General features: G+C 42.2%; 108 protein-coding genes (1 of these 108 cut by a window edge). 48 read left to right on the forward strand and 60 right to left on the reverse strand.

Annotated features, from left to right (window positions below; all coding sequences use genetic code 11):
* The 4 genes from GDK41_RS10780 to fadI all read right to left on the reverse strand — a co-directional run.
* Positions 1 to 919 carry the 5' portion of an ATP-NAD kinase family protein gene (locus tag GDK41_RS10780; protein ID WP_152086415.1) on the reverse strand. 209 nt of this gene lie to the left of the window's left edge, so only the first 919 of its 1128 coding nucleotides appear in the window; the start codon lies at positions 917 to 919; its stop codon lies beyond the left edge, outside the window.
* On the reverse strand, positions 909 to 1463 hold the full coding sequence (locus tag GDK41_RS10785; RefSeq protein ID WP_152086416.1) for an elongation factor P hydroxylase: 555 nt from the start codon (positions 1461 to 1463) through the stop codon (positions 909 to 911). Before GDK41_RS10785 ends, GDK41_RS10780 begins: the two co-directional genes overlap by 11 nt.
* 112 nt (positions 1464 to 1575) lie before the next feature.
* Positions 1576 to 3744 carry a fatty acid oxidation complex subunit alpha FadJ gene (gene fadJ, locus GDK41_RS10790; RefSeq protein ID WP_152086417.1) on the reverse strand — a complete coding sequence of 723 codons (2169 nt, stop codon included), beginning with the start codon at positions 3742 to 3744 and terminating at the stop codon, positions 1576 to 1578.
* Entirely contained in the window at positions 3744 to 5054 is a 1311-nt protein-coding gene (gene fadI / locus GDK41_RS10795) for an acetyl-CoA C-acyltransferase FadI (protein WP_152086418.1), read from the reverse strand. The genes fadJ and fadI overlap by 1 nt, the downstream gene beginning before the upstream one ends.
* 281 nt (positions 5055 to 5335) lie before the next feature.
* Between fadI and GDK41_RS10800 the strand changes: the two genes are divergently transcribed.
* The 9 genes from GDK41_RS10800 (at position 5336) to GDK41_RS10840 (ending at position 14389) form a co-directional block, all read left to right on the forward strand.
* Positions 5336 to 6292, forward strand: a complete 957-nt coding sequence (locus tag GDK41_RS10800) for an AAA family ATPase (protein ID WP_152086419.1) — start codon at positions 5336 to 5338, stop codon at positions 6290 to 6292.
* 2 nt (positions 6293 to 6294) lie between these two features.
* A complete protein-coding gene (locus GDK41_RS10805; RefSeq protein WP_152087569.1) occupies positions 6295 to 7254 on the forward strand; it encodes a DUF58 domain-containing protein in 960 nt (319 codons plus the stop codon).
* Positions 7255 to 7265: 11 nt separating this feature from the next.
* A complete protein-coding gene (locus GDK41_RS10810) occupies positions 7266 to 7700 on the forward strand; it encodes a DUF4381 domain-containing protein (protein WP_152086420.1) in 435 nt (144 codons plus the stop codon).
* Positions 7693 to 8679: a vWA domain-containing protein gene (locus GDK41_RS10815; RefSeq protein WP_152086421.1), complete on the forward strand. Its 987-nt coding sequence runs from the start codon at positions 7693 to 7695 to the stop codon at positions 8677 to 8679. Before GDK41_RS10810 ends, GDK41_RS10815 begins: the two co-directional genes overlap by 8 nt.
* 1 nt (position 8680) lies before the next feature.
* Positions 8681 to 10459 carry a VWA domain-containing protein gene (locus tag GDK41_RS10820; protein WP_152086422.1) on the forward strand — a complete coding sequence of 593 codons (1779 nt, stop codon included), beginning with the start codon at positions 8681 to 8683 and terminating at the stop codon, positions 10457 to 10459.
* On the forward strand, positions 10453 to 12093 hold the full coding sequence (locus tag GDK41_RS10825; protein WP_152086423.1) for a BatD family protein: 1641 nt from the start codon (positions 10453 to 10455) through the stop codon (positions 12091 to 12093). The genes GDK41_RS10820 and GDK41_RS10825 overlap by 7 nt, the downstream gene beginning before the upstream one ends.
* Positions 12094 to 12155: 62 nt before the next feature.
* Entirely contained in the window at positions 12156 to 12671 is a 516-nt protein-coding gene (locus GDK41_RS10830) for a sigma-70 family RNA polymerase sigma factor (RefSeq protein WP_152086424.1), read from the forward strand.
* Positions 12671 to 13387, forward strand: coding sequence for a DUF3379 family protein (locus GDK41_RS10835; protein ID WP_152086425.1), 717 nt, complete (start codon positions 12671 to 12673; stop codon positions 13385 to 13387). The genes GDK41_RS10830 and GDK41_RS10835 overlap by 1 nt, the downstream gene beginning before the upstream one ends.
* A gap of 129 nt (positions 13388 to 13516) precedes the next feature.
* Entirely contained in the window at positions 13517 to 14389 is an 873-nt protein-coding gene (locus GDK41_RS10840; RefSeq protein WP_152086426.1) for a Tim44 domain-containing protein, read from the forward strand.
* Positions 14390 to 14452: 63 nt separating this feature from the next.
* Here GDK41_RS10840 and GDK41_RS10845 read toward each other — a convergent pair whose 3' ends face one another.
* Both GDK41_RS10845 and GDK41_RS10850 read right to left on the reverse strand, forming a co-directional pair.
* Positions 14453 to 15415, reverse strand: a complete 963-nt coding sequence (locus GDK41_RS10845; RefSeq protein WP_152086427.1) for a hypothetical protein — start codon at positions 15413 to 15415, stop codon at positions 14453 to 14455.
* 387 nt (positions 15416 to 15802) lie between these two features.
* A complete protein-coding gene (locus GDK41_RS10850; RefSeq protein ID WP_152086428.1) occupies positions 15803 to 16945 on the reverse strand; it encodes a LamG-like jellyroll fold domain-containing protein in 1143 nt (380 codons plus the stop codon).
* A gap of 225 nt (positions 16946 to 17170) precedes the next feature.
* Between GDK41_RS10850 and GDK41_RS10855 the strand changes: the two genes are divergently transcribed.
* The 6 genes from GDK41_RS10855 (at position 17171) to GDK41_RS10880 (ending at position 26403) form a co-directional block, all read left to right on the forward strand.
* Positions 17171 to 19279 carry a hypothetical protein gene (locus GDK41_RS10855; RefSeq protein WP_152086429.1) on the forward strand — a complete coding sequence of 703 codons (2109 nt, stop codon included), beginning with the start codon at positions 17171 to 17173 and terminating at the stop codon, positions 19277 to 19279.
* Positions 19280 to 19334: 55 nt separating this feature from the next.
* Entirely contained in the window at positions 19335 to 20453 is a 1119-nt protein-coding gene (locus GDK41_RS10860; protein ID WP_152086430.1) for a Fic family protein, read from the forward strand.
* Positions 20454 to 21057: 604 nt separating this feature from the next.
* A complete protein-coding gene (locus GDK41_RS10865; RefSeq protein ID WP_152086431.1) occupies positions 21058 to 21729 on the forward strand; it encodes a response regulator transcription factor in 672 nt (223 codons plus the stop codon).
* Between the two features lie 4 nt (positions 21730 to 21733).
* Positions 21734 to 23110: a sensor histidine kinase gene (locus GDK41_RS10870; protein WP_152086432.1), complete on the forward strand. Its 1377-nt coding sequence runs from the start codon at positions 21734 to 21736 to the stop codon at positions 23108 to 23110.
* 107 nt (positions 23111 to 23217) lie between these two features.
* Positions 23218 to 25035 carry a DUF1800 domain-containing protein gene (locus tag GDK41_RS10875; RefSeq protein ID WP_152086433.1) on the forward strand — a complete coding sequence of 606 codons (1818 nt, stop codon included), beginning with the start codon at positions 23218 to 23220 and terminating at the stop codon, positions 25033 to 25035.
* A gap of 9 nt (positions 25036 to 25044) precedes the next feature.
* On the forward strand, positions 25045 to 26403 hold the full coding sequence (locus GDK41_RS10880) for a DUF1501 domain-containing protein (RefSeq protein WP_152086434.1): 1359 nt from the start codon (positions 25045 to 25047) through the stop codon (positions 26401 to 26403).
* 135 nt (positions 26404 to 26538) lie between these two features.
* Here GDK41_RS10880 and GDK41_RS10885 read toward each other — a convergent pair whose 3' ends face one another.
* The 11 genes from GDK41_RS10885 to rpoE all read right to left on the reverse strand — a co-directional run bounded on the left by GDK41_RS10885 (position 26539) and on the right by rpoE (position 35849).
* Positions 26539 to 27381 carry a kinase gene (locus GDK41_RS10885; RefSeq protein WP_232056449.1) on the reverse strand — a complete coding sequence of 281 codons (843 nt, stop codon included), beginning with the start codon at positions 27379 to 27381 and terminating at the stop codon, positions 26539 to 26541.
* Positions 27382 to 27445: 64 nt separating this feature from the next.
* The gene (gene pdxJ / locus GDK41_RS10890) at positions 27446 to 28180 is read right to left on the reverse strand and encodes a pyridoxine 5'-phosphate synthase (protein WP_152086435.1); all 735 of its coding nucleotides are present in this window, start codon (positions 28178 to 28180) and stop codon (positions 27446 to 27448) included.
* Between the two features lie 4 nt (positions 28181 to 28184).
* The gene (recO, locus tag GDK41_RS10895) at positions 28185 to 28874 is read right to left on the reverse strand and encodes a DNA repair protein RecO (protein WP_152086436.1); all 690 of its coding nucleotides are present in this window, start codon (positions 28872 to 28874) and stop codon (positions 28185 to 28187) included.
* The gene (gene era / locus GDK41_RS10900; protein WP_152086437.1) at positions 28875 to 29774 is read right to left on the reverse strand and encodes a GTPase Era; all 900 of its coding nucleotides are present in this window, start codon (positions 29772 to 29774) and stop codon (positions 28875 to 28877) included.
* Entirely contained in the window at positions 29764 to 30441 is a 678-nt protein-coding gene (rnc, locus tag GDK41_RS10905) for a ribonuclease III (protein WP_152086438.1), read from the reverse strand. Before rnc ends, era begins: the two co-directional genes overlap by 11 nt.
* 2 nt (positions 30442 to 30443) lie before the next feature.
* Positions 30444 to 31382 (reverse strand): signal peptidase I, encoded by a 939-nt coding sequence (gene lepB, locus GDK41_RS10910; RefSeq protein WP_152086439.1) that lies wholly within the window; start codon positions 31380 to 31382, stop codon positions 30444 to 30446.
* 13 nt (positions 31383 to 31395) lie between these two features.
* Positions 31396 to 33183, reverse strand: coding sequence for a translation elongation factor 4 (gene lepA / locus GDK41_RS10915; protein ID WP_152086440.1), 1788 nt, complete (start codon positions 33181 to 33183; stop codon positions 31396 to 31398).
* 58 nt (positions 33184 to 33241) lie between these two features.
* The gene (locus GDK41_RS10920) at positions 33242 to 33700 is read right to left on the reverse strand and encodes a SoxR reducing system RseC family protein (RefSeq protein WP_152086441.1); all 459 of its coding nucleotides are present in this window, start codon (positions 33698 to 33700) and stop codon (positions 33242 to 33244) included.
* The gene (locus GDK41_RS10925) at positions 33697 to 34647 is read right to left on the reverse strand and encodes a MucB/RseB C-terminal domain-containing protein (RefSeq protein ID WP_152086442.1); all 951 of its coding nucleotides are present in this window, start codon (positions 34645 to 34647) and stop codon (positions 33697 to 33699) included. The genes GDK41_RS10920 and GDK41_RS10925 overlap by 4 nt, the downstream gene beginning before the upstream one ends.
* A 4-nt stretch (positions 34648 to 34651) precedes the next feature.
* Complete coding sequence (locus GDK41_RS10930) at positions 34652 to 35266, reverse strand: sigma-E factor negative regulatory protein (RefSeq protein WP_152086443.1); 615 nt, start codon at positions 35264 to 35266, stop codon at positions 34652 to 34654.
* A 1-nt stretch (position 35267) separates the two neighbouring features.
* The gene (gene rpoE, locus GDK41_RS10935) at positions 35268 to 35849 is read right to left on the reverse strand and encodes an RNA polymerase sigma factor RpoE (RefSeq protein WP_152086444.1); all 582 of its coding nucleotides are present in this window, start codon (positions 35847 to 35849) and stop codon (positions 35268 to 35270) included.
* A 265-nt stretch (positions 35850 to 36114) separates the two neighbouring features.
* Here rpoE and nadB point away from each other — a divergent pair, with 265 nt between their 5' ends.
* A complete protein-coding gene (gene nadB / locus GDK41_RS10940; RefSeq protein ID WP_152086445.1) occupies positions 36115 to 37710 on the forward strand; it encodes an L-aspartate oxidase in 1596 nt (531 codons plus the stop codon).
* On the opposite strand, the gene GDK41_RS10945 is transcribed toward nadB, so the two are convergent.
* Together GDK41_RS10945 and GDK41_RS10950 are read right to left on the reverse strand one after the other, a co-directional pair.
* Positions 37691 to 38062, reverse strand: coding sequence for a hypothetical protein (locus tag GDK41_RS10945; protein WP_152086446.1), 372 nt, complete (start codon positions 38060 to 38062; stop codon positions 37691 to 37693). The genes nadB and GDK41_RS10945 overlap by 20 nt on opposite strands.
* A 40-nt stretch (positions 38063 to 38102) precedes the next feature.
* Positions 38103 to 38354 (reverse strand): FAD assembly factor SdhE, encoded by a 252-nt coding sequence (locus GDK41_RS10950; RefSeq protein ID WP_152086447.1) that lies wholly within the window; start codon positions 38352 to 38354, stop codon positions 38103 to 38105.
* 194 nt (positions 38355 to 38548) lie between these two features.
* Here GDK41_RS10950 and ygfZ point away from each other — a divergent pair, with 194 nt between their 5' ends.
* The gene (gene ygfZ / locus GDK41_RS10955) at positions 38549 to 39463 is read left to right on the forward strand and encodes a CAF17-like 4Fe-4S cluster assembly/insertion protein YgfZ (protein ID WP_152086448.1); all 915 of its coding nucleotides are present in this window, start codon (positions 38549 to 38551) and stop codon (positions 39461 to 39463) included.
* Between the two features lie 13 nt (positions 39464 to 39476).
* Positions 39477 to 39962: an FKBP-type peptidyl-prolyl cis-trans isomerase gene (locus tag GDK41_RS10960; RefSeq protein WP_152086449.1), complete on the forward strand. Its 486-nt coding sequence runs from the start codon at positions 39477 to 39479 to the stop codon at positions 39960 to 39962.
* Positions 39963 to 39983: 21 nt separating this feature from the next.
* On the opposite strand, the gene GDK41_RS10965 is transcribed toward GDK41_RS10960, so the two are convergent.
* From GDK41_RS10965 to GDK41_RS10975, 3 genes are read right to left on the reverse strand one after another with little or no spacing between them, the layout of a single operon-like run.
* Positions 39984 to 40424: a hypothetical protein gene (locus GDK41_RS10965; protein ID WP_152086450.1), complete on the reverse strand. Its 441-nt coding sequence runs from the start codon at positions 40422 to 40424 to the stop codon at positions 39984 to 39986.
* 11 nt (positions 40425 to 40435) lie between these two features.
* Positions 40436 to 41251 carry a DUF481 domain-containing protein gene (locus tag GDK41_RS10970; protein ID WP_152087571.1) on the reverse strand — a complete coding sequence of 272 codons (816 nt, stop codon included), beginning with the start codon at positions 41249 to 41251 and terminating at the stop codon, positions 40436 to 40438.
* A 38-nt stretch (positions 41252 to 41289) separates the two neighbouring features.
* Positions 41290 to 41613, reverse strand: a complete 324-nt coding sequence (locus GDK41_RS10975) for a DUF440 family protein (protein WP_152086451.1) — start codon at positions 41611 to 41613, stop codon at positions 41290 to 41292.
* 164 nt (positions 41614 to 41777) lie between these two features.
* On the opposite strand from GDK41_RS10975, the gene GDK41_RS10980 reads away from it, so the two are divergent.
* From GDK41_RS10980 to GDK41_RS10995, 4 genes are read left to right on the forward strand one after another with little or no spacing between them, the layout of a single operon-like run.
* Positions 41778 to 42569 (forward strand): crotonase/enoyl-CoA hydratase family protein, encoded by a 792-nt coding sequence (locus tag GDK41_RS10980; protein WP_152086452.1) that lies wholly within the window; start codon positions 41778 to 41780, stop codon positions 42567 to 42569.
* A gap of 54 nt (positions 42570 to 42623) precedes the next feature.
* Positions 42624 to 43001 carry a CidA/LrgA family protein gene (locus GDK41_RS10985; RefSeq protein ID WP_152086453.1) on the forward strand — a complete coding sequence of 126 codons (378 nt, stop codon included), beginning with the start codon at positions 42624 to 42626 and terminating at the stop codon, positions 42999 to 43001.
* Positions 42994 to 43680: an LrgB family protein gene (locus GDK41_RS10990; RefSeq protein ID WP_152086454.1), complete on the forward strand. Its 687-nt coding sequence runs from the start codon at positions 42994 to 42996 to the stop codon at positions 43678 to 43680. The genes GDK41_RS10985 and GDK41_RS10990 overlap by 8 nt, the downstream gene beginning before the upstream one ends.
* A gap of 12 nt (positions 43681 to 43692) precedes the next feature.
* Positions 43693 to 44520, forward strand: coding sequence for a mechanosensitive ion channel family protein (locus GDK41_RS10995; protein ID WP_152086455.1), 828 nt, complete (start codon positions 43693 to 43695; stop codon positions 44518 to 44520).
* A gap of 50 nt (positions 44521 to 44570) precedes the next feature.
* On the opposite strand, the gene GDK41_RS11000 is transcribed toward GDK41_RS10995, so the two are convergent.
* The 3 genes from GDK41_RS11000 to cysS form a co-directional block, all read right to left on the reverse strand.
* Positions 44571 to 45026, reverse strand: coding sequence for a hypothetical protein (locus GDK41_RS11000; protein ID WP_152086456.1), 456 nt, complete (start codon positions 45024 to 45026; stop codon positions 44571 to 44573).
* A gap of 223 nt (positions 45027 to 45249) precedes the next feature.
* The gene (locus GDK41_RS11005; protein ID WP_152086457.1) at positions 45250 to 46116 is read right to left on the reverse strand and encodes a mechanosensitive ion channel family protein; all 867 of its coding nucleotides are present in this window, start codon (positions 46114 to 46116) and stop codon (positions 45250 to 45252) included.
* A 79-nt stretch (positions 46117 to 46195) separates the two neighbouring features.
* On the reverse strand, positions 46196 to 47575 hold the full coding sequence (gene cysS / locus GDK41_RS11010; RefSeq protein ID WP_152086458.1) for a cysteine--tRNA ligase: 1380 nt from the start codon (positions 47573 to 47575) through the stop codon (positions 46196 to 46198).
* Positions 47576 to 47775: 200 nt separating this feature from the next.
* On the opposite strand from cysS, the gene GDK41_RS11015 reads away from it, so the two are divergent.
* Together GDK41_RS11015 and lpxH are read left to right on the forward strand one after the other, a co-directional pair.
* Positions 47776 to 48270 carry a peptidylprolyl isomerase gene (locus tag GDK41_RS11015; protein WP_152086459.1) on the forward strand — a complete coding sequence of 165 codons (495 nt, stop codon included), beginning with the start codon at positions 47776 to 47778 and terminating at the stop codon, positions 48268 to 48270.
* Positions 48271 to 48319: 49 nt separating this feature from the next.
* Positions 48320 to 49066, forward strand: a complete 747-nt coding sequence (gene lpxH, locus GDK41_RS11020; protein ID WP_152086460.1) for a UDP-2,3-diacylglucosamine diphosphatase — start codon at positions 48320 to 48322, stop codon at positions 49064 to 49066.
* A 21-nt stretch (positions 49067 to 49087) separates the two neighbouring features.
* On the opposite strand, the gene miaE is transcribed toward lpxH, so the two are convergent.
* A complete protein-coding gene (miaE, locus tag GDK41_RS11025) occupies positions 49088 to 49843 on the reverse strand; it encodes a tRNA isopentenyl-2-thiomethyl-A-37 hydroxylase MiaE (RefSeq protein ID WP_152086461.1) in 756 nt (251 codons plus the stop codon).
* A gap of 279 nt (positions 49844 to 50122) precedes the next feature.
* On the opposite strand from miaE, the gene GDK41_RS11030 reads away from it, so the two are divergent.
* Together GDK41_RS11030 and GDK41_RS11035 are read left to right on the forward strand one after the other, a co-directional pair.
* The gene (locus tag GDK41_RS11030; RefSeq protein ID WP_152086462.1) at positions 50123 to 50917 is read left to right on the forward strand and encodes a PhzF family phenazine biosynthesis protein; all 795 of its coding nucleotides are present in this window, start codon (positions 50123 to 50125) and stop codon (positions 50915 to 50917) included.
* A 297-nt stretch (positions 50918 to 51214) separates the two neighbouring features.
* Positions 51215 to 51814 carry a Yip1 family protein gene (locus GDK41_RS11035; protein WP_152086463.1) on the forward strand — a complete coding sequence of 200 codons (600 nt, stop codon included), beginning with the start codon at positions 51215 to 51217 and terminating at the stop codon, positions 51812 to 51814.
* Between the two features lie 69 nt (positions 51815 to 51883).
* On the opposite strand, the gene purF is transcribed toward GDK41_RS11035, so the two are convergent.
* The 7 genes from purF to GDK41_RS11070 form a co-directional block, all read right to left on the reverse strand.
* A complete protein-coding gene (gene purF / locus GDK41_RS11040; protein ID WP_152086464.1) occupies positions 51884 to 53410 on the reverse strand; it encodes an amidophosphoribosyltransferase in 1527 nt (508 codons plus the stop codon).
* A gap of 17 nt (positions 53411 to 53427) precedes the next feature.
* Positions 53428 to 53922 (reverse strand): CvpA family protein, encoded by a 495-nt coding sequence (locus GDK41_RS11045; protein ID WP_152086465.1) that lies wholly within the window; start codon positions 53920 to 53922, stop codon positions 53428 to 53430.
* A 61-nt stretch (positions 53923 to 53983) separates the two neighbouring features.
* A complete protein-coding gene (locus tag GDK41_RS11050; protein WP_152086466.1) occupies positions 53984 to 54658 on the reverse strand; it encodes an SPOR domain-containing protein in 675 nt (224 codons plus the stop codon).
* 11 nt (positions 54659 to 54669) lie between these two features.
* Positions 54670 to 55932, reverse strand: a complete 1263-nt coding sequence (gene folC / locus GDK41_RS11055; RefSeq protein ID WP_152086467.1) for a bifunctional tetrahydrofolate synthase/dihydrofolate synthase — start codon at positions 55930 to 55932, stop codon at positions 54670 to 54672.
* Between the two features lie 25 nt (positions 55933 to 55957).
* Positions 55958 to 56833, reverse strand: a complete 876-nt coding sequence (gene accD, locus GDK41_RS11060; protein ID WP_152086468.1) for an acetyl-CoA carboxylase, carboxyltransferase subunit beta — start codon at positions 56831 to 56833, stop codon at positions 55958 to 55960.
* 153 nt (positions 56834 to 56986) lie between these two features.
* Positions 56987 to 57772: a tRNA pseudouridine(38-40) synthase TruA gene (truA, locus tag GDK41_RS11065; protein WP_152086469.1), complete on the reverse strand. Its 786-nt coding sequence runs from the start codon at positions 57770 to 57772 to the stop codon at positions 56987 to 56989.
* Positions 57773 to 57896: 124 nt separating this feature from the next.
* Positions 57897 to 60848: an EAL domain-containing protein gene (locus GDK41_RS11070; protein ID WP_442960210.1), complete on the reverse strand. Its 2952-nt coding sequence runs from the start codon at positions 60846 to 60848 to the stop codon at positions 57897 to 57899.
* A 375-nt stretch (positions 60849 to 61223) separates the two neighbouring features.
* Between GDK41_RS11070 and GDK41_RS11075 the strand changes: the two genes are divergently transcribed.
* On the forward strand, positions 61224 to 62378 hold the full coding sequence (locus tag GDK41_RS11075) for a chorismate mutase (RefSeq protein ID WP_152086471.1): 1155 nt from the start codon (positions 61224 to 61226) through the stop codon (positions 62376 to 62378).
* A 55-nt stretch (positions 62379 to 62433) separates the two neighbouring features.
* Here the strand turns inward: GDK41_RS11075 and tyrA are convergent, their stop codons facing one another.
* From tyrA to GDK41_RS11105, 6 genes are all read right to left on the reverse strand, one after another.
* Positions 62434 to 63567 (reverse strand): bifunctional chorismate mutase/prephenate dehydrogenase, encoded by a 1134-nt coding sequence (gene tyrA, locus GDK41_RS11080; protein ID WP_152086472.1) that lies wholly within the window; start codon positions 63565 to 63567, stop codon positions 62434 to 62436.
* A 173-nt stretch (positions 63568 to 63740) separates the two neighbouring features.
* Positions 63741 to 64100, reverse strand: a complete 360-nt coding sequence (rplS, locus tag GDK41_RS11085) for a 50S ribosomal protein L19 (protein ID WP_152086473.1) — start codon at positions 64098 to 64100, stop codon at positions 63741 to 63743.
* Positions 64101 to 64133: 33 nt separating this feature from the next.
* Entirely contained in the window at positions 64134 to 64901 is a 768-nt protein-coding gene (gene trmD / locus GDK41_RS11090) for a tRNA (guanosine(37)-N1)-methyltransferase TrmD (protein ID WP_152086474.1), read from the reverse strand.
* Positions 64901 to 65434 carry a ribosome maturation factor RimM gene (gene rimM, locus GDK41_RS11095; RefSeq protein ID WP_152086475.1) on the reverse strand — a complete coding sequence of 178 codons (534 nt, stop codon included), beginning with the start codon at positions 65432 to 65434 and terminating at the stop codon, positions 64901 to 64903. Before rimM ends, trmD begins: the two co-directional genes overlap by 1 nt.
* 17 nt (positions 65435 to 65451) lie before the next feature.
* On the reverse strand, positions 65452 to 65700 hold the full coding sequence (gene rpsP / locus GDK41_RS11100) for a 30S ribosomal protein S16 (protein ID WP_010382415.1): 249 nt from the start codon (positions 65698 to 65700) through the stop codon (positions 65452 to 65454).
* A 220-nt stretch (positions 65701 to 65920) separates the two neighbouring features.
* Positions 65921 to 68011 carry a TonB-dependent receptor domain-containing protein gene (locus GDK41_RS11105; protein WP_152086476.1) on the reverse strand — a complete coding sequence of 697 codons (2091 nt, stop codon included), beginning with the start codon at positions 68009 to 68011 and terminating at the stop codon, positions 65921 to 65923.
* A 216-nt stretch (positions 68012 to 68227) separates the two neighbouring features.
* On the opposite strand from GDK41_RS11105, the gene GDK41_RS11110 reads away from it, so the two are divergent.
* The 5 genes from GDK41_RS11110 to GDK41_RS11130 all read left to right on the forward strand — a co-directional run bounded on the left by GDK41_RS11110 (position 68228) and on the right by GDK41_RS11130 (position 72981).
* Positions 68228 to 69043 (forward strand): heme/hemin ABC transporter substrate-binding protein, encoded by an 816-nt coding sequence (locus GDK41_RS11110; RefSeq protein WP_152086477.1) that lies wholly within the window; start codon positions 68228 to 68230, stop codon positions 69041 to 69043.
* On the forward strand, positions 69040 to 70089 hold the full coding sequence (locus tag GDK41_RS11115) for a FecCD family ABC transporter permease (RefSeq protein WP_152086478.1): 1050 nt from the start codon (positions 69040 to 69042) through the stop codon (positions 70087 to 70089). The genes GDK41_RS11110 and GDK41_RS11115 overlap by 4 nt, the downstream gene beginning before the upstream one ends.
* A complete protein-coding gene (locus GDK41_RS11120) occupies positions 70082 to 70879 on the forward strand; it encodes a heme ABC transporter ATP-binding protein (RefSeq protein WP_152086479.1) in 798 nt (265 codons plus the stop codon). Before GDK41_RS11115 ends, GDK41_RS11120 begins: the two co-directional genes overlap by 8 nt.
* Positions 70872 to 71624, forward strand: a complete 753-nt coding sequence (locus GDK41_RS11125) for a HugZ family pyridoxamine 5'-phosphate oxidase (RefSeq protein WP_152086480.1) — start codon at positions 70872 to 70874, stop codon at positions 71622 to 71624. Before GDK41_RS11120 ends, GDK41_RS11125 begins: the two co-directional genes overlap by 8 nt.
* Positions 71625 to 71772: 148 nt before the next feature.
* On the forward strand, positions 71773 to 72981 hold the full coding sequence (locus GDK41_RS11130; protein WP_152086481.1) for an endonuclease/exonuclease/phosphatase family protein: 1209 nt from the start codon (positions 71773 to 71775) through the stop codon (positions 72979 to 72981).
* A 32-nt stretch (positions 72982 to 73013) separates the two neighbouring features.
* Here GDK41_RS11130 and GDK41_RS11135 read toward each other — a convergent pair whose 3' ends face one another.
* The gene (locus GDK41_RS11135) at positions 73014 to 73901 is read right to left on the reverse strand and encodes a LysR family transcriptional regulator (RefSeq protein ID WP_152086482.1); all 888 of its coding nucleotides are present in this window, start codon (positions 73899 to 73901) and stop codon (positions 73014 to 73016) included.
* A gap of 142 nt (positions 73902 to 74043) precedes the next feature.
* Between GDK41_RS11135 and GDK41_RS11140 the strand changes: the two genes are divergently transcribed.
* A complete protein-coding gene (locus GDK41_RS11140) occupies positions 74044 to 74688 on the forward strand; it encodes a class I SAM-dependent methyltransferase (RefSeq protein WP_152086483.1) in 645 nt (214 codons plus the stop codon).
* A 56-nt stretch (positions 74689 to 74744) separates the two neighbouring features.
* On the opposite strand, the gene GDK41_RS11145 is transcribed toward GDK41_RS11140, so the two are convergent.
* On the reverse strand, positions 74745 to 75965 hold the full coding sequence (locus tag GDK41_RS11145) for a hypothetical protein (protein ID WP_152086484.1): 1221 nt from the start codon (positions 75963 to 75965) through the stop codon (positions 74745 to 74747).
* 158 nt (positions 75966 to 76123) lie between these two features.
* Here GDK41_RS11145 and GDK41_RS11150 point away from each other — a divergent pair, with 158 nt between their 5' ends.
* Together GDK41_RS11150 and GDK41_RS11155 are read left to right on the forward strand one after the other, a co-directional pair.
* On the forward strand, positions 76124 to 77161 hold the full coding sequence (locus GDK41_RS11150; protein ID WP_172971599.1) for a sensor histidine kinase: 1038 nt from the start codon (positions 76124 to 76126) through the stop codon (positions 77159 to 77161).
* Entirely contained in the window at positions 77158 to 77898 is a 741-nt protein-coding gene (locus GDK41_RS11155; RefSeq protein ID WP_152086486.1) for a LytR/AlgR family response regulator transcription factor, read from the forward strand. The genes GDK41_RS11150 and GDK41_RS11155 overlap by 4 nt, the downstream gene beginning before the upstream one ends.
* Positions 77899 to 77998: 100 nt before the next feature.
* On the opposite strand, the gene GDK41_RS11160 is transcribed toward GDK41_RS11155, so the two are convergent.
* The gene (locus GDK41_RS11160) at positions 77999 to 78562 is read right to left on the reverse strand and encodes a GNAT family N-acetyltransferase (protein ID WP_152086487.1); all 564 of its coding nucleotides are present in this window, start codon (positions 78560 to 78562) and stop codon (positions 77999 to 78001) included.
* Between the two features lie 519 nt (positions 78563 to 79081).
* On the opposite strand from GDK41_RS11160, the gene GDK41_RS11165 reads away from it, so the two are divergent.
* Both GDK41_RS11165 and GDK41_RS11170 read left to right on the forward strand, forming a co-directional pair.
* Entirely contained in the window at positions 79082 to 80554 is a 1473-nt protein-coding gene (locus tag GDK41_RS11165) for a winged helix-turn-helix domain-containing protein (RefSeq protein WP_172971600.1), read from the forward strand.
* A 105-nt stretch (positions 80555 to 80659) separates the two neighbouring features.
* The gene (locus GDK41_RS11170; protein WP_152086489.1) at positions 80660 to 81781 is read left to right on the forward strand and encodes a DUF4405 domain-containing protein; all 1122 of its coding nucleotides are present in this window, start codon (positions 80660 to 80662) and stop codon (positions 81779 to 81781) included.
* Positions 81782 to 81820: 39 nt separating this feature from the next.
* On the opposite strand, the gene GDK41_RS11175 is transcribed toward GDK41_RS11170, so the two are convergent.
* The 3 genes from GDK41_RS11175 to GDK41_RS11185 all read right to left on the reverse strand — a co-directional run bounded on the left by GDK41_RS11175 (position 81821) and on the right by GDK41_RS11185 (position 83449).
* Positions 81821 to 82462 carry a hypothetical protein gene (locus GDK41_RS11175; RefSeq protein WP_152086490.1) on the reverse strand — a complete coding sequence of 214 codons (642 nt, stop codon included), beginning with the start codon at positions 82460 to 82462 and terminating at the stop codon, positions 81821 to 81823.
* The gene (locus GDK41_RS11180) at positions 82455 to 82955 is read right to left on the reverse strand and encodes an RNA polymerase sigma factor (protein WP_152086491.1); all 501 of its coding nucleotides are present in this window, start codon (positions 82953 to 82955) and stop codon (positions 82455 to 82457) included. Before GDK41_RS11180 ends, GDK41_RS11175 begins: the two co-directional genes overlap by 8 nt.
* A 317-nt stretch (positions 82956 to 83272) precedes the next feature.
* Positions 83273 to 83449, reverse strand: a complete 177-nt coding sequence (locus GDK41_RS11185) for a DUF6058 family natural product biosynthesis protein (RefSeq protein WP_197739483.1) — start codon at positions 83447 to 83449, stop codon at positions 83273 to 83275.
* Positions 83450 to 83510: 61 nt separating this feature from the next.
* Here GDK41_RS11185 and GDK41_RS11190 point away from each other — a divergent pair, with 61 nt between their 5' ends.
* Both GDK41_RS11190 and GDK41_RS11195 read left to right on the forward strand, forming a co-directional pair.
* A complete protein-coding gene (locus GDK41_RS11190) occupies positions 83511 to 83750 on the forward strand; it encodes a hypothetical protein (protein WP_152086492.1) in 240 nt (79 codons plus the stop codon).
* 273 nt (positions 83751 to 84023) lie between these two features.
* A complete protein-coding gene (locus GDK41_RS11195; RefSeq protein WP_152086493.1) occupies positions 84024 to 85013 on the forward strand; it encodes a hypothetical protein in 990 nt (329 codons plus the stop codon).
* Between the two features lie 153 nt (positions 85014 to 85166).
* Here GDK41_RS11195 and GDK41_RS11200 read toward each other — a convergent pair whose 3' ends face one another.
* The 4 genes from GDK41_RS11200 to ffh all read right to left on the reverse strand — a co-directional run bounded on the left by GDK41_RS11200 (position 85167) and on the right by ffh (position 89410).
* A complete protein-coding gene (locus GDK41_RS11200) occupies positions 85167 to 85913 on the reverse strand; it encodes a type 1 glutamine amidotransferase domain-containing protein (RefSeq protein ID WP_152086494.1) in 747 nt (248 codons plus the stop codon).
* Between the two features lie 425 nt (positions 85914 to 86338).
* Positions 86339 to 87145: an alpha/beta fold hydrolase gene (locus GDK41_RS11205; protein ID WP_152086495.1), complete on the reverse strand. Its 807-nt coding sequence runs from the start codon at positions 87143 to 87145 to the stop codon at positions 86339 to 86341.
* 286 nt (positions 87146 to 87431) lie between these two features.
* The gene (locus GDK41_RS11210) at positions 87432 to 87794 is read right to left on the reverse strand and encodes a hypothetical protein (protein ID WP_152086496.1); all 363 of its coding nucleotides are present in this window, start codon (positions 87792 to 87794) and stop codon (positions 87432 to 87434) included.
* A 236-nt stretch (positions 87795 to 88030) separates the two neighbouring features.
* A complete protein-coding gene (gene ffh / locus GDK41_RS11215) occupies positions 88031 to 89410 on the reverse strand; it encodes a signal recognition particle protein (protein ID WP_152086497.1) in 1380 nt (459 codons plus the stop codon).
* A 166-nt stretch (positions 89411 to 89576) separates the two neighbouring features.
* On the opposite strand from ffh, the gene GDK41_RS11220 reads away from it, so the two are divergent.
* The 3 genes from GDK41_RS11220 to GDK41_RS11230 all read left to right on the forward strand — a co-directional run bounded on the left by GDK41_RS11220 (position 89577) and on the right by GDK41_RS11230 (position 93780).
* Positions 89577 to 90383 (forward strand): cytochrome C assembly family protein, encoded by an 807-nt coding sequence (locus GDK41_RS11220; RefSeq protein ID WP_152086498.1) that lies wholly within the window; start codon positions 89577 to 89579, stop codon positions 90381 to 90383.
* A 61-nt stretch (positions 90384 to 90444) separates the two neighbouring features.
* On the forward strand, positions 90445 to 91701 hold the full coding sequence (locus GDK41_RS11225) for an HlyC/CorC family transporter (RefSeq protein WP_152086499.1): 1257 nt from the start codon (positions 90445 to 90447) through the stop codon (positions 91699 to 91701).
* 204 nt (positions 91702 to 91905) lie between these two features.
* Positions 91906 to 93780 (forward strand): choice-of-anchor I family protein, encoded by a 1875-nt coding sequence (locus GDK41_RS11230; RefSeq protein WP_152086500.1) that lies wholly within the window; start codon positions 91906 to 91908, stop codon positions 93778 to 93780.
* A 491-nt stretch (positions 93781 to 94271) separates the two neighbouring features.
* Here GDK41_RS11230 and GDK41_RS11235 read toward each other — a convergent pair whose 3' ends face one another.
* The 3 genes from GDK41_RS11235 to GDK41_RS11245 form a co-directional block, all read right to left on the reverse strand.
* The gene (locus GDK41_RS11235; RefSeq protein WP_152086501.1) at positions 94272 to 94829 is read right to left on the reverse strand and encodes a hypothetical protein; all 558 of its coding nucleotides are present in this window, start codon (positions 94827 to 94829) and stop codon (positions 94272 to 94274) included.
* A 260-nt stretch (positions 94830 to 95089) separates the two neighbouring features.
* Entirely contained in the window at positions 95090 to 95653 is a 564-nt protein-coding gene (locus tag GDK41_RS11240) for a hypothetical protein (protein WP_152086502.1), read from the reverse strand.
* Between the two features lie 266 nt (positions 95654 to 95919).
* Positions 95920 to 96486, reverse strand: a complete 567-nt coding sequence (locus GDK41_RS11245) for a hypothetical protein (RefSeq protein ID WP_152086503.1) — start codon at positions 96484 to 96486, stop codon at positions 95920 to 95922.
* 318 nt (positions 96487 to 96804) lie between these two features.
* Here GDK41_RS11245 and GDK41_RS11250 point away from each other — a divergent pair, with 318 nt between their 5' ends.
* Entirely contained in the window at positions 96805 to 97500 is a 696-nt protein-coding gene (locus tag GDK41_RS11250) for a VC0807 family protein (protein WP_152086504.1), read from the forward strand.
* A gap of 91 nt (positions 97501 to 97591) precedes the next feature.
* On the opposite strand, the gene GDK41_RS11255 is transcribed toward GDK41_RS11250, so the two are convergent.
* Complete coding sequence (locus tag GDK41_RS11255; RefSeq protein WP_152086505.1) at positions 97592 to 98479, reverse strand: LysR family transcriptional regulator; 888 nt, start codon at positions 98477 to 98479, stop codon at positions 97592 to 97594.
* 97 nt (positions 98480 to 98576) lie between these two features.
* Between GDK41_RS11255 and GDK41_RS11260 the strand changes: the two genes are divergently transcribed.
* From GDK41_RS11260 to GDK41_RS11270, 3 genes are read left to right on the forward strand one after another with little or no spacing between them, the layout of a single operon-like run.
* The gene (locus GDK41_RS11260; protein ID WP_172971601.1) at positions 98577 to 100109 is read left to right on the forward strand and encodes an NADH-quinone oxidoreductase subunit L; all 1533 of its coding nucleotides are present in this window, start codon (positions 98577 to 98579) and stop codon (positions 100107 to 100109) included.
* 16 nt (positions 100110 to 100125) lie between these two features.
* A complete protein-coding gene (locus GDK41_RS11265; RefSeq protein WP_172971602.1) occupies positions 100126 to 102531 on the forward strand; it encodes a DUF2309 domain-containing protein in 2406 nt (801 codons plus the stop codon).
* A gap of 60 nt (positions 102532 to 102591) precedes the next feature.
* Complete coding sequence (locus GDK41_RS11270) at positions 102592 to 103425, forward strand: DUF6671 family protein (protein ID WP_152086508.1); 834 nt, start codon at positions 102592 to 102594, stop codon at positions 103423 to 103425.
* A gap of 67 nt (positions 103426 to 103492) precedes the next feature.
* Here GDK41_RS11270 and GDK41_RS11275 read toward each other — a convergent pair whose 3' ends face one another.
* Positions 103493 to 103912, reverse strand: a complete 420-nt coding sequence (locus GDK41_RS11275; protein WP_152086509.1) for a helix-turn-helix domain-containing protein — start codon at positions 103910 to 103912, stop codon at positions 103493 to 103495.
* Positions 103913 to 104309: 397 nt separating this feature from the next.
* On the opposite strand from GDK41_RS11275, the gene GDK41_RS11280 reads away from it, so the two are divergent.
* Positions 104310 to 107255, forward strand: coding sequence for a TonB-dependent receptor domain-containing protein (locus GDK41_RS11280; RefSeq protein ID WP_152086510.1), 2946 nt, complete (start codon positions 104310 to 104312; stop codon positions 107253 to 107255).
* A gap of 49 nt (positions 107256 to 107304) precedes the next feature.
* Here the strand turns inward: GDK41_RS11280 and GDK41_RS11285 are convergent, their stop codons facing one another.
* The 6 genes from GDK41_RS11285 to GDK41_RS11310 all read right to left on the reverse strand — a co-directional run bounded on the left by GDK41_RS11285 (position 107305) and on the right by GDK41_RS11310 (position 113504).
* Entirely contained in the window at positions 107305 to 107631 is a 327-nt protein-coding gene (locus GDK41_RS11285; RefSeq protein WP_152086511.1) for a DUF2834 domain-containing protein, read from the reverse strand.
* A 22-nt stretch (positions 107632 to 107653) separates the two neighbouring features.
* The gene (locus tag GDK41_RS11290) at positions 107654 to 108487 is read right to left on the reverse strand and encodes a DUF6279 family lipoprotein (protein ID WP_152086512.1); all 834 of its coding nucleotides are present in this window, start codon (positions 108485 to 108487) and stop codon (positions 107654 to 107656) included.
* A gap of 117 nt (positions 108488 to 108604) precedes the next feature.
* Positions 108605 to 108997 carry an ACT domain-containing protein gene (locus GDK41_RS11295; RefSeq protein WP_152086513.1) on the reverse strand — a complete coding sequence of 131 codons (393 nt, stop codon included), beginning with the start codon at positions 108995 to 108997 and terminating at the stop codon, positions 108605 to 108607.
* Positions 108998 to 109413: 416 nt separating this feature from the next.
* A complete protein-coding gene (locus GDK41_RS11300) occupies positions 109414 to 110463 on the reverse strand; it encodes a lipocalin-like domain-containing protein (protein WP_152086514.1) in 1050 nt (349 codons plus the stop codon).
* A gap of 4 nt (positions 110464 to 110467) precedes the next feature.
* Positions 110468 to 112867: an FtsX-like permease family protein gene (locus tag GDK41_RS11305; protein WP_152087572.1), complete on the reverse strand. Its 2400-nt coding sequence runs from the start codon at positions 112865 to 112867 to the stop codon at positions 110468 to 110470.
* Positions 112851 to 113504: an ABC transporter ATP-binding protein gene (locus tag GDK41_RS11310; RefSeq protein WP_152086515.1), complete on the reverse strand. Its 654-nt coding sequence runs from the start codon at positions 113502 to 113504 to the stop codon at positions 112851 to 112853. The genes GDK41_RS11305 and GDK41_RS11310 overlap by 17 nt, the downstream gene beginning before the upstream one ends.
* 224 nt (positions 113505 to 113728) lie before the next feature.
* On the opposite strand from GDK41_RS11310, the gene GDK41_RS11315 reads away from it, so the two are divergent.
* Positions 113729 to 115096, forward strand: coding sequence for a winged helix-turn-helix domain-containing protein (locus tag GDK41_RS11315; protein ID WP_152086516.1), 1368 nt, complete (start codon positions 113729 to 113731; stop codon positions 115094 to 115096).
* Positions 115097 to 115343 lie beyond the last annotated feature (247 nt).

Below are 115343 nucleotides of genomic sequence, written 5' to 3' on the forward strand. Positions count from 1 at the left end.
GTTGATTGCCACGTCCAAAAATATGCCCTTGCCCACCAATAAGGGTGATTACCAACTTGGTTGGCGCATCATCAACTCGTTGTAGCAACTGGGCGGCCGTCATATCTTGCGATAATAATTCATGGTCTTGAATTAAATCTACACCTAACAAAGTATTGTCTAAACCCAACTCTTCCATAATCGCCGCTACCGTTGAGCCTGAGCCCATAATATATTGCGTGTCGGCGTCCATTTCGCTAATTACGTACGCGGCGATATCAGCAAGCACTAACTCATCGCTTTCTTTGCCGCCATTTTTAACACTTTGTACGTAGCGTAATTCCGAAGGAACTTGCATTTCGCCATAACGTCTAGCACGCACCGTCCCTTGACGAAATGCCTCTTCGTCAATATCCATCACATCCGCATCTGAGACAGTAACCAGCTCACCAGTAACCAACATTTCTACCACTCGACCGGCAGCTTTTGGAGTAATGGCATAGACACCTGAATGGATTTTACACCCTGCAGGCACGCCCAACACTGGAATACTGTCATCAACCGCGCTACAGATATTGCGAGCAGTGCCATCACCGCCTGCAAATAAAATCATATCTACGCCATGCTCTAACAGCGCTTTGGCGGCATTCTCGGTATCTTCGGGCACTGTTGGTATAGCACTTTGATAAACCACCTCGGTCTTAAAGCCGAGTTTAAGTGCGGTATTTTCTCCCATCTCACCATTGACCGTAAACACTTCAATTTGGTGTTGATAAGGTAATAACTGCTCTAAGGCTAACTGAGTTCTGGCATTAGACTTTGGTGTTGCACCCAATATCATAGCTTGCTGCGCAGTATCGGCGCCATCACTGCCCTTTAATGCCACACTGCCACCTAGGCCAGCTACGGGGTTAATAATTAAACCAAGCTTAAACTGCATCTAATAACTCCTGTGGACAATGCCAAGAAAATTGCGCTTTTGTGAGCGGCCAAGGGGTTTTATAAAATTCACTCAGTGCTTGCAGTAACCGAGCCGTTCGTTGGTTAAAACCGTGTTCAAGCAAGTCTAATACCTGCTTATGAACGCGCTTTTGAAAACTGAACCGACACGTTTGTTCCCCATTTAAATTATCAACCGATACATTAAATTCAAACCCGGCTGCTGCACTGAGAGCCCATTCAATGGCCTGTGGTTTTACTTCAACGTTTTCAAATTCGTGCTGCTTCGCTTTGTCACGACCATCAGGGCAATACCAATAGCCATAATCTTCTAATTCACGACGTTTGCTGCCTGCCACCAACCAATGCGCTATTTCATGAAGAGCACTGGCATAAAAACCATGGGCGAATACCACTTGATGGTAACTGCACTGAGTGCTAGCAGGAAGGTATATAGGCTCATCATCGCCTTTTATCAGTTGCGTGTTATACGCTTCAAAAAATTGTCGATTGAAAATATCAATTAGGTCGCAAACGTTGTGCATTAACTACTAACATGCCATGAGTTACTTAATGGCCGCAGATTGTACGTACTTTTCGCTTGGAAGTAAAAAACGCGCCAAATAGCGCGTTTTTTGTCTTGTTAAGAGCGCCCTATCAAGACGTTTGAACTTGCTCCGTATCGCTCTCTTGCTCGGTGACTACTTCACTTAACTCAACTTTACGTTCACCGTAAAAGGTTGCGCCTTTTTCAGCCATTGCCATTAGGCAAGGTGCTGGTGTAAACACTGGGTTATCTGATGCATAAGTAGATAACTCAGAACACACTTTGCTGGCACCCCGTTTATCCATATAGCTAAATGGACCGCCTAAGAATGGTGGGAAGCCAATACCAAATATGGCACCAATATCACCATCGCGTGGGCTTGCGATAATACCTTCATCTAAACAACGTGCTGCTTCGTTGAGCATTTGTGCCACACAACGGCTGGCAATTTCTTGCTTGTTTAAACGAGGGCTTGCGGTAATGCCCAGTAGCTCATATACCGACTCGTCGACCTTTTTACCCTTTTTCTCATAAGTGTAAAAACCGCGCCCTGTTTTACGGCCTAAACGTTTTGCATCAATCATACGATCAAACGCATTCGGCGCTTTAAAACGCTCACCTAACTCTTTTTCAAGAATTGGGGCTATTTTAGAGCCAATATCAATACCCACTTCATCAAGCAATGCAAGAGGACCAACAGGGAAGCCAAACTCAACCAAAGCTTGGTCGATTTTCTCGATTGGTTCGCCAGCGAGCAGTAAATTTGCCGCTTCGTTTACGTAAGGCGCTAAAATTCGGTTAACATAAAAACCCGCTTTGTCTTTAACAACAATGGGCGTTTTACCTTGTTTTCGTGCAAAGTTAACTGTGCGCGCTATGGTTTGCTCAGAAGTGCCTTCGTGCGGGATTATTTCCACCAACGGCATTTTCTCTACAGGTGAAAAATAATGCAGGCCTATCACATTTTCTGGACGTTTTGCTTGCTCTGCTATTTGAGCAATTGGTAGCGATGAGGTGTTACTTGCAAAGATGGTGTCGTCTTGGCAGTTTTGTTCAACGTCGGCCACCATGCTTTGTTTAAGCTTTAAGTCTTCAAATACCGCTTCAATCACCATATCCACATGCTTAAAGCCTGAATAATCAGTAGTGCCTGTGATACGGTTCATTGTTTGCTGTAGCTCAGCTTTGCTCATAATACGACGCTTTTGGCGCTTAGATAAAATCTTGTAGCTGTAGTTCATAGCGTTACTAACACCTTGGTGTGCTACATCTTTAATACGCACTAAAGCACCAGCTTTAACTGCACTTACGTGTGCGATACCAGCACCCATTAAACCACCACCGAGTACAGCAGTGCGCTCAACCGCTGCAACATCATCGTTTTTGTACTCTTTTTTCATTTCAGTGGTTGCAAAGAAAATACCACGTAATGATTTAGACACGTCGGTCATTACCAAGTCGGCAAACCCTTCAGCTTCTGTTTTGTATGCTTTAAGCTCATCCAGTTCAATCGACGCTCGCACTGCCTTAATAATGTTGAGCGGTGCTGGGTAATGCCCGCCCGTCTTTTTAAGTACGTTTTCTTCTGCTTTTTTAAAGATTATATTGCGACCAAATGGATTTGACTCTAACAGCTGGCTGATTCTATCAAGACGCGGTTTAGTCGCCTTTGGCTTGCCCTTAGTTGCCAATTCGCAAGCCACGCGCTCTAAAATGCTTAGCGGCACACAATCGTGTACCAAGCCCGTTTTTTTCGCTTGCTTAGCGCGCACTTGCTTACCTGTTAACATCCACTCTAATGCTTTTTGAATACCAACTAACTTAGGTAAGCGTTGTGTTCCCCCGCCGCCTGGCAATAAACCAAGCTGTACTTCAGGCAAGCCTAGCTTGGTGATATCACTATCAGTACAAACCCGATAATCACAGGCTAGGGCAAATTCTAAACCACCACCTAGGGCCGCACCATGAATAGCGGCAACCGTTGGGTAAGGCTGCTTTTTCAAAGTAAAAAATGCCTGATGACATAACTCAGATATCGCCAGCGCATCTTCGCGCGTTTTAGCACTATCAAGCATTTTAATATCTGCACCAGCAATAAAGTTATCGCTTTTACCGCTAATAAATACCATGCCAAAAATATTGTCATCACGGCCTTGCTTCAAAATAGCCGATAGATCATCCGCGAAACTATCACGCAGGGTATTCATCTTTTCGCCCGGTACATCAATGGTAACGATAGCAACGCGTTTTTCGTTTAACTTATAACTAAATACTGACATTATGCGCTCTCCAATACAAAGGCTGCACCTAAACCACCTGCCGCACAGGCAGTGGTTAATGCTAAGCCGCCGCCACGACGTTTCAATTCATGTAAGCTTTGCGTGATCAAACGCGCACCGGTTGCTGCAAATGGGTGACCGTAAGCTAATGAACCGCCGTTAACGTTAAATTTATCCATATCAATTTCGCCAATCGCTTTAGAGCGACCTAACTTTTCTTGCGCAAATTTATCTGAGCCAAACATCTTCATGTTTGCCAACGCTTGCGCTGCAAATGCCTCGTGCATTTCAATTAAATCGAGGTCTTGTAAACTAATACCCGCTCTATCGAGTGCAATAGGTGTTGAATGCGCTGGGCCCATTAGCATATCTTCATGCACACCAATTGCTGAAAACGCAAAACTACGTACATAGCCTAAAATATCGTAACCTAATGCTTTGGCTTTGCTTTCGCTCATCATCAATACAGCTGCAGCGCCATCAGTAAGTGGTGTGGCATTGGCCGCAGTCACAGAGCCATGCGCTCTGTCAAATACGGGTTTTAGCTTAGCGTAGCCCTCTAATGAAGAGTTAGTACGGATATTGTTGTCTTGTTCAATAAACGATTTATAAGGCGGAACGTGCGCAGCCATAACTTCTTCACTTAATAAGCCGTCTGCCCATGCTTTTGCAGCTAAGGTGTGTGAACGATGTGCCATTGCATCTTGATCAGCACGACTAATGCCATGTGTTTTGGCCATTTGCTCTGCTGTTTGACCCATAGAGAGTCCAGTAGAATACTCAGCAACCGCAGGGGGAACCGGCATTAAGTCCTTAAAACGTAACTTTGAGAAGATTTTTAAACGCTGTCCTAAAGTACGCGCCTTGGTTAAATCAACCAAACTACCTGCTAATTTTTTACTTACGCCAATGGGTAATACTGACGATGAGTCTGCGCCACCTGCAATACCGACGGTTGCTGAGCCTGCGATGATAGACTCTGCTACGTTCGCAATTGCTTGAAAGCTCGTTGCACACGCACGAGACACTGAATAAGCATCAACAGATACCGGCATGCCCGTACCTAATACAATTTCTCGGGCAATATTGGGGGCTTCTGGCATTTGCACTACTTGGCCAAAAACAAGTTGGTCGATTTCATTTTTGTCAAAGTTCAAACGCTCAAGCATTTCATTAACCACCAGCTTTCCTAAATCAAGTGCTGGTACATGGTGAAAAGCCGTCGCTTGCTTTGCGAAAGGGGTACGCAAGCCGCTTACAATCGCGATACGGTCGCCTTTTGTTGTTTTTAGAATGTTTTGCTCAGACATTAATATGCTCTCCCGCTGACAGGTCTGACCTGTTTAATTTTACCTGATTCTAAACAACCGATTCCACAATGCCAATAGTAAAATCAAAATTGGTTACTAAAGAAGCAAACCTTACTTACCCTAGCCGCTTTTTTATACAGTAGCAAAAGTTATTGAAAAAACTGGGGAACTATTCAAAAAACTAGGGTCTAATATGACGCTAAAATGTCAATCTAGACTTGAGATCAGACAACGAATCCATATAACTTAAAGCAAAAATTTGTCACAACAAGGACAAAGCAATGGCAGTAAACGAATTTTCACAATTAAAACGCTATCTAGATACTCAAATTATTGGTCAACCTGCTTTGACACAAGCTTTGCTTATCGCCATTTTGGCAGACGGACACCTCTTGGTAGAAGGTCCGCCAGGACTGGCAAAAACACGTGCAGTGAATGCGCTTGCAAAAGGTATTGAGGGGAGCTTTCAACGCGTTCAGTTTACCCCTGACTTATTACCCGCTGACGTAACGGGAACAGACATATACCGCCAACAAACCAGTGAGTTTGTGTTTGAAAAAGGCCCACTGTTTCATAATTTGATCTTGGCTGATGAAATAAACCGCGCACCGGCTAAAGTGCAATCAGCATTGCTCGAAGCCATGGCAGAGCGACAGATCACAGTCGGCAAAAACACCTATCCTTTATCTAGCCTGTTCATGGTAATGGCAACGCAAAACCCATTAGAGCAAGAAGGTACCTACCCGCTTCCAGAAGCGCAGCTAGACCGTTTTTTGTTACACTTAAACATTGACTACCCGCACGCCGAAAATGAGCTGGCAATTTTACGACTAACTCGCGGTGAAGCACTAGAGCAAGAATCGGTGAACTTTACTCCAATCAGTCAAGAAACATTATTTGCAGCGCGTAAGAGCGTGCTCTCACTACACCTTGCCGAGCCGCTTGAGCAATATTTAGTGCAGCTTATCATTGCCACTCGACAGGCAGCCAAGTTAGACCCTCAACTAGGTGCATGGATTGAGTTTGGTGCAAGTCCTCGTGCAACAATTGCACTAGATAAATGTGCCCGTGCGCACGCTTGGCTGCATGACCGCGACTTTGTAACGCCTGAGGATATTCAAGCTGTTATTCATAACGTACTGCGTCATCGCATTATTTTAAGCTACGAAGCACAAGCTGATGGCATCAGTAAAGATGAAGTAATTAGTCGTATTGTTGAATTAGTACCAGTACCATAATGATGCAACAAACTCAGTTATCAAGCCAAGCATGGTTAGAACAATGCCATAGCAATGGCGCACAGTTGGGCTTGAAAGAGTTACTTTATTACAAGCCCAAAGCCAACCTGTTATCGCTTAAACCCAAAGCGCGTATAAAAAGCGCACAAGCTGGCCAGTATCTCGCGCCGCACAAGGGACGAGGTATGGAGTTTGCAGAGGTGCGTCAATATCAATATGGTGATGACATACGCGCTATCGATTGGCGTGTAACAGCCCGTACCGGTGAGGCACATACCAAGCTCTATCAAGAAGAAAAAGAGAGACCAGTGTTTGTTTTCACCGATTTATCAAACAGTATGCTGTTTGGCAGCCAACTGCTCCTTAAATCTGTACAAGCAGCGCACTTGAGCGCATTAGTCGCTTGGTCTGCCTGTCAGCGCGGTGATAGATTGGGTGGTATTGTGTTTAATGAGCATGGCCATCATGAACTTAAGCCCATAGCAAGAGATAAAGGCGTATTAGCGCTTTGTCATCAACTCTGCGATATTCATCAGCAGGCGCTGCACAATCGAGAGCACATAACGCAGCAGCATGTGGCTCAAAGCCGCTTTGCAGATAATTTAAAGCGGTTAACCCATTTAGCCAAACCAGGCAGCTTAATTTATGTCATCTCTGATTTTACCAATTTAAATGACGCTAGTTTTAAGCAATTAGAGCGCCTTGCTCGACATTGTGAACTGATTGGCTGTCAGATCAGCGATCCGTTTGAGCACCAACTCCCAGCTTATCGCGAAGCAATTATGGTGGAGGCTGGCGACAATGCTTGGACCTTACCCTTGATGGACAAGCAATTTAGGGCAAAATTTGCTAAGCAGTCAGCCGAGGCATTTGCAAATCGTCTATCACGATTAAAACGTGCAGGTATGACAATGCAATCATTTAGTGCGGCTACGCCGCTTGAATCACAGCTTATGAGGTAATAGTAGTAGTTATGCAAGCTTCGCCATTAGATGCTTTACACGACGTTATGCCACCAAGCGAGGTTTCATGGTGGCCTTTTTCATACGCCATGTGGGCCGTTATTTTAATTACACTGTTTATTTTCATGGCAATAGCCATATGGCGCTATAAAGCATGGAAATATCAGCAAGCAAAACGAGTAGCAATTAAGCATATTGCTGAACATCAAAACGATGCACAGCAGTTGCATATTTTGCTCAAACGGTTAACCAAACATTATTATGGTACACGCGCTGTTGCGGGTTCCAATCAACTGTGGGCAACACGCTTAACTCAGCTATGCGGACAAACGTTTAATGCTCAAGAGCTCGATAGTTTGTATGGACCAGCGCCTAACGAACAACTTGCCGATAAGCTGTGCCAAGCGATAAGAAACTTTAAACTAAAAGAGGCCCTAGATGTTTGAATTTAGCTGGCCTTGGGCCTTTATTTTATTGCCACTGCCATGGCTTCTCGCCAAGATAAAGCCGGTACAACATGCCAGCTCAACGCGCTTACGTATGCCAAGTTTTGCACACCTTGCAGCACTTGCGCCAAAAACGGCCCAGCAAAGCCGTGGTGTTAATTGGCTTGAAGTGCTTATTTGGCTGTTACTGGTTATAGCAGCTGCCAACCCAAAGTGGCTAGATGACCCTGTTGCACTGCCCAACGAAGGTCGCGATATTATGTTAGCCGTAGACTTGTCGGGCTCAATGACAGAGCAGGACATGGAATATCAAGGCCGATATATAGACCGCCTTTCTGTGGTAAAAGCTGTACTGAGCGAATTTATAGAGCAGCGCCAAGGCGACAGGCTCGGGCTCATCTTATTCGGTGATACCGCCTTTTTACAAACTCCCCTGACGAGGGATTTAAACACTGTAAGCCAAATGCTCAGCGAAGCACAAATCGGCCTTGTTGGTCGCGCCACCGCGATCGGTGATGCATTAGGTTTATCGGTCAAACGCTTTAGTCAACGAGAGCAAAGTAACCGTATTCTTATTCTCTTAACTGATGGCCAAAATACTGCTGGCAACCTTGACCCAGAAGACGCCCTAATATTAGCCAAAGAAGAAGGCATAAAGGTTTATACCGTTGGTGTCGGCTCAGATGGCAGAGGTGGGTTTAGTTTGTTTGGTATGGGTGGTGCAGGTGGCAGCAACATTGATGAGACAACGCTCAAACACATAGCCAAAGAAACCGGTGGGCTGTACTTTAGAGCAAAAGATGTTGCAGGCCTGCAACAGATTTACCAAGAGCTCGATAAGCTCGAACCCGTGTCTGATGAAGCTCAAACCTTTAGGCCTCAGCTGGCACTGTTCTACTGGCCATTGTTGGCAGTTTTGGCGCTCATCGCGCTGACTATTTTACTTAAGGCCCTACGTGGCTTAAAGCAGGAGGCATAGCATGGAGTTTATGTTTATTCGCCCCGAGCTATTGTGGTTGTTAGTGCCGTGGTTAGTGATATCATCAATTCAGTTTATAAAGCGTGCCAAACACCAACATAGCGACCTTATTGCACCACATTTAGCAAACGTGATGCTTGTCGAATCTAAGCAACAACGCAAACAGCACAGCCCTCTGCTTATTAGTACGTTTTTGCTGCTTGCCATCATTAGTGCTGCAGGGCCTAGTTTTGAAAAGCAGCAGGTACATGTGTATCAAGCAAAACAAGCGCGAGTGTTGTTAATGGATATGTCGTACTCTATGTATTCTACCGACATAACGCCAAATCGCTTAACACAAGCACGCTTTAAAGCGCTCGATATGATTGACCTGTTCAAAGAAGGCGATACCGCTTTGGTTGCTTATGCGGGTGATGCGTTTGTGGTATCCCCTTTAACCAGTGATGCCACAACTTTAGCGAATTTAATCCCCAGTCTTAGCCCAGAGATCATGCCTAGTCGTGGCTCAAACGTGTTAGCTGGGATCACCGAATCTATCGCTTTACTCAAACAAGCCGGTTATGCAACTGGCGACATTATTTTGCTCACTGATGGGCTTGACCAAGCGGATGTTGACGACATAAATAGTGAGCTAAAAGGCCAAGCATACACCCTGAGTATTTACGGTATCGGTACTGAGCAAGGCGCACCTATTGCCCTGCCTGAAGGGGGCTTTTTGAAAGACAGATCTGGACAAATTGTGGTACCAAAAATTAACTTTGCACGTCTAAATGGTCTTGCTAAAAGACATCGCGGAGAGTTGGTACGCTATAGCCCCAGTGGTAACGATATAAAAGCCTTTAAACCCAAGTTACGTTCTGAAGATGAACTAAGCGAATCGCAGCAAAGCAAAACTTTGTGGCGTATTGATGCTGGCCAATATGGCTTGATCATTTTACTACCTTTAGCGTTATTACTTATGCGCCGCGCGGGGTTAACCTTAGTGGCATTATTATTTGTGATGCAGCCCACCGAGCAGGCAATGGCGGCAGATTGGCAAAGCTGGTTTAAAAATGCCGATCAAAATGCCCTCTCTGAATATCAAAACGAAAACTTTGCTCAGGCGACGTCCGCAAACAACAGTGCGCTCAAAGGTGCCGCGCTGTACAAACAGGGCAATTATGAACAAGCAGCCGAAGTACTTAAAAGCGCAGCGTCGTCAGTTGGTCAATACAATTATGGTAATGCCCTTGCCAAACAAGGGAAACTTGACGAAGCGATTAAGGCATATCAAAAAGCGTTAGAGCTTGACCCGGATATGAGCCAAGCCGCTGACAACAAAAAGCTGGTTGAGCAATTAAAACAACAGCAAGAGAATCAGCAGCAACAAGGCGACCAACAGCAACAAGGTGACCAGCAGCAACAAGGTGACCAGCAGCAACAAGGCGAGCAAGATAATCAACCAAACATGCAAAGTGAGCCAAGCGCGCAGCAAAATGAGTCAACATCAGCTGACGCGGGGCACAGTAAAGAAGAGCAAGATGAGCAAGCAGTAAAAGACGCCATGCGCCAAGCACAGCAACGCTCAGAGCAACAAGCCCAACAACAAGGTGATGAGCAAGCAGCGTCTGTAGCTGCACAACCGCTCACACCAGAAGAAAAAGAAAAAGCGCAGCAGCTTAATCAGCTACTTAGAAAAGTACCTGATAACCCTGCCATTTTACTACGCAATAAAATGCAGCTAAAAGCTCAGCAACGCGCTCAACAACGCCGCCCACAAGGAGTTGAAAAATCATGGTAATACGTTTGTTTGTTTATGTATTCCTATTACTACTAGTAAACCCAGTTATGGCCTTTGATAAACTAACGGCCAGTGTTGATAAAAACCCCGTATTAGTGGGCGAGTACTTTACTTTAACCATTGCAGCTGATGGTAAAGTATCCGGTGGGCAACCAGACACCAGTGCACTCACTGAGCAATTCGTTACGGGCCCTGTAAGCACCAGCTCTCGTACGAGCATAATCAATGGCAGCATGAGCAGCCAGACCACATGGCAAATGCAAGTACTGGCAAGAAAAGCGGGCACGTTTACCATTCCCGAATTTGAACTCGGTGGTAAACGCACTGCCCCCATCGAATTAAAAGTGATAGCGCGTAGTGATGATAGCCAAGAGCAAAAAGATATCTTTGTGAAAGCTCAGCTTGCCCCCAGCACACTATACGTACAACAGGCTGGGCTCTACACAGTAAAACTTTACTTAGGTAAAGACTTACTCGACGGACAACTTACTGCACCGGAAATTGATGATGCCCAAATAACTCAAATGGGTAAGCAAAAAGAGGACTATGAAGTAGTTGACGGTCGTCGCTATATGGTGATCACCCGCGAATATTTAGTACAACCTCAAAAAAGCGGTTCGTTTACCATTGCCCCTCCGGTGTTCAACGGTCAAGTACGCGAAAACTACCGCCGTATGGCAGTGTCTGCCATTGCCGATGAAATTAGCCTCGACGTAAAGCCAATTCCTAATGATTATCAGGGGACTTGGTTACCCAGCGAGTTAGTTAATTTAAGTGAAGAATGGCAACCCGCAGATGAACAAATCACCGTTGGCACGCCCATTACACGAACCATTACACTTACCGCTCTGGGTGTAACACAAGAGCAACTGCCAGATATCAAGCTTGATAAAATAACAGGCATTCGCAGCTACCCTGATGAAAGCGACAGAAATCAGCTTACTCGTGACGGGCGTGTTATTTCCCAGTTAGTGTCATCACATGCCTTGGTGCCACAAACCCCTGGCACCTATACCCTACCTGAGGTTAAAATTCCTTGGTTTAATACCGTCATCAACAAGGTAAACTATGCCACCTTGCCTGAGCGCACTATTACCGTTGTTGCAGATCCTAATCAGCCAATGGCTGTCGCACCAACACAACCACAGGTAGCGCAATCACAAAGCGCAGGTGAGCAGCCTCAAATACCAATGCAGCAGCCAATTAACAATGTCACACAACCAAAAGATTGGCTTGATTGGCTCATACTGATCTCGGGTTATGTACTTTGGTTGCTCACGGTCGTAATTTGGATAATACGCAAACCCAAAAAGCGCACCACCGAGGTATCAATAGCATCACCTGATCCTGTTAAAAGCCCTAACGCAGCGCTTAAAAAAGCGTTAAGTCAACAAGACGCAAATGGTTTTTACCAAGCGTTGCGTGAACTTGCGCAAGAGCAAGGTAAAGGCCTAGATGCTTGGATAACACAACTTAACCTACCGGAGCTTAGCGACGAAATTGCCAAACTACAGGCATCGCTCTATAGTGAAAGCAATCAATCTGCTGATTTATCTAAGATATATAAGCTCGTGAATAGTGCCCAAAAAAGCCAAAACACGGGTAGTGACAAGCACCTAGCTCAGCTTTACTGAGCTAGGTAAAATTATTTTATATCGTGGTGCAATAAAATTACCAACTATAAGGTCTTACTAGCATGACCACAAAACAAAAACGCTACGAAGCTTTGGTACAGGTCTATCATGGTGAGCTATATCGCTTTGCCTATTGGTTATGCCAAGACCCAACGGTCGCCGAAGATTTAGTTCAAGAAACTTTTTTACGGGCATGGCGCTCTCTTGATTCTTTACAAGATGAAAACGCTGCCAAGCCTTGGTTGTTAACTATTTTACGTCGTGAGAATGCACGTCGTTTTGAGAGAAAACAGTTTGATTATGCCGATGTCGAAAACGACACATTGATTGATAACAACACCGCGAGCTTAGACGACGCGATGGAGCAAACCGTTATTCAAAGGCAAATTAATAAACTCTCAGCTGAATACCGAGAGCCTCTGCTACTGCAAGTTGTTATGGGTTGCTCCGGAGAGGAAATTGCTGAAATTTTAGAACTGAACAAAAATACCGTGATGACGCGACTTTACAGGGCTCGTAACCAACTAAAAGACGCGTTAACTGAAGCCGAAGAACCATTAAAAGGGGCACAAAACTGATGAATGAACTTGAATTTCGTCGCCGCCTTTTTGCCGATCCTAACGATAAGGAAGTTGCGCAGGAGGCCGCAAACAATGCCGAGCAACAAGCCTTACTAAAAGAGATCCAAGCTTTTGACACGCAACTAAATAATGCGCTTGATGTAAAAGTGCCTGAAGGGTTAGCTGAGCGTATTCTAGCAAACCAAAAAGCCGATTATGCCCATAATGTGGTTATTAGAAAGAGCTGGTTTAAGCGCTATAAAACACCTTTTGCTACGGCAGCCAGTGCCACTTTTGCGCTTGGCTTATATTTTATGAGCGCAACACAAACACCGTTATTGGCAGGTGAACATGCCCTTGCTCATGTGCACCATGAACAAGCTGCATTTCAGAGCAATGCAACAATCGCCCTACAAGCGGTCAATGACAAGTTATCGTTGTTCGGTGCTAAGCTTGACTCTTTACCCGGTGAAGTAACCTATGCAACCTTTTGCAACTTTAAGGGCCAAAAGAGTTTACACTTAGTTTTTCAGTCTGAACATGGTCCTATGACAGTCTTTATCGTACCTCTGTCTGGCAAAAATAGTTTGGGTGGAGATGGTCAATTTAAGGATGAACGCTACAACGGGATCATTGAACAAGATCAACACGCTGCCACTGTACTTGTAGCTGATTTAGGTTCACCTGTAAAGCAATATCAAAAAAATGTCTCCAGCGCTCTACGTTGGCTTTAGAGTTGTAAAAAAAGCGGTACATTTATCATGTACCGCTTGTCGCTTTACCCACCCTATTGAACCGTTTTTTATTCCTCTTAAACACTGATTTATTTACAATTCACACAGTTTTAGTTTAATAGGATAGTTATGAAAAACTTTATTGTGTTCTTCTCATTGATCTCACTGTTATTTGTGAGCAGTTTTAACGTCGAAGCAAGAAAAAAGTTTGGCAGTAAATCTACTGGCAAAACTCACCAAACCAGTACCACGGCGCAAAAGCAACAAACCGACACCAAAGCAATTTCTCCAACTTCAACCGCTAAGCCTAAGTCTAGTAAGAAAGGCATTATGGCTGGTGTGCTTGGGGGCTTATTAGCAGGTGGTTTAATTGCAGCTATGCTTGGCGATGACTTTGAAGGTTTTCAGCTACTTGAGATGGTTTTACTCGCTCTAGCGGCATTTGTTATCTTCAAGCTTATCAAAGGGATGATGCAAAAACGCCAACAACCGCATATGGCGGGGGGTCCACAAATGGGAAGTCCAGCTATGGGCGCTCAACCACAATTTGAACAGCCACAACAATTCCAAACACAGTCAGTGACGACGGGCGGTTTTGGTCAACAAGACTCTGTGCCTTTTAATCTTCCAAAAGACTTTGACGTAAACGGCTTTTTGCAAGGTGCTCGTCAGCATTACCATACACTACAAAAAGCATGGAATAACAAAGACTTTGCAACCATGGCTGAGTACTTAAGCCCTGAATTGGTTGAAGAGTTTAAGCGTGAGCGTGAAAACCAAGGTGACGTCGCTACCGAAGTGATGTTTGTTGATGCCCAACTGGTGCGCGCTGATACTAAACCTGATGTATGGGAAGTGAGTATTTTATTTAAAGGTAAATACCGCGACCTTGGCGATAAGCAAGAGGAAGCAATCCACGAAATTTGGCACCTTGAGCGCCAAACGCAAGGCAATGCCCCGTGGCTCATTGTTGGTGTTGAAGACTTAATTGATAGCGAATAAACAACCAAAATAGATAACATTACAGCCGCTGATAAGTGCATCTGCGGCTTTAATGTTGTTGCGTTAATTTAAGTATTGATTCTTTTTTTTCAACAGGAAAAGCATTGTTGCTAGTGCATCCAAGTCCTCCTCGACACAGCGAATAAAAAAAGCTAATTGCTTCGCAACTTGTTCTGCACGCTCATCATCAGGAAACTTTGTAAACAGCTTCTCGTCAATATCGGTATTAAAAAGCGGTCTTGCTAAAATTGCTCTTATTTTATCTCTTAAAATACTTGCAGGCGGTGAATCAGCAACCATTTCGTTTAACTTTACCTTGGTAGACCAGATAGTCGATAGAAATTTATTAATATGCAGGGCCGACTCAGCTGAGGTTAAGGTTATCACATTCAATGAAAGCTGCCCCTTAACAGGTTTGAAATACGGATAATATATGAGTGCTTTTTCCAATGGAAAATCGTCAAAAAACGTATTGTCAATTTCACTAGGACTACCTAGATATACGAAGGCGGCTTCATGAATGATGCCTTGACATAATGACTGCAGCTCTCTTTTTAAATAGCTACTTTTACTTTCAAAGTTAACATAAATTTCGTGAGCTATAGCTTTGTTTTTACTTACTAAAACCTCAACATTATTGGCAATTTCATCGACAGTTCGCTGCACTTCAAATTTTTCATGTAATACATTTAATATTTGTTTTACCGTTTTATTAGTTTGTACGACTTCACTATTTATGTTGCTCGAAACAAGCATATTCTGTTGCAATATTTCCTGTAGCTTTTCAAGTTCCTTTGTATCGTGTAACAATAGCTGTCTCATTTGGTTTAACACATGCAATACATCTTTGTCGGTTTTACAGTGTTTAAATACATCTTGGTGTAATTTATCTAACCTCTTTTTTATATCACTTCCTTGCTGTAAAGAACTAAGAAGTTGCGCATCTAAGTCTTCGTTAGTCGTTCCACCTTCATTTTTTAATGCTAATATAGTTTGCACCAAAGTGAAAAATTCATAAATATCCATTAGTTATCCTTATTTTTTATATTTATCTATTTTATATATACTTTGTGTCTTTGCGATAATAAGTGGATATACTCAATCATTAAAGTAACAGAGGTCTTTCCAAACAGCTTAAGCACATCATTTTGATACTTTTTTATTATGTAATGTTGTGTAACATAGCTCGACTCGAAAGCAATATAACGCATAATCGTCATCTTTTTGGCTTTATGGCGAATAGTCAGTCCCCACAACAGAACAAAACAATGAAAAGCTGATCTCTAGAAGCCCTCGCAGGGTCTTTAAGCATTACGCTAAAAACATATGATATGTAAGAATCAATTTGCTTATTCTCGAAGCATCAAATATAAAACCAATTGGTAAATTCACCTACATTAGTCTTTATCAAATTTATCGTTCTGCCGTTCTTAACCCCCCTTTCGAGGCAATACTATAACAGTAACGCTGATTGCCACTTGCAAACTCTCTGGCGATATCACTAGAGCTAAGCACCCTGTGGTGCAATGCGACTTCACCAATAGCTCCTTGAAATAGACCCGTATGATAAGAGGAACGACTGCCAATACGAAGCGGCATATCATTCTCTAACGTACCACGATGAGCCCTTGGATCATGGCGACAGGTTTGTTCACCATCGATGAAAAAACTAATTCCATTGGGTTCATCACGATCTACTACTACCCCTACATGATGCCAAAGACCATCAGCTATATTTTTTTGAGCATAATATGTTGTACATGAAGCTCCAGGTTTCTCGCAATACCAACCACCATTGCCATCTGCAAGCTGAAAGCCTAGTCTTCCTTCATCAACAAACAATACGTAGCCCTGTACTGTATCTGAAAAATTTTCATAACGTTTATCAACTATCACACGCTGCCCTAAGGCTTCAGTTCGAATCCACGCTGTAAGCGAAAAATCACCTAATGCAATATCTAAAGCGTCATCATCTGCAATCTCAACGTAATCATCATAGCCGTCTAAGCAAAAAGCTAAGTCGTCTACATTTTTTGTTAAACGAATAACTTCCTGCTTATCCATGAAGACTTGTGCAGTAATATGTGTATTTTTATTATTTACTATAGAATAAACCGCAATACTAGACGCAGCCATAAGTACACAACTTGTTAACACTATCCACGTAAAGCGAGTTACACTTACCGCATTTGGCTTTTTGCTCCATTTTAGCGGTGTATTAATATAGTACCCCTTTCCTCTTTGTGTTGTGATGTAACAATTATTCTCATCCTGACCAAGCGCCAAGCGCAGCATAAAAACACGTTGTTTTACATTCTCCTCCCCCGTCACCGTATCTTTCCATACAAGCTCAAGTAATTGCTCGTTTTGCAAAGGCATTGGCGCGTGTTCAAGCAATACTGTAAGTAACCGAAAAGACAATTCTGGTAACTTAATGTCTACTCCAGATTTAAACACGGCACGTTTTTTAAAACAAACATACAGATCTTTAAATCTAACTCCTTGATATTCATCGATTGAAATTCTAATCGCATTCAGTTTTTTTTGCTGAAACACTTCCTTCACCTCCAGACGAACTTAAGCTGGGTAAAATAGATTTTTACTTATTATTTACCCATTCAAACAACAACATCAACAAGTTAATTTCATTTTTACCATTAATTTACTTAATTTAACTAGTCATATTGAATCACCTAGCAGCAAACTCTCCTCTGTACCGTTAAAGCGGTACACATTATGAGATTGATCTCTGTGTTAGTAGTCATTTAAGGAAACAACATTATGAATATGAAACAAGCTCGCCATGCCGCAGTTTTGGGTGCAGCGTTAAGTATAACAAGCGCACAAGTCGCCGCGTTTGAACAATTGGTAGAACAGCAACCAAGTAGTGTCATTGAGCAAGACGCTGATTACGAAAAAAATAAAAATTTAACTGGCTGGGGTTGGAACCAAAAACTCAATGCAAATACAAACAACTCAGATAGCAACATTGATAATACGCAGCAAAAAGATCTACCTAAAATAGAAAATATTGAACCTATAGAAAGATTCTTATTTGAACATGATACTGTTGCAGAGCTAGCACTCATACTCAATGTCAAAAAAAATGTTCCTAATCAGAAGTTTAATATACTAGTCAATCAAGATGGTAATGGCTGGCAACTTGCCAAAACTGTATATACAGGTGGCGAGGTTATACTTGAAGACGTGACAGTTTCGGACCAAGCAGAAGTCGCAGTGCAACCATGCTTAAATGATGATTCAGTTAACTGCAATGAGCTTTACAGTGCTGGTTTTACGCATAAAGTACCCTATGAGTCTGAGATGGGTTGGCCAGACCAAATAGAAGCACAAGTCCATACTTTCGCTGCTAACAGTCGCGTCACTGGGATCGATAAGCTGTTAGAAAAGGGCTATGACATGGTTCGCAATGGTATGAATATTAACGCCCACTGTTTTACTACCCCACCCGGTGAGCAGCATACCAGTTACAACAAATTCGAGACAGATCAATCTTTTGAGCTAATAACCGAGCGTGACAAAGCCATTAATATTCTTGATAAGGATAACACCATCAAAGGTAGCGCTTCATTATTGGGGTTAGAAACAAAAGATAATGTCTATAAGAACAAACTATACGAATATGCAATGCAAAAACGTGATAAGTCACTATTTATGGGCAAGTTTAGACATATAAGCAAAACCTTGGTATCACGCCCAAGTAATCAGTTACACTTGCAGCATAAATTCAACAGCATGTTGATAAATGGTGATAAATCAAGCTTTAGAAGCCTGTGTGGTGACCAATATATTGCTTCTGTCGATATTGGAAAAGAGATGTATTATTACATTCGCGTTTTGAACGAAGAAGGCTTTAACTATAAGAAAAAAGACCTTGAAACAAAATTTGCTGCCAAATTTAAAGAATTAGTGAGCTCAAACTTCGACAGTAACAAAAAAGAAACCTTCTTGAATGACTTTGCTAACTTTAATTTAGAGATAAAATCTGTTTCAGCAGGAGCTGAATTCGCAGGGTCAGTTGTCTCACATAACTCTCTTCCCTCGTTTATTGAAAGCTTGAAAAAGTTCTCTGATGTAAATACAAGCTTTGACAATTACACCGCGATTGGCTTTACGACTAACAACTATCCAATTCCGAATGAGTTAACAAATAAACCTCTAAACGAGATATTTATGGATTACTCACCCATTGTTGAAAAAATTGCGACATGGTCAAATTTTAACGCACAGGTAGAAGATCGTTGCGACATCTACGGTCCACACTCAGATGGTATTACACAAGCTGGAAGAAAAATCAGTCGTGATGTTGGCTTGATCCGCATAGATAGGTATAAACGACCACAATACGATATCTGTAATGCGGTTCGCAGCAAAATAATTAAAGAGTATGGCCAGTGTTTAGCGCAACGTACATGGTCATCATGTATAGATGGACCAAAAGTTTCGAGCTGTAAAATTGGTAATACTAACTGCCATGAATACGCAATGGAAATACACCGCTGGGAACCTGTGGAAAAAACTGCAACCTTAAATGTAAAAAAACCTGCTTGTGGAGCGGTGCAAGACTGTGAGGAAACATTTTGGGTAGAAACCTGCCTACACCCTGACTATGTCTTAGATTACCGTGTAAATTTTGGTTATAACCCTAGTGGTGCATATGATCGTGTCGCTGAAGGTGTCTCTGTTGCAGAACACTACACTAAAAACGTGGGTCGCGTAAAAACCGACCTATTCTCTCAAAATGGACAACAATGTGCACGCTTGAGTGCTGTACTCGTTACCCTCTCTTGGTGGAGGAATACCGCAGAGTATATTGGTGATGTGACCATGCATGGTTTTAACTTTATACCTCGCGTACCTTACCAGTAACCTAAATACATGGGGCAAATCATAAATATTTGCCCTTTTTTCAGAGAGTAATATTATGCCTTCTTATGAAAACTGCATTTGGCAAAAAAACAATCAACCCTATCAATGCTATGTGCCCGATTTTCTTAAACACAAAGTCACACCTGTATCACCAACCCTACAATCGATACAGAAACGACTAAATGTCTACTCAATTGCGCCAGTTCACGCTAAGTTTTTTAGCCGTTATTTAGCTGGGAGCGTGAGTTTGCGTGAAGGAAAGCAAGTTAGCCATAAACAACTATCCGTTTGCTCTCTTGGCGTTCAAACCACAAATCCAGTGACTCAGCAGCTGTGGAGTCAAATTTACAATTTTCAGCGAGGATGCTTGTTTGCTAAAGAGCAACTAGCTATTAAAAGCCCTTCAAGAAATGTACTCTTACAGAAGGTACATCAGATATTGGCCCCCGAAGTAGATAATCATGGTGAATATCGAACCTCTCCATGCTGGATTGGAGGTAAGAGCCCTGATACAGCGCGTTTTGTAGCTGCAGATGCCAATCGAATTCACAGCCTGATGCAAGATTGGTATAACGCATTGGACCAACAACCATCCACCTCTTTAGAGCACGCACTAAGTCTTTATGATCAGTTTTTAGTTGTCCACCCTTTTAACGATGGCAATGGTAGAGTAGCTAGAGCATTTCTAGATGGGGCACTATCCCATGTTCGAAACAACTATTGGCTACACCCACTTTTTTTTAGATTAGCCAACAGCTCAGTGCAATACAAGAACAAACACAATGCTTACCAAAGAGACAACATAGTTTCATGGCTCAACTATTGGGAAACCGCATTTAGGTGGCTCGAACAAAAACAAAGACAAATAGCACAAGCTTTGAGCGAGTGTGAACAACAATTTAGGCTTGCACTCGCATGCTGCATGAAACCAAAAGGGTGGGAGGAACTAGTCCAGCAACTGTACGATACCCCCATTATAAATATGCAAACAGCACATCATTACGTCGAAGCTGCCACCGTTATGCTGCAGACAGGATTGTTGGAAGTGAAAACGCTCAGTAATGCCAATAACACCAAGGTACTAGAATGTCCCTATATCTTTAAGCTTTGGCAATGTTGGGAGGATATTTTGTTGGCAAGTGAGGATATTATTGACAAAAGAGTTGCTAACTAACCGGATCTTTGCACAAAAAAACCTTTTAGATAAATCAATATTCACTAATAAAGTCTTGTAAAAAACTAAATTGAGCCGTCTTAGATATCCTAACTGATTAAAGCTAATTCTTAGCTTTAATCAGTGTATTAACTAACGCTTTTTGACGGAGCTATTAATCGTACGACAAATAACTAATTGCTTGCATAATTTTCTTTTGATTGGGCTAAAAAATTTCATTCCAAAGCTTTGGAAAGAGCCTAAGTTTTTTTATAACTCTGAACTGTATCTTTAATGACGCCATCAGGCTTTACAAAAAAGTCCTTTAATCAAACGTATTGTTACTATTCAATAACTAGTAAGGCAAATCGATATAAATAAGTATATCTGCAATGGCTAATCGCTGCTTATCAGCCCCGAAAAATCGTTGTAATAAGTACAACGCCAATGAGTTTATCGTAAAATGGGGTTGTTTGGGCGTTCAAGTCAAGTAGCTTGCTCTACTTTAAACCTATACTAGTTGCTAATCTGCGCTGCAAAGATCCATACAAAAATTTATATAAAATACCACACGTTTTTACGATAACATGAACGCTCTCAAACTCTCTAAAAATGAGGTTTTTCGGTGAATGTACTACTCGTAGAGGATGACTTTGATACAGCACAATTCATTAGCCAAGGTTTGGAACAACAGGGGAACTGTGTCACGCACTGCAGCGATGCAGAGCAAGGTATGCTAAAGGCCGCGACATGCCCGTTTGATGTGATTGTGTTTGATTGCTTATTACCCAAAATGAACGGTGTTGATGCTGTGCGCATTCTAAGGCAAAGCAATGTGCAAACCCCTATTATCATGCTCACTGCATTAGGAGAAACCGCCGATAGGGTATCTGGATTAAACGCCGGTGCTGATGACTATTTAGTAAAACCATTCTCATTTGCCGAATTAGAGGCCCGCCTGCACGCTTTGACACGTCGCCAACCACTTTTACACACCAAACTGCAATTAAAAGTTGCAGATCTTGTTGTATGTCGCACAACTCGAGAAGTTACCCGCGCAGGCCAAAAAATTGAGTTAATGCCAAAAGAATATCAAATACTTGAATACCTGATGCTCAATGCATCACAACTGATAACAAAAACAATGCTTCTAGAAAAAGTATGGGGCTTTAGCTTTGATCCCAAAACAAGCTTAGTGCAAACTCATGTTAGTCGACTTAGAAATAAAATAGATAAACCATTTGAGCAAGAGCTTATCCAAACAATTCGCGGCTGCGGCTACATCATCAGTGAATAAAGTTATGCATTGCAAACTCTCACTTATAAATACACGTTTGGTACTTAGCCAAACTGTGACCTTTTGGCTGACACTGTGCTTGTTGGCTTTTGCTATTATCAGCATAACTAAACAACAACTCATGGCAGCTCAAGTGATTGCCTTGAAGGAGTTTAAAGAAGAACTAATTGAAATCTATGCAGAAGAACACATTGATGGCCTGATGGCAGAGTTTGATGTGCAGCAAGGCCGTGTTTGGAGCAAATCGCTGAGCGACCTGCACCTAGAAGAAGAAAGTATATTGGTGTCACTCTTTTTGGACAACACATTAATTCACGGCAGCCAAATACTTACCATCAGTGATTCTTTACCAAATTGGCAGTATTACATCTTAGAGGACCAATCTAAAGTACGAGTATTACACACAAGCTTTGCGCTAGATAATAGATACCATGTCACGCTCTTACAACCCTTGCTTCATGAATACCAATTCGCTATTAGTTGGCTAAATCGTGCGTTTGGTTGGTTTGGTGCTATCAGTTTTATGGTTTTGCTAGTACTGTTTGCCATTATTCAGTGCCGTCGCGACCATTCTGTTAAATCCATCCAGAAGCTACTTACGTCGATTGCCAAAAAGCCTGACTCAACACGCGTCAAGCTAGACAAACCAGCAGCCGAGTTTGTGCCGCTGATCAGCTCAATAAATCAAATGCTAGATGACGTGACCACGGTGCACACCACCATAAAAACCATGTCAGAGGGGATAGCCCATGACTTAAAAACACCACTTACGCGTGTTGCTAATCGCCTACAGACGATGCGCCACTCAATCGACTCACCCGAGCTGTTACGCACTCATTTAGACCATGCAAGCACCGACCTTAACTCAACTATTACTACATTCAATAACCTAGTTCGACTAAGCGCCATTGAATCTGGCCAGCATAAAAAAGACTTTATTACACTTGATTTATCATCATTGACGCTAGACCTAGCACAGAGTTTTGAACCAGTATTTAGTGACTCAGGTAGAACCTTAGAGGTTTCAGTTATTGAAGGCGTGCAATGCCTTGGCAACGCAGACCTAATTAGTCAGTTAATATGCAACTTATTAGAGAATGCTCTGGAATATAGTAATGCAAATGCGAAGGTGTGGCTTAGGCTGCAAAGCCATACCACTGGTGCGCTATTACAAATTGGCGACAATGGGCCAGGTATCGCACCAGATGATCAAGCACGAATATTCGACAAATTTTTCCGTGCCGATAAAAGCCGCACTAAACCAGGAAATGGCCTTGGCCTAAGTATTGTAAAAGCTATCTGTACTATTCATCAGGCTAAAGTGTATTTGCTTAAAGACCAAAATGGTGCGGTATTCAATGTTGAGATCCCGCATATCTAGCGATTCAATCATACAAATTTGTATCATTTGCGATAGCAAATCGTAAACCATGGCGCGAAGCTTGCACTCTATACTAGAGATCTGTTTAACTCAATGTAGGTTGCCGTATGACGATAAAAATAAAGCTTGCCAAGGTACTCGCCTGTACTCTATTGATGACAGGTATAGGTTGTGGGGGCTCTGCAAGTTCTGAGCAAATGCCACCCACACTGCCCAGTAGCGAGTCTGATGGAGTGACTATTGTCGCCCCAATAGTTAGTGAAAATGCTCAGCAAGACCAAACTTTCGCAACGCATCAGCAAGTTGTACGTTTTTTGCAACAAGCCACGTTCGGTGCTAAAGCCAGTGAAATCACAGAGCTTGCTAACACCAGTGCTTCTGATTGGTTCAAGGCACAGTTGGCTAAAGAACCTAGTTTAATAATGCCAACGGTACTGAAAAACACTCCCAAAGACACAGAAGAAGAAGTTTTCAATCCCGTTTATTTAGAATCCAATAGTCTCGCGTTTTGGCAAAATGCAATTGCAGGTCCGGATCAACTCAGGCAGAGAATGGCCTTTGCTTTATCACAGATACTCGTTGTATCTAGTGAAGGTGGTGAAGAGCTAGCAGAACATCCAGAAGCCATTGCAAGCTTTCAAGACCTTTTGATCCGTAATGCCTTTGGCAACTACCGCGATATTTTGACTCACGTCACCTACTCATCTGCAATGGGGCACTACCTAACCTATGTAGGTAATAAAAAAGGCGATGAAGTCAAAGGTACTGCGCCAGATGAAAACTACGCAAGAGAGCTCTTGCAACTATTTACACTGGGCGTGGTTGCACTTAACCAAGATGGAACGGAAAAAGTAGATCAACAAGGCAATATTATAGAGCTGTATAGCAATCAAGATATTACTGGCTTAGCACGCGTATTTACTGGGCTTAACAATGATGAAGAAACAGCCGAGCGCTTGCAGATGATTGAATTTTCAGTTCCTATGGTAATTTTTGAAGAAGATCACTCAACAAAGCCTAAGTCATTTCTAGGCCTAACTATACCCGCCAATACCGATGCAAAAACGTCTATTGATATGGCGCTAACACACATTTTTGAACACCCTAATTTAGCACCTTTCATAACCAAGCAACTGATCCAACGCTTTGTTACATCAAACCCCAGTAGTGACTATGTGAAACGTGTTGCCGATGCCTTCAGCCTTGGTACATATACACTGCCCGATAACTCTACTGTCGGCAGCAACCAACGAGGTTGTCTCAGCGCAACAATGGCCGCGATATTATTTGACAAAGAAGCACGCAACCCTAAGGGCAAACACATAGGTAAAGTGCGAGAGCCAATACTCAGGTTTACCCACTGGGCGAGAGCATTTGAAGCCAAAAATATTACTCCTATGTATCAACTTGAATTGTGGGATACCAGTCGAGTTACGCACCTTGCACAACATCCTTATCGCTCACCCAGTGTATTCAACTTTTACCGTCCGGGTTACAAAGCGCCTGGCTCGATTTCTGGTGCTGCTAACTTAGTTGCGCCAGAACTTGCTATCACTAACGCAAGTTCAGTACCCGGCTACATCAATTTTATGACTCAATTTATCTCTGGCGAGCGTGAAGAAGAAACATTATTAGATATCAAAGACATGCTCAAACAGACACATATTAGCGTAAGTGATGAGGATTTTTGGCGCAGTTTTGCTGTTGATTACCGTCGTGAACTGGCAGTCGCAAATGACAGTGAGCGACTCATACAGTGGCTTAATTTATTACTCACGGCCAACCAGCTTTCTGAATCATCTGTAAAGTCGATTAAACAGATCATCGACACAATGGACTTCGATGAAGAGCAAGCAGATTCAGCTAAAGTGAAAATGGCAATATTACTAGTGATGACGAGCCCAGATTACTTGGTGCAAAGGTAGGAGAATAATATGAACAGACGAACTTTTCTAAAAGCCAGTGGCGCGTCAATTGCAGCATCTTCTTTTTTGAAACTAAGTGATGCGATTGCCAATACCTCGGTTGCATCAAATGAAGACTACAAAGCATTGGTTTGTGTGTTTCTCTATGGAGGTATGGACAACCATGATACGGTGATCCCTTTTGATGACAAAAGCTATGAACAATGGGCACGTATTCGCAGCTCAATGCTCGCAGGTTATAGCAATAAACGTACGCGTAACAACCTAATAGCCTTAAATACGCCAGCTCGCTTTGGTTTTAGAAAATTTGCCTTACCGCCTGAGCTAACCAACACAGCCCGTTTATATCAACAAGGTAAATTGGCCATTGTTGGTAATGTAGGCCCACTGATAGAGCCTACCAGCGCATTAGCAATCGAAGCAGAAACAGCAAAATTACCCAAACGCTTATTTTCACACAACGACCAACAATCAACTTGGGGGTCAGGAAAAGTCGAAGGTGCTCAGCTTGGTTGGGCTGGGCGACTTAACGATGCACTTATCGCACAAGGGGTAAAAGTACCTTCTACTTTTTCAGCTATCACGACGACTGGCTCTGAGCTGATGCTAACAGGAAACGAAACTACTCCATTTCATGTCAGCGATGGTCAAGGTGCAAAGATAGATATTTATGACGATTTAGATCAACCCGATCTATTAAAGCAGCATTTTAGCGCTTTAGGGCACAAAAGCGATAACTTGCTGAGCCAAGATATCGCTAAGTCTATGTCGAATTCATTTAACGCAAATCAAAAGTACAGTGACGCCATTGAGAATGGCTCATGGAACTTTGCACCATTTCCTGCAAGTGGCATTGCGCAACAACTACAAACTATCAGCAAAAGCATTGCAGTTCGCAGTCAACTGGGTGAGAAACGACAAGTATTCATGGTTGCATTGGGTGGATTCGATACGCATTCTGCGCAAGCAAAACTGCTTCCCAAATTACAATCTTCATTGGATGAGGCATTGGGTCACTTTGACAGCGCAATGCAGAGCTTAGGATTATCAAATAATGTCACCTTATTTACCGCATCTGACTTTGGCCGTACGTTAACGGTGAATGGCGATGGGACAGATCACGGCTGGGGTAGCCATCACTTTGTGATGGGCGGCGCGGTCAATGGCGGCACCATTTTTGGCGATTTACCAGAGCCAACATTTGGCCATCGTTTAGATGCAGGACAGGGTCGCCTTATTCCTACTCTATCTGTCGATCAATACGCTGCTGCGCTAGGCGCTTGGCTGGGTGTTGAACAAAGCGCGCTCAATACCATTTTTCCTAACTTGGCTAACTTTTCTGCGATGCCCAAGTTGTTTAAAAGCTAATCCAAACACCTTCTTAACAAAGCCCAGAAGTTCCCTGGGGTGGCGCATGATCTCATTAATTCCTTTAGAGTCATTTGCGTCGCCCTACTTTATCTCATGCTGAACAGATAAATCAGTTAAAGTGTACGAGCGTGACTATTTTTCTAATATAAATCGATGATCGGAAGCCACTTTGACATGTAAATCAGCACGATTTGGCAAAGACGCTAACCCATGCATGGTTAGGCGTTGAAAAAACTGTATGAATGTTTTCACTTGCTGGCCACTCATCCCTTGTCCGGTACGTGCTTTTAGTTGCTGTTCTTGCTGCAATCGCCAACGATACACGCGCTCAAAACTGCCAATATCCAAATAGATAAGGCCATCCAGTTGAGCGAATAGTGTTTGATATTGGTCTTTCAAAAATTGATTAACAAGCCCTCTAAATTGACCATCTTTATCTTGCAGCTGCTCAAATTCGTTAATGGGAGTAATTAATTGATCGGATAGCTGAGGAGCCAAGCCAACACACCACCCTTCAAATATCAGCACATTAAGAGGCTGACTGTGTTGATGCCAATTATGCTTAGCACTTGGCTCATCCAATCCTTTGTCAAACCTAGGGAGTGTGATTGGTAATTGCTTTTTAAAGTGCTCAATCACTTGTTTTGCATGAGCGACATTATGCGTGCCGGGCACGCCTCGCGTGACAAACAAAGCATGATATTGCTCAGCCAGTAAGCGACGTTCTTTTTGACTTAAATAAAAATCATCCAAAGAAACATGGTCAGCTTTATAGCCCTCATGACATAAAAAGCGTGTAATGTACCTTGCTAAGGTGGATTTGCCTGAGCCTTGTGCGCCATTGATAGCAAAGCAGTAAGGTGTATTTCTATTGGCCAGCTGCTTACGTAGCCAATATAAAATAGCTTCAGCATCGCTCAAATACGTATCAAATAGTTGATGCTTATCTAAAAAGTGACGTTGCCATTGTTGCATATATGACCTGCTCTAAACATAAAAAGGTCACTTACGTGACCTTTATTCAACTTTAAATATATGGCTATGCCTGTCTGGCTTCTAACATCAAACGTTTCATGTCACGCACTGCTTTTTCTAAGCCATCTATTGCTGCGCGAGCTATAATTGCGTGGCCTATGTTCAATTCATATATCTCAGGCATTTGAGCTATCGGTTTAACGTTGTGATAGTGTAAACCATGGCCTGCATTGACGATAATACCTAGACCATGCGCGTATTGAACGCCTTCGCGAATACGCTCTAGCTCTTGCGTTTGTGCTTTATCGTTTTGCGCATCAGCGTATGCACCAGTATGGATCTCAATATATGGCGCGCCTGTCGCTTTTGCGGCATCTATTTGCGCCTTATCCGCGTCAATAAATAAGCTTACCTTAATACCAGCCGCTTCAAGTTGCTTAACCGCTTCGGTGATTTTGGCTTGATTAGCGATTACGTCTAGACCACCTTCAGTAGTGAGTTCTTCACGCTTTTCAGGCACTAAACACACATATTCTGGCTTTACTTCTTGAGCAATGGCTAGCATTTCATCTGTTACAGCGATCTCTAGATTCATACGTGTTTGAATGGTTTTAGCCATTACATACACATCTGCGTCTTGAATATGACGACGGTCTTCGCGCAGGTGAATGGTGATCCCATCTGCACCAGCATGCTCCGCAACACTTGCTGCATGCGCAGGATCCGGGTATGTGGTACCGCGTGCCTGTCTGAGTGTTGCAATGTGATCTACGTTAACGCCCAATAAAATCTCTTTCATAGCCCTACCTTGATATAAATAATTCGCGGCTTTTTAACGCCTTGTTTCCTAAAAGGGGTTTCAATAAATATCGACTCAAGTGTTTCGCTGGAGTACGAACAGTTGTTTTGGCAAAATCATGCTCTGCCATTGCTAATAAAACTGCGCCCGAAAAACCGTATTGTGGTGTGTCTGTCGGTTCAAATCCTAGTTCGGGTATATACTGATAATGCAAATTTGCCGTTATTGGCTCACCATTGGCATCAATATCAAACTCAATGCCAAAACCTAACGCACTTAGCAACTGAAACTCATAACTACGCAAAATAGGTTCTACATCATTATTTTGCGCTAACGAGCGTAAATGAGTTTGATATAACTCGAAGATTTGCTCTAAAGGCTCATTACGAGGCACAATACGATAGGTCAGCTCATTCAAATAAAAACCACAATACAACTGCTTACCGTGTAATTCTAATGGATTCTGAGCCAGCTCAAAGGAGTTTAAATATTTTAGGTCGTAACGGCCAGCATAATGGGCCAAAATTGGAGCGAAAGGTCTGAGGTGAGCATTGTGTTTTAGCGCTTGCTTACCTTTAATGCGCGCTATCATTGTTACATGGCCAACACCCTCGACAAGCATATTAAGCATCAATTGAGAGTCGCTGTGCGCCCTGCGATGCAGCAAATATACTTGCCGAAAGTCACTTTGCAATTAGTCTTCTCCGTAGCCTAAACTGCGTAATGCACGTTCATCATCAGCCCAACCAGATTTAACTTTCACCCAAAGTTCTAAAAACACCTTGTTATCAAGCATATCTTCTAGGTCTTTGCGTGCTTCACGACCAATCACTTTAAGTTTTTCGCCTCTGTTACCGATAACCATGCGCTTTTGCGATTCACGTTCCACTAGGATCAGCGCATTAATTTGCCAAACCCCATTGTCTTGCCATTTAAACTGCTCGATCTCTACTGTCACAGAATAAGGCAGCTCGTCACCCATAAAACGCATCAGCTTTTCACGAACAATCTCGGCTGATAAAAAACGCATTGAACGGTCTGTTACATAATCCTCAGGAAAGTAAAATTCGCACTCAGGCAAACGCGCACGAACCTCTTTTTTTACAAGCTCTATGTTTTTATTTTGCTTCGCAGAGACGGGAATAATGCCTACAAAGTCACCTTGTTCAGAAAGCCATTGCATATGCTTGAGCACATCTTCTTGCACTTTCACTTGGTCTACTTTATTCATCACAACAAGTACAGGGCGACCACTTTGCATCACCTTGTTAAGCACCATTTCGTCATCACTGTTCCAAAGCGTGCCCTCTAGCACAAAAATGATCAGCTCAACGTCACCAATTGAACTAGACGCTGCACGATTCATTAAACGGTTGATGGCACGCTTCTCTTCTATGTGAAGTCCAGGTGTATCTACATAAACAGCTTGATAGTTGTCTTCTGTGTGAATACCCATGATGCGATGACGAGTAGTTTGTGGCTTACGCGAGGTGATACTCACCTTTTGCTCCACAATTTTATTTAATAACGTTGATTTACCCACATTTGGGCGACCAACGATGGCAACCATGCCACAGTGTGTGTTAGGCGTCATTTTTTAAAATCTTCAATGCTTTTTCGGCAGCTTTTTGCTCGGCTTTGCGACGAGAGCTACCTACTGAAATTATGCTCTCCATCCCTTCCACAATACATTCGACCGTGAACGTTTGGTTGTGTGCCTGACCTTTGGTATCAATCACCGTATAGCCAGGTAATGGTAGCTTTCTAGCCTGCAAATACTCTTGTAGCAATGTTTTTGGGTCTTTTTGATTATGCCCCGGAGAAATCGCGTCTAAACGAGAAGCATACCAAGTTAAAATCAACTCACTACAAGTATCAATATTTGAGTCTAAAAATACTGCGCCAATAATAGCCTCTACCGCATCTGCTAATGTAGATTCGCGTCGAAAACCACCGCTTTTCAGCTCACCAGGGCCAAGTCTTAAATAATCACCTAAGTTAAACTCTACGCCAAATTCAGCTAAAGTTTGCCCTCTAACTAAGGTTGAACGCATCCGGCTCAAGTCGCCTTCGCGTGCTTTGGGAAATTTATGATATAAGGCATTGGCAATAACAAAACTCAAAATCGAGTCGCCGAGAAACTCTAATCGCTCGTTGTGCTGACCTTTATGACTACGATGTGTCATGGCCTGCTCGAGCAATGCCTCGTTGCTAAAGTGATATCCTATCTTACTATATAATTCTGCTACGTTTTTTTTCATTGTTACTGAATATTACCTAGGCGTCCAAATCGAACACCAGTTGGAACCCAACCTGGAAGTAGGCTATCTGGGCCATTTTCAAAATCAAAGCTCATCCAAATAAATACCGCTTTACCAACCAAGTTTTCCTTAGGAACAAAGCCCCACATACGACTATCTTGGCTGTTATTACGATTATCACCCATTGCAAAATAACTATCTTCAGGTACAACCCACTCGTCTTTTCTCGTGCCAGGCTGTTGCGGACGGTAGCGCTCTACTGGTTCGATAGCTTGTGGGTTAATCAAAATATCATGTTGCACATTGGGCAAGCTTTCTGTTAATCGAACCAAGGGCATAGAACCTTGTTTGTATTCATCGTTGTTAACAATATCAAGCTTTATCTTATTATACTCACCACACACCAAATTGCCTTGCTGTTGCTCACCTTCAGCACAGTTAGGCTTAATGTATAACTGGCGATTGCGATAAACGATACGATCGCCAGGTAAGCCAATCACACGCTTGATAAAGTCGATACGTTCATCAAGTGGAAATTTAAACACCGCGACATCTCCGCGCTGCGGTTGACCAACTTCCACTAACTGAGAACGCCAAACGGGGTCCTTGATGCCGTACGCATATTTTTGAACCAAAATAAAATCACCATCTAACAAAGTTGGCATCATTGAGCCCGATGGTATTTGAAATGGTTCAAAGATGAACGAGCGAAAAATAGTGATCGCCGCAATCATCGGAAAAATAGATTTAGCACCTTCAATTATGGCAGGCTCGGGGGCTATTTGCGCAATGACCTCTTCATCAAGTGACTGCTCTGAAGCGCCTTGAGCCAAGGCGATGCGCTCTTTTCGCTTAGGAGCATAAACCAAATGGTCTAGTAGCCAAATTAAGCCTGAGCCAATGGTTAATACCACCAAAAATATAGAAAAATAGCCTGCCATTAATTAATTCCTGTTATTTACCCACTTTTAGAATGGCTAGAAACGCATCTTGAGGCACTTCAACGTTGCCTAACTGCTTCATGCGTTTTTTACCTTCTTTTTGTTTTTGTAGTAGTTTCTTCTTACGGCTTACGTCACCACCATAACATTTCGCAATTACGTTTTTACGTAACTGTTTTACGGTTGTACGTGCAATAACATGACCACCAATCGCAGCTTGAATTGCAATATCAAACATTTGACGCGGAATAAGCTCTTTCAATGCATCAGCCAATTGACGACCACGGCTTTGTGCTCCGTCTCTGTGCGCAATAATCGCAAGCGCATCAACTCTATCACCATTGATAAGAATATCTACACGCACCATATCCGATGTCTGGAAGTGCTTAAAGTTATAGTCAAGTGACGCAAAACCACGACTCGTTGACTTTAGTTTGTCAAAGAAGTCCATTACCACTTCCGCCATAGGCAGTTCGTAAGTGACAGCAACTTGCTTGCCGTGATAGGCCATTTTAGTCTGCATACCACGCTTTTCAACGCACAGTGTTATAACGTTTCCAAGATATTCTTGTGGCACAAGAATATTAGCTTCTACGATAGGCTCGCGGATCTCAAGAATATCGTTTACCGGCGGTAAGTCTGATGGGTTATCAATTTGGATTGTTCCATGCTTGGTTTCAATCTCATAAATAACCGTTGGCGCAGTCGTGATAAGATCCATGTCATATTCACGCTCTAATCGCTCTTGAATGATTTCCATGTGCAGCATGCCTAAGAAACCAACACGGAAACCAAAGCCTAAGGCAGTTGAGTTCTCAGGTTCAAAGAATAACGATGCATCATTTAGACTAAGCTTATTCAGCGCATCACGGAATGACTCATAGTCGTCTGACGAAATTGGGAACATACCCGCATATACTTGAGGCTTTATTTTTTGGAAACCAGGCAAGCGCTCAGGTGCTGCATTTTTTGTCTGAGTGATCGTATCGCCGACTGGCGCACCATGAATGTCTTTAATACCCGCGATCACATAGCCTACCTCACCCGTTTTTAAAACACCGGTGTTGGTTTGCTTAGGAGTGAAAATACCAACTTTGTCAGCGATATGTGTCTGATCTGTTGACATGATCTTAATTTTATCGCCTTGGCGCAGCTCACCATGTTTGATGCGAACCAAAGATACAACACCTTGGTACGAGTCAAACCAAGAGTCGATAATCAATGCTTGTAATGGCGCTTCAGGGTTACCCACTGGTGGGGGAACATCACGCACGATATTCTCAAGTACGTCTTCAATACCAATGCCCGTTTTTGCACTACATTGCACAGCATCAAGGGCATCGATACCAACAATGTCTTCAATTTCTTCAGCAACGCGCAGTGGATCAGCCTGAGGTAGGTCGATTTTGTTCAAAATTGGAATAACTTCCAAGTCCATTTCAATTGCGGTGTAACAGTTGGCAAGCGTTTGTGCTTCTACACCTTGACCTGCATCAACAACAAGTAACGCGCCCTCACAAGCCGCCAATGAACGAGAAACCTCATATGTGAAATCCACATGTCCCGGCGTGTCGATAAAGTTCAACATGTATGTTTCACCATCTTTAGCAGTGTAATTCAACGTTACACTTTGTGCTTTGATGGTAATACCGCGCTCACGCTCGATATCCATCGAATCCAGAACCTGCTGCTGCATTTCTCGGTCTGTAAGGCCACCGCATACTTGAATTAGGCGGTCAGAAAGTGTTGATTTGCCATGGTCAATGTGGGCGATGATAGAAAAGTTACGGATATGCTTCATATACTGGATTCTAAACTTCTATAAGTCACTAAATGGATTAAAGTGGCGATTTTACCTGTTATTTAGCGCAATCACCATCTATTTGCGTCACGCTCATGCTAATTGGATAAATTTTTACCACTTTTACCTCATGCTGCAGGCCTTGTACGCGCCATTTGGCTAGTAAAAAGCCTAAAAAACCGCCGATTGCAGCAGATAATATTTGTTTTGGTTCATTCCATTGCAGAGCTAGCGCACTAATAAAACAAAGCAAAAACGCACCAAATATGGGGAGCATATAGACATAAAAGGAATTACTCACAACTTTTGAATCATCAAGACTTAACTTAATTTTTTGCCCAACTTCGACTGGCTCAGTCAACTTGATAGAAAAAGTTTTTTTCTGCGTTGCGAATAACTTAGAAAATATTTGAGAGCCACATTTTCCATTACAGCCCTCACACGCTGCTTTTTGCTCAGCTCGTAAATGCGCAGTAGTGCCAGAAACTGACACTACGGTAAGCGTTTGTTCAATCATAGTGGTCGCTTAACTGATTCAGCGATACTCTTTGCTGTGACAGCGGGTATATTGCCTACAACTGATACATCAAACGCACCAGAATTATGAACATATACCGTGGTTGCTCCCGAAGAAAGCGCACCACTTGGACGCTGACCTGGAAGCGGGCGTTGCACAAACACCGACACGTCTACTAGGCCATCAGAAAACAAATAGTAATCCGCTAATTCATTATTTAAATCTAATTTGTGACGGTCTGATTTTAGCAGTTTGAAACCTTCAGGCAACCAGCCAATTTGCCAATTGCTTTGCGTTGTTTCGTTTTTATTCAGCTCAAGTGCAGGTAAAGGGGTAGGAAACTCGCGCTGTGTGAGCTCAAGCAACTGCTCAGCGGGCTCAGGGGTTACGCTTATATGTGTTAATTGCAGTTGTTCAAGCAATTCACCTTGTTGCGTAACGTAAGCAGCCTTGAGTAACAACGACGACTGCGTATCAATCCAAAGCCAGTAGTTATACTTTGAGTCGTCTTTAGCTTCAACTCGCACTAATTGAGCTGGACGTCCTGCGATGCGACCTTTACCCCCTAAGACAAAGTCGTAGTGCTCTAACAAAGCCTCTGCATCTTTAAATAGTATCTCCGGAATCGGCCCTGCTATTGAATCGGTTCTAACTGAATAAGGTGCAGATTGCGGTTCATAATAAGTGACTAAATCATCGACCCGCACTATTTCAAGGCCCGCGCCGTTTAGTAAGCTCAATAGTTCTAGTTCTTTTTCATTGTGTTTTGCATGAACCCATCGGTAAGGCTCCATGCCTTTACCCTTGAGAACAACAAACGAAGCGTCAAAATTTCTGTTGTGAACCGCCGTTGCCATATTATTCAATAGCTGTTTTGCGGAAACAACCTCGTTGGCATGCGCCAAGGTTGCCAAAAATAAACCTAAAATGCAGGCAAGTAATCTCATTTAACTACTTCTTTTCCTCTAATTGTTCACGTTCAGCTTTGCTTTTTTGCTGTAATGCGTAGGCCACGCGAGATTGGCGTTGATGCTCTAACACCAAGGCACCTATACGTTGCTGCTGTAAATCACGGATCCCCTGCTCTGCTTGTTGCAAAGCTGGCTGCTCTGATGAAAAACTCACTGGCGCAACACCACCAGCTAATGGACGAGATTGTAACACTGGCATTTCATCAATGGCAGGACTCGTTTGCTGTGGCATCGTGTTCACCCCAACCACCGCTACAAGTGCTACACTAGCAGCTATGGCAATCTGTGATAGAGGTCTGCGCCAAGCACTTAATTTAACTACCTTTGTATCATTTACATGCTCTTCATCTAAGCTATTGCCATCATCAGACAGGTTGTGACATGGCTCATTTTCCAAAGCACTCGCCACGCTTGCCGTGATATCAATATTAATACCACCTGTTTGCGTTTGACGCATCACATCACCAATTTGCGCATAGCGAGCAAACTTATCTTGATCTAATTGACTCAAAGAGGTTTGTTCTAGTTGCAAATCGCCATCAAGTAAACGCGATGCAGCTTCTTGCGGTGATGTAGTAAGGTTCTGTTTTGTCATTTTATGACTCACCTATTAGTGGGTTTAAATTATTATCTATTGCCTCTCGCGCTCGAAAGATACGAGAACGAACGGTACCAACTGGGCAATCCATTACTACCGCTATTTCGTCATAGCTCATACCTTCGATTTCTCGTAAGGTAATCGCTGTTTTCAAGTCATCAGGTAAGCTATCAATTGTTGAAAATATAACAGCCCTAACCTCATCACTTAGCAATAAATTCTCCGGAGATGCATTTGAGCGTAATTGCTCAGCGCCGTCATAAAACTCGGCTTCTTCTGCATCCACATCGTTGGCTGGGGGTTTTCTCCCTTGAGCCACCAAATAATTCTTTGAGCAGTTAACCGCAATACGATACAACCAAGTGTAAAACGCACTTTCTCCCCTAAAATTTGGAAGAGCGCGATACGCCTTGATGAATGCCTCTTGGGCTACATCTGCTACATCGCCGTGATTTGACACATAACGTGAAATCAATGCGGCAACCTTATTTTGATACTTGGCAACTAAAAGGTTGAAGGCGTTTTTATCTCCTTGCTGTACCCGCTTAACCAGTTCTAAATCCAAATCCTGCTCGCTCATTCGAGCCGGTACTCCTCTTTGTTATAGTTATAACTCAATGTTTCGTTGCCATTATTTACAGCTACTCAGACTGAGCAATAAATAAAAAGTTCTGTTTTTTTGATATTTTTTTTAAAATAATGACCAAAAGCACGTTTTGAACGTACATAACTGCACAGACATAGCTCGCACAAAGCACATATGGTTTACCTTAATTAGGTGTATAATAGCAAAAAATGCTGCAACTAGCTGTATGTAGCGCATAGAAAAATGAAGATCTAAATACATGAACTCAAATAAAAACCATCACACCGATGTTGTCGTTATCGGAAGTGGCGCCGCCGGTTTAAGCTTAGCGCTATCTTTAGCAAATCATTGCCATGTTACGGTGATAAGCAAAGGCGACTTAAAAGAAGGCTCTACCTTGTATGCACAAGGCGGCATTGCAGCCGTATTTGATAAAAAAAATGACAGTATTGAGTCTCATGTTGAAGATACATTAGCCGCAGGCGCAGGGCTTTGCGACCGTGAAGCCGTTCATTATACCGCCAGTAATGCAAAAAACTGTTTAAAATGGCTGATTGAACAAGGTGTACCATTTGATGTTGAATTTGACAGCAAAGGTAAAGAAAGATTTCACCTTACGCGTGAAGGTGGTCACAGTCATAGACGCATCTTGCATGCGGCTGATGCGACAGGCAAAGCAGTGCAAACAACACTCGTGAGCCAAGTACAAGCACACAGTCAAATTAAGGTGCTAGAGCAGCATAATGCCATTGATTTAATTTGTGATAAAAATAACGAGCAATCACGCGTCAATGGCGTGTATGTTTTTAATCGCCAAGAAGATTGTGTTGAGACCATTTCTGCAAAGTTTGTCGCTTTAGCTACAGGAGGAGCCAGTAAAGTCTACTTGTACACCTCAAACCCAGACGTATCAAGTGGCGATGGTATCGCAATGGCATGGCGTGCAGGCTGTAAAGTTGCCAACATGGAGTTTAATCAGTTCCACCCGACCAGCCTGTATCATCCTGAGCTACAAAATTTCTTGATCACAGAAGCAATGCGAGGAGAAGGCGCTCTGCTAAAACGCCCTGATGGCACTCGTTTTATGCCAGATTTTGACAAGCGAGAAGAGTTAGCGCCTCGTGATATTGTTGCCAGAGCGATTGACTACGAGATGAAACGCTTAGGTGCAAATTGTGTTTACCTTGATATCTCGCACAAAGACAAAGATTTTATTATTGAACACTTTCCGACTATTTATGCTAAGTGTTTGAGTGTTGGACTCGATATTACTAAAGAAGCCATTCCTGTAGTTCCGGCGGCGCACTATACTTGCGGTGGCGTCATCACTGACTTTAATGGGAAAACAGACATTGATAACCTATATGCTGTAGGGGAAGTCGCGTACACAGGACTGCATGGCGCAAACCGCATGGCCAGCAATTCACTACTAGAGTGTATCGTTTTTGCCCACGCTGCGGCCAAAGATATTTTGGCCAAGATAAAAACGAGCTCTGAGCCACCACAGCTCCCTGAATGGGACGAAAGCCGTGTTAGTGATTCAGATGAAGAAGTCGTTATCACCCACAATTGGCATGAACTGAGGCTATTTATGTGGGATTACGTTGGTATAGTACGCTCCACAAAACGCCTAGAACGAGCCTTGCGTCGTGTTGAGCTTTTACAACAAGAAATCCACGAATATTATGCTCATTTCAGAGTGTCAAATAATCTACTTGAGCTTAGAAACTTAGTTCAAGTAGCGGAGCTTATTATTCGCAGTGCCTTAGAGCGCAAAGAGAGCCGAGGTTTGCACTATACCATTGACTACCCAGAGCAAAGTGAATCACCCAAACCTACGATTTTAACTCCCTAGTATGGTGAGCAAAACAAACTCGGCACAAGCGCGACCAGTCTTGCGCCGAAAGGCTCCCTGGGGTGAGCAACACGCGATGATTATTACCCGAGTAATCTTTGACCTGTAAGCACAAGATTTCCATAAAAAGCTGCGCGGTGAGTACTTTTCCCACCAAAGTACGCACGCCATGAAACTCAATATAATTATCTGACTCGGTGATTAAAATTGTGCCATGAGATGGCGTATCTTTTTGACATTGCGCCAAGCAGACTCGATAGCCCACGTAGCCCAAAACAAAGGCCAGCAACGTTGTATACCACTGGGGAAATAACATCACACAAATAAAAGTGACGCTCGCAAATAAGGCCACAAAAGGTTTATGGCCTAAGAAATTGTTTTTAAATGTGAATTTATACGCGGACTCGATCAAGGATTAACTTTACCATTGCATTAAGCTCTGCATCAGGGCAAGTCTCATGACCCATAAACCAAGCGAACAGATCTGGGTCTTCCACAGCCAACAAGCGTTGGAAAACAAGTTTATCCGATTCACTCAATGCATCATAAGCTTCATCAACAAAGGGCCCCAACAATACGTCGAGCTCTAACATACCGCGCCGACATGCCCACTTTGTGCGAGACTTTGAATACAGCTCTGCCATTTCACTACCCTTATACGAAATTGTTTTATTTATTAACGTGCAAAATTATACCTTAGTTTAACTTGTCAGGCACCCGCCTTTGCCTGAAAAATACGCAGCCATGTAATCTAATTAGATTTCTTTTATTGTCAGCATTTATGCGCATGCTGATATGAGTTAACATTAACGCCATTCTCTATTTAAGGATTAGTTCTATGTCACTAGCACGTGCTGTTAATCTTCCATACAAAGTAACGACTGTTTCTGGAGCAGAGCAACTGAGTTATCTGCATGGCCAGCTAACTCAAGATATGAACCTTATTACTGAGCAAAACTTTTTATGGGGCGGGCATTGCAGTCCCAAAGGAAAATTATGGGGCGTATTTCGCATATTTAAACATCAACAGTGTTTCATGCTCCTAGGCTCTGACGCTGAAATTGACGCCTCAACCCGAGAATTAAAAAAATATGGTGTATTTGCCAAAGTAGATATTGAGCCTTTAAGTAATGCTAAGGTAGTTGGCATTCATAGCCCCAAATTGAACAATGTCTGTGATTTGCTAGGCTTAACCTTTACTGAACAGCAAACTGCATGTGATTTTGGCGATAATAAGGCGTTAAAACTGGATGACGAAAGGCTCATTTTAATTGTTAGTGATAGCTACGACTTTCCTGCTGAAATTGAGCTAAGTGATGATCCAAACACATTTATTGAAGCTGGAATTTTAGCCGGTGAGCCACAAATCAATGAACAAAATATTGAAGAATTCGTACCACAAATGATCAACCTACAAGCACTTAATGGTATCAGTTTTAAAAAAGGCTGTTACACAGGCCAAGAAACAGTAGCTCGAATGCGCTATCTTGGTAAAAACAAACGCGCAATGTATATAGTGCAAGGCGCGTCGACAACCCCGGTTGAAGAAAGCGACTTAGAGCTACAACTTGGTGATAATTGGCGTCGTGCGGGCAAGGTAGTTCATCAAGTTTTTAACTCAACAACAAATACCTACAGTGCCTTGGCGGTTCTACCCAATGACACTGAACAATCGGCACAGTTACGTGCAAAAAATTCACCCGAGGTAACACTCAATATATTACCTCTTCCCTATTCTTTAGATGACCAATAAAACGGGATATATTATGAAAATCGCGCCAAACAAAGTGGTAAGCATGCATTACTCTGTATTAGATAATGACAACAACACCATAGACAATTCTTTTGATGGTGAGCCACTGGTGTTTATCATAGGCACAGGCTATTTGATCCCAGGCCTTGAAGATGCGCTCATTGATAAACAAGCTGGTGACAAATTAAGTGTAACGGTAGAGCCTGAGCAAGGCTATGGTGAGCGCCATGACAACCTAATGCAAGCAGTCCCTAAGTCTATGTTCGATGGTATGGAAATCGAAGTCGGCATGCAGTTTAGAGCCACGACTGATGATGGTGACCAGATGGTGATGATCATTGATATTCAAGATGACGAAGTGATTGTCGATGGCAACCATCCGCTATCAGGTATCACGCTTAACTTTGATGTCGAAATCTTAGAAGTACGCGATGCAACCGAAGAAGAGCTTGCACATGGCCATGTACATGGCGAAGGTGGCTGTGGCCACGACCACTAAGCTAAGCTTATAAACAAGCGCCTATTCGGCGCTTGTTACTTTCTCATTTAATGCCTCTAATAGGCTCGCTTGGTCGTTAGTGCCCAAACGGTATTTCATACCATCTGGTAAGCAAATTTCAATCGCACTAAACCCTGACGCAGAATAGACCCAACCATCGTTGGTGATACGCATACCAACACCATGTCGGAATGAATTGGTAACACCTTTAATTTGCTCTATATCGTCAAAACTCAATACTTTTTTAGCGACACCTGGGCCAAACCACCAACTTAAAGTGCGCGCGTCTTTGTTCACTTCTATCGTTAGGCCATAAAAAAGACATGCCAGAGCCGCAACAATAATGGCGAACACAAGTACCATCACATTGTAACCAAGCAACCACGTTGCCAATATCAAAAAGCTTGCTATCCAAGCTAATATTGCCATTATTGCCCATGAAAATTGGGTATGACGGTACATAAATATCCTCTTTAAAAGCTATAAACCAAAGTTGCGCCAAGTTCTGTGTCAGCTTTTACCTTGTCAGTTTCTGGTTGAGAATTATAACGATAGGTATACGATATCTTCAACGATACACCCCCTAAAACCTGACTTACAATAGCGGTTTCGCTGATTAAGCGATCGTTCAACCCTGACAGTGACACCTCCATGCTAACATCATGATTGAAACGTGTGCGCTTAGAAATATTTCTTTCCCATTGTAAAGCAATACGCAGCAGTTGACCCTGCTTTAAACGAGCCTCTCCCTGTGCTAACTCAGTATCGCTATCAGTTTTGGATAAGTACAAGCCAGGTCCAATATCAAAGTCTATGGTATCTTTTCGACCCTCAAATAACCGGTTTCCGTATCCCAGTGCTACTGTTGCGGTATAGTCTTTACCACTGAATTTATCATTCAGATAATCTGCGTATAGAAAAAACGATTCATTGTCTTGGCCGACTTTATAGTTCCCTTGAGATGAAACAAAGTATCGAGATGCAGACACCTCGTTATGACCGGTATCATTGACATCATCTTCACGATATAAAGCATCTAGTTTGAACTGATTTCGCCATTGGGTAAAATCCTGATAAACATTACTTTTAAGTTTGAATGCGGTGCTTTTCTTGTTGCCATTATTTGCAATTAAACCAAACTCTACATCACCGTAAAGTATATCCCCTTCATGTAATTTATGAATTTCGTCATCTGACAACTCACCATACTTATAGAACGCTTTTAAGGGATCCGAAGCGTAGCCTTTTACGGCCAATATTAAGCAAAAAAGACATATTATTTTTTTTATATACTGCACAATATTACAACGACTATTTTAAGTTAAGGTCACTCAACCCCGTCTTGTTTCCATAAAATATGACAAAACGGTGCGTCTATATCTCTGCTAATCAAAATTTTAGCAAAAACCTCATCGCCATCTTCGTATTCAATACCAACCAATACTTGCACAAAGTGCTCAGGCTCAATTTCCAAAGCAACAAAATTTTGCCAACTGTCATCAGGCTCACTGTCTTCAATAAATCCAAACTCTTCATGATGCTGATTAAATTGCTCTATATCCTGTTCTGATAAATTCTCAGGTGCGAGTTGTTGAAAAATTTCATATGCTTGATGAGTTATTTCCTCAACGCTACAAAGACGGGCTGACATAGGTACGGCTCTCATAATTAATGCATTCGTTGCTATGATAACAAATTCATTAAATTAAAGACCATGATGTTTCGTTGAATGTGCAAATTTCTATGCTGAAGTTACAGCGCATAGAATATATACTCTAAATCAGCCGTTTATAATAACCATAACAGGATTTTTCTATGCTTGCTGTAGAGCACCACAACAATGTCGCTTGGGTTACGCTGAGCCGCCCAGAAAAACAAAATGCGCTCACATTTGACATGTTTATTGCCATTGATGAAACCATAAAGCAGCTCAAAAAAGACCGCCAGCTTAGAGCGGTTGTCATTCAAGGTGCCGGTGGCAACTTTTGTTCTGGACTCGACGTGAAGTCAATTATGAAACAACCCATGTCAGTGCTACGACTATTGTTTAAATGGCTACCTGGCAATGCCAATTTAGCTCAGCGAGTCTGTCTTGCTTGGCGAAGCTTACCTGTACCTGTCATTGCCTTGATCAGTGGGAATTGTTTTGGTGGAGGGTTGCATATCGCGCTTGGGGCAGACTACCGTATCGCAACACGCAACGCACAGCTAGCAATTATGGAATCTAAATGGGGGCTGTGTCCTGATATGGGTTCCGGTCCACTTCTACCAAGTATCAGTAACTATGATCAAGTGTTAAAACTAGCCAGCCTTGGGACCTGCATCACTGGTGAGCAAGCATTACAGATAGGGTTAATCTCTGAAGTAAGTGATGACCCACATTCCAGCTGCCTAGCCCTGTTAGAGGGGTTGCTTATTCGTTCACCCGATACGCTCGCAGCTATCAAACGCATTAACCAAACCGCTTACCGACAAAACCTAAGAGCAACTTTAGCCAAAGAGACATTTGCGCAAATAAAATTGCTGCTCAGTAAAAATACCAAAGTCGCTATGCATAATGCCACTCACAGTGAGCAAAAGCCTTACAGGCTAAGAAATAAATGGTAAGTTGGTCCAATAGCAATAAGTTGTTTAGATTAGTTATGATGGGCCCCTATGTAAATGGATAACTGGGTAACTTCGTTGCATCAACTCGTTAAGTTTATAATTGCCTTGGGCATTCTAATAATGTGTTTATACAGCGCTAAATTAATCACTTTATGGTGGCAAATTCCATTGCCATCCCCCCTTGTAGCGATGCTTATGTTGTTAACTCTACTGGCTAGTAACATTATAAAAGCAAGCTGGATAGCACCTGCCTGTGCACCAATTTTGAAGTACATGGCGCTGTTTTTTATCCCTGCAGGCGTTGGCATTGTACAATATACCTCGTTACTTGCGCTCTATTGGCCTCTCTTGGTATGCACGTTGATATTAGTGCCTGTTATCGGCTTAAGCATAGTGGGGTTAGTAGCAAAAAAAGGGCTTAAAAATGATTAGTTCAGCCTTAATTATTATCTCGGTTTGCGCCTTATTTTATATTTTTCGACAGCTGTATCGAGCCTATCCCGTTTCGCTGTTAAACCCGTTACTCATGTGTATTATTGCCATCAGCTCGGTACTGTTGATGTTCGATATACAATACCAAATCTTCTTTGTTGCCGCCCAGCCGATACACTTTTTTTTAGAGATTGCAGTTGTTGCTTTAGCCTACCCGCTTTACATGCAGTTTCATGACATTAAAAGATACTTCGTACAAATACTGCTCTGCAGCTTTGTGGGTATTAGTAGTGCAACACTCATAGCTTTTTCACTGTGCAAACTATTTATTGTCGATGCACAACTAAGTGCATCACTAGCCGCTTTATCTGTCACAACTCCTATCACAATTATAGTGAGCGAGCGCCTCGGTGGTGTAAGTGCGGTTGCTGCGATAATGGTTATATTAGTCGGGGTATTCGGTGGTGTATTTGGCTTATCATTACTTGAAAAAATGAACATAAAAACCCCTAAAGCGCAGGGGATAGCGCTCGGCGTATCGTGTCATGCAATCGGTACGGCAAGTGCCATAGAGCATCACCCAATAGCCGGTGCTTATGCATCAGCGGCCATGACCATCAGTGCTGTCACCACCGCTCTTTGGGTCCCCCTGTTTTACACTTGGCTAACCACGCTTTAAAAGGAAAACACTGTGATAGAGCAAGAAATTAAACAAGTTGAACATTACTTTAATCTAATAAGAGACTATTTAGTTACCTACAGCATGCAAGTGGTTGGTGCCATACTAATCCTCATTTTAGGTCTTTGGTTGTCTAATCGAATATCTAAAATGGTTGAAGCGCTTATGCAGCGCCATAACATTGATGTGACACTCACAAATTTTATTAGTAATGTCGTCAAAGTATTACTCATTATCATGTTTGTCATAATTGCTTTAGGTAAGGTAGGTATCAGTGTTACCCCGTTTGTTGCTGCAATTGGTGCGGCTTCACTGGGTGCAGGTCTAGCATTGCAAGGCATGTTATCAAACTACGGCTCTGGCCTTGCTATTATTGCAACTCGCCCTTTTATTGTTGGTGATACAATTCAGATCAAAGGTGTTAGCGGTCAAGTTAAACAAATCGAACTAGGACACACTGTTCTCATCAATGAAGAGAAAGTTGAGATAACGATTCCAAACAAACATATTGTTGGAGAAATTTTACACAACTCATTTGAGTACTCTCTTGTCAAAGGTGAAATTGGTATCGCATATCATAGTGACAGCGATGAGGCGATTAATGAGATAGTTAATGTAATTGTGGCTAACGAAAAAGTAGCACAAAGCCCACAACCTCAGGTGGGCATTGAACAGTTTGCCGATAGTGCGGTGATCATTAGTTATCGTTATTGGGTGCCAACCACTCAAATTATCGAAACTAAACTGGCAATTAACAAACAGGTATATCGCGCAATAAAAATGGCTAATATCGATATTCCATTCCCGCAACGTGTTGTCACACTAAAAAATGAACAATAAAGAAAAGGCACCTTTCGGTGCCTAATTGTTGGGAAATTGACCTAGATAATTCAATATACGCGAGTTTGTGCCAGAGCTCGCGCCGCACCATAATCTGACATCATACGGCTTAACAATTCCTGACATAATACCTTGTCTTGCTGCCACTCTTCGTCTTCCAAGAAAAACACCATTAATGGCCCACGTCTTATAACAATGTACATAAATAAAATACTATGGCCTTGGCCTTTCAAGGCATCGATGACTGAGCGCTCGTCACTTGTCAGCTTGCAATCAAAAGTAGCTCGAGAATCTAATAAATGCTCAGATATTTCTTTACAGACTAACACGGTATCTTTGTTACAAAACGGCGATTTACGACGACAATACAGCTGCATCTCAATACCGCTTTTAGCAACATGCCGAAGAGCAAACATTTTACTATCCAGGTGATTAAGCCCTTTATTCATAGCATCTATAAATGCTGCAGTGTGATCAAAGTCTAACTTTATTACACCCTCTGCCATAGGCTTATTCATCCAATTGAATTACACTAATTTAACTATAATGCTAATTTCATTTTATGCAAAATTAAATATTAACAGGCTGACAACTTATAACACAAAAGATTAAATAGAAAATTAGCATTTACTTAAAAATCAACATGTAATAAAAAAAGAGCAAACCAAAATTTGCTCTTTTTCCTTTAACACTCGACCAAAGTCTGAATTTAAAAAAATAATTGTGCAACTAATTAACACAATCACCTGTCGGTGCGGGTGTGCGAATATGAATATCGCGTTGCGGAAATGGGATCTCAATATCATATTTTCGCAGTGCATCATCTATCGCCCACAAATAGTCAGAAACCAGCGCTGTTGGCCGCTTTACTTGTTCTGGTTGCACCCAAACCCCAAGTGTAAAATTCAAACTACTGTCGCCAAAACCTGTCATCCACACTGTTGGCTCTCGTCCAAGGCTATTTAAGGTGTATGGCACATTATCAGCAGCTTCTAAAACGGCCTTTTTCACTAACGCTTTATCACTACCATACGCCACCGAAAAAGAAATTCTAAAGCGTCTTACTTTTTCAGCTAAAGTCCAATTTGTTACTAATCCAGACACCAGTTCAGCATTAGGAATAAGAATATCTACATTATCATTTGTGCGGATCAGGGTGGCGCGCATATAGATAGCAATTACCTCACCAACTACATCGTTAGACAATTCAACGAAATCCCCTACCTTAACGGTTTTCTCCAATAACAGAACGAGGCCTGATACAAAATTGTTTACCATCCCCTGCAGCCCCAGGCCAATACCGACCCCCAAAGCACTGGCAATAAGCGCAAGCTCTGTCATTTCCATCCCTAACGATGTCAATGCGATAATAAAGCCTATAAACAACACAATGTAATGAATAAAACGCCCTATAACGTAAGCCGACGTATGTGCAATCATGCCCTGACGTGTCGCTAATCGCCCAAATGCGGCTCGTAATACACGAGATATAATAAAGGTGACTAACAACACCATAAAAAATGAAAGTAGTTCGCCAACAAGCAAAGAAAAATCACCAACTTTAATCAGTTCTTTATCAAGCCAACTCATATCCATTTATTTTTCCTCAAAAAAAACGCCACACTCATTGAGTGTGGCGTTTACCATTAAAATTGGCAACTAATTTTGCAAACCGTTATGCTTTTCGCCATGTGGTTTTTCCTGCGCTATCTTCGAGCACAACGCCCATGGCATTGAGGGCATCTCGCGCCTCATCGGCAGCCGCCCAATCTTTGCTTGCGCGGGCTTCGTTGCGCTTAACAATAAGCGCCTCTATTTTTGCCACTTCATCGTTATCTTGCTCACCTTGTAAAAATCGCTCAGGCTCTTGCTGTGCAATGCCTAACACACCTGCAAGTTGTACTAAGATGTAAGCCAGTTCGCCCGCCGATTTAGCCTCTTTGTCTTTAAGTAAGTTCACTTCTTTCGCAAGCTCAAAAATCACAGGCAATGCTTCTGGGGTATTGAAGTCATCATTCATAGCCGTTTCAAAACGCTTAGCGTATTCGTTACCCTCAAGTGACACTTCAACTAACTCTACTCCGCGAAGCGCTGTATAAATGCGCTCTAACGATGAACGCGCTTGATCTAAGTTTTCTTGAGAGTAGTTTAATTGACTACGATAGTGACCATTGATCAAGAAGTAACGAACGGTTTCACGGTCGTATTGTTTTAATACTTCACGCACTGTAAAGAAGTTACCTAACGATTTAGACATTTTCTCTTTATTTACTTGCACCATACCTGTGTGGATCCAAGTATTTACATACTTGCCATTGTTGGCACAGCATGACTGCGCGATTTCATTTTCGTGATGAGGAAATTGCAAGTCAGAACCACCACCGTGAATATCAAAAAACTCACCTAAGTGTTTTGAGCTCATCGCACTACATTCAATATGCCAACCTGGGCGACCTTCACCCCATGGTGACTGCCAAGCAGGCTCACCTGCTTTGGCTTTTTTCCAAAGGACAAAATCTAATGGGTCGTCTTTATCGTGCGCTACTTCAACACGTGCGCCCGCTTGCAACATCTCTAAGTCTTGTTGTGACAGCTGGCCATATTGCTCAAAGGTTGAGACATCAAATAACACATCACCACTACCTGCAACATACGCATGGCCTTTAGCAATGAGCTTTTCAATCATCGCGATGATCTCATCCATGTGCCCCGTAACCGTAGGCTCAATATCAGCTGGTAAGATATTTAAGGCATCAAAATCTTCATGCATCGCTTTGGTCATACGCACCGTTAAGTCGTTAATTTCTTCTTTGTTCTCTGCCGCACGTTTAATTATTTTATCGTCAACATCGGTGATATTGCGTACATAAGTAACGTCATAACCTAAGTAACGTAGGTATCTGTTCATCACATCAAAAGATACATAGGTACGTGCGTGTCCCACATGGCAGAAATCATAAATGGTGATACCACACACATACATGTCGACTTTACCTTCGACTAATGGTTTAAACGGCGCTTTTTGGCGAGTTAGTGTGTTGTATATCTGCAACATGTAGTGTTATTCCTAAACAAAAAAGACATGAAGCGTAATCATAACACTTGCCCCGCCGCTGCTCTATACCCAATTTGATACTGCTGGCATAAATTAACTGTTTTTTATTATGTACGATTAATTCTCTTTGAAAATTGTCAGCCCCTACTCTTGTGCTATAGAATACCGCTTTTGTAAATTCATTAGATTAGGAAGCCGAAATGGTTGTTCTACACACAAACTATGGTCAGATCAGCGTTAACTTATTTGCTGAAGATGCCCCTAAAACGGTTGAAAACTTTTTAAACTACGCAAAATCTGGTTTTTACGATGGTACAATCTTCCACCGTGTTATCGATGGCTTTATGGTTCAAGGCGGTGGTTTTGCGCCGGGTATGGAGCAAAAATCTGTTCAAGCGCCAATTGAAAATGAAGCAAACAACGGTCTAAGCAACAAAGTTGGTACGCTAGCGATGGCGCGTACACCAGATCCTCACTCTGCAACTGCGCAGTTTTTCATCAACGTCAATGACAATGACTTCTTAAACTTTAGCAGTGAAACGTCACAAGGTTGGGGTTACTGTGTATTTGGTGAAGTCGTTGAAGGTATGGACGTAGTTAACAAGATCAAATCTGTTGCTACTGGTTCAGCTGGATTCCATCAAGACGTGCCTCTTGAAGATGTGGTCATCGAAAAAGTAACTGTCACAGAGTAATTAAAATATTTTAAGCGGGCTCTGCCCGCTTTATTCTAAAAGAAGAGCCATGAGAAAAACCTACTTCATCTCCGACCTACACTTAAGTGACGACCACCCGCAAATTACCCAAGCCTTCTTTGACTTTTTAGCTAAACACATGAATGCAGATGTGGATGCTTTGTACATTTTGGGCGACTTTTTTGAGGTGTGGATAGGTGATGATGAGCAAAGTCCACTTGCTATTTCAGTAGCAAATAAGCTCAAGGCTGTTTCACAAACTGGCATCAACATTTTCTTTGTTCATGGCAACCGAGACTTTTTGCTCTCTAAACGTTATGCCAAACAAGCAGGCTTCAAACTACTACCTGAGCAGCATATTGTCGATTTATACGGTACCCCGACGCTAGTATTACATGGCGACGAAATGTGTACTCAAGACATTGCCTATCAGAAGTTTCGTAAAAAAAGCCGTGGTTGGTGGTGGCCAAGATTAATTCTATCACTGCCTTTAAGTGTTCGCCGCAATATTGCTCGCAATGGTCGCGCAAAAAGCAAAGCCAACCAAATGGGTAAAGCCGCTGCAATTTTGGATGTTACATCCAGTGCCGTGATAGAAATGTTCGAGCGTTATAACGTGGAGCATATGATCCACGGCCATACCCACCGCCCAAATGTACATGCTTACGAGCACAACAATAAAAAACTAACCCGCACCGTATTAGGTGACTGGTATAGCCAAAGCTCTTACTTAGTGGTGAACGAGGCTGGTGAACACACTTTAATAAAAGACAAGACAGCGCAGTCTAGCGAATAAACCACGCCTAAGAAATATCACTCAGATATTCGGCACGCCACTGTGAAACTTAAAGTCTTCATCGGGTGTTGCAATCAGTTCAGCTTCAACGTTACCAAAAAAAGCAACGCGCTCCGTGATATCAAATTCACTGATCTCTTGCGCCAATGTTAAGTAGTCTTGATAATGACGCGCTTCAGAGCGCAGCAATGAGATATAAAAATCCCCAAGGCGTTTATCAACATGTGGGGCAAGCTTGGCAAAGCGCTCGCACGAACGAGCTTCAATGTAAGCCCCTACGATTAGCTTATCAACCAACGCGTCAGGCTCATAGGTTTTAACGTGTCTGAGCATACCTTTTGCGTAACGACATGGCGTGATACTTTGGTATTCAACTCCATATTCGTCCATGATCTCTAAAACTTGATAAAAGTGGTGCAACTCTTCTTTAATCAACATCACCATTTTATCAATCAACTCTTGCCCATAAGGCGTGTTTGATTTGGGGATCATCGATTTAGTTAGTTTGTTCTTATCCGCTAAGTCACGCCAGTTTCCTTCGCGTTTGTAAATCAGCGTTTCAAATGGCTTTAGCCACTCAAGCAACGCATCACCACTGTCTTTATCAACCGCATATTTACGTATTAAGAACATGGCTGACTGGGCTGCCTTCAATTCACAAATAAGATGATCAATTAAAACCACAGATAAATTTTGCGGCTTTATTGCTTCAGTTATCCAAGCATCTGGCGTTTCACACTGTAAAAAGTGCTTAATAGGTTTAAGTAATTCTTCCAACGTAACTTTCTCTATTTACGGATTTGCTAAGTACAAACTCTTTATCTTGATTGCGCGCATTGTAACACAACTGACTATTGACGGAATGAATCGAGATCATAGCTATTGAGAGATTCATATAAAAAATATATAACTGTTACTTAATGCCGCTCATTTAAGAGTTAAACTATTCACCAAGAAGTAAGAATAAAAAGCTCTGCTCTAACGCGCAAAAATATATCCTTCTGACAAAGGTCAGGATCTCTCGCATTAGTCCAGCTCATTCTGCAAGGAAACCTTATGAAGATAAAGATAGATATTATCGATGCCTTTACTGATACGCGCTTTAGCGGCAACTCCGCGGCCGTGGTTATCACAGATACTTGGCTAGCTGATGATTTAATGCAATCAATCGCCACTGAAAACAACCTGTCAGAAACTGCATTTTTGGTAAAACGCGATGAGCAATATCATATACGCTGGTTTTCTCCCCTGACTGAAATCGACTTTTGTGGGCATGCAACGTTGGCAGCATCATACGTGATTTTTTCACGTTTTCCCGAGCAAACGTCAATTGTGCTTTATGCACAAGCTGTGGGAACCATGGTGATAGAAAAGTCCTTCGATGGACGCATTAACATGGACTTTCCAAATCGTATGCCGCAAGAGATTGAAACAGCCCCTGAACAGCTATTTCTTGGGCTCTCAATAAAACCGGCAAAAGTTTTAAAAAACAAGCAGGCGTATTTTGCGATTTACGATAATGAACAAGATGTGTTGGCAGTCACTCAAGATAAAGAACAACTGATGCAATTAGGGCCGCTTGATGTGGTAGTCAGCGCTCTATCTAACGGAGAGTATGAATTTGTCTCTCGCTACTTTTGGCCAGCCAATGGCGGTGATGAAGACCCGGTAACGGGATCTATTCATACAGGCCTTGCCCCGTACTGGGCACAAAAACTAGGTAAAACAAACCTTGTCGCCTATCAGGCTTCCAAGCGCGGTGGCGTAGTATTCTGTGAGATAAAAAATGACCGAGTTGTGATCTCAGGGCATGCTGTACGCTACCTAAATGGCACAATAGACATACATTAATAAACGAGCCCTCTCAGTCTAAACCTCGGCCTGTATTATTTTAGCTAAAACCCAAACAGGCCTTTTTGTAATTAATGCCCCGTAACAGCTTAAAACATTCACATTTGTTTTTTATACGTAACCAGATTTAAAGTGCGCTAAGTGTTGGTATAAAAACAACTAAACCAAATATTCATTTTTTTCTGAACATTTCAATTAGACAAAAGTTTAACCTATTCTTGACAAAAATCGGACCGTCTCTCATAACTAAACAGACACAGTATAAAAATAACACAACAATATTATGAGGGGCAGGTTATGATTTTAAACCATTTATGGGGCTTATATGCTCATCCACTCGAAGAGTGGCAAACTATCGACAATCGTCACGAAAGCATGAGATACAGTCTTTCTCATATTGCCCTAATTGCGCTGATCCCAAGCATTATGGGCTACTATTCATCAGTACACTTAGGCTGGCGAATTGGTGCAGGAGATGCCGTCTACCTTACTCATGACAGTGCAATAATGATTGGCGCTGCTATGTACATAGCTCTTATCATTGGTATTTTTGCACTCTCTTACTTATCTCACTGGATGGCGGTCACATTTGGTGCAAAACCGACATTTACGCAAACATTAGAGTTATCAGCCTACACTGCTACCCCAATGTTTATGTCAGCATTTTCGGCTTTTTATCCTGAGCTGTGGTTTGTGGTAAGTGTGGGTTTAGTGGCGTTAGCCTATTCAGTGTATTTGCTGTATACAGGCGTGCCTATTTTGATGCACATTCCCGAAGAGCGTGGCTTTATCTACGCAAGCTCTGTGGTGACCTGCGGCCTAATACTGCTGGTAATTATTTTGGCCGCTACCGCTATCCTTTGGACTAACGGTATTATTAGCCCTACGTTTAGCTAGCATTGATACAATAAAGTAAACAAAAAGGAGCGTTAAACGCTCCTTTTTTATGTCTTCAATAACTAACGATTACTCGCCTTCACCGGTTTCTTGGTTATGCAGCTCTAGGCTCGACGACATCGCTTTTTCGCGAGTCGATTTTGCAGAGTCATTACGCAACGCATCAATACGGTTTAAATAATTTTGGTCAACATCACCAGTAATGTACTGGCCATCAAATACCGATGTTTCAAAACGTGTTATTTCAGGGTTTTCTTCTCTTACCGCAGCAATTAAGTCTGGTAAAGACTGATAAATAAGACCATCAGAGCCAATGCTTGCGTTGATATCTTCAACTTCTCGGCCATGGGCAATTAATTCCGCTGCTGATGGCATATCAATACCATAAACGTTAGGGAAGCGTACCTCAGGAGCTGCAGAGGCAAAGTAAACATTTTTTGCACCCGCTTCACGAGCCATTTCAACGATTTGAGCAGAAGTTGTACCACGAACGATTGAATCGTCAACAAGCAACACATTCTTACCTTTAAACTCGCTATCGATAGCATTTAGCTTACGACGTACCGACTTCTTACGCATTTCTTGCCCAGGCATAATGAACGTACGACCAATATAACGGTTTTTCACAAATCCTTGGCGATATGGTAAATCAAGCACTGATGCAATTTCTAACGCGATATCACATGAAGTTTCTGGAATAGGAATAACGACATCGATTTCTTTGTCAGACCAGTCTCTGGCTATTTTTTCGCCGAGCTTAGTCCCCATGTTTACGCGTGTTGCGTAAACAGACATTTTATCCATCACAGAATCAGGTCGAGCGAAGTACACAAACTCAAAAATACATGGCGCATGAGTCGTTTTATCAGCACAAGATTGCGAGTAAAACTCACCATCTTCTGTCACATAAATTGCTTCACCTGGCGCAACATCACGTACAAAATCATAGCCGTCAATTTTTAAGGCGACGCTTTCGGATGCAAACATATACTCCGTACCATGTTCTGTTTCACGCTTACCAAATACCAGCGGTCTGATACCACTTGGATCCCTAAACGCCAAAATACCATGGCCGATTATCATCGCTATACTCGCGTAGCCACCTGTTACTTGACTGTTAACTTCCGTAATAGCGGTAAACATATCTTGAGCATCTAGCTTCATTTTCTCTGGTTTGCCCAGCTCATGCGCTAAGATGTTAAGAAGTATTTCTGAGTCTGACGTTGTATTTACATGACGTCTCGCTGTTGTAAACAAACGCTCTTTTAAGGCTTCAGCATTGGTTAAATTGCCATTGTGGGCAAGCGCTATACCAAAAGGTGAGTTTACATAAAAAGGCTGAGCTTCAGCTGAGCTTGAAGAGCCTGCTGTTGGGTAACGCACATGGCCGATACCAATACTACCTTGTAGGCGCTTCATATGGCGGGTGTGAAATACATCTTTCACTAAGCCATTCGCTTTACGCAAGCTAAACGTATTGTTGTCAATGGTAATAATACCTGCCGCATCTTGACCACGGTGCTGCAAAACAGTTAAGCCATCATAAATCGCCTGATTAACAGGAGACTTTCCGACTATCCCAACGATACCACACATTAAATTTTCCTCGCCGATTAACGGTTTACTGAATTTAAAAAGCTGGAGTTATGCTCTAGATAGGAAAAAAACCATTCTATTACAAAGCCAAATTCAGGGATCAAAGTTGATGCTGGCCACCACTGCGTGCTTGGTGCATTGGTGAAAGCATCTAGAAAAAACAGTAAGGCGCTAACGACCAACACGCCCCTTAAAGCCCCAAACACCAGTCCAAAGACTCTGTCTGTGCCGGTTAAGCCTGTGCGATGCACAATCTCACCTAAAATATAGTTAACAAATCCGCCCAACAGTAGCGTCGCAAAAAATAATATGGCAATTGCGGCTGCATTTCTTAAAAGGGGTTCTGAAATGAAAGTTAGGAAGGTTGCTAGATACTGGTAAAACAAACTGGAGATGAAAAAGGCGCCAATCCAAACGGCTAATGACATCGCTTCTTTTACAAAGCCACGAATTAATCCAAATAAAGTCGATAATCCGACAATACCAAGAATGGTGTAATCAACCCAGATCATAAAAACCAATAAGTCGTTAATTTGGGGCGCATTCTATAAGAGCTGCTAGTTAATTACCAGATCATTTTGCAATTTCGAATTGTGTTAAACGGCCATTTAACTTAGTTAACTTCTTTAGTTCTGGTAACTTAGCTTCAAGTTTAGCCTTATTTAAATCAGGCCCTACAAATACTTTTGTTAAAGTACCATTGGGTGTTTTAACCGGTCTTGTAAATGCTTTGAAACCACTTTTGTTAAGTTTAGCTACCAAAGCGTCAACATTAGGTTTATGTGAAAAGCTACCCAGCTGAATAACATAAGCCATACTGGTTAAATTTGAGGTAGGTGTACGTTTAGGCACACTTTTTGGCTGTGCCTGTTGTGTTTCAAGGGCAGTTTCTTCAGGCTTTGATTTTGCTGGGGGGGCACTTGCTTGCACGCTGGGACTAGATTCACTTTCTCCAGGCGCTGTTTGAGGTGCTTCCCCAAGACCATCCTCGGTACTCGCAGCAACAAACTGGTGGTCATCTGGTTCGATATCTTCTACCGGCGCACCTTGCACCCTAGGTGCTTGCGACACCCGCTCATCGATAACAGCTTGCAAATCAACCGTAGCGAACTCAGGGCGTTCAGGGATAGCTTTGAACCCTTCTTTGTAATGTACTTTTTCACCATCAAGAATATTGGGGATAAAAATGATAGCTGCCACTACAACAATACAGGTGCCTACTAACCGATTTACAAATCCTGAGTCCACATTACTACTCTCTATTTTTGCCAATATTGAATGGCTTCAGCCACAGTAACAAAGGAGCCAAATATCACCAACACGGTATCATCCGACTGCTTAGCAAGTATTTCATCAAGCGCTATCCTAACGCTAGTATAACTAGCCGATGCAGCTTGTGTTTGCGTACTTAATATTGCCTGCAAATTACTCGCTTGCTCAGCTCTTGGACCTTGTAAAGAAGCACATGACCAAATATCAACCACATCAGACACTTCTTTGATTACACTCGCTTTATCTTTGTCTGCCAGCATAGCGATTAAAGCGTGAATTTTAAACCCCTGAGCGCGTAACTGAGCGATTTTTTGCTTTAAATAGCGTGCAGATTCAGGGTTATGTGCAACATCAGTATACACTTTTGGCGATACACTCAGTTGTTGAAAGCGCCCTTCAACTGTTAACTTTGACAAGCAGGTGCTAATCACATCCTGCTTAGGCAATAAACTGAGTTTAGCAAGCAGTGCAAGTGCCGTTGCGACATTTTGTACAGGGATCGCGGGGGCTGCAAAGTCGTAATCATAATCCAGATACTGCCATTTAAAGCCTGTATCGGTCACTGCATGCGTAAAGTCTTTATTAGCGAGCACTAAGTCCGCATCAATTTCTTTGCCGTAATCAGTTACAGTATGTGGAATATTTAGATCGCCTACAACCGCCGGTGTATTAGCCCTAAAAATGCCTGCTTTATCATAACCAACAAGCTCTCTCGTATCTCCTAGGTATTCTTTATGATCTAAGTCAACAGTTGTGATCACGCTTGCATACGGCGTAACAATATTGGTTGCATCAAAGCGCCCACCAAGACCAACTTCTAGCAGTACAAAATCAACTTTATAGCGCTTAAAAATAGCCAAAGCGCCTAAAGTTCCGTACTCAAAAAATGTTAGCTGCGTGTCTTCTCGGCCCTGATCGAGCATATAAAACGCATCAATATGATCTTGGTCATCAAGCTCTCGACCATTTATCCGTACTCGCTCATTGTAACGAATTAAGTGCGGAGAGGCATATGTGCCAACGCTATAACCTTGAGCTAGCAGTAACGACTCCAGACAACGCGCTGTTGTGCCTTTGCCATTAGTACCGCCTATAAGAATGATTTTGCTAGAAGTGTTGAGTAATTGGGTTTGCTCAGCAACGCGTTTAACGCGTTCAAGTCCCATTTCGATAGTACTGGGGTGAACACCCTCTAAATAACAAAGCCAATCATCAAGGCTTGATGATTGGCATGGAGTCTGAACTGTCATTTAAAAATAGCTTAACTAAAAAAATTTACGCTACTCTATGCTCTTGTTCAGTAGAAGGCAAGTCCATAAACTTCGCTAGAATACGCGCTAATGTATCACGCATTTCACGACGGTCTACAATCATGTCAATTGCACCGTGCTCTAATAAGAACTCGCTTCGCTGGAAGCCTTCAGGAAGCGTTTCACGCACAGTTTGCTCAATAACACGGGGGCCCGCAAAACCAATGAGTGCTTTTGGCTCAGCGACATTAATATCACCTAACATTGCCAGCGATGCTGATACACCACCCATAGTTGGATCCGTCAATACCGAAATAAACGGTAAGCCACGCTCAGACATTTTTGCAAGCGCTGCACTGGTTTTTGCCATCTGCATCAAAGACATCAACGCCTCTTGCATGCGGGCGCCACCTGATGAAGAAAAACATACCAATGGCATATCATGCTTCAAACACTCATCAACAGCATCTACAAATCGAGCACCCACAACAGACGCCATTGAACCGCCCATAAATGCAAATTCAAACGCCACTGCCGCAACTGGCATACCTTTTAGGCGGCCTTTCATTGCTACTAGTGCATCTTTTTCACCGCTAACTTTTTGCGCTGCACTGATACGGTCTGAGTATTTTTTCGAGTCTTTAAACTTTAAAATATCTTTAGGTTCGTGATGTGCGCCTAATTCTTGACGATCCGCATCGTCCAAAAATAGCTCTAAGCGTTTTCTGGCGCTAAGACGCATATGGTGATCACACTTTGGACATACATTTAAAGACTTTTCTAACTCTGCTTTGTATAAAATAGAGTCACAATCTGTGCATTTAGCCCAAACGCCTTCTGGAATTTCTTTTTTACCAGACGACTTCGTAGTCTTTGGTAATATTTTTTCTAACCAACTCATTTGGCAACTCTCTTATTGCTAATCCTGTGTTGTAATGTCTGCATCTGCACAGACGAATTTCTCTAATTAAAACATGAATCAGATGCCAGAGATATAAAAAACTGGTCTTAGTAGTCTATTATTTTTCAGCACTCTAACACCCACATAAAGAGATTATTCGGGTAAAAACAATGGTCCAAGTGGGGTCGATGGAATTTGCCATTTTTCAGGGTAGTCAACATCCACTAAATACAAGCCATTTGGTTTTGCTGTAGCGCTCGCCTGAGTGCGATCTTTAATATTTAACAAGTGCTGCATCCACTCTGGCGACTCTTTGCCAATACCAATGTCTATCAAACACCCTGTAATATTTCTTACCATGTGGTGCAAAAATGCATTGGCTTTAATGTCTATAACAACATAGTGGCCAACTCTTTGTACTTCTAAATGATGAATATTGCGAAAAGGCGTATTTGATTGACAGTGTACCGCTCTAAAAGACGTAAAATCCTGCTCACCAATCATAGCAGGACAAGCTGCTTGCATGAGTTTTTCATCTAACTGATGATGATAATGCGTAACGCCACTGCGTAAAATACCTGGCCGATAAGGGTGATTATAAATCACATACCGATAGCGTCTTGCTGTGGCACTAAAACGTGCATGAAACTCTTCATCAACTTGCTGCGCGTAACGAATTGCAATATCGTCAGGTAGTTGGGAGTTAAGGCCAAGTGTAAAGGCACTCATATCTCGTTGCGCGTCAGTATCAAAGTGCACCACTTGCCCTGTTGCATGTACTCCTGCATCAGTGCGCCCAGCACATACAATATCTACAGGGTGATTACAGATCCTAGAAAGTGCCGTTTCTAACTCTTGCTGAATACTGTTTACATGAGACTGTCTTTGCCAGCCACTATAATTTGCACCGTTATACTCAATACCTAATGCTACACGCATAGCCACTACTTACCTCTTTTCACAATAGCGCTGCATTTTATGCTATCGAACATACGAATAAAAGCGCAGAACCGCCCACATCCGTGTTATTGCATATTTAAGTGAAAAATAACGTTTTGTTTTTCTAAATAGCGCGCTGTTTGAGGGTCTCAAAAAATGCTTCAACGTCAGACTGAGCAATTGGTGGACTATAAAAGTAGCCCTGCACCACATAACAGTTATTTTTTTGTAAGAAGTCCACTTGCTCTTGCGTCTCTACGCCTTCTGCCACCACTTGCAGTTGCAGCTTTTGCGCCATCGCGATGATAGCCGCGGTGATCTCCATATCATTTTGGTCATCAGGAATATCTTTGACAAAAGATCGGTCAACTTTGAGCATATCTACAGGAAAACGCTTTAAGTAACTCAGCGAGGAATACCCTGTTCCAAAATCATCAATGGATAAAGCAACGCCAAGCTTTTTAATATCATGTAGCTGTTTAATAGCCGCTTCTACATCGCCCATCAACATACTTTCTGTTAACTCAAGGTGTAGTAAATGAGCAGGCATTTTAGTACGTCGTAAAACGTCCGCTAAAGTACTTATTAAGCGGTCATCCTTAAATTGCCTTGCAGATAAGTTAATAGACATGCTTCCAGCTTTGCCAACCGCTTGTAATTGCATTGAAAAATTACACGCTTCCTCTAACACCCACTCACCTAACTCGACTATAAGGCCAGTCGCTTCGGCTATATGAATAAACTTATCAGGTGGAATAAAACCTTGTTCAGGGTGATACCACCTTATCAAGGCTTCGTAGCCGATCACTTCTAAGGATTGGCTGTTGACTTGAGGTTGATAATTGAGCTTAAACTGCTTTTCTTTGATTGCAATGCGTAGCTCATTTTCAATATATAAACGTTCATTGGCTGCTGCATCCAACTCTTGAGAATAAAAGTGGAAAGTGTTTCGCCCTTTTGCCTTAGCTTCGTACATAGCTAAGTCAGCATGTTTAAGTAGTTGCTCTTCTTCTTGACTATCAAAGGGGGCCATCGTGATGCCAATACTCGCACTGACTATCACTTCGTTGTTACCCAGTTTTATTGGCTTATTAATGGTACGTTGAATGGTATGGGCCACTTCCATCGCGTTATCTCGACTATCAATACCACTGAGTAATACCGCAAATTCGTCCCCCCCTAAACGCGCAATGGTATCTTCGGCACGTAAGCGGTTTTGCAACCTGTTTGCCACTTCAACCAACAGCCTATCACCCGCATCATGGCCTAAAGTGTCATTAATTCGCTTAAATTCATCAAGGTCAAAATAAAACAACGCAAAAGCGTAGTGTCCTCGCCCTGCTAAAGCCATCGACTTACGCAGTTGCATTCTAAAAAATGTACGATTAGCCAGGCCTGTCAACGTATCAAAATAGGCTAACTCTTCCATTTTGCGCTGACTTTCTTTCACAAACGAAATATCTTGGGCAGAGGCGACATAGCTAGAAATAGTGCCGTCGGCTTCGCGAATTGGCGAAATGCTCAAGCTAACCCAAATAAGATCCACACCGGAGCCTGCAAGTATTGTGTCACCACGCCAATAATTTCGGCTTCGTAAATCTATATCGATATCATCAACCAATATTGCCATATCAGAAGAAATAATATCTAACAGTGGCTTACCAATAAAATGCGTTTCTTCAAACCCGGTCATTTCAATCATTTTTGGGTTTACATAATCGATTTCAAAATTACCGTTGGTGATCGCCACTGCCGTGCCAGAAAACGACACTGCTTTAGACAAGCGATTCGCTTGTTTTTCAGCTTTTTCCTTTTCCGCAATTCGCTGATTTAGGCCACTGACGAGCGTTTTAATCTCACTACTCATTTTATTGACGGTGTCGTTAAGCAAACCAATTTCGTCATTACTAACCGGTAATTTAGGCGTTTCCCATTGCCCTTTGCCAAACCCACTCACCGCACCTACTAGCGCGTTAATACGACTTAACACCAGTTGATATAAAACCTGATGAAGTAATAAAGCAACAAACGCCGCATACAAAATAAATAAGCCAAAAAACTTAATCTTTAATGCTTCTATCGACGATAAACTTGAGTCTCTTTTTTGGTAAACTCCCAAGTACCATCCTAGCTTTTTCAAGGTGGTGACATTAATGATGTGCGCCTGCCCATTACGTTCAAACTCCCCTTGAAAATCAGTTAATTTAGCTTCAAGAACAGGTTCAAAAACATTTTTTAATTCAGGAAAAAGTGTGGCTACAGATTGCTTAGTATTGTGGCTTTGTGCACTTACCTTGCCCATCGATGGTGCTGCAATGACCTCTCCTTGGGCGTTTAAAATAACGTAGCCCTGATGCTCATCTGACAACAACAATTGAGACACCATATTCTTAACTTCAATATCCGATCCCGTGAAACCAACATATGCATCGTCATAATACAGCGGTACTAAAATGCTGATCACCCACTTATTCCAAACTTTGTCGAAATGAACGTCAGACCAAAGTGCCTCTCTAGTCGGGTTTAATTCTTCACGAAGTAAAGGCAAAAAATGTGAATTAAATCGCTCTTGTTTATTTTGTGTATTGATCAATACATTGGGCGGCGCTACACGCACAAATCCATCTTGTGTATTAACATAAAAATTAAAAAAATCTTGTAACAAGGAGGGGGCAAGCACATTCCACAAAGCCTCAGACTGAACAAAAACTTGTCGCTGCCTTTCATTTAGTTCTGTGGTAGCAAATTGTGCAGCAGACAAGCCATTACTTGCAGTACTTTGAAATATCCCATCACTGAAATTAATATCTAACGACTGAGTGTGGGTAATATTATTTGCCTGATACCATAGCTCTTTTGCAACAATAGAATTAGCTTGTTCAGCAAGGTTAGATTTGTGATCCAAAAACTGATTAAATTGTTTAACTGATTGATTACTTATGCGCTTTAACTGAGCATACTCTTCATGGATCAACTGCCTTTCTTCAGATTTAAGCATTAATGCGGCAGCAAAAATACCAGCGATTACACACACTGCTGATATCAACACTGACAGCTTTACACTGAGCGAGTGCATCCCAAAACGCGAAGGGGGTCGGCGATTGACCACAGCTAAACCCTTATTAGTTAGTTGTTATTCTTATACTTAGTCGAGCAAATATAACAGATCCGTTAGCCATACGCCAAGCTCGGCGTTTTATCAACTTGTTACAATAAAGTGATATCTGTAATTTAACAAAACTAAAGCTTGTAGATTCGATTTAAAGTGTGCTAATAATGTAGCCAGACTTTATTTTATCAGTTTAATTATGAATTTAATTGTTACTCGCACTTACGTATTTTTCTTTTTTAGCTTCTTTGATTGAAGAGGCTTATTTGTTTGCGCGTAACACTCACAAATAATAAGCCTCCCAACTGGGAGGTTTTTTTTTGCCAATGGGAATGAGGACCTATGACTGAAGATACATTAAACGCCCTAAGAAGCGACATAAATGAAATTGACTCTGAGCTGTTAATCCTGCTTGCGAAACGCCGACGCATTAGTTACAGCGTGTTAGAGTACAAAATTGCCAACAAAAAACCGATCCGAGATGAGCGTCGCGAGCAGGCCTTACTTGAGAAGTTAATCGGCTATGGTAAATCACTGGGCTTAGATGCCTACTATATTAATAATGTATTTCAAACCATTCTTGAAGACTCGGTTCTAAACCAACAAGCACTCCTACAAAAAAGTCTAAACCCAGATGCCGTTGGAGATACACATCGCGTAGCCTATTTAGGTGGCCCGGGTTCATATAGCCAATTGGCATGTCACAAGTATTTTAGCCGCAGACCCGGCAAGTTAGTCGAGAATGGTTGTCAGAGCTTTGAGCAGATCACCGAACAAGTTGAAAAGGGCCAAGCTGATTACGGCTTACTACCGATTGAAAACACCAGCTCAGGCAGTATCAACGAAGTTTTTGACCTTTTACAACATGCACAAGTATCCATCGTGGGTGAAGTTACTCACACGGTTGAGCACTGTTTACTCGCCCAACCCGATACCCAGTTAAAGGATGTGCACAAAATCTTTGCCCACCCGCAACCATTTGCTCAATGTAGCAAGTTTGTGCAGGGCCTAGGTGATGTGTTGCATGAAACCTGTGATTCAACATCAAGTGCATTACAAAGTACTTTAAATACCCCTAATAGCGCAGCAATTGGCTCTGCTCAAGCGGGCAAAGATGTTGGCTTAGAAGTAATAAAAACAGGACTTGCCAACCAAGCTGAAAACCATAGCCGCTTCATTGTAGTAGCCCGTAAGGCACTACAAGTCTCAACACAGATCCCAACTAAAACTAGCCTAATTATGGCGACCAAACAGCAGGTTGGTTCGTTAGCTGATGCACTTATGGTGTTTAAGCAGCACAACATTAACATGGTTAAACTAGAGTCGCGCCCAGTTCCAGGCAACCCATGGGAAGAAGTGTTCTATGTTGACTTGGTCGCTAATACGGCTGAGTCACACGTACAAAAAGCGCTAGAAGAGCTAAAGGATCATACTCAGTATATCCGTATTCTGGGGTGCTACCAAAGTGAGTCTATGCAAGCTGTTGAGGTGATGTAACAAGAACAACTGATTGGGCCAAGTGAAGGTTTTCTCTTGGCCCAATACTTTTTAATTAATCTAGCACTTTGGCGTCATTGGCTTTGTTTAACAAGCCGCGACTTTGTTTTAAAAATTGTGCAGCACTATCTGAAAAATACTGTTTGGCTTGGGTAAAGGCATCTATAAGCGCAGCTTTGTCGCCCTTTTGTAATTTATCTAAAGTATTGGCAAACGTATCTTGATAACTTGCCAGCAACCCTTCTACATCGTCAAATTGTGCTAACATGATATCGGAATACAGCTCTGGTGATTGCGCAAACAAACGCCCAACCATCATCAGTTCCAACTGGTAAATTGGCGACGAGCAACTTCTTAGTTCCTCAAGAGTATGACATTGCTTTGACAAAAATTGTCCATATACGAATGTCGTCAAGTGACGCATTACTTGAATAATTTGCATCGCTTGGTCATGTTTTTTTGCATCAATTTCTACCAGCTGACTTCCCCAAATATTGAGTTGCTGTAACAAACCTTCACATGCTTTATGCATACGACCGTGACAAACCACAATGGTTTGTTTCACCCAGTGAGAAATATCTGGACCGAACATAGGATGTAAACCCACAACCGGGCCACTATGTTTGTCTAACAACACTTTAAGTGGTTTTTGCTTTACAGAGGTAATATCAGCTAAAACACAGTCTTTAGGTAGTTCTGGTAAACTATTTACAACGCTTTCAATTGCGTTGATTGGCACACTGATCATCACGAGTTTAGCATCTGCTAACAATGTTTGAGCCTGAGACTGCTGCGCTCTATCCAATATTCGTACTTCATAACCTGAGCGCTGAAATTGCTTGGCAAAAAGCTGCCCCATCGCCCCTTCACCACCTACTATCACCACAGGAGATAAAGACGGCGCGGCACAGGCCAGTTTGCCCTGCTGGTTTTCATAGGCTTCTCGCATCATACGTCTGAGAATATCTTCTACCAGATCAGGGTTAACATTTAAGCTTTGGGCCTGCTCCCGTCTTGAGGCAATTAATTCAGCCTCTCGCTCTGGTGCATGCAATGGTGCACCCGTTTGTTGTTTAATAATACCGACTTGCTCAGTCAAAGCGCGACGCCTAGCCAACAAATTGACCAGCTCAGTATCGCACGCATCAATGCCGTGTCTTAATTCGTTTAAATCCATTGTACTCGCCATGAGGTGTAAAGATTAAATTACAGCAGTAAAAAATATGATACAGTCAGTCTATCAAGATAGCTAAAATGAAGAAAGCGTAAAGCGCTTATATGTTAGTTGAATTTTTTGTGTTTATAAACCAAAACAGGCCACTCAAAGAGTGGCCTGTTTTTTTAGCGGGGTAAACGCGCGTATTAGTTAAGTTTCTCTTTAATACGTGCTGATTTACCTGAACGCTCACGCAAGTAGTAAAGCTTAGCACGGCGAACTGCACCGCGACGCTTAACTGAAATGCTGCTGATTAGAGGGCTGTGCGTTTGGAATACACGCTCAACACCTTCACCGCTCGAGATTTTACGAACTGTGAAAGCTGAGTGTAGACCACGGTTACGCTTAGCGATTACAACACCTTCAAAGGCCTGTAGACGCTCTTTTTCGCCTTCTTTTACGCGTACCTGTACAATTACTGTGTCACCAGCGCCGAACGCAGGTACGTCTTGCTTAAGCTGTTCAGCTTCAAGCTCTTTAATAATATTTTGGTTTACTTTTGCCATTTTATTTCTCACATTCCTAGGTGTAACTGTCTTCTAGCCACAAGCTTCTTGGTACTCTTGCTGAAACTCAGCGAGTAGTGTCGCTTGCTCCTCAGTCAGAGCTAGGTTACGCAACAAGTCTGGACGTCGTAACCAAGTTCGACCTAATGACTGCTTAGTGCGCCATTTGGCTATCTCTTGGTGGTTACCGCTGAGTAATACAGCAGGTACCTTTTTGCCATCCAATGTTTCTGGCCGAGTATAGTGAGGACAATCTAACAAGCCATCCGAAAATGAGTCTTGCTCCGCAGATTGGTTATGACCTAACACCCCTGGCACTAATCGAGCTACTGCATCAATTAATGTCATGGCCGGTAGTTCACCACCACTGAGGATAAAATCACCAATGGACCATTCTTCGTCTACATGAGACTCGATGATCCGCTCATCTATACCTTCATAGCGACCAGCTACTAAAATCAATTTTTCTGACTTGGCCAATTCGGCCGCGCCTTGTTGATCTAGTTTTCGCCCTTGAGGAGACATATAAATTACTTTAGCGCCTTCGCCTGCTGCCGCTTTGGCTGCAAGTATTGCCTGCTGTAATGGTTGCACCATCATCAACATGCCAGGACCACCACCGTAAGGTCTGTCATCCACAGTTCTATGCTTATCAGTGGCATAGTCTCGTGGATTCCAACAGTTAAAATCGATTAAACCGTTTTTAACCGCACGGCCTGTAACGCCTTGTTGGGTTATCGCATCAAACATTTCAGGAAAGAGCGAAATCACTCCAATCCACAATGGATTTTGCTGGCTCATTAAAAGCCTGGATCCCAATCAACAATAATTTGTCGTTCATCGTGTTTAACTTCTTTGATAACTGAATCAGTTAAAAAAGGAATTAAACGCTCCGACTGACCAAATGCATCTTTTTTGTTTGCTTTCACAACCAAAACATCATTTGATCCTGTTTCCATCAAGTCATCAACCTGTCCTAAGTCGTAACCTTTATCAGTCACAACAGACATGCCAATGAGATCTCGCCAATAGAACTCCCCTTCAGGAAGCTCTGGCAGTTGCGCAGCATCTACAGAAATTTCCGCATTGGTGAAAGCCATTGCTTGGTCTCTGTCATTTACTTGCGCAAACTTGGCGATAAAGCCCTTGTTGTGGCGACGCCAGTCGCTTACTTCAAGGGTTTGCCATTTACCTTGTTGCCCTATCAACCATGGGCTGAAATCGAAGATCCCTTGGGGATCATCAGTAAATGAATGCACCTTAAGCCAGCCCTTAATACCATAAGGGGCACCAAGCTTACCTACTACAATAATCGAGGTGTTTTCTTGACTCATGGTTACACTTACGCCTATTAAGCCGCTTTACGAGCGTCTTTAACTAACTTAGCTACACGATCAGAAAGACCTGCACCTTGACCTACCCAGTGATCAACACGGGCAAGGTCTAGACGAAGTTTTTCTTCTTGACCAGCAGCGATAGGGTTAAAGAAACCTACTTTCTCGATGAAACGACCGTCACGCGAGAAACGGCTATCCGCAACCACAATTTGATAGAAAGGACGCTTCTTAGCGCCACCACGTTGCAAACGAATAGTTACCATACCGTCCTCTAAATAGATTGACTGTTTTCATTAATAAGATTTACTTCCCACTATTGGGAAGCTGGGGAATTGTACGAGTTTTTTTCAACAATGCAAGTAAGAATTACGTTTTCTGCTTTTGGTAGAACAATTCATTACTGTTTACACCTAAGGTATAGCCTAAGTGTATAAAAAATACGATGAGAGCGCCTTATAGCCTCACAGACGCTCTCAAAAGAGGTTAAAAGATATATTTCAGTTTTGCAGCAATATGTCTACCTGGCTGCGTGTATTGGCTCAGACTAGTGTCCTTGTCTTGCCCTGCGACATCTTGATAGGAGATGTATTCTTTATCAAATACATTAAACACCCCACCATTAAATTGCCATTTACCTAGTTGATACTGTGCAAACAAGTCAGTTGTACCCCAGCCACTGGTTTGTACCATCGTTTCATTAGGTACTTTATCCATGCTTTTGGCACCACGAATAGCAGCAGTGACCGACAAATCACCAAAGTCATAACGGGCTTTTAGATAACCATTCAATGGACTCATTGACTCTATATATTGATTTGCCACCGTATCTTTGCCATCTAAGTACGTTACACCCGCATCAATCGCAAAACGGTCATTAAGCCATAGTGTATAGCTGGCCTCAACGCCCTTTATTTCAACGTCAGACAAGTTCTGATATTGATAATAAGATTTGTTGACTCTTGGGATCCGTGTTGGCTGCGTTTTTACAACTTTAGAGGTGATAAAGCCATCAAAGTCAGTATTAAATACTGATAACGCAAATTGATGATTTTCAAAGTCGCCTTTTAAACCCAACTCGATGCCTTGGCTATATTCAGGGTCAAGATCTGCATTAGGTAAGATTTGATAAAATGGTTCTACTCCATGGCTTTGATATGCTTGGTCATGAGGAGGAATTTTAAACCCTTCTGCATACTGTACATAAGCCCGCAAATGACGATTAACCGAATAAACCAGCCCTACTTTTGGAGAAAATGCAGTTTTGTCGATACCTTTAAAGTCTGCGCCCTCATATAGTGCACTGTCTTTAGCTTGCATATCATAATGGTCCCAACGTACCGCCATTTGCAATTCAAGCAGTTCATCTATTAACGTCATATTACTTTGCGCAAAAATACCTAGCATGTCTGTATCGGCACCAGGAAATGCCTTTTGCGGCTGGTTAGCAAAGAGCGTTTGCCCAGTTGCATCTATGCGAGTTTTAAAACGCGGGCGTGTAGTGTCGTAACGTTCAAAGTCAAACCCATAAACTATTTGCTGAGCCACGCTGCCAGTCATCAGCTTTTTATCAAGCAACAGCTTAGCGCCCCAAATTTGCTGTTCAAAGCGGTAATCATTGTGATCTACATAAGCGCCCGTTCGACCATTTCCGGCTCTTATTTGTGCACTCTTTTGTTCAAAATCGGTTAAGTAGATTTGCGCATCTAAGTTATCGTATAAATAAGTAGCCGCTTGAGTGCTGTAACCCAAAGAGAACGATACGCTATTGTTGTCATCAACCGTTTCTTGCAACGCTTTAGACACAACTTGATTGGTTTGCTGCTCAAAGTAATCCACCGTTACTAATAAAGTGTCGGTGCTATTCAAGCGCTGTTGTGATTTTAAAACCACGGCATTGCTGTCGTAATCAAAGCCAGGCAGGTCCTCTGCGTAGTTTTGCGTTTCTTCACCGTCTCGGCGCGTCAAAACGATGGATGTTGCGTTATCACCAAAACGTCTTGCAAACGTACCAGTGAAAGACGATTCATCACTTAAACCATTAAAACCAGCCTGAATACTTGCAAATTGTGACTGTTCAGCCAAATAGTCTTCAGGGGTTTTACTAGAAATAACAACAATACCGCCCAGTGCGTCAGAGCCATATAAAGAAGACGCAGCACCCTTTGCTACTTCTATTTGTCTTATCCCTTCAATATCTAAGTAGCCACGACCTACTAACAAGCCACTGCCACCTTGATAGGCATCATTAAGCCTGCGACCATCTTTTACATAAACCACGCGGTTGCCACCCATGCCGCGAATATTTAACGCTTGTGCCTGCCCCGCTTTCCCTGTTGCGCTAATACCGGTTTGATAGCGAAATGCCGTTGTTAAATCTACCGCCAATTCACCATCAATATCTTGCTCGGTAACCACATTAACGCTTCCAGCAACATCTGATAACTTTTGGTCGATACGCGAGCCCGTAACAACGATTACATCGCTATTTTTTTCAAATTCTTCAGCTAACACACTCATCGAGTTAGTCATAGCCATAATCAAACCAAAAGAAATTGCTGAGTGTTTAAATACCATTTTTATACCTCAAAAAGGGAAACGAGTTATTTGCCGACACTATAAAAGCACAAAGACACAAATGCAAATGAAAATAGATATCATTTAGGTGTAGATTTAAAAACCCATTTTCTGTACACTTCACACATCAAAAAGCGCGTGCTTAAAAACTGGGCTAGACAAACAAAGTATGCCCCAGGCGCTTATCCGTGAGTTTTTATATAAAATGAGAAACAGATGAAACAACGTATCTATTTATTTTTTACACTGTTGATATTGAGTTATAACGTGCAAGCTGAGCGATTGGTTATCGCAGGCGGGACGCTCACAGATATTGTTTTTGCGCTCGGCGCAGGGGAACAAGTTGTTGCCGTAGACACTTCAAGTACATGGCCACAGCAAGCACAGTCGTTACCCAAAGTAGGTTATTATCGAGATTTAGCAGCTGAGGGCATTTTGGCGCAGTCCCCTACACACGTGTTAACACTCGAAGGCAGTGGCAGGCCTGAAGTTTTAACGCAAATTAAAAGTACAGGTGTTCAAGTAAAGCATTATCCTAAACCAACCAAAGTTACTGAATTATTTGCCCTGATCAATATGCTTGGTGAGGACTTAGATAAGCAAAATAGTGCGACACAACTGATCAGAAAGCTCAAACAGCAGTTACCAACAACGCAAAAACAAACGCCCTATAAAGCACTCTTTATATTATCCGCCAGTGACCGAGGTGTATTGGTTGCAGGCAAAGAAACAGTACCTGAGGTGTTGTTTAATTATGCCGGAATTGAAAACCTTGCTAATGGCTCAGGTTTTAAACCCTACAACTTAGAATCGCTTTTAGCCAGCAACCCCGACTTCATCGTTGCGCCAAGCCATAGTGTGTATGCATTAGGTGGAAAAGACGCATTTTGTGCACAAGCATCACTTGCGCTTATCCCTGCGGCACAAAAATGCCGTGTTTTGGTGATGGATTCATTAAGCTCGATCGGCATGACCACTCGACTCCCTGAAGCCATTGCAACCTTATCTGACTATGTACAAACAGCTTTATGAACAATATTGCACACCCATTACTGCACGATAGGCAGCATATTCAGTGGTACTGGTTAAGTGCTGCCATACTTGTCTTGTTAACTTGGTTATCACTAAGCAGCGGAGCAATTGGTTGGGATTTAAAAATGCCAATTGTTTGGTTGTTGCCTGAGTCAATGACTGCCGATGTTCAACCTCTGCATGTTAGCGTGATGACGCAAATTCGCTTGCCTAGGTTAGCGCTCGCTATTTTAGTCGGTTCAGTATTAGCCAGCGCTGGTGCTGCAACGCAAGCGCTGTGCCGAAACCCACTTGCAGATCCTAGTTTAATGGGTGTAACGGGCGGGGCTGCCATGGCCGCAGTGGCTGTGATTGCACTTAATGCAAAAGTAAGCTTTATCCACGAAGCGATGGTAACACCAGCAGCATTTTTAGGCGCAATTAGTGTTACAGCATTAATTTATAAAGTTGCAAGCCATCAGGGGCAAGTGCAGATCACCACTTTATTGCTTGCCGGTGTTGCTATTAATGCCATGGCTATGGCTGTCATTGGTTTGTTTAGTTTTTTTGCTGATGATAGCGCCCTGCGTTTAATGACCTATTGGCAAATGGGGTCGCTTGGCGGTGCAAGTTGGTCAGCAATGAAATACGCGGCCCCGCTCATTGTACTGAGCGTATTTGCTTTATTTATACGTCGTAAAAAAATCAATGCATTGATGCTTGGCGAGCTTGAAGCGCGTCACCTTGGTGTAAACGTTAAAAAGCTAAAAATGGAAATTGTTGTGATTGTTGCCTTAGGTGTAGGCAGCGCCGTTGCTCTGGCTGGCATGATTGGCTTTGTTGGCCTGTTAGTCCCTCATGTGGCACGCTTGCTCGTTGGCCCCGACTTGAGACGTATGCTGCCATTGAGTATGTTGCTAGGTTGCGTGTTAATGTTATTAGCAGATTGGATATCACGCCTTATTGTTGCGCCATCAGAGCTGCCTATCGGTATTGTAACTGCGCTATTTGGTAGCCCATTTTTTGTCTATCAATTATTGAAACAAAAACGAGGTCAACATGCTTAGCTGCCAGCATTTATCTATTCAACGTGGCCAAAAACGCATCCTTGAAAACGTCAATTTTACCTTAAAAGAAGGTGAGTTTACGGTATTACTAGGAGAGAACGGCGCAGGTAAATCAACACTATTAAGTGCAATTTGTGGCGATATCCCTTTTACAGGTAACATATTACTAGAAGGTAAAGCACTGTACGCTATGGATGATCATGCGCTTGCTACCAAACGTGCTGTGCTTTTACAAAATAACCGTATCAACTTTGCGTTTTCTGCCGCACAGCTTATTGCCATGGGCCGTTATCCATATAATGAGTCGATGCAACAACAAGCAGAGGTGGTCAATCAAATAATTGAACAACTGAGCTTAGAGCAACTTGCATCCCGAGATGTTACAGCGTTGTCGGGCGGCGAATTTCAACGTGTTCAATTTGCCCGCTGTTTGGCACAGCTAAATGCCCACAAAAGCTCAACGCAAAGTAAACTGATGTTGCTGGATGAGCCCACCTCAGCGCTTGATATGCACCATCAACACTTAACACTATCAAAAGCTAAAGCGTTTGCTAGACAAGGCAATACTGTTGTTGCAGTGCTACATGACCTAAACTTAACCTCTTTGTATGCAGATCGTGTGCTGCTACTCAATAAAGGCAAGCTAAGTCATGACGGCAAGCCTCAGGATGTTTTACAACACTCTGTTTTGCAACCAATTTATAGAGCAGGCATGCAAATCACACCGCATCCTGATCACCAAATACCCATGATATTTTCAGAACCACAACGAGGAGTAACTCATGCGTGAACAAGCGGCCTTTGAGGCCCGAACTTTAGTCAGACAATCTAATGTTTGCGTAATTTCAACCATTTCTAAGAACCTAGCTGGTTACCCGTTTGGTTCGGTCTCACCTTTTATGAGTGATAATGAAGGCCGATTAGTCTTTTACATTGCAGGCATTGCGCAGCACTCACGCAACCTCTGTGAAAACAGTAAAATGTGTGCCACCGTATTTGATGCGGCCGAGCAAGGTGACCAAAATGCGCATGCCCGTGTAACTGTGGTGGGTGACGCAGCGCCGGTGCCTGTAGAGGAACATGACGCCCTCTTAGCCCGCTATGAGCGCCAGTACCCTGAAGCTGTAAGCTACCGCCAAGCCCATGATTTCCAGCTGTGGCGCATGGAAGTTAAACGCGTACGCTATATCGGCGGCTTTGGTCATATTTTTTGGATTGAAAACGATGAATGGCGACAAGCGCAATCACAATGGGATTTAAACGACGAAGCCAATATGGTTACCCATATGAATGATGACCACAGCGATGCTAATCGTCTGATCTTAAAGCTCACTCATGGCATTGCTAGCGATAGCGTCACCATGACAACCATAGTCAGCGATGGCTGCTACTTGCGCGCCAACGAGAAAAACTACTATGTGCAATTTGAGAAAATCTGCTTAGATAGCACCAGTGTGCGTAAAGAGTTAGTGAGATTAACCAAAGCAGCGAGAGAGCAACTAGCTGAAGAAAGTGCCACTGAGCACAGTGAATAAAGCCTTTAACTGGCGCATATTGTCGGAGTTTAACTACCATCATGCGCCTTTTTAAATAATTAAGTGAAATAAAACAATATGCTACCAACATCATTTTAAGACGAAACCATGTAAACTACAGCGACCGTATTTAGTTTCTAGGTTCACAATGAAAAACACTCTTCTACCCGCCATGTTGGCAACCGCATTATTAAATATAGGTTGTCAAAGTATTCAAAATAAGCCAGCCACAAAGGTGCCAGAAGACTCAAATAACCTGAGAGTGGCGACTTTTAACGTCAGTATGGAAGCGACTAATTACAAAATAGATCAGCACCTCGACGTATCCGGCAATGCGTTAACCACTGCTTTAATCAGCGGTCAGTTCAAGCAAATAAACAATATTGCTCAAATCATTCAACGCACACGCCCAGATGTGATTTTACTCAATGAATTTGATTACATCAGCGACCCAGAACAAGGGATTAATTTGTTTAAAAAGCGATATTTAGAAGTATCACAAAATGGTTTTGAGCCCATTTTCTACCCACACATTTACCTAGCTCCTGTAAATACAGGCGTCAAAACGCCTTTGTTGGGCGAAAAAACAAGACTAACGCATTTTGGGTTTGGTCATTACCCCGGCCAATATGGCATGGTTTTACTTTCTAAATTTCCCATTGATAATAAGAATGTGCGTACTTTCCAGCGCTTTTTGTGGCAAGACATGCCCGACAACTTCATGCCTAAAACGCAAGATGGACGCAGCTGGTATTCAGAACAAGAACGCAACATCATGCGACTGTCTTCTAAATCACATTGGGATGTACCTATCAATGTATGCGGCAAAAAAATCAACATACTGGCAAGTCACCCAACGCCGCCTGTATTTGATGGACCTGAAGATAGAAATGGTCGCAGAAACCACGATGAAATAAGATTGTGGAAAGACTACATCAGTGAAACAGGCAACAGCTACCTGTATGACGACAATGGTCAATCAGGTGGTTTTAACGGTAGCTCATTCGTGATTTTAGGCGATTTAAACGCCAGTGCAGTTGATGGTGATGCACACCCAAAAGCCATCAGCCAGCTTCTGGAGCACCCACGAGTTAGCAAATATCCAGCCCCCACCTCAAAAGGTGGCTTACTGAATAAACCAAGTAACACAAATGCGGCAACGCATACCGCTCATTGGGGCATGAGAGCAGACTATGTGCTGCCATCAGCAGATTTAACGCTCACCAACAGCGGCGTATTTTGGCCAACAAAAGATGAAGCTGGCGCTGAATTGGTTGCTGATAGACGCGCGTCTTCAGATCATAGGCTGGTATGGGTAGATATTGAGTTATCAATTGATACGCTACAATGCGAATGACCACCAAAGCGAATAATGCAGTGCGGTAGTCGCTACCGCGCTAGTTTATGTGCTAAAAAATCATAAACGGCTCTAATACGCCTGTTGCTGCGTAGCTCTCGATGGGCAACCAGCCACTGCTCACCGACAAAAGGGGCAATATCTTTAAACACACGGGTCACGCACGGCTCGTTATCACCAACTGATGTGGCCATTATCCCGATCCCAAATCCCATTTTAACCATTTCCCATTGCACCAGATGGTTTTCACAAACAATCGAAAAGTTTTTATCTGTCGCAGGGATCTCTCTTTTGTTCAGTTCATTAATCATCATATCGGTGTGATCAAAACCAAGGAACGACAACGAGTTAAAGTCGGTGGCGTTAACAGAGCAATCGACACCAGCTAGGTAACTTGGTGATGCATAAAAGCCAAACTCCATATCCTTAATACGCCTAGCTATTAAATCAGGTTGATGTGGCCGAAAGCCCCTAATAGCGATATCTGCTTCTCGTCTTGTTAAATCACTGGCGGCGTTTGAAGCAAGTAACTGCAATGAAATACCCGGATGTAACGCTCTAAACGGCAGCAATATTTGTGGCAGTATAAAAGCTGATGTGGCTTCAGATGCTGAGATCACCACGTTGCCTTCGATAGAATCAGACTGCCCCGATGCTGCCAGCGAAAATAGATTAGCCGCTTCGCTCATCGCTTCTACATGTTCAACTAATTTCAACCCGGTTGGCGTTAAGCTTAACCCTCGTCCAACCCGTTCAAACAAAGCAACACCCAACTCAGCTTCTAACGATGCAACTTGACGACCTAACGTCGGTTGAGTAAGCCCGAGTGCACGTGCGCCCGCTGACAAAGAGCCTTCTCTTGCGGTAACCAAAAATGACCGCGCATGATTCCAATCAAAATTCACTGAACGCCAATCCATCCTGTCTCCATCGCTCTACTACCTTTTAAATCAATATACCAACCCATGCAAATATGTATATTTAAAATGCAATTTTCGGCCAATTAATATTAATTTGTGCATGCTAATATGCACCTAAATCCCTTTTACGGCTGGAGTCAACATGCCTACACATTCTTTTTTCTGGAATTGCATCGCCAACAATTACGCAAAACAACCGGTTGCCGACGAAGTGTCATATCAAAAAAAACTAGATCATACTGAGCAATACCTTTCGAGCGACACACGTGTGCTTGAATTTGGCTGTGGTACAGGTTCAACGGCGATATATCACGCCCCCAAAGTTAAACATGTTCACGCAACAGACTTTTCTTCAAAAATGCTTCAGATCGCAAAAGAAAAAGCAGACACAGCTAATGTAACCAATATTAGTTTTGAGCAAACGCAACTGCTTGATCTCAATAGCCCTAATGGCAGTTGGGACGTAGTACTGGGCATGAGTATTTTACACCTACTACACGATTGGCAAGCTCACATTGCCAAGGTATTTGAACTATTAAAGCCTGGTGGCGTTTTTGTGACAAGCACAGCCTGTATTGGTGATATGGGCACTCGGTTTAAATTATTTGCACCACTTTTTAAAGTGCTGCCATTTATGCCCAGTGTTCAAATTTTTAGCCAAAAAGCATTAAAAGAGTCCATGGAAAATGCAGGCTTTACCATTGAATATGAGTGGTGCCCAGGCCCCAATAAAGCCGTATTTATGGTGGCTCGAAAACCCGAAGAGCACAATGCTAATGTAAAGTAAGCAGTTAAGCCACCGCAGCGTATTTTACACCGCTGCGGCCAACTGCAACACACTATTTAGCGAGCAGCGGGTTGATAAACCTCCCCTTTTGCAAGATAACGCTGTGACCCTTTTTGCACATGCTTTTCATCGTATGTAAAAGTTTGTCTGGCATAACCGCTCCATGCGTCGTTGACTAAATTGTCATGTTCATCGGTATTACGCATTTCAATTAATAAGCCCTGCATATTGTAGATAAAGTGAACTTTAGCCACGCCGTCAATGTTACGCGTCAATTGATTATTATGGTCATAGTACTCATGGCGCAACAGCTTTAGCCCTGTGGTGTCCCACACTGACACTCGTTTATGAAAGCCATACTTCCCGTTAATGGGCTGGCCTTGTGCATCCGTAAACCAACGTTCAGTTAGATTTCCGTATTGATCATATTGCGCATGCCAATGTACCGCCCCCGAATCGTGTATTGCAGGTTGCCCGTTAACGCCAAAAAACGCAATTTGAGTCCAATTATTCTTATCAAACGTATATTGCTCACCCGCTGTACCTGTTGGACCTAGCGCGGCCTTCCCCTGCTTATCGAGCACCTCCCAGCGCTCAAACCCCTGACGAGCGTTGTAAAAGTAACGATATTGCGCAGCCCCAGAGGTCGATGTTAGCAAATTGTTCTGCTCATCCACGTTCTGCATTAATCGTAAGTTTCCCCGCCCATCAAAAAGTAATCTAATGCGCTCAAATTCAAAGCCAGGCCGATGGGGTTTAAGCTCGCCAGATTGACTTACTCGGGTTTCAACAACACTGCCGTCACCTGGATGTGACCAATGATAGGCCGCCACACCCCAACTGTTTTCAATAGCCTCGTTGTCTTTATTAAAAAACTTAAGGCTCAGATAACGTCCTTTGCCATCTTTTTTATAGCGTTGTTCCCACACATCGCCCCATGCTGTGATTTGGTTGCCGAACGAATCAAAAAAACGATGTATTTCATACTTATCCTGATATGTAATTTGAGTATGAACCGCGTGCACGTACAAAGATGGAATACGTTTATAATGCTTACCCAGCTTAGTTTTGATCTCGACCAAACGATTGTATCTATCATAACCTGCCTGAATATGAATACGCTTTTGTGCATCTGCTTTGCTAAGCGGTGTAGTGCCAATAAAAGGCTGATAAGGTGACTCCCAAAAATGAAAATCAGCAAAATACTCAGTGCGATAAGGCTGTGACCAAACATTGGCGCTCAGTGTAAAAAAAAGCCAAAAAATAATTCGAAACATGCAAATACTCCGGGTTAAGTTATGCCCTTAACGTAACGATCTCAAAGGAAAAGGCACAGTCATTTGCGAAATTCGGTCACCCTTTTGCGGATTTCGGTTTTTAACCTAGGGCCCTGCACGCTATGATGCCATCAGGCCAAAATCATAATGAGGATAATATGTTCACAAGTCTTTTTGCTCGTCGTTTTGCTTGGGGACAACTACTGCTATGGGGGGCGTTAGCGCTGTTAACACGCTTTACTTGGTTAGATGTAAGACCCCCTGAGTGGATATGGATCTTCAGCTACATGGCATTAGGCGCACTTTTTTCGTCTTTATTATTCGTCGCTTACCAGCCCATACTGCGATGGCACGTCGCAGCTCAGCTAGCCATCGCCTTAGCGCTGTCAGTAGTTGCAGGGCTGGCTTGGCGAGCTAGCTTCAACGCGCTTGAGTACCATGTACTGGAATCTGCCAATAACCAGTTTCATTTTTGGGGCTATTTTCATAATGGTAAGTCAGCGGTCACGCAATTATTACTTTGGAGCTGTGGCTTTTGGCTTTGGCATTATCAAAAACGTACACAACTTCAATCTAAACAACAGGAGAAATTACAGCAGCAAGCGCGTGATGCGCAGTTAAAGCTTTTACAATTTCAAATCGATCCGCACTTTTTGTTTAACGTGTTGGCAAGTGTAGACACACTACTACTTAAAAAAGACAGCAACACCGCACGTAACATGCTGAATAAACTCAGTAGCTATCTTAGGCACACCTTGACACTTGAGCCTCCTCTTACTCAACCACTATCAAAAGAGCTTATGCGGTGCAGACACTATCTAGACATTGAAAAAATGCGCTTTGCCGATACCCTCTCGATAGAATGGCACGTACCAGAGTCTTTACCACAAGTGACACTACCGACGGGCATACTTCTACCGCTACTAGAAAACGCGGTAAAACATGGTGCAGCGGCACAAACGTCACACTCGAGCATTGGTATGGCACTCGAAACCCAGCCCCATTCCCTTATAATTAAAATGAGTAATCCATGTGCTTCACTCAGCGCAGCCAAAAATATAAACAATAACAAAGGAACAGGCATGGGACTGTATAACACCAAGCAAAGGTTACAGACCTTTTACGGCAATTCGGCAACATTGGCATATGGCCAACAAGGCGACCTTTTTATTGTGACCATGACGGTGCCACTATGAAGCCCCTAAAAGCCTTAATTGTTGACGATGAACCATTAGCCCGTGAAGCGCTTCGCCTGCGCCTAGAGGTTGCCAACGATATAGAAATAGTAGGCGAGGCTGACAATGGTGAAGACGCCTTATTGTTAGCTGCTCAGCAGCAACCCGATGTGGTGTTTCTAGACATTAATATGCCCAGGCTCTGCGGCATAGAAGCCGGTGCATTGCTCGCACAGTACTGCAACGCATACATCGTTTTTGTTAGTGCCTATCAAGAACATGCTATAGAGGCATTTCGTCTCAATGCAATCGATTACCTAACAAAACCAATTAACGATGAATTTTTTGCACAAACACTTACTCGTCTGCGACAACGTCAAATAAATCATCCCAAAGATAAGCAGGTAATAACGCCTAAGCACCAGTATCTTAAACGAATAGCTCTCAAAGAAGGGGGCGAAACCCGCATGGTAGATACGCAAAGTATTATATCTGTGGAGTCTGCTAATGATTACCTGTGTATTAAAGTCGCAAACCAGACCATGGTAATACGTAAAACCATGAAGCAACTAAGCACATTGTTAGACCCACAGCAGTTTATACGGTGTCACCGCTCCCATTTACTAAATATCAGCATGATAGAAAGCATGCAACAAACAGACGAAGGGGTATATCTGTGTTGCCAAGGACATATGCACCCCGTTAGCCGACGCTATCTTGGGCAGGTAAAAGCCAAACTGAAGGCTTTTTACCCCTAGTAGTTATACAAAAATAACTGACGATGATAACGCCTGCCAACAACTAAGCTGCCCGCTAGTTGGTATATGCTGTATTAAAAGTGGCTGCCAGACACTTTGTTCAAGCGCATTTTGCGGCCCAGTGTTCTCTCGAGATCTTATACAAACAATGTTCTCTTAAGTGCTCTGGGGCTGGCACATCAGGATGCATAAATGTCTTACCGGTATTGTGCATGTTGATCCGTTCCATAACTGCGCGTGAGGGGTGATTATTAACTACCGCAAATGAGACAATTTCCTGCAAGTTAAGTTGCTCAAAACCAACCCTGAGCGCTGCAGCTGCGGCTTCTGTTGCATATCCTTTGCCCCAATGAGGTCGTGCTAGGCGCCAAAGCACTTCAACACTTCCAGAACTAGGTAAATCTGCTGACGGCTTATGTAATCCAACCATTCCAATGAACTCGTTAGTTTCTAGCAATTGCGCGGCCCATACTCCCCAGCCATTTTCAGCTATCAGTGACTGACACTTATTGGCTATACCATCACTTTCAGAGCGACTCAAAGTAGCTGGAAAATATTTCATCACTTGTTTATCTGACGACATTGTAAAAAACGGTTCTAAGTCGCTCGGCCTCCATTGGCGAAGCTGGATACGCGCGGTTTTTGGTTCAATGATTTTAGCCATAAGCTGTCCATATTGTGTATTTTGCAGCAATAGGAGTGATATGCTCACTTCCTAAAATGGAAGATATCCTATTGTTTATTTTAAATAATTCTTATACCAATTGCATTAAATTGGTGATCAGATATTGCGACAGATAAATGGCTTAGTAACAAGGCAAATATTTCGATATGTAGTTATTCTACATGAGAAATATTTAACGCAGTTAATGAGTTATTTAGCCCGCTAGAATGATCAATGTATTAATAAAATTGGTATTATAACAAGCACAAAGCTAATCAGAGATAAAGTCTTTAAGGCAGGGCGCTCTAACAATGTTCGCGTTTACTTATTGTGTTTTCACTGAGAAACAGATTATCAGCACAAAGAACAAAAGTGCTTTCACGTAACATCCTTAATTTGTATTCTGAGTGTTGTTAGAATGTGTAATACTAACTCATTCTCCACGCATTCAAAGCAAGCAAATAGTTACTCACTGATTGATAAAATAAAACTATTTCATTTATACGGGATCTACATCACGTGCTGTACAACACTTTACATTACAAAATCGACTCTCAAGCATTAACGATTAAAACGCACAGCGGTGATAATGTCTCAATACGCCCCAAAACCTGCCAACTCTTAGTTTTATTACTCAAAAATGCAGGTCAGCCCGTAAGCAAGCAAACGATTCTAGCGAAGGTTTGGTCTAATTCGGTTGTTGCTGATCAAGTTGTTTTTCAATCTATCAATGAGTTGCGCCAGCTTTTTAATAATGAAGAGGTGATCAAAACAATCCCTAAACAAGGGTATGTTTGGCTACCAGCAGTAACTGCGGCAGCTACAGCAACTCACAAAGTAGCTCGCTACAGTCACTTGTGGCTCATTGGCAGCCTGGTATGTTGTCTGGCGATTACAGCCTTTATCATTAATTACTTATCTTCCGATACACTCGTTCCTGAGCAACAATCACAGCTAATTTCAGGCTCTGTCGTCATTCTTCCCGTGCAGAACACCATTGAAGGAAATGACCACAGTTGGGTACGTCTTGGCATGATGGACCAAGTAATACAGCGCTTACCTAATAACCAAGAGCATGGCGTGCTCCAGACAGATTACGTACTCGAAGTGTTAGAGCGAGCCGGTGCACCTTTGATTGATGTAAAGTCTGCACATATAAACCAGCTATTTACCGTATCAGGCGCAGAGATAATTGTCTCTTCTAAACTCTCAGGAACGCCCCACGATTATCAACTCAGTTACGTTTTACACTTTAAGAATACCGAACAAAAAGGTGTCATTTTTGCTAGAGATATTCAAACCATCACTGATCAGTTTAGCGCACTTGTTGCTAAGCACATTGGTACTAATGCGGTTGTTGAACCCCATAATTACCATGCAGACTTTAATAATGAAATGCTTGGTGTTGCGATAGATTTAAAACTAGAGGGTCAATATCAAGCCGCTAAGCCTTTATTGGAAAGCATTGTCATCAGTGATCCGAAAAACCTCACCGCGCAACGTATATTAATAGAGATACTATTTGAGGCAAATAACCTCGATGCAGTAGCACAAAGGCTAGCTCTTGCGATCCCTATTGCTGAAAACCTCAATGATAAAGCCGAACTAACCAGGCTGTATTACCTCAAGGCAATATTTCACCTTGTCAAAGACAATAATCACCAAGCAAAGCAACAAACAATTAATGCTCTTAACGTCGCAAATAGCAGTAATGACTGGCTGTTTATGGCCTACTCGAAAGACTTGCTTGCTCGTATCGCACAAACACAGGGAGATTATGATAGCGCCAAGCGATTTTACCTAGAAGCCAAAGCACATCATCAAGTATTGAAGTGCCCAGTTGGAGAAAGCAGTGTTTGGGCAAGTTTGGCACTGCTTGCCAAAAAACAAAACAAGTTTGATGAGTTCAACGCCGCACTAAACAAAGCAAAACAAATTGCCAAAAGCCGAGCCCTCACTGAGCAACTAAAGTATTTAAACACCATCAAGTAAAATTATTACCTTTAAAATCAATAGCATTAGATAATTTTAGAAAGCTTTAGTGGCTTTTAACACCAGAAATAAGCGACAAGAGAATTATTCACAAAAGGAGTCTCTATGTCGTTTTTTAATGCCCGTGTATTCATCGGCACCCTACTGTTTTTAGCTTTTACTATTATGTTGGTTACTTCTGTACTAATGTACAGCCAACAACATGACACTGTGGTTGCCCTAATACATACCCTCATTGGTGCCGCAATGATTTTGGTTGTAGTATGGCACTTGTTCAAAAATTTTAAGCCTTTACTCAGCTATTTAAACCCCTTCAAAAAGCACATGGGTAAAATAAGTTTTGCCATGCCACTGGCTGTTTTATTAATGGGCTATTTATTGGCTTCTCCCTTTTTGGCGCTTCCACCCGCGATGCAAGTGTATACTTGGGGGCAAACACTCAAAGCGGCCGACAAGGCTGATCAAGATAAAGAACATAAATATGTCGAGCGAGCCATTACACCTGACAATGCTAGCGGGCAAACTATCACCATAGAACTTAAAAAAGGCCCATATTTTATGTGGCCGCAATATGCATTTTGGTTAGAGACCTTAGAAGGTGAATTTGTGCAGCCTTTGTATGTCACACAAGCCATTGCGACTAATAATTTCACCAATAAGGTTTCTAAAGCAGACCCGGAGCAAGTATTCACTGACCACTTACTAATTGGTGAAAATGCCATTGGCAGAGATGCCTTGGTTGGCGGACAAGAGCCCGAAACGAAAGATACTCGTATGCGTCCGGAGTCTTTGCCTGTATTTTTGCATCAGCTAGGCGTACAAGCTAGCAATGGCTACTTTCTGCCTACCGATAACAAGTTGGTTGTTGATGGCTTTAGTGGCGCAACGATGACCGATAATTTTATTTACTCGATTCAACTTTCCAATGCACTGACAGGTAAATACCGTATTCGCTTCGAAATTAATCATTCGTTCGATTACAACAGCTATTACAGCAGTGACCGATTTCCTGATGATCCTATCTACTCTGGCGACGGATATACAGCACAGCCTTCGTTGATTTATCAAGCTGAATTAGACTTTGATCAACCCAATAAGCTACAGCAAATGCAGTTAATTGGCCATGGTCACCACTCAGGAAAAAATGGCAATGTTCACTCTGATCTTAGTAACTTTACATCCGCATTAGAGCTAGTTGATAGGATCTTAGTTTCTCATTCTCTGTAACAAAAAAGCGCAGCGTTCTGGCTGCGCCATGCTACCTCTTTATGCTTTCAAAGCGCGCATATCCGCTAGTAATTCTTCAAGCTTTTTGAACTGTCGACCATAGATAATGTATAAATCGAAGCGATATAAAGCTTCAGAGTATTTAATAACCACTAGTAGAAATGCCGTAATAATTACCCATATATAACCTGGGATATCTAAAAAAACATAGTCTGTCGGATATTTTGTTAATAATAATGACATCACTTTACCACCCGATTGGCTGGCAAGCCCTTGTGCCACCATACCGATATAAAATAAAGGGTAGAAAAACTGATAGTACTTAGAATAATTTGAAATTGACTGCTTAAGCCAAGCATCAAAGCTTTCTAAATACTCTAAGCTACTCTGCCCTTTTGATAAGTTATACGACTTATCTAGCTCTCTTTTTGCTATTTGTATTAACGGAGCCAATAACAGGCAGATATATAAACCTAGCCAAGGGATGCCAATTAAACTCATCGCTACTAGCATTATCAATGCGCCAATCGCGATTGCTTTAATATTCACAGCAAACATGTTTTGTAGCTTATCAACTATGTTCTGTGACTTTCTATTGTATAAATCGTTTACCTTTGGCGCTGACAACTCGCCTTCACTGACAAACCCCTGTTTCCACATTTGTTCAATAGATTTACTCATGTGTTAACTCCTGCGCTTGTATAAACTTGTTTAATCTGCCTTTTATACGCGTAATGCGTACGCCAATTGAATTTTTATTAGCACCAATTATTTCTGCAATCTCACCATAAGACTTCTCTTCTAGATAGAGTAAAATCACCGCTCTATCTATCTCTGATAAATGCTTAATCGCGTTATAAAGCATATTAATATCTTCTGAACTAAACGCTTTCACATCATCATTCACTTCATCAGGCAAAGCATCAGATACAAACCGCTGCTCGCCTTTTTTACGCTGCTTTAAGTTGGTTAAACACACATTTAAAGCAACTTTGTAGACCCATGTTGACCATTTAGATGCTGCATTAAAGCTATCTCTACTGCGCCAAATTTGCAGACAAACTTCTTGATAATAATCATCAAAATCCGCTTGGCTGTTTGTATATGCACGACATATTTTGATGATTATCCCTGCATAAGGCATTATCGATTGTTGATAAAAATCGCTTCCCATTCACCTCAATCCATTTTGTGTTTTACTGGTTAGTAGTTAACAAGCGTTATTTATTACAGCCTTTGGGGAAATTTTTTCACACGAAAAGAGTTTATACCAATTATCAAAACAGAACGTTAGGAGCAGCCCACTGTCACAGTGTGTTTTTAAGTAACAAGCCGGAAACTTTAGCAAGGCTCGGGCTGCTTAGTGGACAATGTTATCAAAGCCAGTCCATCAAAATGATGATGCACAATCAACGTTAAAAAATGACTGTGCATGTCTACTCTGAAGCGTTTGTTAGCGTTTTAGCTTGTACTTACGACGAATTTCATCAACTAAGCGATGACGAGAACTTTTTCCCTCTCATGAGGCCCAAATAAAGCGCTAACAGAGCCTAAAAGGTTAACTGCACGTTCTAAGCGTTTTAATTGCACCGCATCTATGTTCGACTTTTCAATAATTTCACTTATCTTCAGTATTGCAAGCTCTTTAGCTGCTATACCTTCTGGCAAACCAGATTACTTTTCAAATATTTGCTGACAATTCAGTAGTTGGTAAAAGCTGGGAAGTCCAATGAGTTATATACCTAAGTGGCTTTTACTCCCCCTGTTGGTAAGCACAGAGTTTCCAAACTCATTCTCAATGGCCATGAATCAGCTCGAAAAGTATGTTGCCATATACCAACTAGATGATACGCATGAAATAAAAACTTATTTAAGAAATGACAAGCTATTTTCGCGTCAATTAGGGTCTTTTATTTTTGAACTGACTCCTAAGTCTGAAACAGAGTTTGACTTTCATACATGGATATAAAATGACCACCTTATTTTTAACTATCTCCAAGTGTGCTGTAAAACGTCTATCGACCATGTTAGTTAAAGATGGGTGATACTCTTCTCGGATTAAGCAAAGGATATGGAAGAAAATTTGACCTATCGCTTAATATTATTTCTCTAATCACCTTACGCTTTTATAAACGAGCAAGTATAGTTGATGCTTTCTGACTTAGTTAGGAAGCATCGATAGTCTCTATTTTTATGCTGTAAAAATACAAGGCTATCATTTTATAATTATATAAGGACAGTTATGATAAAAAGAATTTTCACTTTTATTTTACTATCTCTCTCCATATCAAGTTCAGCTTTCTACTCAACCAATAGAATACTCTATTTAAATTTAACATCATCTGAAGAAACTATATCGATCGAAGCCAAACTAGATGGAAAAACAAAAAAATTCAGACTTGACGAAGATAGCAATATCACAAAAAGGAACTTTAAATCCATTTTAGAAAAGCTGAACGAATGGGAATTAAGCAAGAAATATTTTGAAAATAATCTTGCACATTATGAAAAAACTATATTCAATCCAATTTCAACAATGCTAGATGAATCGAATCAGGTTCATTTTATTTTAGATGAAGGAAGCTTTGCTTTTGCTTTAGATCTGATACCCTATAAAGGAAAACCGCTATTTTTACAACGCCCTACCTCATTCAGTAGCAAACCAATTAGAGTCGTTAAGAATTATAAATTTAACCCAGATGGTTTAGGATTAACTATAAAAGATAAAACCACCGACCCAGAAAGCGCGTCATTAATCTTGTCAAAAATAATGCCTAATACTGTAAATTATAATATGGAAAGTATATCTAAGGATCAGTTAGCACAGCTCAGCAACTTAGATATGGCATTAATTAGTTTGCATGGAATTGCATCTGATGGCGTAGCTTTTATGCAGCTCAATGATGAAGAGGTCTATTCTTACGACCTTGCTCAGTTAAATAGTCGACTGCTCTATTTGGACTCTTGCCAAATAGGATCCTCGTTTAATTTTGCAGAGCAAGTATCAAAAAGTGCGAATCAGTTTATTATAGCGCCACTATTCGATAATGAAGCTGGCGACTCATCAACCTTAACTATTCAGTCATTTTTTACTCAATTGAATAATGGTAGCACCCCCGCGAATGCCATGTACCATACTCGCAAGTCACTTTTCGAGGGATATAACAATACTTATGGTTTCAAAACAGCAATTTGGAAAGCTTACCCATTCAGAGTAATTCAAAGCAACTAGCACATTAGCTTAGACAACACCCCAACATGCAAACTAGTGTGCAAATATAGAATGTCAGCTTCAGATGGTCACGTCCCACAGCATCACAATGTGCCGTGATTGAAGTGACCATATATGTTTACACAGACATTCACTAATAATTAGGAGCCGTTACTACGGCTTTAAAATTATCATTTCTTTTGCTACAAGTGCAGCTGAAGGCAAAAACATTGTTGAGACAATACGTTGATCAGCAACCACTGCATGTTTATCTTTTAGTGTTTTCTTATTTTGCGCAATTGCACCATTCTTATTAAGCTGACTTTCAATAAGAAAAGGCAAAAGTGTTCCTTGCTTAGCCCATGACTTAGATGTTTCGGTAGAGTTAGGAAATCCGGCTATTTTTTTCCCTTTCACCAAAAACTCCCCGTTAGATAATGTCACGTTTGCAATGCCAGCTGAACCATGACCACCCACACCGATAATACCGCCAGACTCATATACACTACTGATAATAGAGTGAATTTTTTTGTTATCTGCAACGTCAAACATTACACCATAACCACCACCAATAAACACACCCCAATAGTCATTAGGATCAATTTGAGAGGGCGAGAATGAACTGTTCGCTTTGTCTAAGAATCCTTCATATTTGATGGTGTAACTACTTATGCCAAGAGGATCCATCATAAACCGAACTTCTCCACCTTTGGGTGATACAAAATCAACGTCAAAGCCGTGACTGACAAAAATGTGATAAGGAGGCGCAAATTCCCATAAATTATTTCTGGCGTCATGCTTTTCAGGATCTCCCATATCTACCATATTAGAGGCTACGATTAGCACTTTCTTATTAGGCTCTGCTATCGCATTGGTGGCAAAAAAGGCTGCAGTGAGTAAAATCGTGATTAAGAGTTTCATTGGTTTCCTTTATAAATAACTAAAATAATCCTTTAGACGAGACAAATGACGAAAAGGTTTAAATGCTGAATTCGCGGGCGCATTGACCTAGCAAAAACGCATTTCGATTACTAGGTGTTGATAGTCACGGCCATCCTTGTTTATCCAAACGTCTTTCTCGAAGCTAGCCTGCCGCCTTGTGAAATTGTTATGGGAGCCTTTGTGTCTTCTCCATTTTGGGCAGAACATGTTTGGCAGCAAGTCAACTTAATCCCTGCACAACATGTTACCGTTTTCGCGAAACACAGGGCATATATGATCACAGAGACTCTTTTCGCTCTTTATCCAAAGTTAGAGTAGCTAACAATGTTATTTTCGGTTGTTCTCCAATCATCGTCCAAAAATAAAAGCGGGTGGCCACGCAAGTTACTTGAGGAAAGGCTTTGCTAGTGTTTAATACGCGACAACAACTCCACTATTTCTGCCACTACCATGTCTGGCTCATCATTTTGTGGGAAGTGATAACTCTTATTTGTCAAAACGACTTTACCTTGTGGAAAAGCAGTAGCCCAATTTGAATTCAGTTTGCCCCACATATCACGAGCTTGATCCGTAAAAAATAAAAGTTGGGGCTCTTCAAACTTTTTTGTAGACGCTATTACTGTTACTGGAATATTTGGAATTTCAGGATAGTCTGGCAGCGGTCGTTTTGACCAGAAGTCAAGATACTGATTTGACATACCGTTAGCTAAATCATCAAGTTTTACTTGAGCTATTTGCTTTTCAGCTAACTCTAAATCAATTTTACGCATAATATCAACGTCATGCTCTGAGGCTGGCTCAATCAACATTAATGCTAAAACTTTGTCGGGATACGTTGACGAAAACCTCCTTGCGATATACGCCCCATAAGAATGGGCGACATAAACAACAGGTTGATCAATTTTCAAAGCGGTTAGAAGTAATGAAGCCTCTTGAGCATATTCTTCAGATGTGTAGTTTTTTTTGATTTTTTCAGAGCCACCATTACCAATTCTCGAGTAACGAATAACTTTAGTTTTCTTAGCTAGCTTTTCAAAGATTAGGTCCCAATCAGACAACCCAGCAGAGCCACCAGCCTCTAAAAAAACAATATGCTCACCACTACCTTTGATTTCATATTCAACATCATAACCTTTCACTTTGATGAAGCTAACTTCAGAAGAGGCGTTAAAAGAAAATAGAAAGAGTAAAAGCAATAATATGAGTTTCATATGACATCCTTAAAGATAATGCTTGCCGTAAACAGTACAAAATAGCAGGCTTAACTAAGCAAAGAATGAGCGCAAGCCTGCTGTTTTGCGTCCTTTTTTAACAACTTTGTTAGTGTTTTTTGTTAATTTCATCGACTATATCATAACCCCAAAATCCGGCTCTTAATTTTACCTTTAGCTGGTCACCAACTTTATAGGGATTACTTGTATCTGTGCCTAGACTATAACTAGTTTCCGATATTCCATCTGATATTCGCACATATTCAAAAAGATCGTAACGAACACGCTATTGACCAACTCCGGTTACTCTGAATTCTTTGTGGGTCACCTCATTAGATGAAAACTTATGATTCGTGACAGCAATAAACCCCATGCTGCCAATTGTAGTAAGCACCGCAATCGCCGGGAAATTTAGTATCTTATGGTGGAACGGTGTTGAATCCGGCTTATATTCAATAATAATATTAGCCGATTTATCATGCCTCCATTTTTGATAAAGCCGAAGTACTGGCGCAGCCAGTAAGCCTAAACCTACCGCTACATAAGTTAAAACACCATCATCAAGAACATCACTAAATACCAAAAAACTTAGTTGGATAATGGCGGCACCATAAAGTCCAATAAAAGCTAATGAAAAAAGATGATTCATTGTACCTCTTGAGCACTAACAGCTTATCCTCTCCCACAATGTGGGGGTAAATACTGACAAAACGGGTTATATTACGTGCCTCAATCTTCCCACGTCAAAAATTCAGTGTAAACAGGATTTTAGAGATCTCCAAAATCTGTTTCTGTCAAAATAGAGCAAGGCGACGCGTAATAATGTTATCAAGCAAGCAACAAAAAACCCGAGCTTGGCTCGGGTTTTTTGACAATTTTTATCGCTTAAAACTTCGGGCCACCGCCGCCCATCATGCCTGGCGGTAACATGCCTTTCATGCCGCGCATCATTTTTTGCATGCCGCCTTTGCCTTTCATCTTTTTCATCATCTTTTGCATTTGCGTAAATTGCTTAAGCAGCTTGTTGATATCTTGCACTTGAGTGCCAGAGCCTGCCGCAATACGCTTTTTGCGTGAGCCTTTGATTATTTCAGGACGAGCACGCTCTTTTGGCGTCATTGAGCTGATGATGGCTTCCATCTGGTTAAAGGTTTTATCTCCAACCTGACCTTTTACCGCATCTGGTAAGTTATTCATACCCGGCAGCTTTTCCAACATCGACATCATGCCGCCCATGTTTTTCATTTGGCGTAACTGCTCAGCAAAGTCTTCTAGGGTAAAGCCGTCGCCTTTAAATACCTTTTCAGCTACTTTGGCCGCTTTATCTTTATCAACCTTCATCTCAACTTCTTCGATAAGCGACAATACGTCACCCATTCCCAAAATTCGAGATGCAATACGGTCTGGGTGGAATGGCTCTAGCGCGTCTGTGCGCTCACCCACACCAATAAATTTAATTGGTTTGCCAGTAATATGACGAATTGACAACGCCGCACCACCACGGGCATCACCATCGGTTTTGGTCAAGATCACACCGGTCAGTGGCAGCGCTTCATCAAAGGCTTTAGCAGTATTTGCCGCATCTTGACCTGTCATCGAGTCTACAACAAACAGCGTTTCTATTGGATTAATAGCACCGTGCAGTGCTTTAATCTCATCCATCATATCGCTGTCTACGTGCAGACGACCTGCAGTATCAACAAGCACAACATCGATAAACTTTTTCTTGGCGTGGCTAATTGCATTGGTGGCAATATCTACAGGCTTTTGTGAAATATCACTGGGGAAAAACTCGACATCTACTTCGCTGGCCAATGTTTCTAGCTGTTTAATTGCTGCGGGGCGATATACGTCGGCACTGACCACAAGCACAGACTTCTTTTTGCGCTCTTTTAAAAACTTAGCCAATTTACCGATACTGGTGGTTTTACCCGCACCTTGCAGACCCGCCATCATCACAACCGCAGGTGGCTGCGCCGCTAGGTTTAGCTCTTCATTCGATTCGCCCATGGCTTTTTCAAGCTCTTCGCGAACAATTTTAATGAATACCTGACCCGGGCTTAAACTTTTGGTGACCTCTACGCCAACCGCGCGCTCTTTTACTTGTTTAACAAACTCACGAACCACAGGTAACGCGACATCGGCCTCAAGCAGCGCCATACGTACTTCGCGCAGAGTTTCTTTAATATTATCTTCGGTTAGGCGGCCTCGGCCGCTGATGTTTTTTAGCGTTTTACCTAAACGTTCCTGGAGGTTTTCAAACATGTATTAGGTTCCAATAATTCGTAATTGTTTTGCATTATACTGATATGGCCCCGACTAATACAGTGTTCAAGTGCATACAAAGTTTCTTTTTGGAAACTCTATGCAAGAAGCAGTGCTTAAAATACAATAGCTTTTATAAAGGAAATTTATTAGTGGGCACACTTTGATGTTGATTGTTAGCTTGTCTTTATTTGCCAGCCTGTTTTATGTACTTGCGACGGGTCATGTTTTATCAAGGCTATTTCACAAAGAAGGGCCAAATCAAAAGCTCACAATTATTTTAAGCACCTTGGCTATTTTGGGTCATATGCTGTTGTTGGTAAATTCAGTATTCACCCACGACGGACAAGATTTAAGTACGGTCAATGTGGCAATGCTTACTTGCTGGGTGATAGTCGTGAGCGTGACAACCGTATCGCTAAAGTTTCCTGCAACCTTGTTACTTCCAGTAGTGTACGGCTTTGCCGCCATATTATTAATTTCCAGTTTATTTATCCCGCACCATATTGTGATGCACACCATTAATGTTGACTTAGGCTTAGTGGTCCATATTTCTCTTTCTTTGCTGGCTTATTGCGTACTGATCATCGCAACACTGTACGCAGTGCAGTTTTTTTATATTGATAACCGACTAAAACACAAAGATTTAGCCATTATGCACAGCCATTTGCCACCACTTATGCAAGTTGAAAGGCAACTTTATCAGCTACTTACTATTGGCACAGCCTTGCTTACACTTGCGTTGTTGTCGGGGTTCGTATTTTTAGACGGTATGTTCGCAAAAGAGTTTATTCACAAAACTGTATTATCGTTAGTAGCATGGACCATATTTGCAGCAGTTACCCTTGGCCACCATAAATTTGGTTGGCGAGGTAAGGCTGTGGTAGTGTCAATCATGACTGCTTCTGGATTGATTACATTGGCTTATTTTGGCAGCCGATTTATTCAAGAAGTCATCCTAGGGAAGTTTTAGCTTGACTCTTGCCGCCAGCTAACGCTTAATACACGTTCGTAAGTTTGAAAGGGATCCACTGTTGGACGACATATCAACAAGCACCTTATTTATAATATTGGGCTTGCTTATCATGATCTCGGGCTATTTCTCTAGCTCTGAAACGGGGATCATGTCAATAAACCGCATTCGATTGCGACATCTAGAAAAAGAAAACCACCGGGCAGCAAAACGCGTAAGTAAACTGCTACGACGCCCTGATAGGCTCATCGGCCTGATCCTCATCGGTAACAACCTCGTTAATATTGCAGCTGCGCAAGTTGCCACCATCATAGGTTTACGTTTATACGGCGATATGGGTATTGCCATCGCAACGTTTGTATTAACACTCGTGGTACTTATTTTTGCTGAAGTTACGCCAAAAACACTCGCTGCTTTATACCCCGAGAAAGTTGCTTTTCCGAGCTCAATTATATTAAAAGGGTTACTTAAAGTATTATTCCCATTGGTTATTACCGTTAACTGGATCACCAATGGCATGCTTAAATTGTTTGGTATTTCAAGCAAACAAATTGCAGAGCATAGTTTAAGCAAAGAAGAGCTAAAAACCGTGGTGAATGAATCAAGCGCCCTACTACCGTCTAATCACCAAAACATGCTGACTTCTATTTTAGACTTAGAGCAAGTAACTGTTGAAGATATTATGATCCCGCGAAACGAGATCAACGCCATTGATATCAACGATGATTGGAAGGATATTTCACGCCAGCTTACTCATGCACAGCATACCCGCGTACTATTGTACCGCGACCAAATTGACGATGCAGTTGGCTTTATTCACTCACGTGATGCGCTGCGCCTACTCACTAAAGAGCAATTTGATAAGCCTTCTTTGCTACGTGCAGTACGCGAAATTTACTACATACCTGAGGGCACCTCACTCAATACCCAATTGCTTAAGTTTCAACAAAGCAAAGAACGTATCGGCTTAGTGGTTGATGAGTATGGTGATATTCAAGGTTTGGTAACACTTGAAGACATACTTGAAGAAGTGGTTGGTGACTTCACCACTACGCAAACGCCTGCCGCCAGTGACGAAGTAAACATTCAAAGCGATGGCTCGGTGCTTGTTGATGGTGCGGCGAATATTCGTGATATCAACAAAGAAATGAACTGGGAGCTGCCAACAGAAGGCCCTAAAACGTTAAGTGGTTTAATTGTTGAGCACCTTGAAGACATTCCTGATGCGCCACTTAGCTTAGTGATCGCTGCTTACCAAATGGAAGTAGTTGAACTAAAAGAAAACATGGTTAAGTTAGTTAAAGTAACTAAACGCTAACTTTTAAGCCAAATTACCATAAAAGCCGAGCTCCGATAGCTCGGTTTTTTACTTTTTAAAATGTCTAACCACTATTGCAACTAACAAAATACTCATCAGCTCATCGCAATACACAAAAATGAAATAATACAGTCACATCAAAGTCATTAAGCTATGTTTGACTGTCCCCTTTTTGAAATCAATAAAATTTAAAAAGGGTCACACATGTTACAACATTCGTTAAAACGTTCATTGCAGCACTCTCTTATTGCTTTATCTATTACATCTGTTTTGGCTGGCTGTTCACTCGATGGTGATGATGGCAAAAATGGCGCACAGGGGCCACAAGGTGTTGCCGGTGAGCAAGGGCCTACTGGCACAAATGGTCAAGATGGACAAAACGGTACGAATGGTCAAAACGGCATCGACGGGCAAAATGGTAAAGACGCCAATCGCTTACTTGATATTCAACTGGTTGGTCGCGCTGTATTGAATGCACAAAGCCCAGAAGGGGCTGCTGAAATCGTAGCATATCAAGCGTCTAAAAAGTGGATTTATGCCATTAACAGCTCAGGCGAACAAGCAGTTGTAGATGTTATTCCCGCCACAAGTTTTGACAGCACAGCGCTGGCTCGAAACAACGAGAATGTAACCACCAGCACCAACTTAACAAGTGCCCTAACTTTAAAATTAAACGACCACACAGCGGGAGACGCAAACAGTATTGCGATTGACAGTAACAATCAACTACTTGCTGTAGCCATGGCTGCAAAAGTTACGGGTCAAGCGGGCCAAATTGCATTTTATGATATCTCTGGCAATACACCCACATTTATCAAAAATGTTCAGGTTGGTGCCTTACCTGATATGGTTACCTTTAGTCATGATGGCGCAAAAGTAGTGGTTGCAAACGAGGGCGAACCGGCTGGCGATTACAGTGTAGACCCAGAAGGCACCATCAGCGTCATCAGCATCACTAACGGCACAATTGCCGATACTGCTACACACATTGACTTTAACGCATTTAACGACAAGCAGGCCGAGCTTGAAGCGCAAGGCATGGTGTTTGCTAACCCAACAGGCCGAACAATTAATGGCAAGCTCATTAATACAACTGTGGCGATGGATCTAGAGCCTGAATACGTGAGTATTTCAAAAGACAACCGTTTTGCGTATGTCTCTATTCAAGAAAACAATGCCATTGCAGTGGTTGATTTAAGCGACAACAGCGTAAAGCTGATGGGCCTTGGTTTTAAAGATTGGTCAGAGCTAAGCATGGATGCCTCTGATAAAGATGGCAAAATTAATTTTAGAAACTACCCTGGCCTGTACGGCATGTACCAACCCGATACCATCGCCAACTTTACTTGGAAAGGTGCCAACTTTATTGTTAGTGCCAACGAAGGGGATGGTCGTGAATACTTTTTTGATGCCAAAGATGAAGCCGACTGTACGGCAAAAGGTGGCTTAGACTACGATAAAGACGATGGTTGCCTTGCATACATTGATGAAAGCCGCGCTAAAAAGCTGACCCTAGCGGATAACTTTGCCTACCTAAACAATGACAACGACGACATTGGCCGTTTAAAAGTTACCACTGTGAAAGGCGATAACAACAACGATGGTCAATACGAGCAACTATACACTTACGGTGCTCGCTCATTTACCATTTGGGATAGTAATGGCATGGTGGTATTTGACTCTGGCGACCAAATCGAACGTATTACCGCATCAATTCACGGTAGTGCATTTAATAACGACGAAGATGAAAACGAAGGTGATACCCGCTCAGATGCCAAAGGCCCAGAGCCTGAAGCGCTGGCACTGGGTAAAATCGGTGAGCGCCTGTTTGCTTTTGTTGGCTTAGAGCGCATGGGTGGCGTTATGGTGTACGACATTACCAACCCGTATGATGTGAAATTTGCTGACTACTTCTACAACCGCGGTACGGTTGAAGGCGCGGATATCAGCGGAGACTTAGCACCTGAGGGCATGGCGTTTGTACCAGCCGAGCAAAGCGCAACAGGCAAGCCGCTATTGATCGTTGGTAATGAGATCTCAGGCTCAGTAGCCGTATGGCAAATCGCGTTAAAAGACTAACTAAAAGGTTAGCAACAAAGCGCGCTGTGCGCGCTTACATCCCTTTTACGCAAGGTGAATTAGGTGTAAAAGGTTAGCGACTTGAGCGAAGCGATTACGCTCTTTTTACGCAAGGTGAAATTAGCCATTGTAACCACCGCTGAGAGACTCTCAATTTCGGGTGGCGCTTCGCTTAACCGACCTACACAACCCGTAGGTTAAATAAGCCAAAGGCGCCATCTAACAAAAATACAAGACAGAGTCACAAACGTCGGGTGGCGCTTCGCTTAACCGACCTACATAACCCGTAGGTTAGATAAGCCAAAGTCGCCATCTAACAAAAGTGCACAACACTTGCGACACGCTGTGAGTACACTTTTTACCCAAGGTGAAATGCACAAACCAACAGCTGCTAAAAAAGAACTAAGAGAGGAGGACTTAAAAAAGCTGGGCAGACAGAACTCTGTATAATCGTTGCCAAAAAACACACTTCAAGCTTTTTAGCTGTAACCTTACGCTTCTTTCTCTTTGTTAAAATACGCCAAAGTCTGCCTAATTGGATAAAGTGACATAGCAAACACAGAGACCAGATTAGAAACCCAAGTAACTGCTTTATACAGAACTTTCAATTCATGGTAATCATAATACCCCCTTGCAATGAGCTGCATAAAAGAAACAGATATAGATACTAGTAGCATATACAAACAAGCTCTGGTTGAACCCGAAAATATGCACTCAGACAATTTATGGATAAGAAATACGATGACAACATTAATAGTATTTATAGCCATCAATACTAGGTAAAAGGTTTTGATTTTACTATTTAAACCAAAGTCTAGCGTTAATAAATAGAATTCTAAAGAATCAACGACTACCCAAATCAAAAAAAAGCAAACCACAGTAATAAAACAAGAATACATTTCATGCTGCTGTAAAGACGTGATTTGCCCTTTCCTTGCAAAAAATAAACGCCAGCGATAGACAGGAAACTGAGTAACCAAAAACCACAGTATCAGCATTCCAATGTAGACTGAAATAGAAACAGTTAGCTGATTTAAAAACTCACTCAAATTACTCAAAACTAACGACTCTCATTGATTAACTTGGCAAGCAATATAACACTTGAGCATTGCCTTTGTGGTGTATTTTACTTATAAAAAGTACAACGAGGCATGTGTGCTTTTACGCTATAATCTATCTATGTAACTCACCGTAGGTTAGATAAGCCGACCGCGCCATCTAACGCTGTGCAAAACAGTTTATCAGCAGCAAACACATTTACGATTGCCAAGGGCTACTCTGTCGTTACACAAAAATTTACTCAAGCTCTTTAGTCTTTCGCTTCTTTCTCTTTGTTAAAATACGCCAAAGTCTGCCTAATTGGATAAAGTGACATGGCTGATATTGCAATTAAAATTGCCAACCAAATACCTAGAGAATAAGCATTGTTAAACCCATGAAAATTAACGTAACCTCTGGCGCCTAATTGTAAAAAAAACAAAGACATTACCAACAAAGTCGCATATAAGCATATGCGCGACGCTTTCGAAAACAAGCAGCTTCGTAGTTCATGTACAACGAAAATCATAGTTATTAGTGCGGTGTTAATTACTATGCCCGATAGATAAAAAACCTTTATTCGACTATTCATACCTGAGTCGAACATCAACAAATATGGTGTCATTAAGTCATTCGTAAAACGCACCATAAGAAAACAAACCGAGGTAATAAAACCAGAGTATATTTCATGTTCCTGTAAAGACGTGATTTGCCCTTTCTTTGCAAAAAATAAACGCCACCGATACACAGGAAGCTGCGTAACCAAAAACCAAAACACAATGAGTCCAATATAAATATCGACGATATTACCTAATCGGCTCAAAAGTTCATTCAAAGGGCTCAAAACTAACGACTCTCATTGATTAACTTGGCAAGCAATATAACACTTGAGCATTGCCTTTGTGGTGTATTTTACTTATAAAAAGTACAACGAGGCATGTGTGCTTTTACGCTATAATCTATCTATGTAACTCACCGTAGGTTAGATAAGCCAAAGGCGCCATCTAACGCACTGCAAAAAAGTTTATCAGCAGCAAACACATTTACGATTGCCAAGGGCTACTCTGTCGTTACACAAAAATTTACTCAAGCTCTTTAACCTTAGGCTTCTTTCTCTTTGTTAAAATACGCCAAAGTTTGCCTAATTGGATAAAGTGACATGGCAGCAGTTGCAATTAAAATGCTCATTAAAACACCTGTTTTATAGATAACCTTCAGCTCATGATAAGAGAAGTAACCTCTTGCAATGAGCTGCATAAATAATAACGACAAAACGATTAATATTGAATAAAAACAAACGCGAGTTGAAGCGGAGAACAAACACTTCCTCAATCGATGATTAATAAATATGACTAAAATAAGCATAGAACTCATGGCTAGATGAGATAGATAAAACACTTTGACTTTCCCATAAAGCTCAAAATCTAGACTAAGTAAGTAGTGCTCCATCTCACCACCAAAATGGCGAAATATAACAAACCAGAAAACAGTCATGAAACAAGAATACAGCTCATGTTGCTTTAGAGATTGAATTTGCTCTCCTCTAGCAAATAACAACCTCCAGCTACATTGCCTAAAATAAACAACCAAAAACCAAAGTAGAATAAGTGTCAGATAGCCATTAATAATGGCTGCAAGTTCATTTAATAGCTCAGATAATGGGCTCAAGATTAGTTATTCTCATTTTTGACTTCTACACTCAATCTATCATTTAAACACGACCAGTAAAATAACTCCCTCCAAAGATGCACCTCAAAAAAGTACACACCAACCCCTAGGTTAGACAAGCCGACCGCGCCATCTAACCTAATCGCAAAGCTGCCTTACTCGTTAAAATCGCACTTATACACATCACACCGCGCGGTTATTGGCTCGCTCAGTAGGCGTGCCGCTTAAAAACCGCCACACTTTTCATCACAAGCATTTGCAGCCCACCTGCATTTTACCGTAAACTCGATAATTATATTGCAAAATACCGAGGCGTACGTGTCAGCAACCAATAACAAATCTTCTGGTTTTTTTAGCCAGATTCTTTTTAACATTGTTATTCCCGCTATTATTTTAACCCGTTTCTCTGGCGAGGCGCATTTAGGGCCAACGTTGGGCGTTATTATCGCGTTGTTGTTCCCGCTAGGGTTTGGCCTTTGGGAGCGCCATAAAACGGGCAAGTTTAACTTTTTGTCGGGCCTTGGCTTTGTATCCGTTTTACTAACTGGCGGCATTAGCTTGCTTGAGTTAGATGCCAAGTATATTGCAATTAAAGAGGCGGCTATTCCGGGCCTAATTGGGATTGCCGTAATTGTGAGTCAATACACTAAGTATCCATTACTTAAAACCATGCTATTTAACGAAAGCGTGATGGACATAAAAAAGATAGAGCAGGCACTTGAGCAAAAAGGCAACAGCGAAAAGCTCTCTAAAGTACAAGTTGTTGCTTCAAATATTCTGGCAGGCTCGTTCTTTTTATCTTCTGTACTTAACTATGTATTGGCAAAAATGATTGTTGTCAGCCCTGCAGGCACTGAGGCTTTTAACAACGAGCTCGGTCGCATGACCGCATTAAGCTACCCGGTAATTGCATTGCCTACTATGGTGTTGTTTTTTGTTGCGCTGTTTTACCTGTTTTCATCTTTGAAAAAGCTAACAGGGTTAAAAGTTGAAGAAATGCTCGTTGAGCAATAAAACACGGTGTTGCTGCTCAACGCATAATTGGGCAGCTCTCACTTGCCGTTACGTTTAGCTAAATGGTTGCTTCGCTTTAGTACACTTTATATCACAAACTACTTTCATCCAGCCTGAGTAAATCTAGTACCGCCTCAGAGTGGTGTTTTTTGGGCAATGAAATTGCGTAAAAATGCTCGTAAGTATTAGGGAGTACCTGATACTCCTCTAGCACGCCACTTTTAAGTTCATCTAACACCACCAGCGGTGGTAACACTGCACAAGCGCCGCTATCTCTGCTTAGCAATCGCAACATGGCCATATCATCCGCTTCGGCGAGTATGGTTGCTTTATATTGATTAACCGCGCAAATAGAATCAAACGCAGAGCGCACCTCGGTGTTGGTGGCAGGTAGCACCCAGTTTATATTTTCATAACCTTGTGGAAACGGCGTAGTTGGCTTTTTACCCGCAGGACCGACTATCGAAATCGCTTGACGACGCAGTAACTGATGTTGCCATGCCTGTTGGTTGTTATCGTTGCCAACCATACGATTTGTAAGCACAAAATCAAATTCATGATTAACAAGGCCATCAAGCAAATTGATTAACCCTCTGCTTGAGAGCTTTATTTGCACATTTTGTTTGGCCAATAAAGGCGAAATAAAACCTTCAACAAAGTTTCGTGATAGGTGAGTGAGCACCCCTATTGAAATAGACTGCTTAGTCGCAACAACACCAAACTTAAGTACCTGCTCAAGTTCATCGCCCGTGTTAAAAATATCTTGCGCATACTTTAATACTCGCAGACCCGCATCGGTTAAGCGCAACGTACGCCCGACCCTATCAAACAGTTTTACCTCATAACGCTGCTCTAACGCCCTAATTTGCGTAGACAAAGCAGACTGCGATAGGTGCAGCTCTTTGGCTACTTGCGTTAAGTTGCCTACCACAGCAACACGCCAAAAATAATACAAATGATGATAATTGAGTCTACTCATAATCGTTCTCTTATATAGAACGTTTAATTAAAATATATGTATTTTATTTTATCAAGCACATTCAAGCACAATGTATGAGATGTATATGGAGGCACCCATGCTTGATTATGTTGTTTTTGCTTTACTACTGTTAGTTCCGCTTGCGCCTGCCGTTGTTGGTTTTTGGGCGGGTTGGACACTGCAAACTGACTCTAAAATTGCCAAAAAAGCACTACTTGGCATACAGATGAGTATTGTTAGCTTTGCATTACTTGTTTTAATGTATGCAGTTTTTCCCTCCTCTGGCACACTTGAGCTTGCGCGCTTAACCCCCTTAACCTGGGTTATAACCAGCTTAGTGCTTGGTATTGGCTGGGTAGTCACGCGATTTAGTCGCCAGTACATGCGTGGCGAACCTCGACTTGGTTACTACTATCGTTGGCTGCTGTTTACCCTATCTGCGGTACTTATCACCGTTTTGGCTAATAACCTACTATTGCTATTGTTTGGCTGGGTAATGATCAGCCTATCGCTACATCGCTTATTGGTGTTTTACCCTAACCGAGCACGCACACTATTAGCAGCACACAAAAAATTCATTATCGCCCGAGTGAGTGAGGTAAGTTTAGCCATCGCATTTTGGCTAATTTACGAACAAACTGGCACAGCAAACATCTCTGCTATTTTCGACATGGTAAATAACGCTCAGCTTGTCTCTTCTAGCGAGCTTACCGTGGCTGCCTGTTTGATTGCCTTAACAGCCATCCTAAAATGCGCCCAACTTCCTGTGCATGGCTGGCTTATTCAAGTTGTTGATGCGCCCACGCCAGTGAGTGCGCTACTACATGCAGGGGTTATTAACCTAGGTGGTTATTTGCTAATTTTATTTGCCCCAGTGATGCAGCTAAGCCCAGTCGCAAACGGCCTATTGTTAGCAATTGCTGGCATAAGCTTATTGTTAAGCGCACTGATCATGCAAACCCGAGTGAGTGTTAAAGTAAAACTTGCTTGGTCAACTAGCGCACAGATGGCCTTTATGTTGATTGAGTGCGCGCTGGGTTTTTACGAGCTAGCGCTGCTGCATTTAATCGCTCACTCACTTTACAAAGCCCATGCGTTTTTATTTGCAGGCAGCACAGTGCAGCAATACCAAAATGTGCTACTTGCTAAATCATCAACTCATTCACATTTAAGGCTCGTGTTTAGCATCATCGTCTGTGCGCTCTTGGTCGGGCTTGCGGCTACACTGGTGCACAGTGCCCTATCGCTGTGGTTATTACTCGGTATTGGATTGAGTTTTCATTTGTACGGCCAAGCACACAGTGTTAAAAACCAACTGATTGCCTTGTTAAGTGCAATCATGATGATTGCACTTATTGTGGTTTGGAAGTCATTCGCAAGTCATTGGTTTAACTTGCCAAATTCAGGCAATGTAAACATATGGGCAGATGTTTATCTTATTTGTATAGTCACATTGTTGCTGCTGTGTGCTAACCAACTACATAAAAAGCAAGCCAGCGGCATTACGTCACGTTTTCAAAACGCATTTTTTGCCGGTCTCTATCTAGATGAGTGGTTAACACGATTTACCCAACGCGTATGGCCAACCAGATTGACCCCAGCATACCTAAACGACAGTAGTCGTAGCTAAAAATATGGAGCTGACCATGAATATTGCTTTAGACCCTACACAACTAGCAAACACCCCGACGCTGTTAGACACGTTACAGCAAGTCAGCCAGCAAGTAGCCCCTAATTGGCCACTTGATCAAATGATTGCGGTTAACCCATATTGGCAAATGCGCGACATGCCAATCAGCCAAGTTGCAGCGCAATTAAAAGCCGTTGCCAATATCAATGTAGTTTGGCCCTGTGCGCGTTATGTAAAGCACTATCACCAAGGTGGAATTTCTGATCAGGCGCTCAAACAGGCGATTAGCGAACACCCAACACTTAATCATTTAACTTTGGGCGAATTGATTGCAGCATCAACAAATATCAGTGTAACAGATGCCCAGTGCTTATCATTTACCGCATATGTTGAGCAGCAAAACTGCCAAACTCAGCTTAGCCTTTCACAAGAGCTCAACTCTCATATCAGTCAGTTTTGTGCTTGGTATTTTCAGCATTACGACAGTTGCCCAACCAAGCAAGAATCAGGGCATTTATATCAGCAATATCAAAATTTTGTAGCACAAGACAAAGGCATTTCACTGCTTCTTGATATCAAAGGGTTACACAAAAAATATGCCGCCTTGCCCAAATCTGTCGAAGCTTTAATAACTAAATGTGAACACAGCTTTGCCCTGCCCCCAAGCGCATGGCCTTTTTACAGCAAAAACTTATTGTTACAGCTCAATGGTTGGGCAAGCTGGATAGCCTATTTAAACTGGCAGGCCAACCTATATGCAAAACCCGCTGCATGGCACCTAGACCTAATAGCCATCAAACTCGGATGGGAGTTGGTGTTATTTGAGCACTTACAAAGCACCAATAAAACAGTGTTTTCGCATATCAACAAACAATGGCAATTTGAGCAAGCGCACGTTCAAGAGCGTGTAAAAACAATTAGTGAGCAACAAGCCTATCAGTTTATCTGGTGGCGCGCTAAAGAGATACAATATCAAAATGAACTTGCGGCTCAGCTCACTAAAACCGAAGGCACAAACATAACATCAGATACACAATTACAAGCGGTGTTTTGTATTGATGTGCGCTCAGAAGTGTTGCGCCGACATTTAGAAGCGCAAGATGACTCAATAGAAACCCACGGTTTTGCCGGGTTCTTTGGTTTACCGCTTGAGCTAAAGCTTAAGCACAGCCCTTTAACTCGTCCACAACTTCCTGGGCTACTCGCTCCTATTTTGTCGGTATCGCCTCTAAACACGCCTCATTCATTATTGGCTTCAAGGCATCAAGCTGGGCATTGGGATCAAGTTTATAAACACCCAGCCAGTTCGCTACCGATTGTTGAAACCGCGGGCTGGATGGCGCTGGCTAAAATCATCAAACGGACTTTTAAACCAAAACGCTCTAACAAAGTACTGTGTGCAGCAGGTAAAACGGATGAATGGCAAATAGAACAAGCTGGTGTCGCTTTAAGCCTTGAGCAAAAAGCAGATTTAGCACAAAAAGTGCTACATTTGTTGGGCTTTAAAGCCTTTGCCCCTCTAGTGCTATTGGTAGGTCATGCCAGCCACAATGAAAATAACTTGCACGCCGCTAGTTTAGACTGTGGTGCTTGTGGTGGGCAAAGCGGCGAAGTGAACGTACGCGTATTGTGTTCACTACTTAATGATAGCAGCGTGCGTAAAGCGCTTGCCTCCAGAGGAGTTACGCTGCCCGAAACTACCCGCTTTGCACCAGCAATACACAATACCACCACCGATGAGGTCACTATTTTGTCAAAAGTCGACTCTCACATCAGTCATTGGTTTGAACATGCCACTAAAGCGACGCAAAATGAACGTGCGGTCCGTCAATCTCAGGCCGACGAGCGAACATTATCGTCATTACCCCAAGAGCTTAATCGCCGTCAACTTGATTGGTCAGAAACCCGCCCTGAATGGGGGTTGGCAAACAATGCAGCATTTATTATCGGCCCTAGAATATTAACACGTAATGTAGATTTTAACGGCCGCACCTTTTTACACACTTATGATGAAACACTCGACCCTGATGGTAGCACCCTAGAGTTGCTCCTTACCGCGCCAATGCTGGTCACTAACTGGATCAATATGCAATACAATGCCTCGGTGAGCGCACCAGATAAGTTCGGCAGTGGTAACAAAGTGCTGCACAATGCAGTGGGCGGGCACATTGGTGTATTTGAAGGCCAAGGTGGCGACCTTAGAGTCGGGTTACCGCTGCAGTCGGTTCATGATGGGCAAAAATGGATGCACGAACCAATGCGCTTAACCGTTGTGGTGCGCGCTTCAAAATCGTTGCTGGAGCGCATTATTAACAAGCACCCTGATGTTCAGCAACTCATTAACAACCAATGGCTGTATCTATGGCAGTGGACAGACGAAGGGCTGCAACAATATGCTAACGGTACTTGGACAAACCTATAGCCCCCCAACGGTCAACGGCGCGAGTCGTTGGCCAACCAACTCTCAATTAACATCAACATTATGAAACAAGCACACACGCACATTGATTGGTCAACCAGCACCATTGCACTACTGACTAAGCACCATAAGCAACCAATGATAGAGCCTGCATTGTCTCAATTGGGGGTTAGATTATTCACCACCGATCAGTTTGACACCGATACTTTAGGGACATTTTCAAAAGAAATACCGCGCACACTCAATGCCCTCGAGTGCGCTAAAAAAAAGGCATATTTAGCAGCTAAAATGACCGGTGAACGCTTTGGCTTGGGCAGTGAGGGGAGTTTTGGTGGTGGCCCCTATCCAGGCATTGTGCAATGGGATGATGAAATTTTAGTGTTGCACGATAGCGATGCTAATGAAGATATTGTCTCAATCGCATCAGGCCCGGTGCCGCTGCGCTCTGTTGAGTTTAAGCATATTGATCAGCTAAGCGAAACGCTTTGGCAAACTCCAACTCAAGGCTGGATGTTAAACATCAATAACGCTTGGTTTAAAGGGATCACAACACAGCAGCAACTTAAGACTATTTTGAAGCAACATCATTGGGAGTCAGGGCAACCGCTTACATTGCAGCCCGACTTAAGAGCAATGCATTGTCCACCCAGACAACACATGATAAAAAAAGCCGCAGAGCAACTAGCCAATAGAATGCAAAGTCGTTGTCCTCAATGTAATACACCTGATTTTTGGGTATCTAAAACACGCTCTGGCTTACCCTGTAAAACATGTCAGCTACCTACTCAAGTGGCGCGCTGTGCAATCAAGCAATGCAAATTTTGTGACTTTACTCTGGAGCAGCCCAACGAGCATAAGTATGCAAATCCGTCACACTGTCAGTTTTGTAATCCTTAAATTTTAACAAAGTAAAAACTGACAATGTAAAGCGCAACGATTAGTGAAAATAACACAACAGGTAATTTCACTTATTGATTGCTCTTTGCATTATCGCCAGGAGCTTTTTGCTAGGTACCGAAAAGCCCCCCGCTATCGATTCAGGCGCAATAACTTGCGCTAGTTTCCAACCAGCTTGACCATGTTTATTAAGCTGAGTATTTAACTCCAGTGCCAAGGGGCTGTTAAGCTCCAAAGAAATGTTGCTATCAAATGCAATTTCGAGCACTTTAAATTCATATTGGTTTGTTGGTGATGTTTTATCCAAGTCGCTGGAACTCAAACCAAAAACATCAGCGAGTGCATTCTTTGATTTAGTGGAGGCGACGCCCTCTCGCTCAATTCTTTGCACAGTTCGTAAATTCAACCCAGCAAGCCGGGCCAACTCACTTTGCGACCATGACCTACTTTTTCTCAGCTCAACAACCCTATTAGCGCTTATTTTCATACCTTTAAACCACTCAATAACCAACAACTGTTGCTAAATATGTACACTTTATAAAACCCGCCATTACGACACCATTACGACAAAAATAAGAGTATAAAAATCAATTTCAAATCAGGTTTCCTCTCGCCTCCCAGGTAACGCTACACACCAAAAGCAAATAAAATATCTGCCGTATACAACACAAAAAGCTATATATGTTTTTATAAAAAGGTGCATAAGCAAACACTCACTTCGTGTAAAAAATAGTGCCGTAATATTTCAAATTAGACCCTCAAAGATAAATATAGTGTAAACAAAAACTAACATTTCAGAATATTGTATTCATTATCCCCTAATATCCCCATATAAGAAACTGTAATACAGTAGTACCTCTGACAACAACAAAAAAGGTATAAACGTGCAAAAATACAACAAAATATGCATAAGTATGCTAGGCATGTTCGCTACTTGCGCAACAACTTACGCACTGGCCGCAGAAGCCAATAACGATATCGATAATGTCGAACGCATAGCTGTTACTGGTAGCCGCCTGCTGAGCATTGAAGCTGCATCTCCGTCTCCTGTTACAGTTATTGGCGAAGATTTGATCCAAGCAAGCGGCGCTACAGATATTGCCGAGCTACTGAATAAACTCCCTTCAATGGCACCTGGTTTGAGTTCAGCGACTAGTAACTACAACGGTAACGCGGGTATGAGCACGCAAGATTTGCGAGGACAAGGAGCAAAGCGTACATTAACTTTGGTTAATGGACGCAGACATGTAGGCTCTATTCCTGGTGAAAGCACTGTTGACATTAGCTCTATCCCAACCGGGCTTATCAAACGCATCGAAATACTAACGGGTGGTGCATCATCAGTATATGGTGCCGATGCAGTTGCGGGTGTGATAAACATCATCACTAAAACTGACTATGTGGGCTCAAAGCTTAACGTCTCAGCGGGCATATCATCTCGCTCTGACGGTGAAAAACACGGTTTTAATTTTCTTCATGGATTAAATTTCAACAACGATAAGGGTAACGCAACTTTTTACTTTTCCTATGATAAAGAAGATGAAATCAATGCCAAAGACCGCCCTTACACGAATTCAAACTGGGCCTATTTGCCAAACCCTGAACACCTTGCTCTCAAAGAAAAGTTATTCGCTGAAGGAAAAACCTCACAACAGGTCACAGACATAACTGATAAAGATAATATACCAAATAACTTATCAGCCAGACGCTACTCAATATCTGCCAGCCCAACTACCGTTGTATTCATAGGTGGTGTTGCCTATACGTTCAATGTTGATGGCTCTATGCGGCCCGTTAAGCTGGGTAACAGCGGTGAACTCTATCGCCCTGAAAACGGCTTAACGGGAATACAAACCGATGAAGGGGGCGAGCAGCTAGGCGCTTATGAGTTCCAACGTTTGCGTGTGCCCGTCGAAAAAGCCATATTCAACAATACCATCAATTATGAGTTTGACTCCGGTTACTCCTTCTCATTGGATACAAAGTATGTGAAAACAGAGTCAGAATCGCGCGTTTTTCCAAACTCACTTTATGGCAGCGTACCACTGAGTAGAGATAACGCGTTTATCCGCCCTGACCTCGGCGCTAAAATGGATGAGTATGAAATGAGCTACTTACCCATAGCGCGTCACTTCACTGAAATGGGTTTACAAGGTACTGATTATAAACGTGATGTATTCCAAGTGGTCGCGTCATTGCAAGGGGCTTTTTCCAACAACTGGCAGTGGGAGTTTTACGCGCAATATGGTAAGGCAAGCTCAGACGACACAACTGTAAATAGCTACTATGAAGACCGCTGGCGCGCCAGCCTAGACTCGATAAGGGACGAAAACGGTAATGCGGTATGTCGCGCTTCTGTTGATGCCAGTGCTGCGCCAATTCCTGGTAGAGACTATAGCAATTGCATCCCACATGACGTATTCACCCCCATGTCTGATGAGCTACTAGACTACGTTAAGTTGGAACACACCTCAACAGAGTCTCAGACGCAAAAAGTAGTTCATTTCAACACCAGTGGTGATTTATTTGAAGGTTGGGCTGGCCCTATTGCACTGTCTGTGGGTGCTGAGTATCGAAAAGAAAGCAGTGAAACATCACCTTCGGATGTGTTACGCGACGGTATTGGCGCATCATACGCCATAGAAAAGCCTGTTATTGGGGCATATGATGTAAAAGACCTATTTCTAGAAACCAACATACCGCTGCTAAAAGATGTATTTATGGCTTCAAAGCTTGATTTAAATCTATCAGTTCGCTCCGCGCACTATAGCGAAGCGGGTCAAAATACCAGTTGGAATGTAGGCACAGTCTGGCAACCGATTGAAGATATAACGCTACGGGTATCGCGCTCTCGCTCAGCTCGCGCTCCCAATATTAATGAACAATTTACCACTGAAGGCGAAGGCTTTGAATGGCTTTACCAACCATGTAGCCAAAACCGTATAAAGTCTGCAAGTGCTCAAGTGGTCGAAAACTGTAAAAAGCTGGGTGTAAATGTGTTTACCGACCAAACAGGCGAAACAACCAGTGATATCCGCTGGTATCAACCGGGTACCATCGTAAACTCAGGAAACCGAGACCTTGACGTAGAGACCGCCAATACTCTCACTGCGGGATTCGTTATCACGCCAACAGCAATAGACAACTTAGAGCTTACATTTGACTATTGGGATATAAGACTTTCGGGGCTAATTGATAACTTTAATGTAGCGACAGTTGTTGATTCTTGTGTTGAACAAAGCTCTTTGGATAACCAATTTTGTGCATTATTAACACGCCAACCTGATGGCATTATCACCCATGTTAATTTAAAAACACTCAACCTAAATCAAAGACGCACAAGTGGCTTAGATATTATCGCTAATTATAAATTTGATGCTTTGGGCGGCACATTTGCAATCAATACGATTGTACAACGGCTGATCCGTCGTGATATTCAAACCGATCCAACACTAGATCTCGAGCCCACTGTAAGCTTATTTGCGCATCCAGAATGGAAAGCAACGGTTAATTTAAGTTATGAAAACGAGCAATTTAGAGTGGGTACAGCCACACGGTATATAGGCGAACAGCGATATAGAGAGAATTATACCGCATCAACCGTCAACCCGCATGAAACACCAAGCATGTTTTATACCGACCTAACCGCATCATATAACATCAGTGAGACCATGCGCTTAAACGTGGGAGCAAATAATGTTTTTGATAAAAAGACACCGCAAATGCCCAACGCGTACAGCGGCGGCGCTAACTACTACTTAGGCACTGATGGCGGCCTGTTCGACACACTCGGCCGCACTTACTTCGCCAGCTTTAACTGGGAGTTTTAAGTTTAAATTTCCAAACTACACGGCGCTGACATGGTAGCTCAGTGCCGTTCTATCCCCGTTGCAATAACGCTCTACCATTGACACACTTTAAATATAGATAAAACGGCAACCCAAAAGAAACACCTATGCATAGGGTACCAAGTATGGCGAATTGATACCCAGTAACTTGCCGCTTTTTAGCATCTACCGTAATGAATACAATCAGTACAATCGCAGCGATGAGCACATCTAACCAAGCGAATAAGCTTATCGGATTTGCAGCAACATTGTGATAAAAAAGCCCTATATTAATGCCATTATCAAACAACCAAGGTATAAATACACCAAGCGGGATAATGGCACCAAGCAAAGCAAGCATTAAGTAACAGTGTTTCATTCAATCATCCTTGATATCAAAGTTATTTCTTTAATGATGTGAGGTCGTCAATCAATTCATCAAGCTGTGCAATCAAATGCGTTCGTTGTTTGTCAGATAAGCTATCATACACATTCGCAAGAAATTGATATTCAGCCTGTTTATTATGTAAAATTCGTTCTTGTAGCGCAGCGGGTCGAAACTGTTCTGGCTGGGTAAGCAAGCGCTGTAAATCACTTACAAACGAAGCGTCTCTGTTGGGCTGTTCAAACAACGTTTTCAGCTCAGTTTGGTAGGTTGCACGATACGTATACCATAAGTCAGCGGTGCTGAGCTGTTGCTCAAAAAGTTGCGCTATTAAGCTTTGTTGCTCATCACTGACGCTACCAAGCCAGCGCTCTAAGTTGCTGTTTCGACTTTTTAACCAACGTTTTTTGCGCTTTTGCTCTGAGCGCTTTTGACGCTTTTCCATCGATTCAGCTTCAGACTCAGCTAAGGCATCAAACAATTCGTCCACTTGCGCTTTGCTAAGCAAAGGTGCCATTGCGGCTAAATCTGGCGCAACTTTATCTCTTAATCTATACCAGTGCGCTTGCATTTTACGTTGATGATACGCAACCCGTTCTGCGTTGATACTGCCTGCTAACACATCTGTTTTAATTTCATTTAGTTGCATTATGTATGTGTCTAGTTCTTGCGCTTTATGCCAGTCTAGCCATGTCAATAAATGTTCGTCAAAACGTGCTTCTTGCTCATCCGACAATGAGATATAATCATCCACATACCAATAAGTTAGCCAATCTAAATTTTTATATACAAACTTTGTTGAGCAACCGGCCATAAATAATAGTGCGGTCAGTATAAATATGTTTCTCATTGTTATAGCATCCAATTACTGAATCTTTTGAGTCTATACTCCTTACTCTAAAAAATGGATTAAAAAAGTGTCTGTAAATGTTTCAAGGATCCCAACAATCCAACTCTGGATTTTTGCCTAAATTGACTTAAGTGCCGCCATTGCCTGCTGTGCTTTGGCGCATTGTACAAAAATATGGTCATGATAGTACCCTGCTATCACGTTTGCGCTAATATCATGCTCGGCCAACTTACTGGCAAACGCAGCTGTTAACCCTACCGCATCAAGACTTGAGTGCACTTTGAGCGTAATACACTGAAAAATAGACTCATACTGGTGCCCAAACTCATCGGCCTTTTGTTTTGGGATCACCAAAGTCATACCTTCATGCTCCATAATCATCGCTTTAGGAGATAAATGCACGGCATCTGCGTATTGCCCTTTAGCCAAAGTTATAAATACAAACTCTGTATCTAGCAGCTCGGGCTGCATGGCGTTCAATAACACCTCTAAATTGGTTTCACCTACCATAGCTTCTCCACAATTGTTTTATACCAATTTTATTAATACATTGATCATTCTAGCGAGCTAAATAACTCATTAACTGCGTTATATATTTCTCATGTAGAATAACTACATAGCGAAATATTTACCTTGTTACTAAGCCATTTATCTGTCGCAATATCTGATCACCAATTTAATGCAATTGGTATTAGTTGACATTTTTAAGCCAACTATACCCGTAAGTATTATTCCTAAAAAGCCCCACGGCTGTGCACTATACCTCTTCGCTTTTCGAAGAGTCTATCTAAAGCAAAGAAGTCTTGCCGTTAACAACGGAAACATATGGTTATTTGGATGTGTTAAATAAGATAAAGTGAAAACTTTATATTGCTCACTTTATAGAGCGGGCGTAAACGCAGCGAACATGACCTTAATCGTACTCGTCAATAACCAGTTAACTCTGCATACCCTTTGCCTTTAAAGCCGCCCGATGCAACCACCCGCCCCTCCCAGTACGCAAACGTAAGGTCATTTCTAGAATCCTTAGTCAGGGCCTCAATAACGATGGGTGTTTCACGCCCCTTAATGTCAACTTGCCATTTACTTGGATACCTTCGCCCGTCGAGTAAAACGTGATCGAGTACCGACAACGCTATCTGCTCTTTATCTATTACTTTAGTTTGGCCATTTTCTTCAATCTCGGTTGCGCTACAATATTCATACTCTTGGGTTTTAGAGCGAACGCAAAATAGCATTAAACCTTGCTTACGCTCCTGCTCATTCACTAAACTAAACCAATCCCAGCCGAGCTGCGACTTATCAATCAAGCTTGCTGACCACTCTCTATCGTACCAAGCATTACCACGCACTTGATAGCGACGCCCCGCAAAAGTAACGTGACCGCTAACCTCTAAAAAAGGATAACTAAAATAATAAGACGCATGCCCACTTTGCGTCTTTTGGCTATAGCCTTGCTCACCATGTAAAACCAACGGACTATTTTGCAAAGTTAAATCAATACTATCCTGTGCTTGATTGGCAGATAGTTTTAGCGGTAAGAAGTCACGACCAACACTGCTTAAGTGCCAGTCATCAATACTGGCACTAAACGGAAAGCTGATGACTTGCGCTTGCTTAGCGCGAGCAAAACGCTCATAAGCACGATGTTGTTGCTGATGCTGAATAGCAAAATGGGCAAAATACACATTATTATCCCACCATTGCGAATGTATCTGTGCATTTAACTGTGCACGAAACAGTGTCCACTGTATGCCAAATGTTTCACCACTCTCAGTGTGTAAATTCGCGGTGATGTACCACCATTCAATGCCTTGCTTTGGGTGGGCACCATGATCGCCTGGAAACACCAATGGCGTGCCTTTTTTAACACGCTCTCCTTGTGCCATTTGCCATGCATGTTGTTGCTCGGGTACTGCGGGTTTGCACGCACAAAGCAAAGCACAGAGAAAAATAAGGCATAGTCTAAATTTCATTATGCTAGCTCCCACTAAGTGATTTTTTGGCCATCTTTCTAATTGGTAAATAAGCGCATATCATCGACACCGCAATCAATATTAAACACGTGAAAACTAAAGTGCCCAGATCCCAGCTAAAATGGATAGTCCACCCAAACGCTATCGGCATCACAAACTTTAATAAAGCAGCCCCCAAAGCCAGACCTAATGGAATAGCGAAGCACGCCGTGAAAAACACAATGGCCGTCGTTTGTAGTAACTTCATTATCAGTATTTGACGTTGTGTTACCCCTAAATTTTGCAATATTATTAACTGCTTCAATTGCTGCGCACTCAAACTTAACAAGCTGGTACACAAGCTCAGTAATGCAATGGCTAAAATAAATCCATTCAGCGCTTTAGTAACCACAAAGGTGTCATCGAACAACGACTTAGCCAGCTGCTTGAATTTGCGATTAGGGGTAATAAGGGTGCTGTCGATAGACAGTTCATTAACCAGATACTCACTCAACTGCGCAACCGTTATACCTTTATTCAATTTAACCGAATAGCCATAAAAGTGGCTGTGCAAACCAGCACCTAACAAACGTGGTTCAAGGGTTAATATAGCGATTGTTGGATTACCATAATCATAAAAAAAGCCATTTACTCGACATGTAAAAGCTTGCTCATTTTGCACAAACTTTACACTTTGACCTAATGTGATACCGTACTTTATCTTACTTTGCTCGTTTGCTAAGCAGCCTTGATTATCAAAATGCGATTTAGAAACCGGCTTTGCTGAGGTTAAAGATATGTGCTGGTAATGATGATGATCTAGTCCATAGCTTGCAAGCTTTGCTGGCAAAGTGCCAATCACGCCTTCGCTTTGTCGATAAGTGCTTAGCCTAAAAACCCCATAATGTGCATTGAGCTCGTGTTCAAGCGCTAAGTCAGGCGCTTTCAATGGTAGGTAAATGTCGGCGCTAAGCTGCTTTTCTAAATGCGCATTGAGCGTATTGCTAAAGCTTTGTACCATAACTTGCATACCAATTGCGCTGCCTAAAGCAACTAAGATTGCGATAACCGCAATACGTAAATCTTGTATATGATAACGAGTATCACCGTACAACCACTGCATTAATGGATGGGTAAGCTCCAATCGAATATTAAACAACGCGTGTAAGCATGTGGGTACTACCAACACAAATAACAACATCAAACACAAACACAAAGCCAGTGCCTGAATATCCGTTTTGGCGTAAAAACTTAACCAAGTCAGTAACCCCAAAACAATCACCAGTGCAGCATAAAACGCCCGCTTGGCTTGTCTGGCAAAACGTTTTGTTTGAGCCACTAGCATCACCGTTAGCGCCATCAAGTTAAGTACAAACCCAAGCAATACATTGACCCATTGCCACTGTACAACTAAGGCTTTGTCTAATTGATAAAGTGACATAAGTGTTCGATTTACATCAACCACCAGCGCATTGGCAATTAAAAAGCCCCCAAGCGAACCTAACAAAGCCGTTAATAAGCTCAAAATAATAAGCTCCAATGCCAACCCTAATGAAATGGCCTCTTTGCTGCACCCCAACACATGCATTTGAGTAAGCAGTTTTGCTCTGGCACTAAGTGTTAACTTTATGGCATTAAAGCTTAAAAATGCGGCAACTACATAACCCAATGTCGCCAGTGCGGTAAGATTGAAAAAAAACGCTTGCGATAGCACATCAAAATTCTGTTGATCTGCTTTCACCAACCGGGCCTTACCTGCAAGCAACGCATTGATGAACATCGCTTGTTCGTCGGATATGTCTGACAACTCAATAAAGCTAAGCTGCCCTTTAGCATCAAGCAATTGATCTGCATAAGCCAGATCCGTCAACGCCCAAAACCCGATACCTTCATTAAAAGTGACTTTGGGTTGTGGCCAAGCTTGCTTAAACTCAAACTCGACTATATTGAGCGCTTCATCCAGCAACCGCTCTTTGTATTGCGAGTCGACCATCAAAGTAGCAAATGAAGACAAGTGACCGTGTTCATTAACATGCTCAGCTCGAATTTGCGTGCCTCGGGCCAACCATTGCAAGGTATCAACCCCCTGTATTGCAATAGAGCGGCCTTTTTGGGTGCGTAATGTTCCTCTTAGTACCGGCTGAGCGCTAACAAAACCATTGCGACGTAGGGTGATCCACACTTGTCCACTCAAATATGGCTCACCGATCAACGGTTTAACTAAATGTGAGATTGGGTTATTGACTAAAGCAGATGAGCTTTCATATCGCGCTTTGGCTTCTTGATTTAACCCCGAAATAGCCGTGAGTAAGGCACTACCTAAACTTAACCCCAGTAAAAATAATATTAAAAGCCAAGGGTGACGTCGGTAAAAGTAGCCGTGAGTCGCAACAACCAGTTTTAATTCATTACTCAAAGCGACCATCACTTAACACCTTAACGGTGTCAAAATAATCGGTGAGTTGCTGGCTGTGGGTCACCATAACTAAGTTTATCTGGCGCTCTTTACATAGCTTGGTTAATAACGTTACAACCTGATGGGAACGTTTTTGATCAAGGTTGCCAGTTGGTTCGTCCGCTAAAATTAATTGCGGTTGGTTTAACATGGCTCGGGCGATACCCACCCGTTGCTGCTCTCCTCCAGAAAGCTGATGGGGTAAAGCATGGAGTTTATCTCGCAACCCAAGCTGCGCAACTAACTCATCAAACTGCACTGCGGTTTGACCTGCAAAGTTCAGTTGATGTTGAAACAAGATATTTTGTTTTACAGTCAAACACTCTAGCAGTTGGTAGTGTTGAAATATCAAACCAATTTTGCGTCGATAAAGCGCCAATGCTTTATCATTCAACCCGTTGAGTTCTAATCCATTGATTTTTACCGAGCCAGACTCAGGCTTTAATAGCCCCGCTAAAATATGGAGCAGAGTAGTTTTGCCCGAACCGCTATCGCCAAGCAGTGCGACATGTTGTGCTTTTGGTATTTCTAGATCTAAGTCTTTTAATATGCGGTGCTTTTCGCCGCCATCATGGCGACTAAAGCTCAGTCTTGATACTTCTATCACAGTAGCTCCTTCTCTTTGACTTAGAACTTATCATTGGGGCTAATAATATACACGCTTTAAATGTACTCAGATCAGCCATTATTTTGCTCAACCATGATTGAAACAATTTGTACTATTAGCCAGTTTGGCAACAAACAAAGGTTGACACCCGCAGTAAACCTGCAAATATAGGTACAATCAAATCCACCAGACTATTTGGTCAAAATCAATTAAGAAGCAAATTAATGACCGATATTCTCTTTAAGTTTGTTCCATGGCTTTTAGACCCTAGCAAGCGACAACTTTTTAACGGTAAACGTTTTATCTCTTTAGAAGACAAGCAATATCAACTTCTTGAACTGCTTATAATGCGCAGAGAAACAGTTAACAAAGACGATATTCTCAGTCATATTTGGCAAAATAAAATAGTCACTGAAGATACTGTCTATGTTGCCATCAACGGATTACGACGACTGTTAAATGACAGCGCTAAACATCCAGCCTATATACAAACGGTTTCAGGGCAAGGTTACTGCTGGGTGGGCCCAACGGTATATAAGGTCAACATCAATTCGCTGGCTCTAAGCATGGCAGCAGGCATAACGGTTGTACTTTTAACAAGTATTTTAACGTGGTATTCAGCCAAGCCAGAAACCCCTGCAGCAATCCAACACTCACAAATGAGTGAGCTGATCCAAGCACGCTATATTATTGAACATCAAAGTACGCATTCAGGTAAAGCCATAGAAATCTTGCAAAAACTGCACATTGAACATCCCAATAACACTGAAATAAAGTTTGATTTAGCTCAGGCTTATTACAAAAACCTAACTAAACAAGGCCCTTTATACGCCCACAATGCCAGCAAGGTTGAGCAAATACTAACAAGCATTTTAACGAAACACCCAACACATGCGAAAGCAAACTGGCTAATGGCAAATTATTTAATGTTAGAGAAATTTGACGTGCAGTCTGCCGCACAATATTACCCTCACGCAACAACCTTTGCCAAAGGACACCTAGACTATGCACAATACTTGTTAGCAATCGGCCAGTTTTCCAAGGCCCTTTACCATATTAGAGAATATCAGCAGCTTGATTTAGCTCACTATTCAAGTGAGAGTGTGGCATGGGTATATATGATGAGTGAGCACTACGAAGCTGCACTGAATGAGTTGAACAAGCTCGCACCATATGCAGCAACTCATCGTTACTATCACGTTTGCTTACGTTCAGTATACGAGCAGTTAGGAAAACAAAAAGCTGCATTTGAGGAGCTTGTGTGGGTAATGCGACATGAAAATTACTCTGAGCAGCATATCGTCGAAATTAGCCGCCGTTATAATCACTCAGGCCTAGTTGGCGCATATCAATGGCTGCTATACGACGATGATATACAAGCTGATATTGGCCATTACAGCGGACCTTATGCAAAAGCAAGATATGCGGTTTTAGCCCAAGACTACCCGCTCTCGTTAAAGTATCTTGAACAAGCATTTGAGGCAGGCCAAAAGCCATTGCTCTGGGTTGCCGTCGACCCGATTTTCAAACCGCTCAGAGAGCACAAAGCCTTCATTGAATTTATTTCAAAATTAAACTTAAAACCATATTAAACAGATAATTAAATAATTTTTAGACTTACTTGTGGGTTTGTAAAAGCCCACCGTTATTTGCCCTCACTTTGCGCCCTCTGACTAATACTAAAGTCAAAACCATTTTATTTAAAAAAATTTATCACTATAAAAAACAACAACATAATTAAAATATGTTGTACAAATTAGAAAACAAGTCATCTAAGTAAAAGCTCGGATTAAGTATTTTTAAGATAGTTTTAGTTTGCTTTAAGGACTTTTTCTTTTC

The organism is Pseudoalteromonas sp. A25 (genome assembly GCF_009176705.1).
GTDB lineage: Bacteria > Pseudomonadota > Gammaproteobacteria > Enterobacterales > Alteromonadaceae > Pseudoalteromonas.

Bases quoted from the DNA above. Each gene is read 5' to 3' on its own strand.
- lpxH (WP_152086460.1), top strand. From the start codon at position 48,320: ATGAGAAAAACCTACTTCATCTCCGACCTACACTTAAGTGACGACCAC.
- GDK41_RS11175 (WP_152086490.1), bottom strand. From the start codon at position 82,462: ATGAGTAAATCTATTGAACAAATGTGGAAACAGGGGTTTGTCAGTGAA.
- GDK41_RS10930 (WP_152086443.1), bottom strand. From the start codon at position 35,266: ATGACAAAACAGAACCTTACTACATCACCGCAAGAAGCTGCATCGCGT.
- lepB (WP_152086439.1), bottom strand. From the start codon at position 31,382: ATGGCAGGCTATTTTTCTATATTTTTGGTGGTATTAACCATTGGCTCA.
- rplS (WP_152086473.1), bottom strand. From the start codon at position 64,100: ATGGCAAAAGTAAACCAAAATATTATTAAAGAGCTTGAAGCTGAACAG.
- GDK41_RS11150 (WP_172971599.1), top strand. From the start codon at position 76,124: ATGTTCACAAGTCTTTTTGCTCGTCGTTTTGCTTGGGGACAACTACTG.
- GDK41_RS11130 (WP_152086481.1), top strand. From the start codon at position 71,773: ATGAAAAACACTCTTCTACCCGCCATGTTGGCAACCGCATTATTAAAT.
- rpoE (WP_152086444.1), bottom strand. From the start codon at position 35,849: ATGAGCGAGCAGGATTTGGATTTAGAACTGGTTAAGCGGGTACAGCAA.
- GDK41_RS10975 (WP_152086451.1), bottom strand. From the start codon at position 41,613: ATGTCAGCCCGTCTTTGTAGCGTTGAGGAAATAACTCATCAAGCATAT.
- GDK41_RS11270 (WP_152086508.1), top strand. From the start codon at position 102,592: ATGAAACAAGCACACACGCACATTGATTGGTCAACCAGCACCATTGCA.
- GDK41_RS11260 (WP_172971601.1), top strand. From the start codon at position 98,577: ATGCTTGATTATGTTGTTTTTGCTTTACTACTGTTAGTTCCGCTTGCG.
- cysS (WP_152086458.1), bottom strand. From the start codon at position 47,575: ATGTTGCAGATATACAACACACTAACTCGCCAAAAAGCGCCGTTTAAA.
- fadI (WP_152086418.1), bottom strand. From the start codon at position 5,054: ATGTCTGAGCAAAACATTCTAAAAACAACAAAAGGCGACCGTATCGCG.
- GDK41_RS11115 (WP_152086478.1), top strand. From the start codon at position 69,040: ATGAACAATATTGCACACCCATTACTGCACGATAGGCAGCATATTCAG.
- GDK41_RS11190 (WP_152086492.1), top strand. From the start codon at position 83,511: ATGAGTTATATACCTAAGTGGCTTTTACTCCCCCTGTTGGTAAGCACA.
- ffh (WP_152086497.1), bottom strand. From the start codon at position 89,410: ATGTTTGAAAACCTCCAGGAACGTTTAGGTAAAACGCTAAAAAACATC.
- GDK41_RS10815 (WP_152086421.1), top strand. From the start codon at position 7,693: ATGTTTGAATTTAGCTGGCCTTGGGCCTTTATTTTATTGCCACTGCCA.
- GDK41_RS10855 (WP_152086429.1), top strand. From the start codon at position 17,171: ATGAATATGAAACAAGCTCGCCATGCCGCAGTTTTGGGTGCAGCGTTA.
- rnc (WP_152086438.1), bottom strand. From the start codon at position 30,441: ATGAAAAAAAACGTAGCAGAATTATATAGTAAGATAGGATATCACTTT.
- folC (WP_152086467.1), bottom strand. From the start codon at position 55,932: ATGACAGTTCAGACTCCATGCCAATCATCAAGCCTTGATGATTGGCTT.
- GDK41_RS10985 (WP_152086453.1), top strand. From the start codon at position 42,624: ATGGATAACTGGGTAACTTCGTTGCATCAACTCGTTAAGTTTATAATT.
- GDK41_RS10980 (WP_152086452.1), top strand. From the start codon at position 41,778: ATGCTTGCTGTAGAGCACCACAACAATGTCGCTTGGGTTACGCTGAGC.
- GDK41_RS11075 (WP_152086471.1), top strand. From the start codon at position 61,224: ATGACTGAAGATACATTAAACGCCCTAAGAAGCGACATAAATGAAATT.
- GDK41_RS10830 (WP_152086424.1), top strand. From the start codon at position 12,156: ATGACCACAAAACAAAAACGCTACGAAGCTTTGGTACAGGTCTATCAT.
- pdxJ (WP_152086435.1), bottom strand. From the start codon at position 28,180: ATGAAAGAGATTTTATTGGGCGTTAACGTAGATCACATTGCAACACTC.
- GDK41_RS10920 (WP_152086441.1), bottom strand. From the start codon at position 33,700: ATGATTGAACAAACGCTTACCGTAGTGTCAGTTTCTGGCACTACTGCG.
- GDK41_RS10925 (WP_152086442.1), bottom strand. From the start codon at position 34,647: ATGAGATTACTTGCCTGCATTTTAGGTTTATTTTTGGCAACCTTGGCG.
- GDK41_RS11300 (WP_152086514.1), bottom strand. From the start codon at position 110,463: ATGAAATTTAGACTATGCCTTATTTTTCTCTGTGCTTTGCTTTGTGCG.
- GDK41_RS11285 (WP_152086511.1), bottom strand. From the start codon at position 107,631: ATGAAACACTGTTACTTAATGCTTGCTTTGCTTGGTGCCATTATCCCG.
- GDK41_RS11125 (WP_152086480.1), top strand. From the start codon at position 70,872: ATGCGTGAACAAGCGGCCTTTGAGGCCCGAACTTTAGTCAGACAATCT.
- GDK41_RS11135 (WP_152086482.1), bottom strand. From the start codon at position 73,901: ATGGATTGGCGTTCAGTGAATTTTGATTGGAATCATGCGCGGTCATTT.
- GDK41_RS11295 (WP_152086513.1), bottom strand. From the start codon at position 108,997: ATGGTAGGTGAAACCAATTTAGAGGTGTTATTGAACGCCATGCAGCCC.
- GDK41_RS11140 (WP_152086483.1), top strand. From the start codon at position 74,044: ATGCCTACACATTCTTTTTTCTGGAATTGCATCGCCAACAATTACGCA.
- GDK41_RS11000 (WP_152086456.1), bottom strand. From the start codon at position 45,026: ATGGCAGAGGGTGTAATAAAGTTAGACTTTGATCACACTGCAGCATTT.
- GDK41_RS10800 (WP_152086419.1), top strand. From the start codon at position 5,336: ATGGCAGTAAACGAATTTTCACAATTAAAACGCTATCTAGATACTCAA.
- GDK41_RS11015 (WP_152086459.1), top strand. From the start codon at position 47,776: ATGGTTGTTCTACACACAAACTATGGTCAGATCAGCGTTAACTTATTT.
- tyrA (WP_152086472.1), bottom strand. From the start codon at position 63,567: ATGGCGAGTACAATGGATTTAAACGAATTAAGACACGGCATTGATGCG.
- GDK41_RS10785 (WP_152086416.1), bottom strand. From the start codon at position 1,463: ATGCACAACGTTTGCGACCTAATTGATATTTTCAATCGACAATTTTTT.
- GDK41_RS11070 (WP_442960210.1), bottom strand. From the start codon at position 60,848: ATGCACTCGCTCAGTGTAAAGCTGTCAGTGTTGATATCAGCAGTGTGT.
- GDK41_RS11315 (WP_152086516.1), top strand. From the start codon at position 113,729: ATGACCGATATTCTCTTTAAGTTTGTTCCATGGCTTTTAGACCCTAGC.
- GDK41_RS11210 (WP_152086496.1), bottom strand. From the start codon at position 87,794: ATGAATCATCTTTTTTCATTAGCTTTTATTGGACTTTATGGTGCCGCC.
- GDK41_RS11045 (WP_152086465.1), bottom strand. From the start codon at position 53,922: ATGATCTGGGTTGATTACACCATTCTTGGTATTGTCGGATTATCGACT.
- GDK41_RS11120 (WP_152086479.1), top strand. From the start codon at position 70,082: ATGCTTAGCTGCCAGCATTTATCTATTCAACGTGGCCAAAAACGCATC.
- GDK41_RS10820 (WP_152086422.1), top strand. From the start codon at position 8,681: ATGGAGTTTATGTTTATTCGCCCCGAGCTATTGTGGTTGTTAGTGCCG.
- GDK41_RS11195 (WP_152086493.1), top strand. From the start codon at position 84,024: ATGATAAAAAGAATTTTCACTTTTATTTTACTATCTCTCTCCATATCA.
- GDK41_RS11170 (WP_152086489.1), top strand. From the start codon at position 80,660: ATGTCGTTTTTTAATGCCCGTGTATTCATCGGCACCCTACTGTTTTTA.
- GDK41_RS10835 (WP_152086425.1), top strand. From the start codon at position 12,671: ATGAATGAACTTGAATTTCGTCGCCGCCTTTTTGCCGATCCTAACGAT.
- GDK41_RS11030 (WP_152086462.1), top strand. From the start codon at position 50,123: ATGAAGATAAAGATAGATATTATCGATGCCTTTACTGATACGCGCTTT.
- GDK41_RS11290 (WP_152086512.1), bottom strand. From the start codon at position 108,487: ATGAGAAACATATTTATACTGACCGCACTATTATTTATGGCCGGTTGC.
- GDK41_RS11205 (WP_152086495.1), bottom strand. From the start codon at position 87,145: ATGAAACTCATATTATTGCTTTTACTCTTTCTATTTTCTTTTAACGCC.
- GDK41_RS11220 (WP_152086498.1), top strand. From the start codon at position 89,577: ATGTTGATTGTTAGCTTGTCTTTATTTGCCAGCCTGTTTTATGTACTT.
- rpsP (WP_010382415.1), bottom strand. From the start codon at position 65,700: ATGGTAACTATTCGTTTGCAACGTGGTGGCGCTAAGAAGCGTCCTTTC.
- lepA (WP_152086440.1), bottom strand. From the start codon at position 33,183: ATGAAGCATATCCGTAACTTTTCTATCATCGCCCACATTGACCATGGC.
- purF (WP_152086464.1), bottom strand. From the start codon at position 53,410: ATGTGTGGTATCGTTGGGATAGTCGGAAAGTCTCCTGTTAATCAGGCG.
- GDK41_RS11160 (WP_152086487.1), bottom strand. From the start codon at position 78,562: ATGGCTAAAATCATTGAACCAAAAACCGCGCGTATCCAGCTTCGCCAA.
- era (WP_152086437.1), bottom strand. From the start codon at position 29,774: ATGACGCCTAACACACACTGTGGCATGGTTGCCATCGTTGGTCGCCCA.
- GDK41_RS11255 (WP_152086505.1), bottom strand. From the start codon at position 98,479: ATGAGTAGACTCAATTATCATCATTTGTATTATTTTTGGCGTGTTGCT.
- GDK41_RS11145 (WP_152086484.1), bottom strand. From the start codon at position 75,965: ATGTTTCGAATTATTTTTTGGCTTTTTTTTACACTGAGCGCCAATGTT.
- GDK41_RS10885 (WP_232056449.1), bottom strand. From the start codon at position 27,381: ATGCAACAATGGCAACGTCACTTTTTAGATAAGCATCAACTATTTGAT.
- GDK41_RS11155 (WP_152086486.1), top strand. From the start codon at position 77,158: ATGAAGCCCCTAAAAGCCTTAATTGTTGACGATGAACCATTAGCCCGT.
- GDK41_RS10840 (WP_152086426.1), top strand. From the start codon at position 13,517: ATGAAAAACTTTATTGTGTTCTTCTCATTGATCTCACTGTTATTTGTG.
- GDK41_RS10845 (WP_152086427.1), bottom strand. From the start codon at position 15,415: ATGGATATTTATGAATTTTTCACTTTGGTGCAAACTATATTAGCATTA.
- GDK41_RS10860 (WP_152086430.1), top strand. From the start codon at position 19,335: ATGCCTTCTTATGAAAACTGCATTTGGCAAAAAAACAATCAACCCTAT.
- ygfZ (WP_152086448.1), top strand. From the start codon at position 38,549: ATGTCACTAGCACGTGCTGTTAATCTTCCATACAAAGTAACGACTGTT.
- GDK41_RS10825 (WP_152086423.1), top strand. From the start codon at position 10,453: ATGGTAATACGTTTGTTTGTTTATGTATTCCTATTACTACTAGTAAAC.
- nadB (WP_152086445.1), top strand. From the start codon at position 36,115: ATGAACTCAAATAAAAACCATCACACCGATGTTGTCGTTATCGGAAGT.
- GDK41_RS10965 (WP_152086450.1), bottom strand. From the start codon at position 40,424: ATGTACCGTCATACCCAATTTTCATGGGCAATAATGGCAATATTAGCT.
- GDK41_RS10950 (WP_152086447.1), bottom strand. From the start codon at position 38,354: ATGGCAGAGCTGTATTCAAAGTCTCGCACAAAGTGGGCATGTCGGCGC.
- GDK41_RS10810 (WP_152086420.1), top strand. From the start codon at position 7,266: ATGCAAGCTTCGCCATTAGATGCTTTACACGACGTTATGCCACCAAGC.
- GDK41_RS10875 (WP_152086433.1), top strand. From the start codon at position 23,218: ATGACGATAAAAATAAAGCTTGCCAAGGTACTCGCCTGTACTCTATTG.
- accD (WP_152086468.1), bottom strand. From the start codon at position 56,833: ATGAGTTGGTTAGAAAAAATATTACCAAAGACTACGAAGTCGTCTGGT.
- GDK41_RS10805 (WP_152087569.1), top strand. From the start codon at position 6,295: ATGCAACAAACTCAGTTATCAAGCCAAGCATGGTTAGAACAATGCCAT.
- GDK41_RS11105 (WP_152086476.1), bottom strand. From the start codon at position 68,011: ATGGTATTTAAACACTCAGCAATTTCTTTTGGTTTGATTATGGCTATG.
- truA (WP_152086469.1), bottom strand. From the start codon at position 57,772: ATGCGTGTAGCATTAGGTATTGAGTATAACGGTGCAAATTATAGTGGC.
- GDK41_RS11275 (WP_152086509.1), bottom strand. From the start codon at position 103,912: ATGAAAATAAGCGCTAATAGGGTTGTTGAGCTGAGAAAAAGTAGGTCA.
- GDK41_RS11035 (WP_152086463.1), top strand. From the start codon at position 51,215: ATGATTTTAAACCATTTATGGGGCTTATATGCTCATCCACTCGAAGAG.
- GDK41_RS10960 (WP_152086449.1), top strand. From the start codon at position 39,477: ATGAAAATCGCGCCAAACAAAGTGGTAAGCATGCATTACTCTGTATTA.
- GDK41_RS11305 (WP_152087572.1), bottom strand. From the start codon at position 112,867: ATGGTCGCTTTGAGTAATGAATTAAAACTGGTTGTTGCGACTCACGGC.
- GDK41_RS11005 (WP_152086457.1), bottom strand. From the start codon at position 46,116: ATGGATATGAGTTGGCTTGATAAAGAACTGATTAAAGTTGGTGATTTT.
- fadJ (WP_152086417.1), bottom strand. From the start codon at position 3,744: ATGTCAGTATTTAGTTATAAGTTAAACGAAAAACGCGTTGCTATCGTT.
- GDK41_RS10870 (WP_152086432.1), top strand. From the start codon at position 21,734: ATGCATTGCAAACTCTCACTTATAAATACACGTTTGGTACTTAGCCAA.
- GDK41_RS10990 (WP_152086454.1), top strand. From the start codon at position 42,994: ATGATTAGTTCAGCCTTAATTATTATCTCGGTTTGCGCCTTATTTTAT.
- GDK41_RS11265 (WP_172971602.1), top strand. From the start codon at position 100,126: ATGAATATTGCTTTAGACCCTACACAACTAGCAAACACCCCGACGCTG.
- trmD (WP_152086474.1), bottom strand. From the start codon at position 64,901: ATGAGCCAGCAAAATCCATTGTGGATTGGAGTGATTTCGCTCTTTCCT.
- GDK41_RS11180 (WP_152086491.1), bottom strand. From the start codon at position 82,955: ATGGGAAGCGATTTTTATCAACAATCGATAATGCCTTATGCAGGGATA.
- GDK41_RS11110 (WP_152086477.1), top strand. From the start codon at position 68,228: ATGAAACAACGTATCTATTTATTTTTTACACTGTTGATATTGAGTTAT.
- GDK41_RS11200 (WP_152086494.1), bottom strand. From the start codon at position 85,913: ATGAAACTCTTAATCACGATTTTACTCACTGCAGCCTTTTTTGCCACC.
- rimM (WP_152086475.1), bottom strand. From the start codon at position 65,434: ATGAGTCAAGAAAACACCTCGATTATTGTAGTAGGTAAGCTTGGTGCC.
- GDK41_RS11230 (WP_152086500.1), top strand. From the start codon at position 91,906: ATGTTACAACATTCGTTAAAACGTTCATTGCAGCACTCTCTTATTGCT.
- GDK41_RS10880 (WP_152086434.1), top strand. From the start codon at position 25,045: ATGAACAGACGAACTTTTCTAAAAGCCAGTGGCGCGTCAATTGCAGCA.